This is a genomic window from Demequina sp. B12 (assembly GCF_028823635.1).
GTDB lineage: Bacteria > Actinomycetota > Actinomycetes > Actinomycetales > Demequinaceae > Demequina.
On sequence record NZ_JAPEHU010000001.1, the window covers coordinates 513,180 to 627,463 of the forward strand.

The window sequence follows — 114,284 nt, forward strand, 5'->3', positions numbered from 1 at the left end:
AGGAGTTGCGCGGATTCGTCGGCGAGGACGCCGGACACCACTTCCACTTTGGAGCCGATGCGGGCGTCACGCACCACGTCCCATTGACTTCCAGTGGCGCCGGCTTTGTCATCCCATGCGCCCAGGACGATGCGGGGGATACGTGCAGCAAGTGCAGCTCCTGCACACATGAGGCAGGGTTCGAGGGTGACCACCAGGGTGCAGTCGTCGAGGCGCCAGCGACCTAGGGCCGATGCTGCGGCTTGGAGGGCGCGAACCTCGGCGTGGGCGGTGGGGTCACCGTGGGCTTCGCGTTCGTTGCGCCCTTCGCCCACGATGGTGCCGTCGGGTGCGACAACAACGGCGCCCACGGGCACGTCCCCTGTCGCTATCGCGCCGGCCGCAAGCGTTAGTGCTGCGCGCATCGGCCCTTCCCACACACTCACGTGACCAGGTTACCGGCGTGAAATGCTGCACACCTGGGACCGGCGTCGCCGCCCCTGGGGCGCTGGCAAAGGTACCGTGGTGCCATGGAACTGCACGTTGCTGATCACCCGCTCATTCGCCACAAAGTCACGGTGTTGCGGGACAAGCGCACCCCGTCCCCCACGTTCCGCCTGCTCGTTGATGAGCTGGTGACGCTGCTTGCGTATGAGGCGACGCGTCATGTGCGGGTGGATGCGCATGAGGTGGAGACGCCGTTGACCACGGCGACGGGCACGAAGATCGCGGACCCGGCGCCGATCATTGTGCCGATTCTGCGTGCAGGTCTGGGCATGCTCGACGGTATGCAGCGCCTGATCCCCAGCGCCGAGGTGGGCTTCTTGGGGTTGAAGCGTGACGAGGAAACCCTGGAGGCCGTCACGTATGCGAACCGTCTGCCGGACGACCTGACGGGCCGTCAGGTGTTCCTCATTGACCCGATGCTCGCGACGGGTGGTTCGCTCATCATGGCCATCGACTATGTGCTGCAGCGCGGCGCAACCGATGTGACGTGCGTGTGCCTGCTTGCCGCACCTGAGGGCATCCAGAACGTGCAGGACGCTGTGGGCGACCGTGCGGATGTCACCGTGGTGGTGGCGCAGGTGGACGAGAAGCTCAACGAGCAGGGATACATCGTTCCTGGCTTGGGTGACGCGGGTGACCGCCTGTACGGCGTGATTGGCGATTAGCCCACCAGCTGAGCGGCCCCCGGGCCGTCCAGGAGTTCTGCGCTGACGGGCCGGCCGGAGACGGCGAGGAACAGGTCGATGGCCGCTCCGGTGACCTCGATTCCTTCGCCCCATGCGGCGCCGGTCGCAGAGTCGATGAGTCGGTAGCCCGCGGCCCGCTCACGTCCGCCACCGAACCAGGTGGGGGTGCGGAGTTGGTAGGTCAGTGCGTCGTGCACGCCTTCCGCGGGGTAGGACCCGGTGATGCCTAGCGGCCTGCGGATGTCTTCGCCGTGGAGGTAGACCTCGACGAGTCGGGTGGCGCGGTGTGCGGTGGGGATGCGCCGGTAGTGCGCGATTGCTTGGTAGTCGGCGAGGGTGTCGTGGGGGTCGTCGCGTTTGCACCGTTGGATGCCGTCGATGTTGGTCTGGTCGAAGTCGCCCTTGGCTCGCATCATGCTCCAGATGAATGCCCACTTTCCGGTGGCGGCAGTGTCGAGTTGGTGGGCGAGGACGTCGTGGACTGTCCAGTTGCGGCACGCGGTGGGGGTTTCCCAGGCGTCGCGCGGGAGGTCGGTGAGGTCGTCGATCAGGTGGTGGCGTTCGGCGTGGACGAGTTCCCAGACCTCTGACTTGCGCAAGTACATCCTGTTTACCCCGTAACTTAACTTTTAGTAGTAATCGCTACGGTAAGCGGAGTTGCTACTGGGCGTCAAGAGCTGATCGGAGTACGATCGCCGCATGGCCTCCCGGCGTACCTACGGTTCCTACAACGACGGTTGCGCGTCCGCACACGCGCTGGACCTCATCGGTGAACGGTGGACCTTGCTGGTGGTGCGCGAGCTTCTGCTTGGCCCCAAACGGTTTGCGGAACTCGAGCGCGACATTCTGGGTCTGAGCCCTACGGTGTTGTCGCAGCGCCTCCGGGAACTGGAAGAACGCGGCATTGTTGAACGCCGCACCCTGCCGGCCCCCGCCCGTGTCGACGTCTACGGCCTCACGCCGTGGGGTGCACGGCTCGAGGCGGTCAATGCGGCGTTGTCGGCCTGGGCGGTGGAGTCACCGAACCTGCCGTGGGACGCGGACATGAGCCCAGACACGCTGGTGCTGGCCATGCGTGCGCATGCGCGACCGGTCGCGTCCGTTGACGGGCCTGTGCGGGTGGCGCTGACCCTCGAGGATTCCCGCCTCGTGGACGCCCCTGCCGTGACCTATCTCGCCACCGTCTCAGCGGAGGGAACGACGGTGGAGCGGGAAGCGGAACCCGGTCCCGTCGATGCGGAGATTCACGCGACAACTGCCGAGTGGAAAGCCTGCGTCATCGGCGGCGCACCTGTGGAGAGCCGGCCTGGCACCCGGGTCGTGGGGCGGGCCGATGCTGCGGAGACTGTGCTTCTCGGGACGCGTCTTGAGGTGGGCTCCGAGTAGTTCGTTGTGGCCGACCACCATCGATTGGCCAACACTTCACCAAGGTATTTTTACCGACTGGTAGGGAATACACTGGATCTACCTGCGTTGGTGTGAGAGTCCCCGACACGCGCCGCGACTCCGCCCGCGCACGCCATTGATGTCACCCCTCAAGCTCGAAAGAGTGTGCCTTTTTTGTCTGCCCGCACCGACGTCTCTCACGCGACGAACGTCCCCACCGACCCCACCACCGTCGTTGTGCCCCCGCACCCCGGCGGTGCTGAAGCGCCTGCCATCTCAGGCAAGCGCCGGCTGGCATACGTACTGATCCTCGGTGCGCTCATCGCGCTCGGCCCCTTCACCGTTGACCTGTACCTCCCGGCATTCCCCACCGTCGCCGCGGACCTCCAGGCTAGCGACGCCGCGATCCAGATGACCCTCACCGCGACCATGATCGGTTTTGGTCTGGGGCAGCTCATCGTGGGCCCACTGTCGGATGCCGTCGGACGCAAGAAGCCGCTACTGATCGCCACCACGGTGCACATCGTCGCCTCCCTCGCGATCGTCGTGGCCCCCACCGTCGAAGCCGTCATGGTCGCTCGCGTGTTCCAAGGCATCGGCGCTGCTGGTGGAGCCGTGGTCGCCATGGCGATGGTGCGCGACATGTTCCACGGCCAAGCCCTGATCCGCATGCTCGCCAACATGGCACTCGTCACGGGCGTTGCGCCGGTGATCGCGCCCGTCATCGGATCCCAGCTGCTGCGCGTCGTGGACTGGAGAGAAATCTTCGTCGTCCTGGCTTGCTACGGCGTCCTCATGCTCGCCATCTCCAAGTTTGTGCTGCACGAAACGCGCCCCAAGCATGTCCGCGGAAGACTCAGCCTGAGCGAGGTGGGCCGCCGCTACCGCCACCTGCTCACGGACGGCGTGTTCGTGGGAATCGCAGTCGTGGGCGCCATGGGGTTCACCGCGCTGTTCGCCTACCTGTCGTCGTCCTCGTTCGTCTTGCAGGACCAGTACGGACTCACCGCACAGCAGTACGGCTTCGTGTTCGGTCTCAACGCAGCCGGACAGATCGTGTGCGTCCAGGTGGGAAGCCGCCTCATGCGTCGGTTCGCGCCCCGGACCGTCGCCACCATCGGCGTCATCCTCATGTCCTCCGGAGCTGTCGCGCTTGCCGTGTGCTCGCTCCTGGGTGCCGGGCTCGTGGGCGTGATTGTTCCGCTGCTGTTCCTGGTGCCGCCACTGGGACTTGTGATGCCTGCCGTGCAAGTCATGGCGCTCAACGGCCACGGAGCAGAGGCAGGTACGGCCGCGTCGCTGATTGGCGCAAGCAACAACATCGTCGCCGGCGCAGTGACGCCGCTCATCGGTGTGCTCGGCATGTCCGCGATGTCCATGGCGATCGTGATGATTCTGGCGCTCGCGGTTGCTCACGTGGCGCTGTGGGTGGTGGTGCGTCCGCGCACCACGAACGCAGTCATCGTCTAACCACCGCCACCGTCTGACGCACCCGCTAGCGTGGGCTCATGTCCCTACGCATCGGAATCCTGGTCTTTGACACGTTTGATCTGATCGACGCCGGCGGTCCCTACGAGGTTTTCCTCACGGCGTCACGCCTACGCGAACGGGCTGGGTTGCCTGCGCCGTTTGAGGTGGTGTTGGTGAGCCCCGGCGGTCGCGACGCCACCGCATACGGCGGCATGACACTGACCGGGCTGGCCGATGCCGCCACGACCTCTGTCGACGCCGTCGTGGTCCCGGGCACCATTGACATTGAAGGCGCCATGAAGGACGTCGAACTCCGTGACACCGTCGCGGCGCTCGTGGGGGCCAGCGATCTCGCGTCGTCAGTGTGTACCGGATCGTTCCTGCTGGCCCGCGCGGGAGTCCTCGAAGGCCTGGCTGCGACCACCCATTGGGAGGACGTGCTGGCACTGGGAGAGGAGAACGTCTCCGAGTCCGTCGCGGGGGTGCGCTGGGTGGACGCCGGTGACGTCGTCACCAGCGGTGGGTTGACGTCCGGCATGCACATGGCGCTACACCTGGTGGCGCGGCTGGCCGATGCTGACTTGGCTCACGCGACGGCACGCCAACTCGATATGGACTGGAGCGAGGACCCGCAGCGCTAACGACGGCGCCACGCCCCTGAGCGGCTAGCCCTCAGGGGTGATGGTCACCGCGAAGGTGCCCACAAAGAAGTTGTCGCCGTTGGTCGACACCGTGATCTGGTGAACGCCCGCATCAACCGCCACCGGCTTGAACGGCTTCGCATCCGTTCCGAGCGAGTTTGCGAACATCGATCCGGTGGCGAACGAATCGCCAGCGTCGTCCACGGCACCTTCCGTGGAGCCACGGAGGGGGATCACGGGAGAACCGTCGATCGTGACCTGGTCTCCACGCGTGCCGTAGTCCGTCTCGAATGCCGTCCAGGACAACGCCACATCGGCGTCAGTTGCGGTCTCGAACGTGCGGGTGGCGGGTGCACTGCTGGAGACCCAGTGGGGGCCTTCCAACAGCTTCACGGACGATCCAGCCGGGATGTCCTCGTGCTCGTACACCACCGTCAGTGTGAAGCCCGCGTAATACGTGGGGTCATCGTCGCCGCGGCCAGCCGCGGTCGCGATGTCCGCGAGCGAGTAGGCGCCCGCTCCGGCGTCCTTCACCAAGTCCGTGACATCTGCACGGCTGAGGTAGTACTCGCGTCCGTCCTTAGAAAGGATGTGCAGTTCCGAGTTCAACACCGGCATGAAGTCTCCGCCAGGAACGCGTAGCAGTGCCGAACTGAGATTGCCGCTCCACGCATCGGTCATGCCGCCGCCGCCGTTGTCCCGGGTATGACGGTTGGCAGACCACTCGAGTGTCGCGTGCGTGACCACGGCTCCCGCAGGGATCTCGACCTGTGTAGTGGCGCCGTTACGCTGCCAGTCCTCTTCCGTGAGCTCGACCATGCGGTCGCCAAAGAAGTTGTTGTCCTTGCGCAGTGCGGAATCGGGCAGGAGGCCATTGCCCATGGCTCGCGAGCAGTCCGCGGCAGGGGCCGCCGCGGGAGCGCAACCCAGGAGCGGCGCGCCGAACTGCTTGACGCCCAGTCCGCCCTGGCCTTCATAGCCATCGCCCAAGTCATCGTCGGTCGCGACGACGCCGGTGCGCACCGTGTAGGTGTCCGTGATCTCTCCTGCGGAGACTGTGAAGGTCGTGGTCGCGTCGTCCGCGAGCGTGTCCACGGCGAGCGCAATACCCAAGTCCAGGGTTGCTTCCTGTCCGGCACCCACTTCGGCGGTTTCGCAGGTGAGGACCTGGGAGTCCGCGGACAGCGAGCACTGCCACGACTCCACATCGAAGCTAGTGCCGGCATTGGCCGAGACGTGGCGCGTCAACGCCTCCACGTTGCCCGCTTCAAGCCCACCAACACCGCCCGGAAGAGCGAACGTCAGCCCGGCCGGCAACGCGATGGTCGCCGTGACATCGGGCACCGCGGTAGCCGAGTCATTGGCCACGGCCATACTGATCTGCGGCTCCGACCGCGAGATCTCCAAGACGCCCAAGGCTGACCGGCCGATGCGCAAGGTCCCCGTCGGTTCCGAGGGGTCGCCCGGGTCTGTGGTGGGGTCCGGGTCAGGGCGAGGCTCGGGGTCGGTGGGAGTCGTGGGATCTGTCGGCGTCGTGGGGTCAGTGGTGCCAGTGCCGCCACCTGTGGATCCACCAGTGCTGCCCCCGGTTGAACCGCCTGAAGATCCGCCCGTGCTGCCATCGGCAGAAGAGTCACCGGCATCGGGAGTGGTGGGATCGGTGCTGACCTCGGACACGTCGCTGTCGGCATCCACTGCAGCCGCGCCGTCGCCAGTGGCGCCGCTCGCAGCCACCAGGGCAACATCGGAGCCGCCCACAGAAGCGGTACCGCCCTCACCTGCCGCAAGGACTGCCTCGTCTTCGGCGCCTGCGTTGCCCTCGTCCTCCGGTGCCGTCGGGTCCACAGAGGTGCCAGCATCGGCCCCTTCTGTGTCCTGGGTGCCGTCGGCAAGGTTCTTGCCGAACGCATCGACAGGTTCGCCTGCACGTTCCGCGATCGGTCCGGTGGGGTCGTCCGCGGTGCTCGTGGAGTTCGTCAGTAGCGTCACCCCACCCAACACCAAACTCGCAGCCCCCACGACGGCGGCAGCGGGCATCGCCAACTGCGTCAGGGTGCCGGTAATGCCCGCAACACTGAGCCCGCCAATGATGCCCGCAGCCCCGGAGGCTCCGCCCGCACCGGCCGCGCCAGCGCCCGCCGCGCCCGCACCTCCAGCACCACCCGCGGCCGCGAGACCCTCAGGACCAAACGCACCACCGATCGGCAACCCGCCCTCAAGCGCACCCACGCCCACAGCGCCCAAAAAGAGCGGCGCGATCACGGCGCGCATGCCGCGGTTCACATCTTCCAGTTCCACCACCAAGGCAGTGCAACGGCCACAGCTCTTGACGTGGGCGTCGATGCGAGTGTGCTCACGCTTCGACAGGCCACCCCGCACATAGGAACCCAGTTGCGAGTTGGCCTCCATGCAGTCCACCTCATCGGAGGTGGCAAGGTGCTGCTGCAAGTACGCCTGACGCAGAGCTTCACGCGCACGGTAGGCCAACGCGGCTACACCATTGGCGCTCAACCCCAGCAGGGGAGCGATCTCCTTAGGGGCCTTCTTTTCGACCTCGGTGTACCACAGCACTGCCTGCCACCGTTCAGGGAGGGAACGGAAAGCATCGGCCACCATGGACTTCTCGAAACCCTCGAGTGCCGGCTCATCTGAGGAAGCCTCGAAACCCAGCGCAGACTCGTATGGCGACATGTCGTCACGCGGCTTAGTCCGGATGCCCTTGTTGATGACATCCAAACCCGTGCGGCGCACGATCGTAAAGAGGTATGCGCGGAACGCCAGGTCTGGACCGTCACCCTGTTGCAATGCACGCAGCACGCGAGAGAACGACTCGGACACGACGTCGTCAACGTCGGAAGGGGAGTTCGTGTACTGGGCGGCAACCTTCCGCGCCGCACCCACGTGCCGTTCGTAGAGCACGCCAAAGGCAGCCGGATCGCCGGCGCGTACGCCTGCGATCAGCTCAGGATCGCTGGACGTTTCCTTCCACAGCGCGATCGCCTCGGAACTCATGGTGCTCTGGTCCTCCCACCGTGCACATAGTTTGAGGTCTATGCTTCCGGCCTGCACGCGCGAAAGCAAGGCGCTTGGTGCGCAATTGGTCACACTTCGTTCTAGACATACCGAACAAAAAATTCTGACAAAAGCGCGTCATAGCCAGGATGGACGCCACTCTCATCAGTCATGAACCAGGTCGGAGCCGCCGCCCCCACCGCAGCACTGCTGCGTGAATGGGAGCGTTCGAGCGTGCAATCGGTCTGGTTGCGGCCCGGAGACTGGTACACGCCGGCAGCAGAAGCGCTCGTCGAAGCACTTGAAGCTCGCCTCGACACCGCACCCGCGGCCTACCGTCTAGGGCAGGCCCGGTCCGCAGCAGGGGTCGGCATTACTGAAGCGATCGACGACATGGGAGTGCTCTTCCGCGCCGCCGGTTACGAGTCCGCTCCCATTCGTTCCGTCCGGTCGCTATGCCAAGGATGGACCGAGGGCACCCCGGACGCTTCCGCCGTACCGACCATGACCGATGCCGAATCCGGCCTGGGTACGCCCGAATACTTGGTGCAACGCCTCGCAGAGGCGTACGGGGCCGCTGCTCGTAGCGGAAGCGCCGTGGGCCACAGCCACGCGCTCGTGATGATCGACGTATCCGTCGAAGACTCCGACCCTTGGCAGCGCATGGCACGCAACGCCGCCATCGGCGAAGCGCTCCGCAGTGCTTACGGGCAAGGCCACCCCATGGCCCGCCTGGGTGAAGGTCTTTACGCCGTGCTCGTCACCCGCGACGATTCGCTGGGCTCCGGCATCGCCGCGCTTCGAGACCACGTGTCCGAGCGTGCCGTCGCCATGCGAGTCGACAACCTGATGCGTCAACCCCCGCGTGTGTGGATCGAATCCCTTCCCGGCACACACGCGTACGCCACCGAACTGGTGGAGTCATTGCAACGTTGAGGGGACTCACAGGGGGACGAGGGGTTGGTACCGAGCTGAGGGCGGTACCAACCCCTCAACTCTTGACCCCGGCGCAAGACATGGTCGCCGCCTAGGCCTGCGCCTACTGCTGCAGCCCGCGCCACACCACCAACGAGCGGCCTTCGTCGCGGCTGGCGCGCCTTCCGCGCTCCACAATCACCACGTGTCCGGTAGGGCCGGTAGTGAACACGCGGGAGCCAACATCGGCCTTGGGGCGCATCTTCTCCACCTCAGCCTCCAGCCGCTCCACCTTCTTCTGAAGAGTGAGGATGCGGGCAATGCCGGCGAGGTTGATGCCTTCGTCCTGGCTCATGCGCTGGATCTCGCGCAGCACCGCAACGTCCCGCAGCGAGTAACGGCGGCCGCCGCCAGCACGCCGGCGGGGGACAACCAAACCTAGGCGGTCGTATTGGCGCAACGTCTGCGCATGCATGCCAGCCAACTCTGCGGCGGCAGAGATCAGGAAGACCGGCTCGTCAACGTCGGGCTGCTCCATCGTTGGCCTCCTTCCCTTAAGGCGAGATTACGGCTACTTAGCTGCGTCGTCGTACAGGCGCGAGCGGGGTTCGTGTTTGGCCGATGCCAGGGCGAACGCCTGCAGCGCTTCCTTCGCTTTGCGGGTGAGCTTCTTTGGCACATCCACCTGGACCGTCACCAGAAGATCACCGGGACCAGACTTGGGTTGCAGGCCGCGGCCCTTGACGCGCAGCGTGGTGCCGGACGTCGTGCCCTCGGGAACCTTGACCTTGACGCGGTCGCCTTCCAACGTGGGCACCTCAACGGTCGCGCCCAGCGCGGCCTCGTCAAACGTGACCGGCAGCGAGATGCGCAGGTTCTTGCCGTCCATGGTGAACACCGGATGCTTCGCGACATGCACGGTCAGAATCAGGTCGCCAGCGGGACCGCCGTTCATTCCCGCACGGCCCTTGCCGGCAATGCGGATCTTCTTACCGCTAGCCACTCCCACGGGAAGGCGTGTCTTCACGGTGCCCGTGGACGTACGCAACGAGATGGTGTCGCCCAGCGCAGCCTGACGGAACGTCACCTCAGTGGCGGCCGCAACATCGGCTCCCTTTTGAGGTCCGCGCTGGAAGCCGCCACCGCCGAACATGTTGGCCAAGACATCCTCAAAGCCCTGTGCGCGGTATTGCTGACCGCTGCCGGGACCACCGGAGAACATGCTGGAGAACACGTCTTCAAAGCCCGCGCCGCCAGCGCCGCCCGCCTGGAATCGAGGACCGCCACCACCCATCGCGCGGATGGCGTCGTACTGCTTGCGCTGCTCAGCATCGGACAAGACCCCGTACGCCTCGCCCACTTCCTTGAAGCGCTGCTCTGCGGCAGCGTCCCCCGGGTTGCGGTCCGGGTGCAGGTCGCGGGCAAGCCGACGGTAAGACTTCTTCACCTCATCGGCTGAGGCGTCCTTGGAGACGCCCAAAGTGGAGTAGAAGTCCTTGGTGAACCAATCCTGACTAGACATGAGCGCCTCCTTTCGGTGCTGCCTGGGTGTTATTCGGGTTGCGCAACGATGACGCGAGCAGGACGCACTACGCGGTCGCCGATGCGGTGGCCCGGCTGCGCTACCAGCTGCACGGTGGGAACGGAGACGTCTGCGGAGGCCTGCGAGGTCAGGGCCTCGTGGACGTTGGGGTCGAACTCGTCGCCTTCGGCGCCAAAGCTCGACCAGCCCAAACGGCCCAGCGCGTCTTCAAGCTTGACTGCGATGGACGCGAACGGACCGTCTTCGAGGTCACCGTGTTCGCGGGCCTTCAGAACGTCGTCCAAGACGGGGATCAGTGACTCGATGACCTTGGCGGTGGCTTGTTCGCCCATCGCCTCGCGGTCACGGTCCACGCGCTTGCGGTAGTTCACAAACTCGGCTTGCAGGCGCTGCAGGTCCGCGAAGTGCTCTGCGGCCTTGGCTTCTGCCGCGGCGAGGTCGCTGTCGAACGCATCGGCTTCGCTTTGGGTTTCCGCCTGCGCGCGGGCCGCTTCCTCGTTGAGGATCGCTTCGGCTTCAGACAAGGCGTCCTGGTTGTCGCCGTTGTCGTCGGGGGTGGGGGTGGTGTCAGTCATGTCACGCCTTCCGTGAGCGACCGCAGCGGGCGGCAGGAGCATCGTCCCGCCGCCCGCGTGAGCGGTATCGCTACTTCTTGTCGTTCTCGTCGTCGACGATCTCAGCGTCCACCACGTCGTCGTCCTGCGACGCGGTGTCGTCTGCGGGGGCGCCCTCGGCACCATCAGCGGCCTCGGCCTGCTGTGCTGCGTAGACGGCCTCGCCGATCTTCTGAGCCTTCTCGACCAGAGTGTCGTGAGCGGTCTTCACTGCTTCGGTGTCGTCACCTTCCAGTGCGGTCTTCACCTCAGCGATAGCGGCCTTGACGTCCTCAGCAACCTCGGCAGGAACCTTGTCCTCGTTTTCGGACAGGATCTTCTCCGTCGAGTATGCGAAGGTCTCCGCATTGTTGCGGGTCTCCTGCTCCTCACGGCGAGCCTTGTCCTCAGCCTCGTGCTCCTCGGCGTCCTTGACCATGCGCTCGATGTCGTCCTTGCTCAGCGCCGAACCACCGGTGACAGTGATGGACTGCTCCTTGCCGGTTCCACGGTCCTTCGCGTTGACGTGCACGATGCCGTTGGCGTCGATGTCGAACGTGACCTCAATCTGGGGCACACCGCGAGGCGCGGGGGCAATGCCACCGAGCTCGAAGGTGCCGAGCAGCTTGTTGTCACGAGCGAACTGGCGCTCACCCTGGTACACCTGCACCAGCACAGAAGGCTGGTTGTCTTCAGCGGTCGAGAAGACCTCCGAGGACTTGGTGGGGATCGCAGTGTTGCGCTCGATCAGCGACGTCATCACGCCACCCTTGGTCTCGATGCCGAGGCTCAAGGGGGTTACGTCGATGAGCAGGACGTCCTTGCGCTCACCGGAGATCACACCGGCCTGCAGGGCGGCGCCCACAGCCACGACCTCGTCAGGGTTGACGCCCTTGTTGGGCTCCTGGCCGCCGGTCAGTTCCTTCACCACTTCGGTGACGGCAGGCATGCGGGTCGAACCGCCCACGAGAACCACGTGGTCGATCTCCGACAGCTTGATGCCCGCGTCCTTGATGACCTGGTGGAAGGGAGCCTTGGTGCGCTCGATGAGGTCCTGCGTCATCTGCTGGAACTGTGCGCGGGTGAGGCGGGTGTCCAGGTGGACAGGGCCGTTCTCGCCGATGCTCAGGTACTGCAGCGAAATGTTGGTGCTGGTCGCGGAGGACAGTTCCTTCTTGGCCTGCTCCGAAGCTTCACGCAGACGCTGAACGGCAGCCTTGTCCTTGGACAGGTCCACGCCTTCAGTGTTCTTGACTTCCTTGATGAGGTGGTCAACGATGCGCTGGTCCCAGTCGTCGCCGCCCAGGCGGTTGTCACCGGCGGTGGCGCGCACCTGAATGGTGGAGAAGTCGTCTTCATCCTTGCCGACTTCCAGCAGCGAGACGTCGAACGTACCGCCACCGAGGTCGAACACCAGGATGAGTTCGTCTTCCTTGCCCTTGTCCAGACCGTAGGCGAGGGCCGCGGCGGTGGGCTCGTTGACGATGCGCTGGACCTTGAGGCCAGCGATCTCACCGGCGTCCTTGGTGGACTGGCGCTCAGCGTCGTTGAAGTAGGCGGGGACGGTGATGACGGCTTCCGTCACCTTCTCACCCAGGTACTCCTCGGCGTCACGCTTGAGCTTGCCCAGGATGCGCGCGGAGATTTCCTGCGCGGTGTACTTCTTGTCGTCGATTTCCTGCGACCAGTCGGTGCCCATGTGGCGCTTCACCGAGGTGATGGTGCGGTCCACGTTGGTGACTGCCTGGCGCTTGGCGATCTCGCCCACCAGAACTTCACCGGTCTTCGAGAATGCGACCACGGACGGGGTGGTGCGTGCACCCTCAGCGTTCGCGATGACGGTGGGCTCGCCACCCTCAAGAACGGTCACCACGGAGTTCGTGGTTCCCAAGTCAATTCCAACTGCACGCGTCATGCGTTCCTCCTTCAGAGATGGGGCGCTCCTGTGCGGGTTGCGCCTCGAGTTCTTGCCGGCTCTCACGGAGTTGAGCCGCCTACACTCAAGTATGCGCGCGCTTGGGTGGATGTCAAGCCGAGATTGCCAAAGTTGAGTGAACTCTGCTCAACTTTCTCTCGCCGCCCCTGCCTCCCCTCTTCGCGGAATGGCTCTATCTCGTTGTTTTGGGGCTGCTAGACAGCGGAATGGAGCCACTTCGCGGGGGAGTGGCTGTAGCGCGCGTCACACCCTGAGTTCTACGTTGATCTCATGACTACGGTTCCCACGCCCTCCATCGCCGATGCTGCGGCCCACTTCCGCGCCAAGCTCGCCTTCGAGACCGATCCCTCGGATGTTGCGGCGGCGCTCGCGGACGGCAGTGCGGACTTCGTGTTGGTCGATACTCGTGACGACCGTGCGTGGCGTCAGGGTCACGCCCGCGGCGCGGTGCATATCCCCAAGCCGGACATGCCTGCCCGCATTCCTGAGTACCCCGCAGGGACTCGATTCGTGGTCTATTGCTGGGGGCCGGGCTGCAACGGCGCTACCCGCGCGGGGCTGATCATCTCGGAACTGGGCTACGAGGTGAAGGAGATGATCGGGGGCTTCGAGTATTGGGCGCGGGAGGGCATGCCGGCCGATGCTGTGGCGGCGGACGCCCACGGGCACGACGTGACGGAGGACATGACGCGGGAGCCGGACCCGTTGACCGCGCCTGTCGCCGTGGCTGGAGTGCGCATCGCCTGCGACTGCTAGCACGCTGGCGTGCGGTGGGGTTTGCCGGCGGTCGCGACTGCGGGCGCTTGGCATGTCGGGAGCCTTATTCTCGCCAAAGCAAGAACAGCCCACACGCCGGTGCCCCCCCCGGCCGCTGACCCCTAGGGCACCAGTTCCCCGTCGCGCATGCGCAGCACGCGGGAGGCCATGACCTCGGCCTCGGCCGGGTCGTGGGTCACTACCAGCGCGGTGGTGCCTGATGCGGTGAGGATGTCGCGCACGTCAACGGCGAGGCGGCCGCGTAGTTCTGCGTCGAGCGCAGACAGGGGTTCGTCGAGAGCAAGCAGACGTGGGCGCGGAGCAAGGGAGCGGGCTAGTGCCACACGTTGGCGTTGACCGCCTGACAACTCCGTGACCGGCCGCTCACCCAGACCTTCAAGCCCCACCAACTCCAGCAGCTCCGCAACGCGCTCAGCACGTGCACCACGGTCCAGGCCCGCCATCTCCAACCCAAAGCCAACATTCCGGGCAACCGTCCGGTGTGGGAACAGTTGGCCGTCCTGGAACACCATGCCAAAGCCGCGCTTGTGTACGGGCGTGTGAGTGACATCGGCCCCCTCCCACAACACCCGACCGCCAGCCGGTGAAATGATGCCCACCACAGCGCTTAGCAGCGATGACTTGCCACAGCCGGAAGGCCCCAGCAGGGCAACGGTCTCCCCGGCTGCAACCTCCAACGACACTGAGCGCACCGCCTCCACGGGCCGGCGTCCGCCATAGGTGACGGAAAGATCCTCAACACTGAGGCCGGTCATAGGTCGCCTCCCACGGTGGTGCGCATACGTTCTGACGTCATCATGATTCCTGCGGTCAGGAATGCCAACAGCACGGCGGCCGCAAATGCCATGCCCATGTTCTCAAGGCCAGGCCGGCCCAAAAGGCGGAAGATCGCGGTGGGAAGCGTGGGCCTGTCGGGCCTAGCCAAGAATGAGGTGGCACCAAACTCGCCCAACGAGATCGCGAACGCGAAACCCAACGCCAAACCAAACGGCCGGCGCAGCAGCGGCCAATCCACGCTGGCCCACACCCGCCACGGACGCGCGCCCAGCGTGGATGCGGCAGACCGCATGCGCGGATCAATCGCCCGCGCCTGCGGAATCAGCGTCCTCACCACCAGCGGCAACGCCACCACCGCTTGAGCGAACGCCACCAGCCACCACGAACCGCGCAAATCAAAACCCACCACGGACCTGTTGAGGGTGAGCAACATGCCCAAACCCACCACCACAGAACTGACCCCCAACGGCATCATGACGAGCGCATCCAAGGTGGCGGCGCGCCGGCCGCGGGCAGCGTTCAACGCCGCCACGATCAGCCCCAACGCCGTCGCAATCCCCGCCGCGATCACCGCAGTGACCAGGGAGTTCATGGTGGCCTGCCACACGCTCACCGGCAGCACAGAGCGCGGCGGGTCAGTGAACAGCGCCACATAGTGGTCGATGCCGTGCCCGCCCGGAATGCGCAGTGAGCGCTCCACCAACGAAAACAGCGGTGCCGCCATCAGCAGTCCCAGCACCGTCAGCACCGGCACCATCACCCGCAAGTCCCGCACCGTCGCCGGACGCGTGCCGTCCACCGTGCGAGTCCCCAACACCCGTTCGCGCCGCCGCCGCGCCCACGCGGAAACCGCCAAGATCCCCACCACAAACGCCAGCTGGATGACCGACAGCACCGCCGCAGCGCGCATATCCAAGTACTGGTTGACTTGCAGCCAGATCTCCGTCTCGATGGTGTTGATCCGCGTGCCACCCATCACCAACACCACCCCAAAGGAGGTGGCGCAAAACAAGAACACGACGGAAGCGGCCGATGCCACGGCAGGCATCAGCGCAGGCACCGTCACGTGCCACCAGGCTTGGCGACGGTTGGCTCCCAGGGTGCGGGCAGCATCGGCCGTCCGGGGGTCAAGCGACGCCCACGTCCCACCCACGATGCGCATCACCACAGCCGTGTTGTAGAACACCATGGCGAGCGCAATAGCCCACACGGACTGATCCCAACCCAAGAATGCCAGCGGGCCCGACCGCCCCAACAGAGCCGTGAACGCCGTCGCCACCACAATGGTGGGCAGCACAAACGGGACCGCAGCGATACCCCGCACAGTGGCCTGACCGCGCCAACGCAAGCGATACAAGACGTAAGCGCCAGGGATGCCCAACGCCAAGGACCCGGCCGTACCCAACGACGCCAGAAGTGCGGTGGTGACCAGGGCATCGGCCGTCCGCGAGTCGACGACCACAGCCCACGTGCCAGCCCAGTCAAACCCGCCGTCCCACAGGCCACGAATCAGCACAGTCAGGAGCGGCCACACAAAGAAAACGCCGAGGAACACCAACGGCACCGCAGCCAAACCCCACCAAGTGAGGTGGCGTGTGAGGCGGCGACCGACTGGCATTCCCCGGCGTCCTAACGCGCTAACGAGCGAACGTTAGCCGAGCAAGATCGACGTCCAGGTGTCGATCCACTCGTCGCGGTTGTCTGAGATTTCCTGCGGGTCCAGCGTCAGCGGGGCGTCCGACAGGGGTGCGTACTCGGCCCACTCGGCGGGAATCTCCACCTGCTGGGACACGGGGTAGACGTACATGTTTTCGGGGATGGCGGCCTGGAACTCGTCCGACAGCATCCAGTCGATCACGGCCTGCGCGGCCTCGGGGTTCTCGGCGCCTTCCAACACGCCTGCGTACTCGACCTGACGGAAGCAGGTGTTCAGCATGGCGGCCGTGGTGGGCTCGCTGTCCACGACCTCAAACGGAGGGGACGATGCGTAGGACAGCACGATCGGGTAGTCGCCACCGTAGTTGGGGGCCGCGAAGTCCGTGTAGTACGTGTCCGACCAGGAAGCCGTTACGCGCAGACCGTTGTCCGCGAGGTCCTGCCAGTAGGTTTCCCACTCGTCGCCAAACTCGGCGATGGTGGCCAGCAGGAAGGCCAGGCCGGGGGAGGATGTCGCGGGGTTCGACACGGACAGCATGTCCGCGTAATCGGCACCGGTGAGGGCGCCCAGGTCTGACGGCAGTGCAGGGTCGTCGCCTGCGAACGTGGCGAGGTCGTAGTTGAGGCAGACGTCCGAGTAGTCGATTGCCGTCAGGCCTTCTGAGCCGGGCACCGCGTACTGGTCGGCATCCGCAGCTGCGGGCACGCTCGAGGTGTAGTCCGCGAACACGCCCTCTGCCACGGCGCGCGACGCGAACGTGTTGTCCACGCCAAACACCACGTCACCCAGCGGGGCGTCCTTGGTGAGGATGAGCTGGTTGACCAAGCTGCCCGCATCTCCCGGGGCAGCGAACTCGACCGTCAGGCCGGTCTCTTCTTCAAACGACGCCAGGACCTCTTCGGGAACGTTGAAGGAATCGTGGGTCACGAGCGTCACCGACTGGCCGGCAAAGCCCTGCGCGGAGGTGGTGGGGCTGGTCGTGGGTGTCGCCGAGTTCGTGGGCTCTGCGTCTGCGTCGCTCGTGCACGCAGCGAGGGTCACGGTGGCGATGGTGGCGGCTGCAAAAGCCGCGGTGCGCATGATGCGCATGGGTGCCTCCCAATGAAAGGAGGGGACGAGACTCGACTCCCTACGCCGGAATCACCCGGATCAGGTTCGAGGGTCTGCGGCGGTTCCGCACTCTCAGCGCTCTTACTTGCGGCCCGTGCTCACTGGCATCCGGCACGCAAAGCGCTCCCCTGTCGTGTCCGGTCAGCATAGCGCCCATGCGTGGCGTGGTCTGACAGGGCTTGGTGGTGCCGTGCGGGGTGGGGACTCACGGTGCGCTGAAGCGAGCGGGAATGGCGATCCGGGGTTGGTCGGGCCTGCCTCCACGCACCGTGAGCGGGGTGCGGCATGGCAGCGGTGCGCCCCTCAGCGTCGGCGCTGCCATGCCACGACTGTGGCCTAGAAGTTGATGATCTGGCGGCCTTCGTTGGCGAGTTCGCGGATGCTGACCTCACCTGCTGCTTCGGCGCGCAGGTCCCAGCCTGCCTGGGCGATCTCTTCCTTGACGTTGTGGCTGCCGGCGCAGAAGGAGCACGCGCCACGGACGTTGTCGCGCAGGGACTCGAGGAGGCCGTTGAGCATGTGGTCGTTCGCGCTGACGGCGGCGAGGGACTCGACGCCTGATCCGTCGAACACGACGGCTACGTCGTCTCCGGCTCCCTTGAACTCGGCGGCGACTTTGAGGCCGCGGTAGACGCGGGACAGGTCTCCGGAGACGGGTTCGTAGATGACGACGGCGATCTTGTTGGTGGCCATGATGGTCCTCTCGTTGGTAAACATACCGGTCGGTATAGTGGCAGGGTAACTAGACCGGTCGGTATAATCAAGTTCATGGTTGAGACAGCGCCCACCGCCAAGCGCGGAACTGCCCGCGAACGCCTCCTGCGCGCCGCCGAAGAGTTGTTCTACTGCGAGGGCATCAACACCACCGGAGTCGAAGCCATCGCAGCCCGCGCGGGCGTCACCAAAGCCACGCTCTACAACAACTTCCGTTCCAAAGACCAACTAGTCGCCGAGTACTTACGCGGCAAGCTCGAAAAGTCCCGCGCCGCGGCACACGAGTATGACGACCCGCACGCCCCGGCATCGGCCCGGGTAGCGGCGCTGTTTGAAGACGTGGAGCGCACGATCGAGCAGGGCGATTTTCATGGCTGCCCGTTCACGAAAGCAGCAGTGGAGGTGCCCGGTAACGCCGATGCCATGGCGGTGGTGCGCGAACACTATGCGGACATTGTGGGTCACCTCACGGCGGTCACCGGGGATGCGGCGAGCGCCGACACGATCGCGATGATCTACGACGGCGCCATGATTGCCGCAAAGGCGTCAGGGGATGCGGCGCCCATCGCTCGCGCAAAGACGGCGGCCGTGGGCTTGCTTGACCCGCGCTAGCGCGGCCGTGCGCCTTACACGTCCGTGCGGTGGAAGTTCAGGTAGCTCTTGGACGCCGTGGGGCCGCGCTGGCCGCGGTAGCGGGAGCCGTAGCGGTCAGAACCGTAGGGGTGCTCGGCGGATGAGGACAGCCGGAAGAAGCACAACTGGCCGATCTTCATTCCGGGCCACAGGTTGATGGGCAGTGTCGCCATGTTCGACAGCTCGAGTGTGACGTTGCCTTCGAATCCGGGGTCGATGAAGCCCGCGGTCGAGTGGGTCAGCAGTCCCAGGCGCCCGAGTGACGACTTGCCTTCGAGGCGGGCTGCGATGTCGTCGGGAAGGGTCACGGATTCGTAGGTGGAGCCCAGGACGAACTCGCCGGGGTGCAACACAAAGGGTCCGTCGCCTTCGACCTCAACGAGCCGGGTGAGTTCGGACTGCTCCGCTGACGGGTCGATGGCCGCGTACTTGTGGTTGTCGAAGACGCGGAAGAACTTGTCGAGCCGGACGTCGATGGAGGACGGCTGGATCATGGTGGCGTCGTAGGGCGACAGTGCCACGCGGCCATCGGTGATTTCGGCTCGGATATCGCGGTCGGAGAGCAACATAATCGCATCCTAGCCGGGTGGTTCGCGTGGGAGACCGCATGTGGTGGGGGAGGGGGCCGATGCGCGGGCTGAGTTGTGGCGGACAGCGTGCTCCGGATTGACGCTCTACAGTAGTTGCCCATGAAGGTCATCAGCGTGGTGGGCGCCCGCCCCCAGTTCGTCAAGCTTGCACCGGTCGCTCAGGCGCTTTCCGCCGCAGGGATTGACCACGTCATTGTCCACACAGGTCAGCACTATGACGCGGATATGTCGGACGTGTTCTTTGAGGGGCTGTCCATCCCTGCGCCCGATGTTCACCTGGGCGTGGGTTCGGGGTCTCACGGTGCACAGACGGGTGCAATGCTGGCAGCGCTGGAGCCCGTGTTCTTGGAGCACAACCCGGACTGGGTGTTGGTGTACGGCGACACGAACTCGACGCTTGCAGCAGCACTTGCCGCGGTGAAGATCCATATCCCGGTCGCTCACCTCGAGGCAGGGCTGCGCAGCTTCAACAAGCGCATGCCAGAGGAACACAACCGTGTGATGACCGATCACTGCGCGGACCTGTTGCTCGCTCCCACTGACGTGGCTCAGGGCCATCTTGCGAACGAGGGGCTTGCTGGGATCACCCGAGTCGTCGGAGACGTGATGGTGGACGTTTGCTTCACTGTCCGTGACGCAGTCCTTGCCGCCGGCGGTGGCACCAGTGAGTCGCCCTATCTTCTGTCAACGATCCACCGGGCAGAAAACACCGACGACCCGGACCGTTTGCGCGCGATCATCGATGCGCTGGCATCGGCACCGCTGCCCGTACGCCTGCTGGCGCACCCCCGCCTACGAGCAAAGGCTGAGCAGTTCGGAATCGAGCTAGCGCAGGGTTCCATCGAACTTCACAGCCCTGTGCCGTACGCGGAGATGGTTGCCTCGGTGCTGGGTTCCGCGGGCGTGGTGACGGACTCTGGTGGTCTCCAGAAGGAGGCCTACCTGCTTGACCGTCCGTGCACCACGTTGCGCACGGAGACGGAGTGGGTGGAGACGCTGCACGACGGCTGGAACGTCCTAGTAGCGGATCCTGCCGATCTTGCAGAGGCGCTCAAGCGCGACCGTCCGACCGCTGCACGCAAGGCTCCCTACGGTGACGGGCACGCTGCGGAAGCTGTGGCGTCCGCACTGATCTTGGGTTAGGCGCTGTCAGCGATCTGTCCGATCAAGTATGTGGCGCGCGCAGGAGATGTGACATACGGCGTCGTGGGTGTACGTCGCGACGCGAGCCATGCAGTGGGGACTGCAGCCACCTGATCGACGTAAACAAGGTCAGCTGTTGCGAGTAGTTGCCGCGCGGGCTTGTTCCTCGCCAAGCCCCACCACATTCTCAACCGTTTGGTGCGGTTTGCGAGCGGCATGATCACGCGGCGTGAGACTCTGTCGCGTCTCTGAACTCTGACGACGGCCCGCGTGTCGAGCACGTAGGGAACCGGATCTGTCGGGCGCCACTTCGAGAGTTGGCCAAGCGTGATGATCGACACCTGGGTCGCACCAACGCCACGAAACTGGTCAACATAGCTCTGCATGGCGGAAGACCGTCTAAGCTCTTGCGCGCTGAGGATAACGACGTGAGTCACGGTGTGACCTCCTGGGTGAGGGAGCCGATGCGTGGCGTGAGCTGTGCGTCGCGGCGCAGCTTCTCACCTGCGGCGTGGGCCCGGGCGTAGTCGGCGGTGGTGGCGGAGTGGAGCAGCTTCACGGTGTCGCCCAGGGTGGTGGCGATCGCTTCTGGCGTGACGTCGGGTACTGCTGTCCAGAGCGGGTAGTCGCGGAGCACGTTGGAGGAGTCGTTGGTGGGGGCGTGGACGGACACGATGGGTTTGCCTGTGGCCACGTATTCGAACACTTTGCCGGAGGTGACGTACCGGCCTTCGCCGAGCGCCAGGACCAGGGCGTCTTGGCGCGCGTAGAACTCGGCGACTTGGCCTTTGTGTACTTGGCCGATGAACGTGACACCGGCGTCGCGAGCGTCGTCGAGCAGGGTGGCGAGGTCGCCGCGTGGGGTGGCGAAGTAGCCTAGGTATCCGCCCACCTCCAGGGTCGATGCCGCGGGGATGTGGCCTTGTGCCTTGGCGAGTGTCCAGCCCTTCATGAGCGGTTCGAGGGGGACTTTGGGGGTGATGGTGCCCAGGTAGCCAAACCGCGGCGCGTCAGGATTGGCGACGGGAAGCGCAACGTTGCGTTCTCCGAAGAGCGCGGGGTCCCAGCCGTTCATGACGACCTGCATTTTGTCTGCGGCGAAGGGGTACTCCTTGCGGTGCCACTCACGGATGGCGTCGTTGACGAACCACACCTCGTGTGCGGCCTGCAGGTACTTCTTTTCTAGCCGTCCCACGCGTGACTTCTCGGGGAAGAGGTAGCCGCCGTCGAACACGTCGAGTCGCCAGCCGTCGCGGTAGTCCATCACGAAGGGCACGCCTGCCTTCTTGTGTAGGTGGTAGGCGCCTTGAAAGTCGACGTTGGGGTTGGCGGTGGCGACCACCAGATCTGCGGGGTCACGGTCGTGGATGCGCTCGAGTGCGTCTTCGAGGGCGCCGCGCCATTGTCCGTAGTTGCTTTCGGGGAAAGCGAGACCGTCTAGCCGCGATCGGATGCGATTGTAGGTTTTACCGAAGGTTAGTCCTTGCACTAGAGGCATCCGAGAAAGATCTGTCTCACGAGCAGCCCACGTGAAGGGCACGCGTTCGACGGTGACGCGGGGGTCGACGGCGTCGTTCATGGAGGTGTCGACGCCGACGTACCGTGCGTAGGCATCGCTTTCGGCCGCGACAACGGTCACTTTCCAACCCGCCCCTGCGAACGCGTTCGCAGTAGCGACGGCGCGGTAGACCCCGCCTGTACGGGCAGGGGCGAAGCCCCACGCGATGTAGATGAGGTGAGGTGTTGAAGCGGTCACGGTTGCTCATTGTTCCACGGTGGTGCAATCACGCCAATTTCGAAACGTTACGAGAAACAGTCGCAACGTTTCGATTTCCTCGCTAGCATGGGTCGCGATCACCCTCAATGGAAGGCTCTCCAATGAAGTACGGCCACTTCGACGACGCAGCGCGCGAGTACGTCATCACGACGCCCCACACTCCCTACCCCTGGATCAACTACCTGGGGACGCAGGAGTTCTTCTCGCTCGTGTCGCACACCGGTGGTGGCTACGCCTTCTACCGCGACGCGAAACTCCGTCGCCTCACCCGCTACCGCTACAACAACACCCCCGTTGACGACGGCGGCCGTATCTTCACCATCAACGATGGCGGCGATGTCTGGAGCCCCTCGTACCGCCCCTACAAGACGGAACTGGACCACTTCGAAACCCGCCACGGCCTGGGCTACACCCAGATCACCGGCACACGCAACGGACTCGAAGCATCGGTCCTCATGTTTGTGCCCGTGGACACCAATGCGGAGATTCACCACGTCACCCTGACCAACACCACGGACGCGGCCAAGCAGGTGTCGCTGTTCTCCTTCGTGGAGTTCTGCCTCTGGAACGCGGAAGACGACCAAACCAACTACCAGCGCAACCTGTCCATCGGCGAGGTCCAGGTGGACGGCAGTGCGATCTATCACCTCACCGAGTACCGCGAGCGCCGCAACCACTACGCCGCCTATGGCGTCAACGCCCCGGTGGCGGGCTTCGACACCGACCGCGACACCTTCTTGGGGCTGGGCAACGGCTTCCACGAAGCGGCCGTCCCTCACGCCGGCGTCAGCGGAAACTCGGTGGCGTCCGGGTGGTATCCCATTGGCTCCCACCATCTGAGCGTGGAGCTCGCTCCCGGAGAGTCCAAGCGCTACGTGTTCACATTGGGCTACTTGGAGAACGATCCGGAGGACAAGTGGGAGGCGCCCGGTGTCGCGAACACGGCAGGCGCCCGCGCACTGTTGGAACGCTTTGCGACGTCCGATGCTGCCGATGCGGAGTTCTCCCGGCTCCAGGAGTACTGGGACGACCTCCTGGGGTCCTACACGGTGTCCTCTCCAGACGACCGTCTGGACCGTTCCGTCAACATCTGGAACCAGTACCAGTGCATGGTGACGTACAACATGTCCCGCTCGGCGTCCTACTTTGAGACCGGGATGGGGCGTGGCATGGGCTTCCGGGACTCGTCTCAGGACCTGCTGGGATTTGTGCACTTGGTGCCGGAGCGGGCCCGCGAACGCATCCTCGACATTGCGGCCACGCAGTTCCCCGACGGCAGCGCGTACCACCAGTACCAGCCGCTTACCAAGCGCGGAAACCATGCCCTGGGCTCAGGTTTCAACGACGACCCGCTATGGCTGATCTTGGGTGTTGCGGCGTACATCAAGGAGACCGGCGACGAGGCAATCCTCGATGAGATGGTGCCGTTCGACAACGACGACACTCAAGCCGACACCCTCATGGAGCACCTGCGCCGTTCCTTCAACCACCCGCTCGACAAGGCCGGTCCGCATGGCTTGCCGCTGATTGGCCGCGCGGACTGGAATGACTGCCTCAACCTCAACTGCTTCTCCACGGAACCAGGGGAGTCGTTCCAGACCACCGGCAACCGTACGGGCGGTGTGGCCGAATCGATCATGATTGCCGCGATGTTCTGCGCGATCGGTCCCGAGTATGCGGAGCTGGCACGCCGTAGGGGAGACACGGCTGAAGCGGAACGCGCCGATGCCGCCGTCGCCCAGATGCGTGAGGTCACCGCGGAGCACGGCTGGGACGGGCAATGGTTCCTGCGTGCCTACGACTACTTTGGTGACAAGGTGGGCTCGGCGCAGAACGCCGAGGGCCAGATCTGGATCGAACCTCAAGGCTGGGCCGTCATGGGTGGCGTGGGGCTCGATGACGGCAAAGCCGTGGCCGCCCTGGACTCGGTCCACGAACGCCTCAACACTGATCACGGCATCGTCCTGCTGAACCCCGCCTACACGGAGTATCACGTCGAGCTGGGAGAGGTCACCAGCTACCCGCCCGGCTACAAGGAGAACGCGGGAATCTTCTGCCACAACAACCCATGGATCATCATTGGTGAAGCGCTCCTGGGCCGCTCCGAGCAGGCCTGGCAGTACTGGAAGCAGATCGCTCCGGCCTACCGCGAGGAGCAGTCTGAGGTTCACCGGCTGGAGCCGTATGTGTACGCGCAGATGATCGCCGGCAAGGATGCGGTGCGTCACGGTGAAGCGAAGAACTCGTGGCTCACCGGAACAGCCTCGTGGAACTTTGTGGCTGTCTCGCAGTACCTGCTTGGTGTGCGGCCGGGCTACGACGGCTTGATTGTGGAGCCGCGCATCGGCGCCGACATCGGTGTGTACACCGTCACCCGCGTGATCCGGGGTGCCACGTACGTGATCACCGTCACGAACTCGGGTGGGGCCGATGCCGTGGTCACCGTGGACGGAGAGACGATCGCGGGCACGGTGGTGCCGTACGCCCCGGCTGGGTCGACGGTGCAAGTGGAAGTCACGGTCTAACCCCGCCCCATCTTCTTTCCCGTCAAATGGCTCCATTTGGTGGTTTTAGTTAACTGAAACAGGAAGATGGCTCCAATTGACGGGAAAGAAGGGGCGTGACCCCGGGCCCCGGGGCGCTGGGGTTACGGGGCTTCGGTGGGCGTGGGCGTGGGCGTGGCCGTGGCGCGGGTGCGGCGACGCTTGCGCACGATCACGACCACGACCGTGCCCAGAATGGCCAGCACTCCAAGCCACGGCAGCAGCACGCCGGTCACGACCAGGCTTCCGGACACGAAGGCCACGAGCGACTCCCATCCTGACTGGAGGCCGCCCCAGAAGGAGTCGGGGTTGTCGTCGACGGGGACGGCGGGCTCGGTGGTCAGCGACAGTTCCAGAGTGGACATCGACACCTGGTCGTCGAGTCCACGCTGGCGTGCTTCCAGGCTTTCGAGTTCGGAGCGGCGGCTGTCTAGCTCGTTTTCGAGGGCGATGATGTCCTCGATCTTTTCGGCCTGGTCCAGGAGCCCCTGAATCCGTTCGGTGGAGGCGCGCAGCGTGGAGATTTGGGCTTCCAGGTCCGTCACTTCGACGGTGACGTCGCGGGCGCTGGTGTTGAGTTCGTCGACCGTTCCCAACTCGCGCAGGTCGTCGATCACTGTGTCGAGCGCATCGGCCGGGATGCGCAGTGTCAGCCAGGCGGCGCCGCCGTCGTAGTCGCTGGGAGCGGTTTCGCTGCGGCCGTCGATCCGCCCGCCGGCGCCGGTCACGATCGATGCGGCACGTGCGGTGGCTTCTGTGGGGTTGTCGACGGTCATGAACATGGACCCGGTCACGATGACGGAACGGTCGCCGCCAGTTTCTTGGGTGGTCCGGTCTGCGGAGTACGTCGTGGCCTCGTCCACCACGCCTTCGACGGCCATGTCTTCCATGGCGGCGGAGGGGTCGTACATGCGGGAGTCCGCAGACTCACCTGCGGAGTCACCGCTGGAGGAGCATGCGGCGAGCAGCCATGCCGCGACAAGGATGGCCGCCACGAGAGCAACCCAACGGAGGTACGGCGTTGACGTACCGGTGTGCGTGTCCATGGCGTGCGTACCAATGGAGTGCCTGCTCGTGGCCTGCTTGCGAGTGCTCATACAAGTGAGACGGCCTGTGCGCGCAAAACGTTGGGTGCCTGGGTGGACCGCCGCCGTGCCGTACTCATGCCCGGTGGCGCCTCTTTCGCCTGGAAGTGGCCCTTTTGTGTGGACGTGCGTAAGATGCTCCGAATTACCTCCTGCCAGGTGGGCTGGGGTACGAACAGAAGGACCGATGCCCCATGGCCACGGACGTGGTGTGGATGACTGCCGCCGCGCACGAGCGTTTGCTCGCCGAGCAGGCAACCCTGGAGATCGACGGACGAGAGCTGACGGCCACGGAACGTGCGCGGCTTGCGGAGCTGCGCGACTTGTTGGCCAAGGCGCAGGTGTCGACCATGCCGGATGACGGTTTGGTGGAGCCAGGGATGCGGGTCACGGTCCGTTTTGATGACAACGGTGACACCACCGAGTTCGTCTTGGGTGACCGCGCCATGCTGGCGTTGGATCCCACGATTGACCTGCCTGTGTACTCGCCCACGTCTCCGTTGGGCGCTGCTATCAATGGCCTGTTCCCGGGTGACCAGGCCACCATTGACGCTCCCCGCGGTCCCCGCACCCTGACCATCGTTCAGGCGCACCCCGTCACCTGATCCCCGCACATCTGCCGGGATCGCATCCCGGCACCACCGCCTGGGACACGGAACCGGCCTTCTTTGGAAGAGGTTCCTCCGTATGTCCGCATTGCATTCCAAGCTTGTTCCCGTCTTTGACGAGGTCGTGAAGCGCAACCCCGCTGAGGCGGAGTTTCATCAGGCTGTGCGTGAGGTGTTCGAGACCCTCAGCCCGGTGGTGGTGAAGCATCCGGAGTATGCCGATGCGCAGGTGCTGCAGCGTCTGTGTGAGCCGGAGCGGCAGATCATTTTCCGGGTGCCGTGGGTGGACGATGCTGGGCGCGTCCAGGTCAATCGTGGTTTCCGGGTCGAGTACTCCTCAGTTCTGGGTCCGTACAAGGGTGGGTTGCGTTTCCATCCGAGCGTGTACTTGGGGATTGTGAAGTTCTTGGGGTTTGAGCAGATTTTCAAGAACTCGTTGACGGGGATGCCGTTGGGTGGCGGCAAGGGCGGTTCTGACTTTGATCCCAAGGGCCGTAGTGATGGCGAGGTGATGCGGTTTTGTCAGTCGTTCATGACGGAGCTGCACCGGCATGTGGGTGAGTACACCGATGTGCCTGCGGGGGACACGGGCGTGGGTGCACGTGAGTTGGGCTACCTGTTTGGCCAGTACAAGCGTTTGACGAACCGTTACGAGTCGGGGGTGTTGACGGGTAAGGGTTTGACGTGGGGCGGGTCTCAGGTGCGCACGGAGGCGACGGGCTTTGGTGCCGTCTACTTTGTGCAGAGCATGTTGGCGACAGCCGGCCGTGATGTGGACGGTCAGCGGGTGGTGGTGTCGGGCTCGGGCAATGTGGCGATTCATGCCGCGCAGAAGGCGCAGGAGTTGGGGGCGGTGGTGGTGGCGTGTTCTGACTCCGGCGGCTATGTCGTGGATGAGGCGGGCTTGGACATTGACCTGTTGAAGGACGTGAAGTTGGCGCGGCGTGGCCGCGTTGCTGACTATGCCCGTGAGCGGGGTGCGCGCTTTGTTGAGGGCGGCTCGGTGTGGGAGGTGCCGTGTGACGTGGCGATTCCTTGTGCGACGCAGAACGAGGTGGGTTCCCGTGAAGCCGCTCACTTGATTGGTGGGGGAGTGAAGGTGGTCGCTGAGGGCGCGAACATGCCGTGTACGCCCGATGCTGTGCGGATGTTCCGTGAGGCGGGTGTGGCCTTTGCGCCGGGCAAGGCGGCGAATGCGGGCGGGGTGGTGACGAGCTCGTTGGAGATGCAGCAGAACGCGTCGCGGGATTCGTGGACGTTTGCGCATACCGATGAGCGTCTGCGGGCCACGATGACGGAGATTCATGACCGGTGTGTGACGACGGCGGATGACTATGACGCGCCCGGTGACTATGTGGCGGGGGCGAATATTGCTGGGTTTACCAGGGTTGCTGATGCGATGTTGGCGTTTGGGGTGATCTGAGCGAACTGTCTCCCCAACATCGGCCCCTGTTCACTGTGAGCATAATTTGAGGTGGTGTGCATCCAAACCGCATCTCCCGCCAGAAGTGGTCAGTAACGAGGTCGCACCCCGGCGGCCACGTGACCACCAGAGGTAAGGAGAGCATGATGCGCACTTCGATCTTCGCCGGCGCTGCAGCCGGCACCCTGCTCGCAGCAGGACTTGCTGGACCCGCCTTCGCCGTCGAGGACGGGATGGCAGAACTGTCCGTCCTCCACGGCATTCCGGACACTCCCGTCGACGTCTACGTCAACGGTGAGAACACCATCGACGACTTCCAGCCCGGTGACCTTGCCGGACCCTTGGACCTGGAGCCCGGCACCTACACCGTGGCGCTGACCGCCACGGACGCTGCCGACGACTCCGACCCCGTGCTGGGCCCCATCGACCTCACCCTTGAGGCCGACATGAGCTACACCGCAGTCGCCCACCTGGACGCCGACGGTGCTGCCACCGCCAACCTGTTCACCAACGACATCTCTGAGACCGCTGCTGGTGAGGGCCGCCTGACGGTGCGTCACACGGCTGCTGCTCCCGCGGTGGACGTGTGGGCCGACGGCAACGTCCTGTTCGAGAACCTTGCCAACCCGGACGAGGTCATGGGTGATGTCCCCGCCGCTACCTATGAAGCAGCCGTGTCACTGACGGGTGAGACGGACCCCGTGCTGGGGCCCACAGATGTTGAGGTTGCCGATGGTGTGAACACCATCGTCTACGCGTGGGGTTCGGCCGCTGACGACACTCTTGCTGTCGCTGTTCAGACCGTTGATGTTCACGCCGCTGCTCCGATGGGCGTGGAGGCCGGTCAGTACGGCTACGCAGATGAGGGCTCTATCCCGATGGCCGTCACCATCGGCGGTGTCCTCGCGATGCTGGGCCTTGCCGGCCTGGGCGTCCGTCTGTCGCGTCGCTAACCCACACCAGGGGAGGGTGCGTTCCCCGGCGCACCCTCCCCGCTCCTTTTCCGCTTGGCACTCACCATAAGGAGGGACGATGCTTCGGTCACCAGGAACACCAGCAGTGGTGGCGATGGTTGTTGCGGTCGCTCTGGCGGGGTGTGCTGCGGGAGGTCAGGAGGCCGATGCCCCGGCCGCGGCGACCTCCAGTGCCAGCCCCCTTCCCGCAGTGAGCGCAGGGACGCTCGCTGGAGAAGGGACAGCTGGAGAGGCGACGTCACAAGCGTTCGGCGACATCCCCATCCAGTCCTCGGACCCGCAGGACCAACCCCAGGCCGCACCGGTCGATGAGCCAGCATCCGTGACCGTGCCGTCTTTGGACATTGCGATGACGGTGGACGCTGTGGGGGTTGAACGCGACGGAACCATGGAGATCCCCCAGGATGCTGACGTGGCGGGCTGGTACAAGTTCGGGCCCGCTCCGCTCGAACCTGGCAACACGGTCATGGCAGCCCATGTGGACGACCCCGACGGGCTCGGTCCGTTTGGCAGGCTCCCGCAGATCGCGGTAGGTGCCGGCGTTACGGTGACCACGGCATCGGGCCTCACCATCACGTATGAAGTGACCGAGGTGGAGCAAACCGACAAGCGCGACGTTGACCTCGCTGCCGTGTTCGCAAACTCCGGCGATTCTCAGGTAGTGCTCGTCACCTGTGGAGGCCGCTGGGATGCGGGCCGTGGCCACTACGACGACAACGTCATCGTCACTGCCGTCCGCACCGGCACTGATGGTGCATCTGCGGGTGAGGATGCCGTACCGTGAGCGTGACAACGGTTCGGCGCCCCACGCCGGCCCCCACCCCGGAAGGCTCGTTGATGGAGTTGCCCTCGTCCACGGCAGGCGGAGCCGCGCTGGCACACGCCTTTGCTGCAGGGGATGACTCCGCACTTGAGGAGCTTTATCGGGATGTGTCATCCCTGGTGTACACGCTCGCAGTCCGGGCACTCGGCTCCGCTGCCGACGCAGAAGACGTCACCCAACAGACCTTCGTCTCCGCCTGGAAAGCACGCGAAACCTTCGACCCCGATCGCGGCGATCTCCGCGGCTGGACCGTGGGAATCGCCAAGCGTCGCATCGCCGATGCGCTCGCCGCTCGCGCCCGCGAGGCACGCCGCGCACAAGCCGCCCAAGAACACGTCCCCACCGTGGGTGCCGACCACGTCGACGCAGTGCTGCTGGCCTGCGAGGTTGAAGCGCTCGGCGACCCGCGGAACCGGATCGTGGCGCTCGCCTACTTTGAAGGCGCCACACATCAACAAATCGCCACCCGGCTCGACATGCCGCTCGGTACTGTCAAGAGTCACCTACGCCGCAGTCTGACCGAACTACGCCACCGATGGGAGGTGTCCGATGTCGCATCTTGATGATGATGCGCTTGCCGCGATCGTGCTCGGTGACGGCACCGACGCTGACGTGGCTCACGCCACCTCATGCCCGCAATGCGCGGAGGCGCTCGCGGACTTTGAACGAGTCACGGGCTCGCTGTCTGCGCTGGGGGCCGATGCTCCACGCGGCCCGCTTGAGGCACCGCCGGCTCACGTCTGGGACGCCATCGCGGCACAGACGGGTACAGCCCAGGCCGGGAACGCACAGACTGGTACAGTTCAGCCCGGCGCGGCGCCAGCAGGCGCGACAGATGAACTGGCAGCCCGGCGAGCTCAACGGAACACGTCGTGGTGGGCACTCACTGCCGCTGCCGCGGTGGGCGTGGTCGTGGGTGGGTTTGGAGTGTCCCTCGCTACAGGCCCCACGCAGGAAGCGTCGGAACTGGTCGCTAGTGCGCCGCTCGCGCAACTGCAAACCGAGTCCTCCGCCGGAACCGCTGATGTGGAAGTGCGGGAAGACGGCACCCGTGTCCTTGTGGTCGAAACCGACTATGAGGACCTCACGGACGCCTACCTGGAAGTGTGGCTGATCGACCAGAACATTGAAGGCATGGTCAGCCTGGGACACCTCACGGGGGAGCGCACGGAGTTTGTGCTGCCCGAGGGCTTCGACATCACGCTCTATCCGATCGTGGACATCTCGATCGAGCCCGTGGATGGAAACCCGGCGCACTCTGGCGACTCCGTCACGCGAGGGGTCTTGGACTTGTAGCCACTCGACTAGCATTCATCCATGCTTGGTCTTGCTGTCGTTACACCGTGGTTCGCGACTCCCGATGCCCCGTTCGCTGGCGCGTTCGTCGCGGAATGGACGCGTTCTTTGGGGCTCCCCCCCAATGAGGTTCTAATCGTTCACCTGCGGTCCGTGCCACTAGGCTCCCCGACTTCACCCGTGACTCGGGAGCATGAGCTGGCGAGAGTGCTGGAGATCCCTGTCGCTGTGTCCCCTGAATGGCATAGAGCGCGGATCGCGCGCCTTCATGCGGAGGCCCTTGCTAAGCACGCGCCTGACGAGTACTGGCATGCAAAGGTTGTCCATGCTCACGTCGGGTTACCAACCGGCTACGCCGTTGCGCAGAACAAGCCCCGCGGTGCCCGACTGATTTCGATCGAGCATGCCACGTTCATGCGCAAGAAGATTCGTGATGACGAAGGCCGTGCCGCGTATCGCACATTGTTGGAAGCGAGTGACCTCCTACTCTGCGCGGGAGACTCGGAGGCCCGTATCTTGCGTGCCGTTTTTCCCTCCGAGCGTACAAAGATCCGTGCGGTAGGGAATCCCATCGACACCACAGTGTTCGCGCCCAACGATGACCATAGCCGGAGGCCCTTGGATCGTTGGTTGTACGTTGGCTACTTCGTGCCGGTCAAGGGAGTAGACCGGCTGATCAACTTGTATTCGCAGTGGCGCGCCGCGAACGGGAGAAGCTTCGGGGAACTCGTGCTCGCCGGTATGGGTCCGCTGGAAGAGGAACTCCGCGGCATCGCTGCTTCAAGTCCCTACGCTGATGAGATCAAGTTCGTCGGGCCGCTTCAACGTGTTGCAGTGGCGCGTGCGATGCGGGAAGCTGACGTACTCGTGCACTTGTCACAACACGAGACCTTTGGCGTGACGGTGGTCGAGGCCGCGATAACGGGGTTACCTGTGATCTCGACGCGATGCGGTGGGCCGGAGGAGACCATGGCGGTCGCTGTCGAGTCCGGAGACGCGCTGCTACTTGCCCCTGAGGCGCAGCACGGTGACATCGATCGCATTCTAGATTTCGAGAGGAATCTTCCGGAGTCAATGGACTCTATGGTGCTGAATGGCCTTTGTGTCAAATATGGCGCCAGTAGTTTCGGCGAACAACTGTCACGCATGAGTTTCGGTCAGCCCGAAGGCGAGGGTGCCGGGAGCGTCGATCGCGTCGCAGTCGTAGGAACACGGCCAGGCGATGCAGAGAGGGGGTATGGTCTTGTTCGGCTCGCGCTTGACTCGGCCGGCTTCGGTACTTTGGCCGTGCGGTCCGCCCTGGCAGTCGGTGGTCCCGATGCCAGAATCGACATTGTCGATACGTCGCCAAAGTGGGCTCTTAGTCATCTGCGCAGTGTGCGCCAGTGGATGCGCTTGCTTGTGCATGGTCCGGTAGCGCGGATTCGGTTCTCGCATGCCCAGCGTCTTGCGGCGGATGATCGACGCGGAGGGCCAGAAGCTCGTCGGCGTAGGCGCGAGGCTGGGCGCAAGTTGGACTCCGTAAGGAACTCCTTTCAAGCACAAGTTTCTGTACATCGTGACTCCAGGGCACTAGGACCTCTCGCATGTTTGGCCCTTGCCATGAAGCTGGCTCGCAATGAGAGTCTGCGAAACGCAAGCCGGGTCACATGGGTCGTTCTCGACCGCCGGGCGAGGGCCGTTGTGGCAGTCGCGCTGGTGCTCTCGTTGAAGCGCCCGACGCTACTTCGACAGTCGGAGCGCACAGGGACTCCGGACCGGGGGCACGCCTTGGTAGAAGCGGTAGCGGGCCAGGTATCTCAGGCGGCCCTCGTGTTGACGAAGCGACCGGCGTCATGACTCGTCGATTTGCGGTCGTTACACCGTGGTTCGCGACTCCCGATGCCCCGTTCGCTGGCGCGTTCGTCAGTCAATGGACACGGTCGCTCCAGGCAGAGCCGTCCACCGTCACCGTCATCCACCTTCACGTGGTGGCACCCGGCACTGAGACCGCTCCCGAACGGCGCACTGAACCGTGGGGCACCGTGGTAAGGATTCCCATCGAGCTCGAACCGAACGCCCCCCGCATCGATGTTGCGCGTGCCCAAGCACAGGCGCTCACCGACCATGCACCACAGGAGTATTGGGATGCGGACGTGGTGCACGCCCACGTGGGTCTACCCACGGCGTGGGCTGTCACGCAGGTCCCCCCGCCGCATGCCCGCATCGTCACCATTGAGCACGCCTCCTACCTGACGACGTTGTTGAAACAGGACGACACTCGGCCCGCGTATGGGGAGCTGCTGGAGTCGAGCCTCATGCACCTCATGGCGGGTGAGCGTGAAGCGCGGATGGTCCGGGGATCGTTCCCGGAACAGCGCGACAAGATTGTCGCGGTTGGTAACCCCGTCGACGACGACTGTTTCTTCCCCCGCGAGAGCGCGCCCACGCACCTTCAGCACTGGTTGTACGCCGGCAACATCACGGAGGCCAAGGGTGTGGCGCGCGCCGTCACTCTGTACATCGCGTGGCGGGACCGGCATCCAGATCAGCCCGGCTCGTTCACCTTCGCAGGCCAGGGGTCGGCATCCGCTGAGGTGCGAGCCATCGCGGATGCCTCGCCGTGGGGACACGAGGTCCACTTGGTGGGATCCAAAACCGCCGCGGAGCTGGGCGACATGATGCGTCAGGCCGATGTCCTGGTCCACCTCAGCCACAAAGAGACCTTTGGGCTCACGGTGGTCGAGGCGGCGATGTGTGGCGCGGCCGTGGTGACGACGCGGTGCGGGGGGCCGCAAGACACCCTGGCGGAAGCCTTCGACGCGGGACAGGCGCTGCTGCTTCATGTGGACGCTAGGCCTGAGGACCTAGACCTGCTAGACGATTTCGCGGCACGGCTGCCTGACGCACGGTTTACCGCAGCGGACCACCTGCGAACCCGGTACGGCGCCCACGCGTTCGGTGACCATCTGCGTGAAGTGTCCGCAGGTGGCAACCCATTCACGGCACCCGTAGGCGCCCCCAAGGTGGGTGTGTTGGCAACATCCAGGCAGGGATTGAGACTCGCCCAACACCTCGCTGCCGTGGTGGTGGGGGCAGGGGCAGTGCCCGTGGTGGCGTCATCTCCTGCGCGGGAACTGAGCGTCCTGGACCCGCGCGCCATCGGTGTTGACCTGAGCGGTGTGGGTACCGCGCCAGGCGCGTTCCTCTATCTGCGGGTGCTGTACATCTGGCCGGTGCTGGTGGTGGGTATTCCTGCCCGATGGATTGCTGCGCGTCTAGGGCGCCTGGGCGGGTCCGTGGGAAAGTACGGGCGCTCGCTGCGCAAGGCCATTAGCCGCCGTATCGACGCCGCCCGTCAGAAGAAGCGGGCCGTGACGATGCAACCGCGAGGGATCGCCGGACCCTTTGGGAAGGTCGCGGCACCTGTGAGTGCAGCCATCCGTGCGGCTGATGACCGCTTGCTGCATGACGGCGCGCCATGGATTGTGTGTGACGGTCAAGCAAAGGCGCTCTTGTCAGCGCTGGAGAAAGAGTGCGAGTTCAGTTCGCAACGTGTCGATGCAAGCGCTGCGGGAATCGCGGAAGTAGTGGCGGACCACATTGCTCGCACCGCGCAGGTGCGCTGACTATTCCGTGAAGATTTGCTTATCCCTCGCCGAGGTGCGTCAAACGTTGCCGTGCGATTGAGTATTGTCGAACCAGCGTGAGGAAAGTGGGTGATTGAGCTGCGTCAGTCGACGGGCACAAGCCGGGCTGGTAGCAGTGCAGCCCAGCCGGATGTGAGCATCGTGACCTCCGGGCATGACATTGCGGACGCACGCTTGCACCGTCACGTAGCCGCGCTCACCGCGGCCGGCATGGCCGTCGAGGTCCTCGCTCTGGGAGACGCCGCAGACGCCCCCAGCGGATCCGTTCACACCGTGGTGAGTCCCCGCCCGCCGTTGTGGAAGCGACTTGCGCTTGCGCAACGGTATGCCCGTGACGCCCAAGGGCGGGTGTTGATCTCGCTGGACCCCGAAAGCGCGTACGCGTGTAGCCAGGTGGCCAAGCGAAGCGCACAGGTTTTTGTGGCCGATGTTCACGAGGACTATCAGGCCGTCCTACAAGACCGCTCCTGGTCACGCGGCTTGGTCAAGATTGGTGGCGCCGCCTTGGCCCGGATGGGGTCCACAGCCGCCCGGTCCGCAGACATCACGGTCGTGGCGGACTCGCACCTCATGCGTGACGTCACGGACCGCATCGTGGTGCGCAACGTGCCCGACGGAGTGGGAGCATCTCCGCGCGATGCCACTCCCCGCGCCGTCTATGTGGGCGACCTGCGCCGCACCCGTGGACTGTTCGACATGCTTGAGGTTCTTGAGCGGTGCCCCGACTGGACTCTCGATTTGGTGGGTCCCATCGCTCCGCACGACGTTGAGGAAGCCCATGCGAGGGCCGCCGCGCTGCGAGGCCGGGTCCGCATTCATGGCCGTATGCGGCCCGACGACTCGTGGGCTTTGGCGGATGGCGCGTGGGTAGGTTTCTGCATGCTCCACGACACCCCTGCCTTCCGGGAAGCGGCGCCGTCGAAGGTGTACGAGTACATGGCGCATGGCATCCCCGTGGTGGCGACCGATCTTCCGGTGCAGGCTCGCCTGGTCGAGGAATCCGGCGGGGGACAGGTGGTGTCCGGCGTAGATGAAGCTGTCCACATGCTGGAAGCGTGGCAAGCCGACCCCGACGGCCATGCGGATGTCGCTCACCGCGCCGCAGCGTGGGCCAGCGGTGCCGAACAGTACCTGCAGGGCAGTCGCAGGCTCGCAGTGGCGATCCAGGAACACTTGGGGAGGGACTGATGCGGGTCGCGGTGGTGACGCCGTGGTTCCCCAGCGCGGTCAGCCCCTACTCGGGAACGTTTGTCCGTGAATGGGTACGGGCGATGGTGCTCGACCCCGATCACGTGACTGTGGTTCATTGCCTTGACGTGCCCGCGAACGAGCACTTCCCCGTGGAACGCGAAACGTACGGCTGGGGAAACTTGATCCGTATCCCCGTGGCGCACGATCCGATGCTGTCACGGGCGGATACCGCGATCCGTCACCGTGAAGAGTTGCGAGCGCATGCCAGTGAAGCGCTCGACGCTGCCGATGTGATTCATGCGCACGTGGGGATGCCATCGGGAGTTGCGGTGGCGGCGCTCCTGCAGGACCGCCAGCGCCTGGTCACGATCGAACACGCGACCTACCTGCCCACATTGCTGGCACACCCTGTTGCGAACGCCGCATACCGGGACGTGGTGGACCGCACCACGGCACACCTCGTGGTCGGCGAAGACACTGCCCGCATGGTTCGCTTGGCGTTCCCGGAACTGCGCGACCGAGTGGTCACCGCCGGCAACCCCGTCGACGTCTCCGTGTTCGCCCCCGCCACTGGACCGAGTTCACTGGAAACGGAGCCGGAGGTCACCAAGAATCGGTGGCTGTTCGTGGGCAACTTCATTGAACGCAAGGGTGTGCTGACCTTGCTGGAGTCGTTCGCACTGGCCTGCCAGCGCCATCCCGACTCCGGCCTGACCTTGACCATGGTGGGTGGTGGCCCACTGGAGGAACGGCTGCGTGCGGCGGTCGCGGAGTATGGGCTTCAGCACCGGGTGGAGTTCGTGGGGCCGCGTAGTGGTGACGAAGTGGCGGCGCTGATGCGTAGCCACGGCACGCTGGTGCATCTGTCCCAGTTCGAGACCTTCGGCCTCACGGTGGTGGAAGCAATCGCGGCGGGATCACGAGTCATCGCGACCGCATGTGCGGGCCCGGAGGAAACGCTGCGTGGAGCTGTCGCCGCGAACCGTGCCGCCCTGGTGCCCTTGACTGCCACCGCCGCCGATGTTGTCGACGCCTGGACGTCCCTCGTGGCCCAACCAGGTGACGCTGCGGCTGCCCGCCAGAGCATCGTCGATGCTTACGGCGCCACCGGGTTCGGCGAACGACTCGTGCGAGTGTCGCGTGGTGAGGACTGGCATGTGGAGGGGCCGTCGCGCGCACGAATCCTGATCACCGCCGCCACCGGCGCGGGCGAACACGCAGTTCGGTACGCCGTTCCGGAACTCATCGGCCGTGACTGTGACGTCACCGTGGTCGTGGGCGGCAGGGCAGAGGAAGTCATGACAGACCCGCGCGCCACGGTCGTCAACGTGCAATCACAGGTGGGGGGCACGCTCACGGCACGGGCGGAGACGTGGTTCCTGGACGCGGCGCCCGCCTGGACGGTGGGCGTGACCGCCCGCACCTTCGCAGGGGTCGGCGCAGCCTTTCCCGCCGCACAACGGGTGTCGAGCGCAGCGCATCGGCTCGTCACCCGGTTCGGAAAAGGGTGGGAAAGGCGCCGCACTCCGCGGCGCGCACAGATGCGCGCACGGACACTCGCCAGTCCCGCACTACGCGACGGTGTGGTCGCCCATGTGTCACAAACCGTGCATGGACACGGCATCGACCTTGTGGTGTGGGCCGACCGCGACAACCGCGTCCTCGCGGAGCACCTGGGAGAGAAGATCAGCGCGCCCGTCATTGGCCTGAGCGACGTTGACCACTGGACGCCAGAGCACTAGTCGTCGAGCCCCCAGGCTTCTACGAGGCGTTCTGCAGTCTGGGTCCCGGTATGCCATCGTGCCGCAAACTCCCGGCCTCGCTCCGCAAGTTCACGCGCTTGTGAGCCATCCGCTTGCCACTGTGTGATCAACTCTGGGACCTGCGACGCTTCGCATGCCGCCACCGGAAGGTCCTCTCCCGTGAAGCGCTGTACCGCGTCCCGCAGGGGTGCGCCCGCCAAGCTCACCACGGCACGGCCCGCATGCATCGCCTCCACGGCCGCAACGCCATACAGGTGCAATCCGAACTGATCCGCGACCACATCGGCACCCTCCACTGCAGCAGGTACCTCGGCAGACGGCATCCGCGCGGCAAAGTTCCACGCCACATCCGGTGCCGCAGCAGCAGCGGCTCGCAACGGAGCAGAGTTCTTGATCCACGGATTGGACGGCAGGTGCAGCACCCGCAAAGGCGCCACCCATGGCGGGGCATCAAGTTCTCGCCATGGCGACTGCGGGACCACCACCGGGACCCACGTGCCGTGCGGGACATGCTCCGCTAGATCAGGCGTGGTGAAGAACTGCGGACCATCCCAAGCTGCGGCAATGTGCCCGTTGCGTTGAGCGCGCGCCTCCAGCGCACGAATATGGCCCTTCTTGTGCGCATCCCAGAACGGTGATGCTGGGTTGTGTTCGCGTTCCACTAAAGGGCGGCGGATGTCCGTGCCGTGCCACAGCATGGAGACGTTCACCCCGCGCTCACGCAACGCCTCCGCCTCGGCGAGCACCTCGAAGCCAAAGAGCCTGCCAAACAACGGCCTGCCGGACTCCAGCATCACGTGCGTGAAGTGGCGGCTCACATCGTCAAACACTTCACGCTGCCACGCCCGTGACAACCCTGCGCTTTCCCGTGGGGTCCGGTGCGTGGACGGAAAATCAAAACCTGCAGTCCCCGTATGAGTCCACGTCTGAGCAACAATGTCGGGGCGCGCGCTCGTCAGCGCACTAGCCCACGCATGCGCCTGCCCCGCGAAGTTCGCTGGCGCAATGAGTACCCGCACGGGAGCCTGCGCTGGGGCGGTGCCGCTCCATGGCGAGCGCGCATCGGCCGCCCGGCGGGCACTCGGGACCCACCGCATCGTCTCGATCCATGCGTGAGCCCGTGGCCCAGCGCTGTACTGTGCGGCGCGGATCGAGCCCTTGAGGTTCGCGAGGTTCACGGCCGCTGCGCGAACCGTTCCACTAGGTCACCGTCGCCACCAATGACCAGCAGGTCGTCGGCGTGAATAACCGTTTCCTTGGAGCCGTACTCGAAGTCCTCACCCGGGCTCATCACACCGATCACCTGGATGCCGTACTTCTCCCGCAAGTTCAGCTCACGCAACGTGAAGTTGTGCGTCTCCTTGGGTGGGCTCATCTTGACGATCGTGAAGCCCTCGTCGATCTCGATGTAGTCCAGCATGCGGCCACCCACCGAGTGCGCCACGCGGACACCGGCATCGGACTCGGGCAACACAATGTGGTGGGCACCAATACGGCGCAAGATGCGGGCGTGCTCATCGGAGATGGCCTTCGCCCAAATCTCCGGCATCCCAATGTCGACCAGGTTTCCGGTGATCAGCACGGACGCCTCAAGCGACGTTCCCACCCCCACGACGGCGGCGCTGAAGTCCTTGGCGCCCAACTGTTCAAGCGCACGGGGGTCCGCGGCATCGGCCTCCACCACGGGGATGCGCTTAGACCAGCGCTCCACGAGCGCAGGATCACGTTCGACGGCGAGAACCTCAACGTCCATAGCGTCCAAGTTGTCGGCAAGCGCGGAGCCAAACCGGCCCAGGCCTACGACCAGGACGCCCGATGCGGTGGAGTCGTTGCTAGCCAATGATCGGCCTTTCTGACGGGTAGCGGATAACGCGGCGCTGCTTGTTCAACGCTAGCGCGGCGGCGATGGTCATGGACCCCACACGGCCCACGTACATCAGGATGATGAGGGTGGTCTTCGCTTCGGTGGGCAGGTCTGCGGTGATACCGGTCGACAAACCACAGGTCGCGTATGCGGAAATCACTTCGTAGAGCGCGCGGTCCAACGGGATGTCCGTTTGTGCCATGAACACGCCTGTGCCGATGGTGACGATCGCGATACCGATCATGGTGATCGCGACCGCGCCACGCAGCACTTCAGTGCCGATGCGCTTGCCGAACGCTTCCATGTCGCGGCGGCCTCGAGCTTCTGCCCAAATGGCGAGCAGCAGTACGGCGACCGTGGTGACGCGGATTCCACCCGCGGTGGAGCCCGATCCTCCACCGATGAACATCAGGACGTCTTCCAACAGCCACGTCTGTTCGCGGGCCTGGCCAATGTCGAAGGACGCGAACCCTCCGGAGCGTTGGTTGATGGACTGGAAGAAGAGGTTACCGGCGGTGTCTGCTGCGCTGTGGTCGCCCAGGGTGTCGGGGTTGGACCATTCGAAGATGGCGAGCAGGCCGGCAGAGATCACGGCGAGCGCGCTCACCATCACGAGCGTCAGCTTGGTGTGGAGCGACCACCGCCGCGGGTGCCGCCAGTTGCGGATCAGGTTCAGGTAGACCGGATAGCCCAGGCCGCCAATGAACACACCCAGGCCGATGGGGATGAGGACCCAGAAGTCATGCGAGAACCCGTAGAGCCCGGCTGGGTCCGGGGTGAAGCCTGCGTTGTTGAACGCGGAGATGCCGTAGAACACGGAGTAGCCGATGGACTTCCAGAACCCGTAGTCCAACGTGATGAAGCGCGGGATGAGAATGGCGGCGATCACGAGCTCGACGCTGGTCGACACGATGAGCACGGTGCGCAGCAGCGAGCGCAGGTCGCCTAGCCCGGTGGCGCGTGCCTCGCCGGCGGCGAGCAGGCGCTGAGTGAGGCCCAATCGTCGGGACACTGCCAAGCCGATGAGCGAGGCGAGCGTCATTATCCCCAGGCCACCCACCTTGATGCCGGTGGCGATGATGGTGAGGCCAATGGGGGACCAGTAGGTGCCGGTATCGACGGTCACCAGGCCTGTCACGCAGACGGCCGATGTGGCGGTAAACAGCGCGTCGATGAACGGTGCTCGCTGCCCCGACGTGGTGGCAGCGGGCAGTGACAGCAGTGCGGTGAACAGCAGGATTACCAGTGCGAATGCCGCCAAAGCGAGTCGCGAAGGGGAGCGCAGGGCTACGTGGCCGAACCACTCACCCACGCGGGCGCGCACGTCGCGCAGCGTGTCCATGCGTCTCCTCACATGCACCGTTATGCGCGGTGCTCGGCGGACCTATCCGGGCGGTGAAAAAGCCGCCACTCCCATCATCGGCAACTTTCACACTCTTCACAACTGTCACTTCAGCCCCTACAGTAGAGGGAGGGTTCGGCCGATACACCTGCCGGATAGTGTTCACTGAGGGAGAATGACTTCATGGCAGACAATGGCGGGTCCCGGACAACGTTCCTCACGGTAGCTGAGGTTGCGCAACTTCTGCGCGTGTCCCGCATGACGGTGTATCGCTGGGTTCACGCAGGGGAGATCCCCGCAGTCCAGTTCGGACGGTCCTACCGCGTACCCCGCGCGGCAGTCGACCAGTTCATGGAACAAGCAGGCTTTCAGGGTGGCTTTGCCGCCGAAGATGACGAGCGCCGCTCCGGCACGGTAGGCTAGGCCCTTGTCTGTCGCGTCCAGCGCGTACTGGACGCCGAAAGCACCCTGATCGATTCGAGGTAGGTTCCGTGGGATCCGTCATCAAGAAGCGCCGCAAGCGTATGTCGAAGAAGAAGCACCGTAAGCTGCTTCGCAAGACTCGCCACCAGCGCCGCAACAAGAAGTAGCGTGACGCCGGGCATGTCCCGGCCTTCGCGCACGCAACGCCCGTTCCACCCTGCGGTGGGGCGGGCGTTTTTGCTTGGCCCGCGCACCGTCCCCCGCCTGGCTAGGCCTGATGCGTGCGCCGGTACGCCGACGGTGTCACGTTGAACCTGGCACGGAAGTGGCTGCGCAGCGAGGACGAGTCCGCGAACCCGTGCCGGTGTGCAATGTCCTCAAGCGTCGCATCGGACTGTTCAAGCGCCACCCGCGCGGAGTCGAGGCGCTGGTTCAGCAGCCATGCGGCGGGGGAGAGGCCCGATTCGGCGCGGAACCGCCGGGTGAAGGTGCGCCGCGACATGTTCACTGCTGCAGCCCACTCATCCAGCGTCAGTGCAGTGCCAAGCCGCTCAAGCGCGTACGTCATGGCGCGGGAAATGTCATGCGGCGCAGTGGGGGTCGCGGTGAGGGGGCGTGCGTGTTGAGCCTGGTTCCCGTCCCGGTGCGGGGGCAGAACCAGGCGGGACGCGGCGGTCGCGGCAACTGCCGCGCCATAGTGACGGCGCACCAGGTGCAGGCAACAGTCATAGCCGGCAGTCGCGCCAGCAGAGGTGATGACGTCGCCATGGTCAATCCACAGCGGGCTTGGGTCAACATTGACTCTCCAGCGCGTGGCGACGTCCGCGGCGAACGCCCAGTGGGTGGCCATGGGCCGGCCATCCAAGAGGCCCGATGCCGCGACTGCCACAGCTCCCAAGCACAAGCCCACGATGGTGGCGCCGCGCGAGTGGGCGGCGCGCAGGGCGTCCAGGAAAGCCTGGGGCGGGTCGATGCTGAGGTTCCATGTGGGGATCACGACCACGTCGGCGGTGTCGAGCGCTTCGAGGCCGTGCTGAACGGTGATGTCGAGACCATCTGCGGTGGGCAGAGTCCCTGGGTGTGTCGTGCACCAGCGGACGTCGTAACGGTCCACGTCGCGGGACGCGGCCCGGAACACCGCGTGTGCCGTGGGCAGAAGGTGAGACTCTGTGCCGGGGCAGGCATACACCGCAACCGAGATCATGGCCCTAATCTACCGGTACATGCCCATTGGGCCATCGCCATCGTGGGAGTCACGCAGCCACGATGAAGTCATGACACACATCATCACAGCAACACTCATCGGCGGTCCCACAGCAGTCCTGCAGTATGCAGGCCTCACCATCGTGACGGACCCCACCTTTGACCAGCCGGGCCCGCATGCGTACCTGGTGAAGACCCACGGGCCCGCGCTCACCGCGGACCAGGTGGGAGTCGCGGATGTCGTGCTGATCTCTCACGATCAGCATCCCGACAACCTTGACGACGCAGGCCGCGAGTACGCCCAGCGCAGCACCGTTGCGATCACCACAGTCGCGGGCGCAGAGCGCAACCCCGGCTTCGTGGGAGTCGCACCAGGAGACACCCACACAGTCCAGGGGGATGTCGAGGTCACCATCACCGCAGTTCCCGCCCAGCACGGACCCTTCGAACTGGTGGAGGTCGCCGGACCCGTGGTGGGTTTTGTGATGGAAGCGGAAGGCTGGCCCACCGTGTACTTCTCTGGCGACAACGCGTCCGTGGAGGTTGCGGGCACCATCGCGGACCGGTTCCCTTACGTTGACGTCGCTCTGTTGTGCGTAGGTGCCGCCCAGTTGGCGATGCGCGGGCCTGCCTTGCTGACGTTGAACGCGGACCGCGCCGCTCAGGTCATGCAGCGGTGGCCCTCAGCGACCGTGGTTCCTGTGCATGCGGACGGGTGGGAACACTTCTCCGAGCAGCGGGCTCAGGCAGTCGCGCGGCTCCGTGAACTGGGCCTGGCCGGCCGGCTGGTGGACCTGGAGCCCGGGGTGCCAACCGTGGTGTGACGCACCTTCGGTGCTGGGAGGCATCGGCGCTTGCCGCCCGCTTAGGTGGGCGGCAAGTGTGGTTTTACAGCCCGTGCGACCGTTCGTCGTCCTTCACGGCGATAGGCCGGCGCGTCACCCGGTTCACGGTCGCCTTCCCTGCGCTCTTCACGCCCCGCGCCACCGCAACGGTCGCCCACACGGCCCCCGCCGCGGACGCCCGAACGATCCCGCGGCGTCCGTTCTTGCGGCGCTTGCGGAACTCCTTGACTTCCCAACCACGCTCGGCGGCCCGGCGCCGCAACTTGTTGTCAGGGTTAATGGCACACGGGTTGCCCACTGACTCGAGCATCGGCCCGTCATTGATGGAGTCGCCGTATGCGTAGCTGTTGCTCAGGTCCAGTCCGCGTTCCTGTGCGAGCGCTGCGACCGCGATAGCTTTCGCTTCGCGGTGGAGGAGCTGGCCGTCGAGCCTGCCGGTGTAGTGGCCGTCGACGTGTTCGGCGCGGCTACCCAAAGCGCCGGTGGCGCCCAGCCGCTGCGCGATCACGGAGCCCACCTCTTGCGGAGTGGTGGTCACGAACCACACTTCGCGGCCTGCAGCCAAGTGTTCGTCGATGAGTGCGCGAGTGCCAGGGAAGATGCGCAGCGCGAGGATCTCGTCGTACACCTCTTCGCCCACCGCGATCATTTCCGCCACGGACCAGCCTTTGATGATCGACAGGCCCTCATCCCGCAGCCCTTCGATCTGCTCGCGGTTCTCACCCATCACGGTGTACTTCAACTGTTCCCAGAAGAATCGGAACACGTCGCGCTTGCGGAAGAACCCGTGCTGTTGAAGCCCGCGCGCAATGTGATACGCGGATGCGCCACGAATGACCGTGTTGTCGACATCAAAGAACGCAGCCACGGTGGCGTTGGTCTGGGGACGGTCGGACATCACCGTCTCACTCTAGCGAGGCCAGAGCTCAGGTCCGCCCTATCCTGTGAAACATGTCCGCTCGCGTCACCATGTATTCACGTCCCGGATGCCACTTGTGCGATGAAGCGCGGGAGGTCGTGGCCGCCGTGTGTGCCAAGCGCAAGGTGGCGTGGGAAGAGGTGGACATTTCGGCCGATGCCGCACTGACCTCCGAATATGGCGAACAGATTCCAGTGGTCCTCATTGATGGTGAGGTGCACGGCTTCTGGCGTGTGGACCCGGCCCGCCTGGACCGGGAGTTGAAGCGCAAGCGTTGAGCGCGCATCGGCCCGGCTGTGCTGTACCCAGCAGCGGTTCTCCGTCGGTTTGGCACAACCCTGTTGCTCCTGGGGCCGGTGTGAACCCAGTGACTGTCGCACGTGCCTCATCAGGCGCAGCAGTCACAGGTCTGTGTTAAACCGACTGAGCGGGGGCTGCCCGGGACAGCCGCAGACAGCCACCTGGCCGGCGTGACCTAGGTCCCGCGCGCGTGAGCGACAATAGTGGCCATGCCTGTCGTTCATTTGCTTCGCCACGGCCATGTTCACAACCCGGACAAGATTCTGTATGGCCGTTTGCCTCAGTTCCGGCTGTCTGACACCGGTCAGGCGATGGCGCGCGCTGTTGCCGAGGATTTGCAGGCACGCGAGGTGAACGTGGGCCGGGTGGTGGCGTCGCCGTTGTTGCGTGCGCAGCAGACTGCGGCGCCCACGGCGGAGGCGTTTGGTCTGGAGATCCACACGGATGAACGCCTGATTGAGGCGGGCAACGACTTTGCTGGCCGCGTCCTCACCAGGGGCGCTCGCGACTTCATGAACCCGCGCGACTGGTGGAAGTTGCGTAACCCGTGGACGCCGTCATGGGGCGAGCCGTACAAGGAGCAGCGCGCCCGCATGTGGGCTGCGGTGAGGGATGCGGCGGAGGCGAACCCGGATTCGGACACGGTGATGGTGAGTCACCAGTTGCCGATCTGGGTGACGCGCTGCGATTTTGAGAACCGGTCCATGCTGCATGACCCGCGTTCGCGCCAGTGTGCGTTGGCGAGCCTGACCTCGTTCACGATCGAGGATGGTGAGCCGGTGGCGATGTCGTATGCGGAGCCGGCGGCCCATATCGAGGTGCCCACGTGAGGCGACATGCGCGGCTGGTGATTCTTGCCGCGGTGGTGATCGCGGCGGTGTTGTGGTTGGCTGCGTGTGCTCCGGGTGAGGTGGCGAACTCGCCTGGTTACGTCAGTGGTGATGGCACGGTGACGGAGTGGGCTGAGGACAGTCGTAGCGAGCCGTTGGAGTTGACGGGCACAGACTTTGAGGGCAACACGGTGGATGTTGCGGAGTATCGCGGCCAGGTGGTGTTGGTGAACACCTGGTACGCGTCGTGCCCGCCGTGCCGTGCGGAGGCACCGGACTTGGTGGCGCTTGATGCGATGGAGGATGTCCAGCTCATTGGTGTGAACAGTCGGGACGATGCGGCGACGGCGCAGGCGTTTGAACGCACCTTTGAGGTGGAGTACCCGAGCATCGATGACGCTGACGGCCAGGCCATTGCACATATGCAGGGTTTGGTGTCGATCAATGCGGTGCCGACCACGCTGATCTTGGACCCGGAGGGCCGTGTTGCGGCACGCGCGGTGGGCCGGGTGGAGCCGTCCACGCTTGAGGCGTTGGTTGAGGGTGCCCGTTCGTGAACCTTGCTGCGGTGTCTTTCTCTGAGACGGTCCTGACGGGCTCGTTGTTGCTTGCTATCCCGATCGCGATGTTGGCGGGGTTGGTGAGCTTTGCGTCGCCGTGTGTGGTGCCGCTCGTTCCCGGATACCTGGGGTACGTGTCAGGCATGGCGGGGGCCGATGCTGGGGGTAAGAAGTCGCGGCCGCGCCTGGTGTTGGGCGTGCTGTTGTTTGTGTTGGGTTTTTCTGCGGTGTTTGTGTTGCTGGCGATTGTGGTGTCCGCTGCGGGTGCTGCGTTCCAAACTCGGCTGGACATCATTACGCGCGTGTTGGGTGTGCTGGTCATTTTGATGGGTTTGGCGTTCATGGGTGCCATGCCGTTCTTGCAAAATGAGCGCCGTCTCCACATCAATCCCAAGGCGGGCCTTGCTGGTGCGCCGTTGCTGGGTGTGGTGTTTGGGCTTGGCTGGGCGCCGTGCATCGGCCCTACGTTGTCCGCGGTGATTGCGCTGGGTTTGACTGAGGGGTCGGTGGGCCGCGGGGCGTTGTTGGGGGTGGCGTACTGCCTGGGGTTGGGTTTGCCGTTTTTGGGGATTGCGTTGTGGTTCGAGCGCTCGGGCAAGATGCTGAAGTGGTTGCGCAAGCATCGTCGTGGTTTGCAGATCTTCGGCGGCTCGATGCTGGTGATTTTGGGTGTGATGTTGGTGACTGGCCTGTGGGGGACGTTGACGGGTCAGATGCAGGGTTGGATTGATTCGTTCTGGGTGGCGATCTGATGAGTGCCCGGCTGAAGCTCGACAACTATGCGTACCGCGATGTGCCGCGTTTGGGGGTGCGCGGGTGGTTGCGGTGGATGTGGCGTCAGGTGACGTCGATGCGTGTGGCCGTGATTTTGCTGATTCTGTTGGCGTTGGCGTCGATTCCGGGGTCGGTGTTGCCGCAGTGGCCGCAGAATGCGGGGGATACGCAGGCGTTTATTGATGCGAACCCGTTCTGGGGTCCGTTGTTGGATGCGACTGGCTTCCTTGATGTGTTTGGGTCCGCCTGGTTTACGGCGATCTATCTGTTGCTGTTTGCGTCGCTGATTGGCTGCATTGTGCCCCGGGTGGGCGTGTATTGGCGTGAGTTGCGTGAGCCGGTTCCGGCGGCGCCTAGCCGGTTGGACCGTTACGAGCCGGTGGAGGTTGAGGCGGACTCCAGCGCTGAGTCCGTGGTGGACGCGGCGCGCCGGGAGCTTGAGGGCTCGGGGCCGTTCCGGTGGTTGACGCATTACCGTGTGCGCGTCGATGAGCGGGAGCGTAAGGCGCCCGATGCTGGCCGTGAGCTGGCGTTGTCCGCACACAAGGGGCATGTGCGTGAGTTGGGCAATCTGGTGTTCCATTTGTCGCTCATTGGGATTCTGTTGGCGGTTGCTGCGGGGTCGTTGCTGACGTATCGGGGGCAGGCGCTGATTGTGGAGGGGGACACGTTCACGAATGCTGTGGTGGCGTATGACTCGTATGAGTCGGGGGCGTTGTTCAGCGAGGACGATTTGGATCCGTGGACGTTGACGCTGGAGAGCTTTGAGGCGGAGTTTGGGCTGGATGGGAATCCGCTGGAGTTCACCGCGCATGCGGTGTTGACGGAGCCGGGGCAGGAGCCGCGGACTGTGGAGGCTCAGGTGAACCGGCCTATCCAGGTGGATGGCGCCAAGATCTACTTGCAGGGCAATGGGTATGCGCCGCGGTTCACGGTCGCTGATGGTGACGGCAATGTGGCGTTCCAGGGGGCGGTGCCGTTCTTGCCGCAGGACAGCGTGTATACGTCGACCGGCGTGATCAAGGTTCCGGATGTCACCAGTGGCGAGCAGTTGGGTTTCAAGGCGACTTTGTTGCCCACGGAGGGATCCTCGGAGGCGGGCCCAGTGTCGTTGCACCCGGCGCCGGGTAACCCGGTGATCTATCTGCAGGCCTACACCGGTGATTTGGGCCTTGATGCGGGGGTGCCGCAGAACGTGTACCAGCTCGATGAGTCGCAGCTGAGTCCGGTTCGTGGCGATGACGGCAATCCGTTGTTGGTGCGGATGGAACTGGGGGAGACCATCTCGTTGCCGGATGGCTTGGGCACGGTGACGTGGGAGGAGATGCCGCGGTTTGCGGCGTTCGATCTGCGCCGTGACCCTACGTTGCCGTGGCTGTTGGTGGCGTCTATTGGCGCGCTGGTGGGTTTGGCGATGAGCTTGTTTGGTTCGCGCCGGCGCTTGTGGCTGGTGGCGGCGGTGGCGCCGCCTGCGGGCCGGAAGACTACAGTGGTCACCGCTGCCGCGTGGGCTCCCGCGCATGACACTGCCGTGCATGAGGACCTTGAGGCTCTCGTGGCACAGGCAACCGGAACTCTCATCTTGGTCAAGACACCCCCGGAGGACTCATGACCGCCCAGGAACTGAGCTGGCTTGCGTTGTGGGGTGCCACAGCGTTGTATGCGATCGCGATGGTCGCGTCATCGATTCATCTGGCGCGCGTGGCAGATGCCAAGACCCAGGCGAAGGCGCTGGCCGCCACGGCCACGAGTAGCGCCGATGCTGATGTGAGTGGCGCACAGGGCCTCACCGGGGATAGCGCCGCCGGTAGTGCGTCGGGCACGGCTGGCGCGTCCAGTGCTGTGCGGGTGCGGAGTAAGGCCTCGGGCATTGCTGCGTCGACGACTCTTGTGGGTGCGGTGCTGAACGGTGTGGGTGTCATTGCGCGCGGGTTTGAGTCCGGGCATGTCCCGTGGTCCACGATGTACGAGTACACGATCACTGGCACGTGGGTTGCGGTGGTGGTGTTCCTGATCGTGCAACGCAAGCGTGACGTGTCGTACTTGGCGCCTGGTGTTACTGGTTTTGGCACGATCGCCCTGGGTTTGGGTATGACGGTGCTGTACGCGCAGTCGACGGGTTTGCAGCCTGCGTTGCAGAGTTTCTGGCTGGTCATTCACGTGTCGATCGCAATTATCGCGACGGGCATTTTTGTAGTGGGTGCGGTCGCGACGGTGCTGCAGTTGTGGCGCGATTACCGCGACTCGGGTAGCGCGTTCTTGCAGAAGTGGACGTGGCTGGAAGCGGTGCCCACGCCCGCCAAGTTGGAGGCGCTTGCGTTCCGCCTACATGCTGTGGGTTTTGTGTTGTGGACCTTCACTGTGATGGCGGGCGCCGTGTGGGCGGAGCACGCGTGGGGCCGCTATTGGGGTTGGGACCCCAAGGAAGTGTGGTCCTTTGTCATTTGGGTGATTTACGCTGCCTACTTGCACGCCCGCACCACGCAGGGGTGGGCTGGACGGCGTAGCGCCTACTTGGCTTTGATCGGTTTTGTGGCACTCATCATGAACTTCACTGTGGTCAACCTGGTGTTCCAGGGGCTGCACAGCTATGCGGGGGTCTGATTCACGTATGAAGATTGCGTTCGTTCTGGACGATTCCATTGACCGGCCGGACGGGGTTCAACAGTATGTGTTGACTCTGGGGGCGTTCATGGAGCGTGCGGGCCATGAGGTGCACTATGTGTGCTCGGAGGCCACCCGGACGGACGTGACGGTGCATTCGTTGGCGCGCAATGTGGGGGTGACGTTTAACGGCAATGGTTTGCGGATTCCGTTGCCGACGTCTCGCAAGGATTTGCGTGCGTTCCTTGATGAGCAGCGTTATGACGTGATCCACGTGCAGATCCCGCATTCGCCGCTGTTTGCGTCCCGAGTCGTGGATGAGGCGCGTGCGGTTCAGGGCCGCACGGTCCGGATCGTGGGCACGTTCCACATCCTTCCTGACGGCCGTGTTTCCGAGTATGGGACGCGACTGTTGGGCCGTATTCAGCGCCGCAACTTGGCGCGGTTTGATGCGTTCTGCGCGGTGTCGCCGCCGGCGGTGGAGTTTGCGCGCCGTGCCTTCGGCATTGAGGCGCAGGTGATTCCCTGCTCTATCGATACGTCCGCGTTTGCGGGCGCTGAGGCGGCGCCGCGGGACGGTGACCGTGTGCGCATCGTCTTCTTGGGCAGGCTCGTGGAACGTAAGGGTGCTGCGGAACTGATCGCGGCCCTGGCCACGTTGCCCCCTGAGGTGCGGGACCGGCTTGAGGTGCGCATCGGCGGTAAAGGGCCGATGCTGGACCTCCTCACCACAGCCGTCGCCCACGCGGGGCTAGAGAACGTGGTGCACCTTGACGGGTTTGTGTCGGAAGAGGACAAGCCTGGCTATTACGCCAGCGCAGACCTTGCCGTGTTCCCGGCTACCGGTGGCGAGAGCTTTGGCATTGTGCTTATTGAGGCGATGGCCTCCGGGGCGGGCGTAGTGTTTGGCGGGGCGAACCCGGGGTATCTGTCGGTGCTTGGCGACCGGCCGGAGGTGTCCGTTGACGCCACGGACACTGCAGCATTCGCGGCGGCGCTGACCCGGCTCATTGAGGACGATGCTCTGCGCGCGGAACTCCACGCGGAACAAGCCGAGCGGGTGCAACGCTTTGACGTGCAGACCGTGGGCGCACAAATCCTGGACCTTTACGGCGCTTAGCGCGCCGGCGTGTCCGTAGAGTGGACGTATGCCTGACACCTCCGCCGACGCCGTATCCGCTAGCCCGCTGAACCCGGAAGGCGCGGGTGCGCGCTATCTGGCTGCCGTGACCTCCATGCTGGAGGAGGCCGCCGTTGCAGAGTCTGCTGCCATGTCCGCGGCGGCGGAAGCCATCGCATCGGCCCTCCTTCAGGGCGGAACGTTGCACGCGTTTGGCTCCGGCCACTCCACCATCATCAGCGAAGAGGTCTTCTACCGCGCGGGTGGGCTCAAAGCGGTGCGGCCATTGTTTTTTGAAGGTCTCATGCTGCATGGTTCCAACCGGCTCGCCACCCAGTTAGAACGGATCTCCGGGCTTGCGGAGAAACTGCTCGATGACCACGGCGTGGAGGCGGGCGACGTGCTGATCGTCGCGTCGAACTCAGGCGGCAACGCGGTGTCCGTGGAAGCGGTTCAGGAGGCACGCAAGCGCGGTCTCACCACGATTGCGGTGACGTCTGTGGGCCACGCCACCTCGCCCGCAGCACGTCCCACGCCCCACCCCAAACTCCACGAAGTCGCTGACATTGTGCTCGACAACCACGGCGTCGTAGGCGATGCCGCGGTGCCGGTGGAAGTCGCTGGCACTCGTGTGGGGCCCACCTCGACCGTGGTGGGGGCGGCGTTGGTGAACGCGGTCGTGGCAGAAGCCATTGAGCGGGCGGCGTCCCGCGGCTGGACCCCGGACCTGTGGGTGTCGAGCGCGCTCGCGATTGGTGACGCCGCAAACGCGTCTTAGCCCGCGGAGTTGTTGCAGGCGGGAGGCCTAGTCGTCGTTTTTGCGACGTTCCTGTTGGCGTAGCCACCGCAGGTAGTCGGGGTCGTCGTCCGGGGCCTTCTGGCGGGGTTCGGAGGTGCCGCCGCGGCCGCGCATCTGCAACCCAATCCAGATCAGCGCACCCAAGTAGGGGGCCAAGATGATGATCGCGATCCAGGCCGTCCGGTGGAGGCCAAAGTACTCCTGCTTGCCGCGGTTGAGGACGTCCGTGACCGCATAGGCCGCGAGCACGATGTACAGACCAAACAGCAGGAGGTAACGCATCAACTCATTCTAGTCGTTGCCCAGCTTGCGGCGGCGCTCCTGCTCGTTGAGCCAAATGAGGTACTGGGGGTCGTCGTCCGGTGCCATGGGGCGGGGCTGGGGGCGGCTACGGCCAGTGCCGCGGGTGAACTTCAGAATGATCCACACTAGTGCGCCGATGTACGGGAATAGCAGGATGATCACAATCCACGCCCACTTGGGGACACCGTGGGGTGAGGGCTCGGGATGCTGCACTGCGTCCGCGACACAGTAGGCAGTAATCACTACGTACAGGATGAACGGAAGCGCGCGCACAGGCACACTGTAGCCCCACGTACCCTTATACGCATGAGGATTCTTGCCTATTGGGCTGCACGCACGGGTATTTTCTTTGCCGTGGTGGGTGTGCTGTACCTGGTCGGCTGGTTCGACATCATCTCTGTGATTGCCGCGTTTTTCATCGCCTGGATGATTTCTTACCTGGCCTTGGATGGTTTGCGCCGTCAGGCCGGGCAGCAGATGGAAGGCGTCATTGACCGCTCGCAGCGGGGGATCCGCACACTTGATGCGGAAGAGGACGCGGAGATCGGCGACGGGCAGGACAAGCGCTAAAGCGCGAGCGCCACTCCCAGCAGCAGCCCATAGGCGAGTCCCACGCCAGAGATCGCGCTGAAGATCACCTTCATCGACACTTTCTCTGCGCCAATCCGCATGCCGCCCGCGATCAGCAGGCTGGGTAGTGCCACCACGGTCGCAATGAGTGCCCACGGGTGTGCGAACGCGACCACCACGGCACACACCACAGGCAGCAGGACCGATGCCACAAAGAGCCGGCGTGCCCGGGGCACGCCCCACTTCACGGCCAGGGTGAGTTTGCCGGTGACGGCATCCGTGTCAGCGTCGCGGATGTTGTTCACCAGGAGCAGTGCCACGGCGTACAGGCCCACACCGGTCGAGGCGATCACGGCCCACCACGTGATGGAGGCGTCGCCTGAGAATGCAGTCTGGGTGAGCATGGTGCCCAGCACAGCCACGGGACCAAAGAAAATGAAGACGCTGACTTCACCCCAGCCGGCATACCCATAGGGCCGCGTAGTGCCGGTGTACGTCCAGGCCGCAACAATCGCGACCGCACCCACGAGCAGCAGCCACCACGTTCCGGTGATCGCGACCAGGGTCAGACCCAACACGCCAGCCACCCCAAACGACACGAACGCAGCACGCTTCACCGCCGTGGGAGTGGCGCGGCCCGTGGCGACCAGACGGTCCGGGCCAATGCGGTCCATGTCAGTGCCACGGATACCGTCCGAGTAGTCGTTGCCGTAGTTCGAGGCCACTTGGAGTGCCACGGCAACGCCCAGAGCAAGCAACGCTGGGATGAACGCAAAACCGTCGACCGCAGCGGCAGCACCGCTACCGACCGCCACGGCAGAGATCGACGTCCACAGGGTGCGGGGACGGGCTCCGTCGATCCAGTCTTGGGTGGTCGTCATGCGGGCTCCTTGGGGTCTGCTGCTGCGGCGATCTGGCGCGCGGCACTGCGATCGATTTTGCCAGCCTCAGTACGAGGCACGGAATCCATGGGGACAATGAGGCGCGGCAGCGCATGCCTGGGCAGGTCCACCGACTCCCGAATGTGCGTCACCGTAGGAGCAGGGGGAACGCACGCCACCACCGCAGCGACCCGCTCTCCCCATTCCGGATCAGGAACTCCCACCACGATGGCGTCCTTCACCCCTGGTAAGGCCAGCAGGGCACGCTCCACAGTCGCGGGATGCACGTTGTGGCCACCGGTAATGATCACGTCGTCGGCCCGCCCGTGAACGTCCAACCGTCCATCCCAGTCGCCCAGGTCGCCAGTCACGAACCAGCGCCGGCCATGCCTCACCTCAAAAGCTGAGTTGTCCCCATCCTCATAGCCGTCCGCCAGGACCGGGCCTGCCAAGGCGATCCGGGCATCGTCCCTCACCCGCACGTTCACCCCCGGCAGCGGCACCCCGTCATACACACAACCGCCGCACGTTTCCGTCATGCCGTACGTCTCCACAGCGTTGGCGGGCAACTCCATTCCGGGCGCGGCACCTCCCACGAGAACCGCGTCGAAACTTGCGAGCGCGCTAGCCCCCGCCGCATCGGCCAAGAGCCTGCGGACCTGCGTAGGCACCAAGGACACATACCGCCGGCCAGCAGGCATCGATGCCACGGCCTGCGCGAAGCCCTGCGCCGTGAACGGGCCGGCCGGCATGCGCGTCACGTGGGCATCCGCCATCTCCGCACGCGCCAACACCATCGCACCCGCGATCCTGTCCTGAGGCACAGCAAGCAACCAATGCGCAGGCCCACCCAGCCGGTTCAACGTGGCACGGGCCGATGCCCGGACGGCCTCCGCACTCAACAACACTTCACGCGGCTCACCAGTAGAACCGGAGGTACGGGCAGCAATGCCAGCAGCCTGTCCATGGACCACAGCGTGAATGGCGGCGGGCGCATCTCGGGCAATCCGGGCGTACGTCATGTGGACAAGCGTAAGCGGCCCCTAGAATGGCGGCCATGAAGACCCGTCGCGTCGTCCCGCTGACAGCCTTCGCTGCCGCAGCGTTGCTCCTGACCGCCTGCTCGTCCAATGTTGCGGAAGGCACGGCCACCACGGCATCGCCCTCAGCGTCCGCAGTGGAACGCACCGTTGTCCCTTCGCCGCCCGCAGACCCCCAACCAGAAGTGATCTGGCCGCTGACGGGTGTGGACGCCACCGAGGCCAACGAGGACCTGCTGGCCCGTCCCGCGCTGTCCATCAAGATCGAGAACTCTGCGGCCGCCCGCCCACAGCAGAACCTCGTCAACGCGGACGTCGTGTTCGAGGAGTACGTGGAGTCCGGCATCTCCCGCCTGGTGGCCGTGTACCACTCGGACGTTCCCGAAACCCTGGGGCCCATCCGCTCCATGCGTCCCATGGACAAGAACATCATGGGTTCGTTTGAAGGACCGCTGATCTTCTCCGGTGCCCAGGGACGGTTCATCAACCAGACGGCATCCACCGGCCAGGAGATGATCGCTCAAGACACCGGCGGCTACGGCTTCTACCGCACCTCCAACCGTGCGGCACCGCACAACCTCTATGGCACGCCAGAGGACTTCTTCGCTCAGACTGACGCCACCACCCCACCGCAGCAGTTCGAGTACGCCTACCCCGCCGAAGAGTCCAACGTCGTCACCGGCGGCACCACGGCCTCCGCGATCGACATCCACATGTCGCAGTACTCCAACCCGTCATGGGACTTCGACGGTGAGGTGTGGCAGCGTTCCGAGGGCGGCTCGCCCCACGTCCAGGACGACGGCACCCAGCTGTACGCCGACAACGTGATCGTGCTGCGCGTCGACGTCGAGTACACGGGCCGCAGCGGAGGATCATCTGTTCCGGAAACCATGCTTGCAGGACGTGACGGCACCGGATTCGCTGTGGTCGGCGACGCGTACCAGGAGATCACTTGGTCCAAGGCCGGACAGTTTGATCCCTACGTGTTGAAGAACACCGACGGCGAAGTGGTGCAGCTCATCCCCGGTAAGACCTGGGTGGAGCTGGTGCCGCAGTCCGGAGTGTCCGACAACCCCACGGTCAACATTTCCTAACCCGCAGCCCCCTTCCCCTGGCCGTATAAACTCGGCGGGGGTCAGGGGGCTTTGTGGTCCTGGCCGTAGTTCTTGGTTGGTCGGATCGTTAGAACGCGTACGGGAACTGCGTCCAATCCGGGTCCCGTCGCTGGAGGAACGCATCGCGACCCTCTTGCGCCTCATCCGTCATATACGCCATTCGGGTCGCCTCACCGGCGAACACCTGCTGGCCAGCAAGCCCGTCGTCTGCAAGGTTGAACGCGAACTTCAGCATCCGGATCGCTTGCGGCGACTTGGTGGCGATGGTCTTCGCGTACTCCAGAGCCGTGCTCTCCAGCTCCGCGTGCGGCACTGCCTCGTTGACGACGCCCCAGGCTGCGGCATCGGCCCCTGAGTATTCGCGGGCCAGGAAGAAAATCTCGCGGGCCTTCTTGTCGCCCACCTGCCGGGCCAGCAACGCAGATCCGTAGCCGGCGTCGAACGACCCCACATTCGCATCCGTCTGCTTGAACCGTGCGTGTTCGAGCGACGCGATCGAAAGGTCAGCGACCACGTTGAGGCTGTGCCCGCCACCGGCCGCCCACCCGTTGACGGCCGCGATGGTGACCTTGGGCATGGTGCGCATGAGGCGCTGGACTTCCAGAATGTGAAGGCGGCCGCCGTGCGCGGGGGCGTCTTCGGCGGAGCCTTCGTACAGGTAGCCGTCACGCCCGCGAATGCGCTGGTCGCCCCCGGAGCAGAACGCCCACACGCCGTCCTTGGGTGCGGGGCCGTTGCCGGTCAGGATCACGGCAGCAACGTCCGAGGTCATGCGGGCGTGGTCCAGGGCGCGGTACAGCTCGTCGACCGTTTGGGGGCGGAACGCGTTGCGCACCTCCGGCCGGTTGAACGCGATGCGCACGGCGGGCAGGTCGCGCGTGGTGTCTCCGTCGCGCTGCACCCAGCGGTGGTACGTGATGTCGCCGTCGGGGAACCCGTCGATGGAACGCCACTGCTGCGGGTCGAACGTGTCCGAAACCTGGGAGGGAATGCTCATGTGGCCAGGGTAGTCGGCCACTGCTGCCTTCGGTTTGGCACACCACTGTGGCGCATGGGGCCGATGCGCCGCTTTAGACAGTCACAACTGCCGCACTCGACACTTCAGCCCCAGGCTTGTGTCAAACCGATGTGGGGGAGCGCGGGCCGAACCGATGTGGGGGAGCGCGGGCCGATGTGGCGGGCCGCCGTAGTCTTGAGCCATGGAGTTTCGTCCGTTCACTGTTGAGCTCCTGACGCGTTTTCGTGCGACCACGCGGCGCAGCGGGGTGCTGATCAGCAGCGCGGATGCACACGGCAACCGGCATTGGGGCGAGTACAGCCCGTTCCCTGACTATGACGCGGAGCGTGCGGGCCGCTGGTGGCGTGCCGCCATGGAGGCCGCCCGGGGGGAGTGGCCGGATCCGGTGCGCGCGAGTGTGGCTGTCAACAGCATCGTCCCTCTTGTGGGGCCGGACCAGGCGCGCGACTATGCGACGCGCAATGGCTGCACCACGGCCAAGGTGAAGGTGGGGGGAGGCTCGGACCTCGCGCAGGACATTGCGCGTGTGGAGGCGGTGGCGGATGCGCTCGGCCCAGCAGGTGCGATCCGGGTCGATGTCAATGGTGGCTGGGATGTTGATGAGGCCGTCCGTTCCTTGCGCGCTTTGGATGCGGCTGCACGCAGCGCTGGTGGCCCGGGCTTGCAGTATGCGGAGCAGCCCGTGGAGTCCGTGGGTGACCTGGCGCTCCTGCGGCGCCGCGTCGACGTGCCGATCGCTGCCGACGAGTCCATCAGGATTCCCGGCACCGCGGACCACGTGGTGAGAGCCGATGCCGCGGACGTCTTTATCCTCAAGGCACAGCCGTTGGGTGGGGTGCGGCGGGCGCTGGAGATTGTTGACAGCATCGGCGACCGTCCTGTGGTGGTGTCGAGTGCGATGGAGTCGTCGGTGGGGTTGGCGGCTGGCGTGGCGTTAGCGAGAGCGTTGCCGCGTGAACCGTTAGCGTGTGGGTTGGGGACCGGGGCGTTGTTGGCAACGGATACGGTGGCGCGGACGTGGCTGCCGGTGGGTGGCGTGATGGCCGCTGGTGAGCTTGAGGTGATCGTGTGAGTAACCCGTCGGCCCCGTTTGCGCGGGAGTTGGTGGCCACGCTGGCTGAGCGTGGGGTGCGGGACTTTGTGTTGTGTCCGGGGTCGCGTTCGGGTCCGTTGGCGCATGCGTTGGCGGAGGCGGGTGCGGACAATCCGCCGTTGGGTGCGCCGCGAGTGAATCTGCATGTGCGGATTGATGAACGGTCGGCGGCGTTTGTGGCGTTGGGTTTGGCGCGTGGCGCGCAGGCTTTGGGGCAGCCGCGTGCGGTGGCGGTGGTGACGACGTCTGGCACTGCGGTGGGGAACTTGCTTCCGGCGGTGATGGAGGCGCACCACACGGGTGTGCCGTTGATTTTGTTGACGGCTGACCGTCCTGGTGAGTTGCGTGGTGTGGGGGCGAACCAGACTACGGATCAGTCGGGGATTTTTGGCACGTTTGTGCGGTGGGATGCGACGGCTGCTGCACCGGCAGAGGGGGATGAGCCGGGGCGTGCTGCCCGGTTGGCGACTCGTGCGGTGGCGGTGGCGTTGGGTGATCCTGCCCGCGATGACATGACGGGCACGCCGGGTGCAGTGCATCTGGATCTCGCGTTCCGGGATCCCTTGGGGCCTGACAATGGTGTGTGGGATGACCCGCCGTTGGTGGATCCGGTGCCGTCGCAGGGCACGTATGGCGTGCCGGTGGTGGCGGAGCCGGAGCCGTTGCCCGTGGTGGAGCGTGGCGTGGTGATCGCGGGCGATGGTGCGGGTGAGGTGGCCCGTCAGGTCGCTGAGGCGCATGGGTGGCCGCTGTTGGCGGAGCCCACGTCGGGTGCGCGTGGGGGTGAGGCGTGCATCGGCCCGTATCTGGAGTTGTTGGGGACGCGTGCGGGGCAGGATCTTGCGGACCGGGTCCATCAGGTAGTCGTGATCGGGCGGCCTACGTTGTCGCGTGCAGTGCAGGCGTTGATCGCGCGTGCACCGGCGTTGATGGTGGCGGCTCATGGGGCGCGCTGGCGGGAGGCTCCGCGGCATGCGCAGCGGGTGTTGCATAGGGTTCCTGCGGCGTGGCTGACGAGCGATGGTGGTCAGCTGAACTTGGGGGATTCGGCATGGTTGCGGCAGTGGCGTGATGCTGCGGCGGCGTTGCAGGTGGAGGTTCCGGTGTGGGGCCGGCGTGCGGTGGCGCGAGCGTTCATGGAGTCGTTGGCGCCGGGTGACGTGGCGTTGATTGGCTCGTCAGGGTCGATCCGTGCGCTTGACCGGTTGGGTCCGCTTCAGGACGCCGATGCTGGGGTGACGTTGATCGCGAACCGTGGCCTGGCGGGCATTGATGGCACGGTGTCGACGGCTGTGGGAGTGGCGCTGGCAGTGGGGAAGCCCACGCAGGCACTCATGGGTGATGTGACGTTTGTGCACGATGTGGGGGGACTGCTCATTGGTCCGCGCGAGCAGCGGCCCCGGCTACGGATCGTGGTGGTCAACGATGGTGGCGGCACCATTTTTGGTGGTTTGGAGCATGCTGCTGCGCCCGCCGCGAATGTGGAGCGGGTGTTCACCACGCCGCATGGTGCGGACTTGGCGAGCCTGTGTGCGGGCTATGGCGTGGGGTACCGGCTGGTGAAGAACGCCGATGCCTTGGCGAAGGCCCTCGCTGCTCCACCGGTGGCGATGGAAGTGGTGGAGGCGCGCCTCAAGTCACACTGACAGGACGATCTTGCGCTGACCCGGCTTGGGGTGGCAGGCGGCGTGGAAAGCGTCGCCCACGTTCTCGATGGGCACCACGTCGGTGACGATGCGTTCCGCGAACCACGGGTTGTCGATCAGGTAGTCCTGCGCGCGTTCCAGGGTGTCGCGGTGGTGGGTGGTGACGCCTGTGATGAGGGTGCCGTTGCGGCGGAAGAAGCTGCGCATGGGCAGGGCGTACCAGTCGTCGTCCGGCACACCGAATGCGAGGACGGTGCCTCCCTTAGCGACGGCGTTCATACCGTCGGCGACGGTGGAGGGCTGGTGGCCCACCATTTCGATCACAATGTCGGGACGGTCCGCGTCAGTGATGTCTTCTGCCCACACGCGGGAGTTGAGACGCAGCAGTCCGTCGAAGGGGAGGCCTTCGGCGTCGGCACGGCGGTCGAGCGGGTCCACGCCCGTGATGCGGCCTGCCCCAAAGTGCTTGGCGAGGATGGACGTCATCAGACCGAACGGGCCCACGCCAATGATGCCAACCGAGCGGCCGTCCAACGGACCCAAGCGGTCGAACACCGTCATCAGGCACGCCACCGACTGAGCGACGGTGGCGAGTGGCGCAGTAGTGCTGGTGCGCACCTTCGCCACCTGCGACCCGTGAGTCACAAAAAAGCCACGCAGTGCATCCCAGTTGGAAGCCCATCCGACCACCTCATCGCCAGGCGCAAAGTCGCTGTGCTCACTGGCACGCACAATGCCCACGACCTCGTGCATCGGCCGTCCTGGCTGTCCGGCACCGCCGGCAGGTACCAGCGCTCCGCGAGCGAACGGAAGGTCGGAGCCGCACACTGCACCAGCGGTGAGTTCCACCAGCAGCTCGCCGGGCCCGGCCGTGGACGGCACGGGGACCTCAACACGCTCGAACTGGAAGGGAGCGGTGAGGCGGTACGCCCAGGTGGTGTCGGTCATGGTCGGGACGGTAGCAACGCCTCGCACGGCGCACCTGGGACCTTTGGCGCTGGTCAGGGGTGGAACATTTCGCACACCGTGACCGGCGGTTAGCCGTGGCGGCGGGCCACCAACACCGAGTCACGCCACAGGCGCTCGCGGCCGTCCGCTTCATAGGAGGTGCGTTCGCGTAGCGTCGCGGACACTTCCCAGGCGTCCCGCGACAGGACGTCGGCGACGTCTTCTGCACTGAAAGCGGCCCGTTGCAGGTCGGGGTGTTCGGCGGCGTGGGGGTCGGTGGGGTGGTGGCCCACGATCAGCAGCATTCCACCGGGAGCGACGGCTTCCGCAAGGGTGGACACAAGCCACCGGCTGCCTTGTTCCGGATGGGTGTACTGGCTGGACACCAGATTCCACGGGCCGCGGTTCGCGATCACCTGGTCGAGGTCCGCGTCAGTGAACTCAATATGGGCGTCCACTCCCGCGGCGGTGGCGTGTGCGGTGGCGCGTTCGATCGCGGTGGCAGACAGGTCCACCGCCGTGACCTGCCACCCGTTCTGGGCCAGCCACACGGCATCGGCCCCCTCACCGCATCCCACGTCCAGCGCATGTGCAGGCTCCACGGTTTCCAGTTCCGTCACGAGTTGGGCGTTGGGACGTCCGCTCCACATCGCGTCACGGGACCGGTAGCGCTCCTCCCACGACTCACGCGAGAAGTCCTTCATGGGAGGTGTGGCCTGGTGTTCGGGGTGGTGGTGCGACATGAAACGTCCCCTTGTCCTGGTTGCAGTCCGGTTGCGGCGGTGTTGTTTCTGATTGTGCCTGGGAACGGGCCGATGCGCTGGCTGAGTGGCGTACTACGCGCTGAGCGCCCGGCGCATGGGTTCGAGTTTTGCTTCTGACTCGGCCCATTCGGAGTCGGGTTCGGATGCGGCGACGATTCCGCAACCGGCGAAGAGGCGTAGCCGGGTGGGGTCGTTGGTGTTGATTTCTGCGGAGCGTAGACCAATGCACCATTCGCCGTCGCCTGCGGCGTTGATCCATCCCACGGGGCCGGCGTAGCGTCCGCGGTCCAGGCCTTCGAGCTCGTCGATCACGCTTGCTGCGGTGAGGGTGGGGGTGCCGCAGACGGCCGCAGAGGGGTGGAGTTCCCGGATCAGTTCGAGCGCGGACGCGTTGTGGCTGAGGACTCCGGTGACGTCGGTGGCGAGGTGCATGACGTTGGGGAGGTGGAGGACGGAGGGCGCGTCGGGTACGTTCACGGATCCGCAATGGGTGGTGAGGACTTGGGTGACGGATTGGACGGCGTACTCGTGTTCTTCGAGGTCTTTTGAGGACCGGGCGAGTGCGGCAGCGTGGGCGAGGTCTGCGGTTTCGTCGCCGGTGGGGCGGATGGTGCCGGCGAGTACGCGGGATGTGACGAGGCCGTGGTCTACGCGGGCCAACAGTTCCGGGGTCGCGCCTACGAGTCCGTCGACGTGGAACGTCCAACAGGTTTCGTAGTCCTGCGCCAGGCGTGTCAGTACGGGCCGCACGTCAATGGGGGAGTTGGCGGTGGCGTGGACGGCGCGCGCCAACACCACTTTGTCCAACTCGCCAGCGCCGATGCGTGTCACCGCATGCGTGACAGCTTCACCCCAAGCGGCACGGTCGCCGGGCTCGATGCTGACGTGCGGCATCGGCCCGGCAGGGGTGACGCCTGCTGTTGCTTCCGCGAGGGTGGGGACGGCGCTGTGTCCGTCTTCGGAGATCACGGTGAGCCACGCATCGTCTCCACGGACGCCCAGGACGTACCGGGGGATGACGAGGGCGCCACCTGCGGCTGACGAGTCCGCGAAGGCGAACGACCCGAACGCGATGAGTCCGGTTCCTGGGGCTTGGACGTCGTCACGCACTACCGCGTGACGGGAGATGCGGCGCCACCAGGCGTCGGCCTCGTCGATGCGGGACGCTCCCGTGGTGTCCAGCCGTGCGACCTCTCCCCACGCGACCATGCCTTCGCCCCTGCGCACCCATGACATGCCCCCGTGGGGCAGAACCGCCAGGAGGTCACTGGGCGGGTCGACTTCGATGGTGCGCACAGTCAGGGGACCGGGCGTGGCGGCTTGGACACTCACCTGTACAAGCCTACGTGGGGTTGATGGGTGTGCTGGTGCGTAGGCAGTTACTGGGTGTTGGTGGTGGGGGATTCGGGCTGAGGTACGCGGACCCCGTAGTAGTTGCCGTCTAGATAGAGGGCGCCTTCTCCGGCACTGCCACGTCCCACCATGGACTTGGGGATGGATTGGCTCAAGATTTGGGTACCGAGCAGACTCGACGATGGTTGCAGGATCAGGCCGCGGGCTGCTTTCTTGCCTTCGGCGACGGGTCCAGCGAACGCTGTTGCCACGTAGCCCGGGCGGGCTGAGGTGATGTACGTGCGGTTTCCCTTGTCGAGCATGAGTGCTTGTTCGAGCGGGGTGTCCCGGATGTGGTCGGCGTCGTCAATGATGACAACGGAGTGGCCGGCGGGAGGTGTGCCAAGCCGGTCTGCGTCCGTTTGGGGGTCGGTGACGACGGGCACTCCAGCTGCGGCGGCAACCTCAGCCAGCATGGACTCGCGCGTTGCGACGGCCAGGACTGGAACGTCGCCGTGGGCGAACTGGGCGCAGAGGGCTGCGAGCGCGGTGCTCTTTCCGGTTCCTTGGTCTCCGACCACCATGAAGTGTTGGGAGTTCCCGACGGGGATGGTGAACTGGGAGAGCTCGTCTCCTCCGACCGCCAGTACCGGTCCTGCCGGGTCGCAGTGTGATCGCACTGGTAGCGCGAGTGCTTCAGACAGGCCGATGCGTGGGGGAAGGACGTCGACGCGCATGGGTGAGTGGCGGGGGTCCAGGGTGGCCCAGTGCTCGGCGACGGTAGCGACTACGGCGTTGACGTGCCTGTGCTGGGCTTCTCCTGAGGTGTCAGGAGTGGGGCACGTGAACTGCATCTCTGCGCCTTGCGGTCCGTGCATTGCCCGCCCTGGGGGGAGGTTTTCTGGCAGTTCCCGGATCATGATGCCGGCGGCGCGGTAGTCGGACACGTCCCGCAGTGGCAGCACGTACATGCTGCTCACGGCGGCTGCGATGCGATCAGCGGGGAGACCTCGGTCTCCTGTCATGACGAGTGCGACTCCTGCAGAGGGGCCTTCGCGGACGATCCGCATGATGGAGTCGCGTAGCGCGGTCATTTCGTCGGCGCCCATGGTGGCGGAGGCGCGTTCCCAACCGTCGATGGCGAGCACGATTTGGGGGAGTCGTTCCTCTGGTGTGGCTGCGTTTGCCCGCTGCTCGCTGATGGAGCTGACCCCGGCAGTCGACAACACGTTCTGGCGTCGCGTCAGTTCTTTGAGGATGCGGTCCAGGAGACGGGTGATGCGTGCGTTGTCGAGACCGGGGACAACGGCGCCAGTGTGGGGCGCCGTCGAGAACGGTAGGAGGGCGCCGTTGCCGTAGTCGATCGCGTAGAGGTGGAGGTCTTGTGGGGTGAAGCGTTGGATCAACTGCAGAAGGATTGATCGCATCGCCGTGGTGCGTCCCGACCGGGCTCCACCCGCGATGAGGAGATGCGAGTCGTCTGCGACGTGCCACAGCCGGGGTGCTTGGCGCTGGTCGTCGGGGAGGTCCTCGAGGCCCAGGATGACCGAGCCTGAGGGCAGGCGCTGCCCCACAAAGTGGTCCAAGGTGAGGGTGGCCGGGAGTGGCGTGAGCCATGGCGACGGGTTCTTGGGGATTCCGGCCAACTCTGCTGCGCTGAGGACAACGTTGACGAGTGCCCGCAGGTCCGTATCGTCGTGGTCGAGGTTGTCGTCAGCAACCGCGGCGGAAGGAAAACGTGGGGCGTAGCCGATGCGATCCCACGCCAGCGGTGCGGCAGGAGTGACGGCCCGTCTTTCTACGACAGTTCCGGGCCGTACGCCTGCGACGCGGGCGGACTGGAAGGCGACGGGTGCTTGGTTGGCGCCTGCCTTGATGTAGCCGCGTCCGGGGGTTGAGGTGCTGATGAGCGCTGCCTCGCCGGAGCCCAGAACGTCGGAGGAGTCGCCTTGGTCGGTGACTCGGAGGGCAACACGGAGGTTGATGTTGGACTGCATCTCAGGGGTGACTGCGCCTGATGGACGTTGTGTAGCGAGCACCAGGTGCACGCCCAGGGAACGTCCCACTCGGGCGATACGGACTAGCCCATTGATGAAGTCTGGTAGTTCGGTCTTGAGTTCCGCGAACTCGTCAATCACCAGGACGAGTCGCGCTAGCCCTGCACTTGCCGCGGCTTCTGGGTTCTTTGCCCACGCTGTGTCGACGTCCTTGGCGTTGAGGTCGTCCTTGAGGACACGTTCGCGTCGCTTGAGTTCCGCTTCCAGCGAGGCGAGTGCTCGTTCGGTTTCGCGGGCGTCGAGGTTGGTCACCATTCCTACGGTGTGTGGCAGGCGCTCGCAGTCGGCGAAGGCGGATCCGCCCTTGTAGTCGACGAGTACAAAGTTCAGGGCATCGGGCCGGTTGGCCATGGCGAGCGCGATGATGAGTGTTTGGAGGAACTCGGATTTACCTGATCCGGTGGTGCCTGCCACGAGGGCGTGTGGTCCGGCGGTGGCGAGGTCGACTGCTACCTCGCCGTCAGCATCGGCGCCCATGACGACATAGGTTTGTCGGGGAGTACGGGCCCAGCGATCCAGCACGGGTGCGGCCGAGTCCAGGTCGACTCCCATGAGCTCCACGAACCGGACGGATGTGGGCATCACTCCGTCGTCGCCGATTCCGCTGATGTGGTGATAGCCACACAGCGAGCGTGCGATTTCTTCGGAGACTGCCAGCGAGGCGCCGTCGAGCAGGACGCGAGCGATGAACTCTCCTTGCGTTTGGACACGGGCGATGGCGGCATCGGTGTGGTCGATGTCGATGACGGTGGCGACTTCTTCGGGGAGGCGGGATACGTCGTCGTCGAGCGCGATCACGTAGATGCCGTGCTTGTGCCCGTGCTTGAGCAGTTCGACCATGCCGGGCAGCATGCGGTAGCGGCGCGCACCGTCGAGCACCACAAAGATGTGTGAACCTGCGGCTACGCCTTGTGCGGACGCGAGCCGCCGCATGTGCAAAGTTGACGCGAGTTCGCGGAGGCGTTCGCGGCGAGAGTCGTCGGTGTTGCCCAGGGTGGCCCCCACGTGGGTGCTTTCGTGGAGGTGGGGGAGCCAGGTGGTCCATTGCCACTGGTCCGGATCGTCATCGCAGATCATGACCATTTGGCAGTCTCGCGGAGAGCGCAGCGTTGCTAGCGAGAGTAGGGCGGCGCGAGCCGCGAGCCGGGTTGCGTGTGCGGTTCCGGCGATGCCGATGGGACCGTCGGCAGCGTTGACGGAGAACGGTTGCGGTGAGACTCCAGCACTGTGGGGGCGGTCGCGGAACGAGGCGCCGCCTCCCTCGTATCTGACGTGAAGGTCACGTTGCGCGACACCCACACGGATCATGAGGGCGTCGGGGTCGTCATAGCGGCGCTCCCACAGGCGGGCCGTGGGTAGGCATGCGGTGTCACGGATGACAACGGGGTCGGGTTGGTCGTACCAGGTTTGGATTCGCTGTTCGCGTACGAGCTGGTCGACGCGATCGGAGGCCGCTTGAACCTCGTCGCGCCATGACGATTCGGTGCGTTCGCCGCGTTTGCGTGCCAGTTTCCGGTTGGTGAGGAAGGAACCCACGACCATGATTGGGGAGGCTGCCGCCATCAGCAGCATGACGGCGCGTCCAAAGATGATGGCCATGGAGACGCCCAGCACGACTGGAACGATGGCGGACAGCCATGGCAGGGGTGTCTGTTCTTGTTCTTCCGGTGGGTCGCCGGGGAGGGTCACGACGGGAACATCGCCACGGGGGACGATGCGTGAGGGCCGGTTGAATCCACGGACGCCAACGTCGTCCTGGGTGAGGTCTGCGTCTGATGGTGGAGCGATTCCGAGCCGGAAGATGTGTGTGCCCCATTGGAAGACATCGGCAGGTACGACGGTCGCGGGTGCGCCGGGAGCGTGGGCTTCACCGTTGACGACGCACGCGTCGTCGCCTGTGGGGGCCAGTTCGAGTTGAAGTGCGCCGGTGTCGCCGTGTCGCCGGAGGGTGAGGCGTGCGTGTTCGGGCTCGAGGTACGCGTCGTCCAGCACAATCGTGCAGTTGATGCCTCGCCCCAGGGTGACGGGTGCATCGACGGTGAGGTTCACGGTGTGTCCGGCGAGTGGGCCTCCCACGACTTCGAGGCGTGGCTGTCCAGGAGACGTCGTGGTGCGCCTGTGTGTGAGGTTGGTTCCTGACAGCACACCTGTTGTGCTGAGGGGCTCCTCGGGATCGGTGAAGAGTGTGGTGGCGTCGAGCCCCATGGCCGAGGCGAGGTCGCTCGCTGTGGTGCCCTCGTCGACGGTCACCAGCCAGTCGGTGGTTTCTGCGTCGTCGTTCGCGGATGGGGCCGTGAGGCGCATACGGGTCATGGGGTCTCCTTGGGGGTGGAGGGGGAGAGTGCGGCCCACAGTGGGGTCAGGATGCCTGAGTCGGCTCCCGCGGCTCCGGTGCGTGTGGTGGGAGGTTGTGGCGTGGCGATGGGGCTGAGCTCGTTGGTCGCGGGTGCAGCGCTCGCAAGTGCGGGTGCGTCGAGGTCCGGGACGAAGGTGACAGATGAGACCACGACTCGACCGCTAGCTGACGTGAGCGTGACGGTGACCTGGTCTGCCAGGGGTTCTGCGGCATCGGCCGCTGCGTAGGTCAGTTCTGTCGGAGAGCACGTCGCCGTGCCTGTGACGCCACTGGTGCAGGACGTGATTGCCCATATGGCGCCCTCCGGGTCGGCGACGAGGTCCTGTGCGTTCATGGGGCCCGATGCCGTGGCCGGGGAGAGCCAGTGGAGAGCCGTGGCGGTGGCATCCGTGCGAGTGACGAGTGGGACGGTGAGTTCCGAGGGCTCGCCGGGGTTGCCACTGCCGTCGGTGATCGCAAGTGAGATGGTGGTAGTGGCCTCTTGTGTTGGCGCGTCGATCACCAGGTGGTGAGCCGCGACGTAGACCGTGGGGGCAGGGGCGCCAGTGTCTCCCTCAATGCCTTCGACGTCGACGGTGAATCCGTTCACACAGTACGTGCACGACACCACAAGATCCGCGAGCGGGATGAGTGTTCGCCCGCCTGCGAGAGCCGGGTACGGCAACTGGGCATCTATGGGTTCTGCGGGTTCCGGGGCTGCAAGACCAAGCAGGTACGGCAAGGTGCGGGGGCTGCCGTCGCTGGTCGTGACCTGCACAGGGAACGGCACGGAGCCAAAGGCGGGGTCGTAGTAGTCCGTGCTCACGGAGATTTGACCGGAGTCGTCGCATTCGATGGATAGCGGACGGTCCAGATCCACAGTGGGGCATTCCGTGAGCGTCCAGGCAGGATTGACCGTGACTTGGGTGCCGTCAAGGTAGGGAACCTCAATCAGCATGGGGTCTTGGGGTGGATCCGTGGCGGATGTTGCGTGTGCTGGGATCACATGGGGTTCAGCATGGCCGGGACCCGCGACCGCGAATGCCAGAGCAAAAGCTCCGACCACCGCAACGCCCGTTCTGCCTGCAATCATGCTGATGCCGTTTCCCCCTAGTATGACGTGCAGAGCAAATCTGCCACAAAACTACGCGCGAGTGTAGCGGACACGTGATGAGGGGGGCGGGAAACGTTGGATTCGAACAATCGCAGGCCAGGTGATGCCGGTGCTCGCGTCAGCATTGGCTACGACGACTATGAAGGCAGGCAACTTCCAGGCGGCGAAAGTGCAGTAGCACGCGTTCGCTTGGAAACACCACGCCGGATCTTTCCCGAACTCGATGACGCTCAGCGAGTATCGAGGCCGTGGTTCCGGCATCCTGCCTTTCTTGTTTCGGTTGTTTCAACGGCGCTCGCGCTGATCGCTATGGGCGTTTTGCTTGTATTCGACCCTTTTGGCGGGGATGAAGTTGATGCTGTTGTTGATCTGAATGTGGTGGCTGACGACGGGAGCGTGACGTTGTCCTGGAGCGGCGCCGTTGATGGGGCTTTGCTGTACGCGATTGATCCCGGTGATGAGGCACCTTTGGACGTCAGCCAACTCGTTCAGGGGCGTTCTGCGTGGATTCCTGTGAGCGCGGGTGTCTACACGCCTCGCACGTGCTTTGTAGTGCTGCCATTGGTGGAGGACGCGCCTGAGTCGGTACCCATGACGGCAGTTGATGCGCAAGCGGTGGGCGGCGCCATGATTTGCGTCTCCGATGCCTAGATCCGCAGCGCCTGAGTTCCGGGGACTTGCGCATGGATGGCGTATGTCCAGCGGGCGCCTGCTGGCAGCGGGCTTAGTGAGTGTGATCCTGACGAGTTGCTCCGCTGGGACTTCAGCGCCTGGCGTCAGCCCTACTGTGCCGCCAGGTTTGGAGTCAGTGCCTGTGACTCCATTGCCTTCGGGACGCAACGCAATCGAGTCTGTACCTGCTGTGAGCGCCCCGGAACTCATTGTGGAAGCGGTGACGCAGTCAACGGGCGTGCAGGTCCGCGGAGATCTGGTGCGCGTCGAGACACAGGAAGACGGAAGCGTGGCGGAGACGCCCATGACGTTTTCGCTCACCGGTTCCGGTCAGGCCTACGTGGGTAACGCAGGCTGGGACGGCTACGAGGTTGAGATGTCCCGGGATGGAGACTCCGTGTGGTTCACCGCGAACGACGCGTACGTCGAGGCTTTGGGCCGCTCGGAGTTGGCTGGCGTGTGTCTCAGCTCCCACGACCCATTGGTGGCCCAATGGCAGTGGCTCGACGGTCCCGAGGGGGTGCTTGCAGGCCTCCTGGGGGAAGCGCAGTTGGGTGCCCCCACGGTGGACGAGTCAGGGGCTGAAGTGTTGTTCTCTGTGGTCTCCGGTGGAGCAGTGGTGGGCAGTCTCCAAGTGAGCGCACTTGGCGACCCGGTTCCAACCCTGCTAGAAATAGACGACCCGTCCGGGTGGGGGACTGTGGAGTTCACTGAGTGGGGGGAAGTCGGTACACCAGAAAAGACTGGTTGCCAGCGGGAAGATTCACCATGATCGCCCGTACGGGGGTTAACACTCATCGTGTGTTGAGCAGGGAGGGAGCTCATGGCCGCTAGTTGCATGTACTGCGGTTCGGACCTGCGTCCGAACAGCATGTTCTGTCTTGAATGCGGCCAGATCGTGGCGCGCAAAGCAACTCACGAGCACGCCGTGGGATCACGTTCGCAGTCTGAGACTCGTGACCGCTACGAGGTGCCTAGCCAGACCCGCGCTCCCGAGCCGCGTGAACCGGTTGCTGAGCCTGTGATCGCGCCCTTACCTCCGATGCAGCCGCCGGCACAAGTAGCGCCGAATGCTCCGGAAGACCGGGAGTGGGTCCTGACGTGTAGCACGGGTTCCCAGCCAGTGGTGAAGGACCTGTTTGTTGGGAGGCGACCCTCCGCCGACGCTAGTGCTGCCGTGCTTGTGCTCGAAGACCCCACTCGCACCCTGTCGCGGACCCATGCCGTGGTGAGAGTTGTGGGTGATGGACTCGTCGTGGAGGACTTGGGAAGCGCCAATGGCACACGCCTGGAGCGCGCCGGCCAGTGGTCGTGGTGCCAGTCGGGGAGCCCCGTCGCAGTTGCGCCAGGCGACATTGTGCACTTTGGTGGCGCTCCGGTGGCCGTATCCCTGCGTTCCCGCGGCGTTGATGCGGTGCCGACCTCGTGAGGAGACAATGTGAGCGAACTTAAGGACTTCTGTGCTGCGGTGAAGGCGCCCACAGTGGGACTGATGGCGTCACTCTTTGACCTTCAACGTGACCCAACCAAAGCGGCCGATGTCGTCGCACAAGTTGACGCGATTCTGGATGCGCAACGATTGTGGCCATCTGGGTTGGTTGGGCACGTCTGGGCGACGCAAGGGAGTGAGACCCTCCGCGGGATCAAGGCTGCAGCCAACGCGGGCGATGGCGCACGCGCTTGGGAACTGTTTGCATCGCAAGAATCGGGTCTACACCTCTTGGGCGAACTGTGTCGCGGCCAGGAGGGGTGGTGACCGAGTGACGGTGCCCGGCGAGAGTCTTTCTTGGAAGCGAGTGCTGGTTGCGCGGCTAGCGGTACTGATGCTCGCTTGTTTGAGTTTGTTCGTTGCCGCAGTCTTCGCCTCGAAAGCGAGCCCTGGCGAACTGAGTTTGGTGACATTTAGTTGGATTGTCCTCTCGCTTGTCACCCTTGTGATCTCCGCAGTGCGGGTCATCGTGGACCCTGTTCGAGCGGCTGCTCGACGCCGTGTCTCGCCGGGCGCTTTGCAGTTCGGCGTTGAGGTGAAACCGTCCCTGCGCTCTTCAAATCCCAACGACCAAGGGGAAACAAACCATGGTGGATAACTCCAGACCGGAAGTCTTGTACTTCAAGAGCGCGTCGGCGAGCGTTCGTGAGATTGTCCTCGGCCTCATCGCCCTTGGAGGCGCGGCCCTCATCGGCTTTTATCCTTCATCGGACTCTGGCTGGGTCACCTTCTTCACCGGACTACTCGCGGTCCTTGTGGCACTTTTCGGTGTGGGGAAGATCTGGAGTGCTATCTACAAGCTCACGGAGCGAGGGAAGTTGGCGCTAGGGGTTTCCCCGGACGGGCTGAAGGTGTCCCGTTCCGTGGAGTTGCCATGGTCAGATATTGATCACATCAGAGTTTTCTGTGAGTTCCAGTCGGTGTCAATCACGCAGCAACTGGCGAACTTCTTTATCAGATCGGTTGATCTTCGCCTCATCATCGTGACCAAGCAAAAGCCTGGAGAAAACACCTCAGAGTTTGAACGTACCCATATCGCTGCATGGGAACGTGACCTTCGGGGCCGCACCTCAGCGTTCTACGAGCTGGCGCGGGTGACATACGCCGAAGCCACGCGTCATGGTGTGCCGATGTCCGCAGCAACACAGCAACGTGCGGGAGTGGCCGAAGCCATTGGGATTCCGTTGCACGAGCCTAGTGCCGGGCCACGGTAGCCGTTCTTTGTTGCTGGCCACAGGCGTCTCTTGCCTGCGGCTGACCAAACATATAGAGTTCCTTTCGCGACCACGTCGCATCAATTAATAGGAGGGGTAATGGCCGAGATCAAGGTCACATCAGAGTCGCTTTCCGGCGTCGCGAACCAACTGAGTTCCGGGGCGACCCAGATCGAGTCGCAGTTGGCAAATCTCAAGTCGCTTGTCAACGGACTCGTCGCCGGTGACTGGGGTGGCGCAGCCTCCCAGAGCTTCTTGGATCTGTTTGAGCAGTGGGACGCGGCTGGCATCCAGTTGAAGGAATCGCTGGTCGGGATCTCTGACCAACTGTCCAAGACTGCGCTTGCCTACGAAGAATCCGAAAGTAACATCGCAAACTCTTTCCGCGGGTAGTCCACCCCAGTCTCCCCTCGGCATCGAGGGGAGACTGGCGTATGGATTGAGGAGCAAATATGTCTCGATTCTTTGTTTCAACTGGCGCCGTCGCTACCACCGCAGACGCATTGCAGGCGCTCGTCTCTGAGTTCGATAGTCAGCTTGAGACGGCGAACGCGTCCGTAACTGGTGTTGTGGGCGCGACCTGGACAGGAGAGTCCGCGGACGAGTTCGCTTCGGAGTGGCAGTCACTCCTCGGTGACGCCGCGGCGACTCGTGCGGCGTTGGCATCTCTTGTCGCGCGTATGCGTGCGGCAGATGCGGGCTACGAGGGAGTCGACGCAAGTCGGAGTGGAGCCGCGCGCGCCGCGGCAACTGAGGTGCGGGCGTTGGGCAAGGCCCCGTCTGCGCGTACAAGTATGGGTAGTTCACAGGTATCTGGGGGGAAAGACAATGGCCCGGCACGCAGTCACAACTGACGATCTCGCGTCACTTCATCGGTCGCTGGCAGATTTTGCAGATTTTCTTAGCCGCTTCGAACGCTCAGCCTCAAGCCACGGCTCTGCCCTGTTGTCAGCCTGGTCTGGTCAAGCCTCACGTGAGTTCATGGGAGAGGTCGGCGTGTGGGCGGTTGGCGCCCGGCTGATCCATGACCGTACCGAGAACCTTGCGCAGCGGACTGACGGTGCACGGCAGGGGTACGAGTCGGCGATCGAACAGGCCAAGCAGGTTGTGGCCTAGCGGCCGGAGTTGTGATGCCTAGCCTTGATCTAGATCCGTCAGACTATTCAACCGCTGGCCGCGAGGCGATTGCTCGGGAGGCCTCGTTGAAGCGCGTGGTCGGCGACGCGTCGTCGGAACTTTCGCGCGGGTACAACATGGCGGGATCCGACGACGGTGGCGAGCAGTACTCGTCGTCGTATGACCCTGCCGTCGCTGAGGTGTTCTCGGCCCTTGAGGACTCCGTGGCGGGTCTACGCTGGCTCGCGCGCGCATTGATTGCTGCGGGCGCAATCCACTCAACCGCGGAGCGCGGTGCGAGAGGGCTGTCGGGTGCCGGGCCTGGCCTTGTCGACCCAGGTCCTGGTACCGCGCTCGCCGCGAGTTTGCCTCCGACCTCTTCCGGCGGAAACGCGTCGCCCATCCCCGGATGGGAACTGATCGTCGACTTTGTTGGCGGCATGTTCTGGCCAGACGCGGACGTTGATCGTTTGCGGGAGGCCGGACGGGCGTGGGCCCAGTTGGCCCGCGATCTGCGGTCTGAAGCTCGAGAGTTGCGTGGACTGACGGCCGAGCTCTCCGGGATCACCACGGACGAAGTGAGTTTGTTTGAGACGAACATCGAAGAACTTGCTTCCCAGTTGGACCAGATCGCCGATGCTGTCGATGCTGGGGCCGAAGGGCTTGGCGGGCTTTGCGACTCGTATGCGACCCAGGTTGAAGATACTCGCAACGAGACCACCGACATGTTGAAAGACTTGGCGATTGAGCTGGCCGCCACGGTAGGTGTTGGGGTTGTACTCAGTTTCGTGACTTTTGGCGGTGCGGGCGCTGCCGCTGCCGCTGTCGCCGTCGCGCGCACCGCTGCAGTCGGGGCTCGTGTTGTCTCGGTTCTGAACAGGCTGCGTATGGCTGCCTCGGCAGCGGCGAATCAGTTCAGGGCGGTGCAAGCCGCCTTGCGTGCTCTTCAGCGTTGGAGGGCTTGGCAGGTGGCAGGGTCTAATGGGGCGAAGTTCACGAGAGCCGCAGTCACTGATGGAACCGGCTCCTTTGTTGCCGCCTTCTGGACGAAAGATGACACCAGTCCGTTCTTGGCGGCGGCATCGTCTGCCGGCGGGGGTTTCCTCGGCAACGTCGCTTCGTCGGCCAAGTATCTCGACAACGTGGCGGGGCGCATGTTCGGAGGTGTGGTCGACGGTGTCTCGTCTTATGGAATCGAGACTGTGGGGAAGCAGGAGGAGTTCCAGCTTTCTGACGCCGTCCTGTCGGCGGTTTTGGGTGGAGCCACCGGGGCGTTGCCAGGTGGTTCGACGCGGGCGCGCCGTGACGTAATCTCTGGCCGCAACCAAGCTGACCTGGGTGGCACTGACTTCAATGTGCGTCAGGCAGCTGACACGGCTCCCACGAGCGGCCGGCCCACTGCAGAAGCAGCGACAGCTACGTCAGGGTCTGCTACCCGCACGGATGTGGATGCTCCGGTGCGTGGTGGCGGTGATGTCGCGGCCGCACAGGGCGCTGGTACGGCGTCGAAGGTCCCTGAGGGGGAGGCGCCGGTATCGGGTGGCGGTGAGGTTGCTGGAGCTAGTGCTGAAGGCGGCGGGGTTAAGGTCCCGGACGGTGAGGCGCCCGTTGCTGCTGACGTGGATGTTCCTTCTGGGAGTGCGGTAGCTGACGCGCCGTCGGTTGATGCTGGTGCTGCGCCTGACGCGTCTGTGAGCGCGGCGGATGCCCCGTCGGCGGGTGCTGCCAACTCTGCTGTGGAAGCGTCGCCGTCCCATTTCGATAGAGGTGTTGAGGTCGATGCTCGGGCTGATGCGCCGGTCAGGTCTGTAGCGGACGCCGCTGACGGTGATGGTCCTGTTCGACGCTTGCCTGGTGGTCGAGGTAGGGACGATGTTGACAGTGCCGATGCCGGTACGGATGTGCACAGTAGTGCAGTTGAGACTGCCGGAAGCAACGTTGAGGCTCCGACTAGCCCGGACGTGGAGACTTCTTCATCGCGTGCCGATGGAGAGGGTGACGCGGAGGGCAGTGCCGATGCTCAGGCTCGGAGCGCAACGGATGGCACCGATGCCGATGGGTCGCAGTCGAAGGCTGACGGAGATTCCGGCACGGTGGCGGATTCTGATGTGTCGCCTCAGTCTTCAGACGTTGACGGTGTGACTGGGGATGCGGATGCTGCTGGTGCGGATGGCGCTGGCACGTCGCAGGACGCTTCTGTACAGGCGGGCGCTGCTCCTGGACGTGAGTCGTGGGAGGGAATAGATCGGTTCCCCGACAACTACTCCACTGAGATGCGGGTGCTGGATCCGTCAGATCCGAACAGCCGGCAGGTGGTGACGCTCCGTGATGAGAACGGCACGGTGGTGCGTCAGCGAGAGATTCCTGCCACGCCTGCGATTTCCCCGGAGTTGCGGGCTAACGGCCTGACTGATGAAGTGTGGGCGCGTACGTATATGGAGTCCACGCACAACATGGACACCGCCGGCCGTGCCACTTTGGGGTCTTATGTGGGCGATCCAGAAATGCGTCACTCGTCGTATGAACAGCGCGCGATGGCTGATGGTGATGCCTACTTCAACTACGGTGAGTGGGTGCAGTTCCAGAATCGCTACGGTAGCGACAGTAGCCCGGTTCCCGACCGGGATATGTTTGAGTTCTTCAACAAGCCGTTCCTGGAGGATGCCCAGGCTCGCGGCATGGACGTGCGGTTCACCCATGACCCAACGGAGGCGGCTCCAAAGCCTCCTGCTCCGGGAACGCCGCCGGAGGAACCACGTGCGTTGTGGAAAGAGTATCTGTGGGCGCAGGAATCGCCCCATTATCCTGACGAAGTCCCAAAGAAACCGAGTCCGGAGGGTTGGGAAATGCCTTATCGCGAGAGGACTGAGTGAGGTGGCGTACGAGAGAAGTCCGCGTCACCAGACCTTCAAAGCGGCGTTTGCTAGAGACGATGGCGTGCTGCTAGCTCATCCTGGCTTCATCCTCGAACCCGAGGGCACCGGTATGGCGGTCGCCCCCAACTGGTTTGGGATCGTCGATGTGGTGCTGGTCTTACGTGCTGATGGGCGCACCGTTGAGTCTTCCTTGGACCCTTTCCTGAGTGCGGAAGGCAATCCTGTTCCGGTGGTGTTTCGTCGGTATGTGTTGCCTGAGGGGTGGGGTGCGGAGGATTTGCGGCCCATTGTTGAGGCTGAGCGGGAGCGGGCGGCGGCGGTGTTGCCGGAGGAGTACGTGCGATGGTCTACGGAGGTCATTGACTCGTACACATTGACGCCGTTGCCGGTGTTTCCTCATTCCAGTGAGGATCCGTCGTCGGCGTGGGAGAGCGCGGGCCCTGCGGTGGTGACGTCGTTGCAGCAGGTGTTTGGCAAAGCGATCCAGTTTGAACGGGCACGGGTTGGTTCGGGTGCGGTGCAGGCCCGTCTGTTTGAGGCGTTCGAGTTAGAGATTGCACCGTTGGATCGCGCTGCGACGTGTGACATTCGGATCTTTGTTGATAACCGTCAGTTGACGGAGCAGACCTGGTCGGCCATGGGGCACCGGTATCGGTATCCGCGGTCGTGGCAAGCGGTGGAGTTGGTGGAGCGCTTGACAGATGTGCGCACGTGGTGTGTGAAGGTGTTGCCGGAGGACTTTTTGGCCCGTCTTGAGCAGGCGTATGGTCCGCTACCTGGGGTCTCTGGACCAGACAGGGTCAGTTCAGAGTTTGGGGGTGCATGATGGGTGAGGGTCCACAGTTTGTGATGCCTGATGAGAAGTGGCAGGCGTTGAAAGCCCAGTTGGGGATGACTGATCGGGACATGGTGGACATGTTCGTCAAGCCCTATTTGCAGGACATTGCTTCGCGTGGTGAGATCGCGTTCACAACGGATCCTCGGGTGGCTCCGGAGTCGTCGATGCTTGGCGAACAGTGGCGGATCTTGCGTGACGAGATGGGCTTCGTATTCGATGGTCTCCATATGGTGGCGACGCCTTTGTCCAAGGTGGTGGAGTCATGAGTGAAGTGGTGACTACCACGGACCAGATGGTGGAGCTGTTTGGTGGCGTGTTCGGGTCTCATGGCCTGGTGGTGAAGGTTGATGAGGAACGTCGTCATGTCACTGCGGTGGTGCGTGAACGGTTCGAGGTGCGGTTCGCGCTCGAGCCCGAGCATGGAATGTTCTCGATTGCGGTCGTGATTGGTCCTACAGCGTCCACGACCACGTTCTTTGGAAAGCCACCCCTGCTAGACCCGCGCGAGCAGTACGTGCGCGAAATGATGCAACGGGTTCACGAGTGGACCACGCTACGTATCGCCCCCGCAGGCCGGTAGAGGCCCACTCACTCTCACAACGTTGTTCCGGCTTCAGTTTCCTGGTCGAGGCCCAGTAGCAACTCCGGGGACTGACTGTTGCGAGCCTGTGGACCGGACAGGGTTTTGCTTGAGGGGTGATGAAGTGAAACGCATAGTTCTGACGAACGAACTGATGGCTGCTATCGAGGACGCCGCATTTGATTGGGAGCTGTCGGAGGACGGCCGGCGGTTGGATGTGGGGCCAGACCTGTGGCAGTTGCATGACCGCTGGATTCTCAACGATGACGGTTCGCTCGACCAGTACAAGAAACGTGAACGCTCTGCTGGCTATGACTACTGGTCGTGGTTCGCGTCATGGGAGTACGGGTACCGGTGGTTGCTGTGGGACGTGCTCAGTTCCGGTAAGTCCTACCGGGTTCCTGCGATTTTCACGAGGTTCGACGGCCCGGATAAGCGCTTCAGCTTTGCGGACGTCACGGTGCATGGACGTGAACGCGTGCAGATGTCAGTCGGAGGGGTCGCCGTCGCAAGGATGAAGTACTACGAAGTCGATTTCGCTTCCCATGTGCTCCTGGCGTCGATCCCTGACTTGGTTGAGTCCCTCACCGCCACCACGGGCGAGCCGCTGTTCGGTCTCCGTGATGATCGAGGCTGACGTGGGGGAGTGCCCAGCACACGTGATTTTCGCAACGTCGAACTTGCGTTTTTTGTGTGGGGGTGGCATATTTGAGCGTTCGTGACCATGGTCCCGGACCGCGTAGGCTATGGGCGTGAAAACGCAAGCCGACGTGATTGTGGTGGGTGCCGGGCCTGGTGGCTCCGCTGCCGCGTATTACCTGGCACGCGAGGGATTTGACGTCATCGCGCTAGAGAAGTCGTACTTCCCGCGTGAGAAGGTCTGTGGCGACGGACTCACCCCCAAAGCCGTCAAAGAGCTGGAACTTCTCAACCTCCCCACCCCCCGCGATGAAGGATGGATCCCCAACTGGGGTCTCCGCATGGTGGGCGGCGGCCACCGCCTCGAGTTCCCCTGGCACGAACAAGACTCATTCCCCAACTACGGACTCAGCCTGCCGCGCGCCAGCTTTGACCACATCCTCGCGCAGCACGCACGCTCCGCAGGGGCCGATGTCCGCGAAGGTTGGTTCGTGACCGGTTCCGTTCGCGATGAACTCACCGGCAGGGTCACGGGAGTGACCGCGAAAGCGACAGACGAGAAGGGGCGCAAGGTAGGCGAAGAAGTCACCTACACCGCGCCCATCGTGATCGCCGCGGACGGCGTCAGCGCCCGCATCGCGCTCGGCCTTGGTCTAGAACGCATGGACAACCGCCCCATGGGCGTGGCTGTCCGCACCTACTTCGACACCCCACGCCACGACGAAGAATGGATGGAAGGCCACCTCACCATCTGGGACGGAGAGGCAGGTAAGTCGAACCTCCTTCCCGGCTACGGCTGGATCTTCCCGCTCGGCGACGGCACCGCGAACATCGGCCTGGGCACCCTCAGCCCCAACGGAGCCCCCTCCGGCCTGGACCACCGCGCCTTGTTCGACGGCTGGGTGAAGAACAGCCTGGGCGACTGGGGCATCGACCCTGAAGCACCCCTAGGCAAAGTCCAAGGCGCCGCCATCCCCATGGCCTTCAACCGCCAGCCTCACTACGTCCCCGGCCTCATGCTCATCGGAGACTCCGGCGGCATGGTGAGCCCCTTCAACGGCGAAGGCATCGCCTACGCCATGCAGTCCGCGCGCCGTGCCAGCGAAGCGATCGTCGCCTGGCGGGAAGCCCGCACCGACGGCGCCCGCGAAGCCGCACTCGAAGGCTACGCACAGCAAATGAAGGACGATCTAGGCGGCTACTTCTCCCTAGGCCGAGTGTTCGCACACCTCATCGCCCACCCCTCCGTCATGAAGATCTGCACCACCTACGGCCTTCCCCGGCCCCTGGTGATGCGCTTCACCCATAAACTGCTGGCAGACGTCTACGAACCGACCGGCGGGGACTGGGCAGACCGGCTGATGTCAACCTTGACCAAGGTGGCTCCGCAGGCATGACCTTCATCCCCGGCGTCCCCGACGCGACAAACAAAGGAGTTGACCAGTGAATCCCTACGTGCCAATCGTGGTGATGATCTGCGTCGCCGCGGCCATGGCAGTCGCGGGACTGATCATCAGCTCGCTGACTGGCCCCAAGCGGTACAACTCCGCAAAAGTGGACCAGTACGAGTCCGGCCTGCAGCCCACCCCGGGCGCAACCGGCGGTGGCCGAGTACCGATCAAGTACTACCTGGTCGCCATGACATTCATCGTCTTCGACATCGAGGTCGTCTTCCTCTACCCCTGGGCCGTCGCACACGACGCCCTGGGCTGGTTCGGCCTCATCGCAACCATGACCTTCCTCGCCCTCATCACCATCCCCTTTGTGTATGAGTGGCGTCGCGGCGGATTTGAGTGGGACTGACTTATGGGTATTGAAGAGAGTGCACCTCCGTTCATGCTCGGCACTGTCGAGAGCTTTGTTGGCTGGGCCCGCGCGGGCTCACTATGGCCAGCAACGTTCGGACTGGCATGCTGCGCAATCGAAATGATGGGAACCGGAACCTCCCGGTTCGACATCTCCCGGTTTGGATCTGAAGTCTTCCGCGGTTCACCCCGCCAAGCGGACCTCATGATCGTCGCCGGCCGCGTATCCAACAAGATGGCACCCATCGTCCGCCAGGTCTACGACCAGATGGCCAACCCCAAGTGGGTGCTGTCCATGGGCGTCTGCGCCTCCTCCGGTGGCATGTTCAACAACTACGCCATCGTCCAAGGCGTCGACCACATCGTCCCCGTGGACATCTACCTCCCCGGCTGTCCGCCCCGCCCCGAAATGCTGATCAACGCCCTGCTGGAACTCCAGAACCAGGTCAAGACCACGCCGTTCGGAGCCAACCGCCGCGAAATCGCCGCAGCGGCAGAAGCCGCCGCACTCAAGGCGACCCCCACCATCGACCAGAAGGGCCTGCTGCGTTGAGCGACAACAACGACATCCAGCCCGTCGCAGCCGAAGGGCGCTCCCCGCTGACCCTCATCAACGTCCGTGAAGGACTGTTCGGTGCCAAGGGCGACACCTCTGGATTCGACGGACTGGTCAAGCCCGTACAGATGCCCGGCGCCTCCGAACGCCCCTACGGCGAATGGTTCGACGGCGTCGTCGACATCCTCGAAGAACTCCTGGGCGACGCCGCACAGGAAGCCATCGAGTACGTGGTCGTGGACCGCGGAGAACTGACCCTCTACATTGCCCGCGAGCACCTCCTTGCCGTCGCCCAACACCTGCGCGACGACCAAGACCTGCGCTTCGAAATGTGCTTGGGAGTCTCCGGCGTTCACTACCCCGCAGACAAGGGCCGCGAACTCCACGCCGTCTACCCCATGCAGTCCATCACCCACAACCGTCGCCTCCGCATCGAGGTCGCCGTGGATGAAAACGACGCCCACATCCCCTCGCTGTGCGGCATCTACCCCATGAACAACTGGCACGAACGCGAAACGTGGGACTTCTTTGGCATCATCTTTGACGGCCACCCCGCACTCGCCCGCATCGAGATGCCAGACGACTGGGTAGGCCACCCCCAGCGCAAGGACTACCCGCTAGGCGGCATCCCCATCGAATACAAGGGCGCAGAAGTACCCTCGCCCGGTGAGCGGAGGCAGTACCGATGACTCACGCACCCCACGCCACCGGCGCCTTCACTGACGACCCGACCGTCCCCGAGTACACCGTCTACGGTGCCGACTGGTCAGAAACTGTCGAAGAAGCCATGCGCCTGGGCCAACAGCGCATCGTCATGAACATGGGCCCCCAGCACCCCTCCACGCACGGCGTGCTACGCGTCATGCTGGAAATCGAAGGTGAGACCGTCACGGAAGCCCGTGCCGGCATCGGCTACCTCCACACCGGCATCGAAAAGAACATGGAGTACCGGACCTGGACGCAAGGCGTCACGTTCTGTACCCGCATGGACTACGTGGCGTCCATGGCGCAAGAACTCGTCTACTGCCTGGGCATCGAAAAGCTGCTGGGCATCACCGACGACATCCCCGAACGCGCCTCAATCCTGCGCGTCCTGATGTCGGAGCTCACCCGCATCGGCTCCCACCTGGTAGCTGTGGGAACCGGTGGTAACGAGCTTGGTGCCACCACCATCATGACCACCGCGTTCATTGGTCGCGAAGAAACCTTCAAGATCATCGAAATGATCTCCGGTCTGCGCACCAACAACGCCTACATTCGCCCCGGCGGCGTCGCGCAAGGCCTGCCCGAAGGTGGCATCGCAGCGCTCCGCAAGATGATCCCCGCAGTGAAGCAGCGCCTCGACGAGATGGCTGCACTGCAGATGGAAAACCCCATCCTCAAGGGACGTCTCAAGAACGTTGCCACCATGAACCTGTCGGCCGCAACGGCGCTCGGTATCACCGGGCCCATCCTGCGCTCCACCGGTCTGCCCTACGACGTCCGCAAGGCCGAGCCGTACTGCGGCTACGAAACCTACGACTTCCAGGTCCCCACCAGCACCGACTGCGACGCCTGGTCGCGCATGGTGCTGCGCATGGAAGAGTGCTACGAGTCCCTGAAGATCGTCGAACAGTGCGTGGACCGTCTCGAAAAGCTTGGCGACGGCCCCGTCATGGTCGCGGACAAGAAGATCGCCTGGCCCGCCCAGCTGTCGATCGGTACCGACGGCCAGGGAAACTCGCCCGAGCACATCCGGCACATCATGGGCGAATCCATGGAAGCCCTCATCCACCACTTCAAGCTGGTGACCGAAGGCTTCGACGTCCCCGCCGGCCAGGTGTACCAAGCCATCGAAGGCCCCAAGGGCTTGCTGGGCGTCCACCTGGTGTCCGACGGCGGCACCAAGCCCTGGCGTGCCCACTTCCGTGACCCCGGCTTCAACAACCTGCAGGCGCTGTCGATCATGGCGGAGGGCGGCCAGATCGCCGACGTCGTGGTCGCGATCGCCTCGATCGACATGGTTCTGGGAGGCGTAGACCGATGACCTACGACGCAGACACCCTGGCGCAACTGCGCAAGGACGCCAACGACATCGTTGGCCGCTACCCAGTTAAGCGTTCGGCACTGCTGCCGCTACTGCACTTGGTGCAGTCCGTGGACGGCTACGTCAGCCCCGACGGCATCGCCTTCTGCGCCGATGTCGTGGACCTGACCTCCGCGGAAGTGTCCGCCGTCGCAACGTTCTACACCCAGTACAAGCGCCGCCCCAACGGCGAGTACCAGGTGGGCGTCTGCACCACGGCACTGTGCGCCACTATGGGCGGCGACGAAATTTGGCGCCAACTGTCGGACAAGTGCGGCGTGGGTCACGACGAAACCACCGCCGACGGCAAGATCTCGCTGGAACGCATCGAATGCAACGCGGCCTGCGACTACGCGCCCGTGATGATGGTCAACTGGGAGTTCTTCGACAACATGACGCCCGACCGTGCACTGCGGATCGTGGACGACATCCTTGAAGGACGCGACGTCAAGCCCACCCGCGGCCCCAACAAGGTCTCCACCTTCAAGGAGACTGAGCGTGTCCTGGCAGGCTTCGAAGACGGCAAAGCCGATGAAGACCAGGGCGTGGGCGACCCCACGCTCGTGGGACTCAAGATTGCCCGCGAACAGGGTTGGGAGGAGCAGCGATGACGGAACTCACCCCGGTACTGTCCGCCACCTGGGACGCAGAACAGTCCTGGAAGCTGTCGACCTACGAGGACCACGGTGGCTACCGTGCGCTCAAGAAGGCGCTCGGCATGGAGCAGAACGACATCGTTCAGGCCATTAAGGACTCCGGCCTGCGTGGCCGTGGCGGTGCGGGCTTCCCCACCGGAATGAAGTGGGGCTTCCTGCCCCCGGACGACGGCGGCCCGCGCTACCTGGTGGTCAACGCCGACGAATCCGAGCCCGGCACGTGCAAAGACATCCCCACGATGCTGTCCGCACCCCACGTCCTCATTGAGGGTGTCGCGATCACGTCGTACGCGATCGGCTGTAACCACGCCTTCATCTACCTGCGCGGTGAAGTCACTCACGTCTACCGCCGCCTGATGCAGGCCGTCCGTGAGGCCTACGCCGCCGGACACCTGGGCAAGAACATTCACGGCTCCGGGTTCGACCTGGACGTCACCGTGCACGCTGGTGCTGGTGCCTACATCTGTGGTGAAGAGACAGCGCTGCTGGACTCGTTGGAGGGCCGTCGCGGTCAGCCACGTCTCAAGCCGCCGTTCCCCGCCGTGGCCGGCCTGTACGCCCGCCCCACCGTGGTGAACAACGTCGAATCCGTGTCCTCCGTCCCCGCGATCATTGACCGTGGCGTCGAATGGTTCACCTCTATGGGCACCGAACGCTCCAAGGGCATGGGACTCTTCTCGCTGTCCGGTCACGTGGAACGTCCCGGCCAGTACGAGGCTCCGCTGGGCATCACCCTGCGCGAACTGATCGACATGGCTGGCGGCATGCGCGGTGGCAAGAAGTTGAAGTTCTGGACCCCCGGCGGTTCCTCGACCCCGATCTTCACAGAAGAGCACCTCGACACACCGCTCGACTATGAATCCGTAGGCGCCGCCGGCTCCATGCTGGGCACCCGCGCTCTACAGATCTTCGACGAAACCACCTGTGTGGTGCGCGTCGTCACCCGCTGGACCGAGTTCTACAAGCACGAGTCCTGCGGAAAGTGCACCCCCTGCCGTGAAGGCACCTTCTGGCTGACCCAAATCCTCAAGCGTGTGGAAAACGGTCAGGGCACCGAAGCCGACATCCAGCAGTTGCTCGACACGTGCGAGTCGATCCTGGGCCGCGCGTTCTGCGCCCTGGGAGACGGCGCCACCAGTTGTATCTCCAGTTCCATCCAGTACTTCCGCGAGGAGTTCGAACAGCACATCGCTGAGGGCGCATGCCCGTTCGACCACTCCAAGTCGGCTCTGTTTGAGTACGACGCCGCGAAGGTCACCGAGGAGGCTCACGCATGACCTCGACCGCGGACAAGGCCACCACTGAGGCTGTCGAAACCGTCACTTTGACGATTGACAGCCGTGAGGTGACCGTGCCCAAGGGCACCCTCATCATTCGCGCTGCCGAGCAGGTCGGCATCGACATTCCACGCTTCTGCGACCACCCGCTGCTGAAGCCAGCGGGCGCGTGCCGTCAGTGCCTCGTGGACGTCGCTGCTCCGGACCGTGAAGGCAACGTCCGTCCGTTCCCCAAGCCGCAGGCGTCATGCACGATGACGGCGATGGACGGCATGGTCGTCAACACGCAGCACTCGTCTGAGTCTGCGAAGAAGGCGCAAGAAGGTGTGATGGAGCTGCTGCTCATCAACCACCCTCTTGACTGCCCGGTCTGTGACAAGGGCGGCGAATGCCCCCTGCAGAACCAGGCGATGAGCAGCGGCCGTACCGAGACCCGCTTCATTGATGTGAAGCGTGTTTTTGAGAAGCCGCTTGCGCTCAGCTCTGAGATTCTCTTGGACCGCGAACGGTGTGTGCTGTGCCAGCGTTGCACCCGTTTCTCCAAGGAGATCGCGGGAGACGCCTTCATTGACTTGCAGAACCGTGGCGCTATGCAGCAGATCGGTACGTTCAACGAGGACGTGCTGAACTTTGACGGGTACGAGCCCATTGGTGTGGCTGCTGAGGACGAGTCGGGACGCGCATTCTCGTCGTACTTCTCCGGCAACACCGTCCAGATTTGCCCGGTGGGTGCGCTCACCAGCGCGTCCTACCGCTTCCGTTCACGTCCGTTCGACTTGGTGTCGAGCGCAGGTATCTCGGAGCACGACTCGTCCGGTGCGGCCATCCGTACGGACCACCGTCGCGGCAAGATTCTGCGTCGCCTTGCGGACAACGATCCCGTGGTGAACGAAGAGTGGGTGACCGACAAGGACCGCTTCGCGTTCACGTGGCAGAACCTGTCCGACCGCATCACCCGCCCGCTGGTGCGTGGTGAAGATGGCGAACTGCATGAGGCTTCCTGGCCGGAGGCGCTTGCCGCCGCGGCCAAGGGCCTGCGCACCGCGCTTGACGGTGACGGCGAGGACGCCACGCCTCAGGGTGCCGCGGTGTTGCCTGGCGGTCGAGTCACGATGGAAGACGCCTACGCGTACCAAAAGTTCGCTCGCCTGGTGCTGCGCACCAACGACGTCGACATCCGTACACGTGTGGCTTCCGATGAGGAGCAGGACTTCCTGGGTTCCTCTGTTGCCGGTACGGGCATGGGTGTCACCTTCACTGACTTGGAGAAGGCTCCGGCCGTTCTCCTCGCAGGCTTCGAGCCTGAGGATGAGGGCGGCGTGGTGTTCCTGCGTCTGCGCAAGTCCCTGGGCCGCCAGCGGGTCTTCACGATCGCGCCTTACTTGTCGCGTGGCGCTGAGAAGCTGGATGCCACCTTGCTCGCTACCGCCCCCGGCGGCGAGGGTAAGGCCTTCGCGGCAGTCAAGGGCTCCACTGATGCCGCTGAGGCACTCAAGCAGGACGGCGCCGTCATCATCGTGGGCGAGCGTCTTGCCGGCGCACCCGGCGCCTTCACCCAGGCGCTGGCCTTGGCCAAGCGCACGGGAGCCAAGCTGGCGTGGATTCCTCGCCGTGCAGGTGAACGTGGCGCCGTTGAAGCTGGCGCGCTTCCCGCACTGTTGCCGGGCGGACGTTCGGTGACTGAGGCATCGGCCCGTGACGCTGTTGCTCAGGCTTGGGGAGCCGATGCGCTTCCTGAGCAGGCAGGTCGTTCGGCTTCCGCGATTATCGCCGATGCCGCGGCAGGCAAGATTGACGCGCTCGTCGTGGGTGGTGTGACACCGTCCGACCTCAGCGATGACCTGACGGCGGCGCTGGAAGCTACCGGCTTTGTGTTGTCGCTTGAGGTGCGCCGCTCCGAAGTTGCCGACTACGCCGATGTGGTGTTGCCTGTGGCGCCCCCGTCGGAGAAGTCCGGAACCTTCGTCAACTGGGAAGGCCGCCTGCGTGGATTCGCGACCGCCATCAAGACGGATGCGATGAGCGACCACCGGGTGCTCGACATTCTGGCGCGTGAACTGGGCGTCCACCTGGGTACCGGTGCTGTCGCTGAGATTTCGCAGCAGCTCGGTTCGTTGGGCGCCGCTACCAAGGCTGAACGCCCCGCCGCCCCCAAGGTGGACGCCGCCAAGGTGGACGCTAAGGCTGGCTCGGAACTGGTCCTGGCCTCGTGGCACCTGCTGGTCGACGAAGGTGCGCTGCAGGACGGCGAACCGTACCTCGCCGGCACGGGACGCACCGCTGTGGCGCGTCTGTCGCGCAAGACCGCGGACGCCGTGGGACTCAAGGACGGCCTGGTCACCATCTCCAGTGGCACCGGTTCCCTTGAACTCCCTGTTGTCATCACTGACATGATCGATGGCGTGGTGTGGGTGCCCGCCAAGTCGCCTGGCTCCTGGGTGGCTCAAGAACTGGGCGTCGAGCCCGGCGCACGCGTCACCGTGAAGGGAGGGGTGTGATGCTGTCCTCGCTGATGACCGCAGTCGACCCGGGCGGAGTTCCGGTCGACGTAGCGGAGGCCCTCGCTGACGACCCGTTATGGGTACCAATCGTCAAGGCCGTCCTCATCCTGGTGTTCCTGCTGCTGAGCGTGCTGTTCGCAGTGTGGTTCGAGCGCCGTGTGATCGGACGCTTGCAGTCCCGTCCGGGCCCCAACCGTTTGGGTCCGTTCGGTCTGCTGCAGTCCGTCTCCGACGCCATGAAGCTGATGTTCAAGGAAGACATCACAGTCCGCGCCGCAGACAAGGTGCTGTACATCGCAGCGCCCATGATCTCCGTGTTCTGTGCCTTCCTGATCTTCTCCGTGATCCCGTTCGGCCCTGTCGTGACCATCCCGGGCACAGACATCACGACCCCCATGATGTTGACCGACTTCCCGGTCGCCGTGCTGTTCATCCTGGCCTGCGCCGCCCTGGGTGTGTACGGCATCGTCCTGGGTGGTTGGGCCTCCGGCTCCACCTACCCGCTGATGGGTGCGATCCGCTCCACCGCACAGGTCATCTCCTACGAACTGGCCATGGGCTTGTCGCTGGTGACGGTGTTCCTGCTGTCGGGCACGATGTCAACGTCCGGAATCGTGGAAGCTCAGGACGCCCGCTGGTGGATTTGGCCACTGTTCCCGGCGTTCGTGCTGTACGTCATCTCGATGATCGGTGAAACGAACCGTCTGCCGTTTGACCTTCCGGAAGCGGAAGGTGAACTGGTCGCCGGCTTCATGACGGAGTACTCCTCCATGAAGTTCGCATGGTTCTTCCTCGCTGAATACATGAACATGATCAACGTGTCCGCCGTCGCCGCCACGCTGTTCCTGGGTGGCTGGCATGCGCCGTGGCCCATGGACTGGCCAGGTGGCGAGTTCCTCAACTCCGGCTGGCTTGCGCCCATCTGGCTGATCATCAAGATCTGGCTGCTCATGTTCTTCTTTGTCTGGGTGCGCGGTTCGCTCCTGCGATTCCGCTACGACCAGTTCATGAAGTTCGGCTGGAAGATCCTGATCCCCGTGGGTCTGGGGTGGCTGGTCTTCTTCTCCGTGGGTCGCCAGATCTTCGACTCGTGGGGCCGTGACCTCAACGTGTACGACGCCGTTGCCGGACTGGTGGGAATCCTGCTCACTATTTCCGTCATCAGCTTCATCAAGGATGCGAAGGACGCGAAGAAACCCGAGGAAACCGAGCCGGAGCCTGAGGTGCTTGACGCCTTTGCCGGTGGCTTCCCCGTGCCGCCGCTGCCGCACCAGACCTTGCCCCCCTCGCCACGCTCGGGTCGCACCGTCGAGGCGAGCACCAGCCGAGCCGCCACCGAAGGAGGCGACGATGACTGAGTCAGATGACGTCTGGAAGGTGAACCGCGAGCGTGAAGGCCAAGCCGAACGCTTTGTGTCGAACCTCCCCGAGCCGGGCCCCGTGGGCAAGGTTTTTGCCCCGGTCGCTGGGTTCGGTGTGACGATTCGTAACTTCTTCAAGCCCACTGTCACCGAGCAGTACCCCGAAAAGCGCGACACTGCGATGCCGCGCTACCACGGGCGTCACCAGCTCAACCGCTATGAAGACGGACTTGAGAAGTGCATCGGCTGTGAACTGTGTGCGTGGGCCTGCCCCGCAGACGCGATCTATGTCGAGGCCGACTCCAACACGCCTGACGCCCAGTACTCACCGGGTGAGCGTTACGGTCGCGTCTATCAGATCAACTACCTGCGCTGCATCTTCTGTGGTTTGTGCATCGAGGCGTGCCCCACGCGTGCGCTGACGATGACCAACGACTTTGAGCTTGCAGGCCCCACCCGTGAGGGTCTGATCTACGAAAAGCAGGACCTGTTGGCTCCGCTCGAGGACGGCATGCTGGCCGCGCCTCACCCCATGGTGCCGGGCACCAAGGATGACGACTACTACAAGGGTGACGTGACCCAGGTGGTCGACGAGCAGGTCGAGTGGGTGCGTGAGCACCGCCCCGAGGAGCCGACTCTTCCGGAGAACCGAAAGGCGGAGGCCGCCCGTGGTTAACGAAGTGTTGTTCTGGATCGTCGCATTCTTGACGGTGATCCCTTCGCTCGCGTTGCTGTTTGCCAAGCGTCCGGTGCACATCGCTATGTCGATCGTTACCGTGATGGTCGGTTTGGCCGCCGCTTACGTGGGCCTGGGCGCACCGTTCCTTGGTGTGGTGCAGATCGTGGTCTACACCGGCGCCGTCATGATGATGTTCCTGTTCGTGCTGATGCTGGTGGGTGTTGACCAGCGTGAGGACCTCAAGGAAACCATCAAGGGTCAGAAGTGGATTGGTTTTGCCGGCTCTATCGGTTTGGCCATTCTCCTGATCGCCGTGATTGGCAAGGTCACCATGGAGCCCCGCATCACTGGTGTGGAAGGCAACCCTGAAGAGATCGCTTTGCAGCTGTTCTCCGAGTACGTCCTGGTGATGGAAGTGCTGGGCTTCCTGCTCATCACCGCCGCCGTGGGCGCGCTGGTCTTGACGCATGTGCCTCGCTTGACGCCGCGCCGCACGCAGGTCGAGCTGGCTGAGGCGCGTGTTCTTGCGGGTGCGAACCCGGTGAACAAGCCCATGCCTGGTGTGTACGCCCGCCACAATGCGCTCGACGTGCCGGCTCTTGATCCTGAGGGCAACGTCATCGAGGACTCGGTGTCCCGTGTGCTGGAGATTCGTCACCAGACGCAGGATGGTGCGGAGTTCCGCGCCCACCTTGAGAACCCGGAGCAGAAGGGCGGTGATGACAAGTGAACCCCATGAACTACGTCATCCTCGCCGCGATTTTGTTCTCGATCGGTTCCGCGGCCGTACTGTTGCGCCGCAATGCGATCGTGGCGTTCATGGGTGTGGAACTCATGCTGAACGCCGCCAACCTCGCGCTTGTCGCGTTCTCCCGCATGTTCGGTGAACTCGACGGCCAGATCATGGCGTTCTTCGTCATGGTCGTGGCAGCCGCTGAGGTGGTGGTGGGTCTCGCGATCATCATCGCGCTGTTCCGCGCACGTCAGACCATCTCGCTCGACGAGCCCGCCGAGCTGAAGGGGTAAGGAATGCAGTCACTGATCTGGCTCGCCATCGCCATCCCGCTGGCAAGCGCAGCATTCCTGCTGCTTGCTGGCAAGAGGGCCGATGCGTGGGGTCACTGGGTAGGCGTGGCCGCCTCCTCTGTCGCTTTCCTTGTGGGCGCTGGCGCGCTCCTGGAAATGTTGGGCGAGAGTGGGGACCACCCCGGCATGACGTTGACGCTGTGGGAGTTCATCCCCGGCGGTGACCTCAACGTCGATGTAGGCCTCCTGGTGGACCCGCTGTCCATCACCTTCGTGATGCTCATCACGTTCGTGGGAACCCTGATCCACTTTTACTCGGTGGCGTACATGGAGCACGACGTTGCACGTCGCCGCTTCTTCGCTTACCTGAACCTGTTCATTGCCGCGATGCTCCTGCTGGTGCTCGCCGACTCGTTCCTGCTGCTGTTCTTCGGCTGGGAAGGTGTGGGTCTGGCGTCGTACCTGCTGATCGGTTTCTGGAACCAGAAGAACGAGTACGCCACCGCCGCGAACAAGGCGTTTGTGGTGAACCGCATCGGTGACATCGGTCTGATTGTCGCGATGGGAATGATGTTCGCTGCGTTTGGCGCGGTGGACTTCGAGACGGTGTTTGCTCAGGCGCCGGAAGCGTCCACCGCGACGCTGACCGCGATTGGTTTGGCTCTGCTGCTGGCCGCGTGCGGTAAGTCTGCTCAGTTCCCCTTGCAGTCCTGGCTGGGTGACGCGATGGCTGGTCCTACGCCGGTGTCCGCACTGATCCACGCCGCGACCATGGTGACCGCGGGTGTCTACCTGATTGTGCGTTCCGCACCCATCTTTAACGGTGCGCCCGATGCTCAGCTGGTGGTGGCCGTGGTGGGTGCGATCACGCTGCTCTTGGGTGCGTTCATCGGTATGGCTAAGGACGACATCAAGAAGGCGCTCGCCGCGTCCACGATGTCGCAGATTGGCTACATGATGCTGGCTGCGGGTCTTGGGCCCATCGGCTACGCGTTCGCGATCTTCCACCTGGTGACGCACGGCTTCTTCAAGGCCGGCATGTTCCTCGGTGCGGGTTCCGTGATGCACGCCATGAACGACGGCGTCGACATGCGTCGCTACGGCGCCTTGCGTGGCGTCATGACCATCACCTGGGTGACGTTCGGTCTGGGATGGCTCGCCATCTTGGGTGTGCCGCCGTTCTCTGGCTACTGGTCCAAGGACAAGATCATTGAAGCGGCGTTTGTGGGCGACGGCTGGCAGCCGTGGGTCCTCGGTGGCGCTGCACTGGTGGGTGCGGGTCTGACGGCGTTCTACATGTCGCGCCTGTTCTTCATGACGTTCCACGGCAAGGCCCGCTGGAATGACGAGGTCCACCCGCACGAGTCGCCGTTGCTGATGACGGTCCCGATGATGATTCTTGCGGTCGGATCGGCCTTCCTTGGTCTGTTCCTCGCCTCGGGTGACCGCTTCGCTCACTTCCTTGAGCCCGTCACCGGTCATGCTGAACACCACGACCCGGTCATTCCTATCCCGCTCATCATTGGCTTGACGCTTGCGTTGGTGATCCTGGGCGCCGTGATCGCTTGGTTGAAGTACGGCCGCGCAGACGTCCCCGAAGAAGCTCCCGCGGGGTCGCTCGCGACCATCACGGCACGCAACGACTTCTTCCAGGACTCCGTCAACCGTGCAGTGTTCCAGCGTCCCGGTCAGCACCTCACGCGCACGCTCGTCTACGGAGATGCCGCCATCATCGACGGCGCCGTCAACAAGCAGGCACGTGGCTGGGCCCGGTTGGGTGAAGGATCGCGCAAGTTCCAAAACGGCCAGGTCCGCAGTTACGCATTGACGATGCTCGTAGGAGTCGTTGTGATCGCACTTGTCATCGTGATGGGGGCTTAAGAAAACTATGTTTCCTTTCCTGACTGTCCTCATCGCCCTCCCCGTCGTGGGTGCCGCGCTGCTGTGGGCCCTGCCCGCATCGGCCCGTACCAAGGCGCGCGAGATTGCGCTGGGCGTCACCGTGGCCGAGGCCGCACTGTTCGTCGTCATGGCGTTGCAGTTCGACAAGGCCGACGCTGGCGCCATCCAGTTCGCGGAGACGCACGCGTGGATTCCGCAGATCGGTGCCTCCTGGGCGCTGGGTGTGAATGGCCTGGGCTTGCTGATGATTGCGTTGTCGGTCATCTTGGTGCCGCTTGCCATCCTGGCGGGCTGGCGTGAAGAGACCGACGCCACCCGCCGCCGCAACTACATGGCGCTGGTGCTGCTGGGCCAGGCGTTCATGGTCGGCATCTTCGCGGCCCGCGACGTGTTCCTGTTCTACGTGCTCTTTGAAGCGATGCTGGTACCGCTGTACTTCTTGATTGGTGGCTTTGGTGGCGCACAACGCCGCTACGCAGCCGTGAAGTTCCTGCTGTACTCGCTCGTGGGTGGCCTCATCATGCTGGTCGCCGTCGTGGCGCTGTACTTCGTGGGTGAAGGGGGCGAGCAGGCGTTCCTGATCGACAACCTCACCGGCATGGAGATGTCCTCCACCACGGAGCGCCTGCTGTTCCTGGGCTTCTTCCTCGCGTTCGCGATCAAGGCCCCCATGGTTCCCCTGCACACGTGGCTTCCCACCGTCGCAGAAGAGGCCCGCCCCGGCACCACCGCCCTGTTGGTCGCGGTACTGGACAAGATCGGCACCTTCGGCATGATCACGCTATGCCTGACGATGTTCCCGAACGCCTCCCAGTGGGCGGCGCCGGTCATCATCGTCCTGGCCGTGATCTCTGTGATCTACGGTGCACTGCTCGCGATCGGGCAGAAGAACATGATGCGCCTGGTCGCGTTCACCTCGGTGAGCCACTTTGGCGTGATGATCCTGGGAATCTTCGCGTTCCAGCAGACCTCCATGGAGGGCGCCGCGCTCTACATGTTCAACCACGGTCTGTCGACAGCAGCGTTGTTCTTCCTCGTGGGCTTCCTGATCGAACGCACCGGCTCGGCGGATCTGGCCGACTACGGCGGTTTGCAGCGAGTCATTCCGGTGTTCGCGGGATCGTTCCTGATCGTCGGTATGTCGGCTGCCGCCCTGCCGGGTCTGTCGCCGTTCGTGTCGGAAATCATGGTCTTCATTGGCGCGTACCCCGTTGCCAAGGCCGCAGTGATCGTGTCCGCGATCTCCGTGGTGCTGGCCGCGCTGTACATCCTGCTGACTTACAAGAAGGTCTTCACCGGACCAGTGCTGGAAGGCAGCGAAGGCACCCGCGAGATGACCCTGCGGGAAAAGCTCGTGGCGTGGCCGCTGATTGTCGCCATGCTGGTCCTGGGCTTCCTGCCCGGCTTGGCCATTGACTACGTACGTGAGCCGGCGGCCGATGCCGTGGCCTACGTCGCTATCGAGGAGGCGAACGCGTGAACTTCGTGACCCCCGAGATCGCTTGGGCGCCGCTGACGCCCATCCTGATCGTCCTGGGCGCCGCGGCAGCCGGCGTGCTCGTTGAGTCGTTCATCAAGACTCCCGCCACCCGCCGGGTGGTGCAGCTGTGGCTGTCCGGTGCGGCGCTGCTTGCTGCGCTCGTGGCCGTGGTGGTGCAGTGGGGAGGACTCGAGGGTGCTGCAGGCACCGTCGTGATGTCCGGCAAGATCACCGTGGACCTCCAGTCCCTGGCGTGGCAGCTGATGCTGCTGATCTTTGCCGTCCTCAGCGTGCTGCTGTTCGCGTCAAAGACCTCCGACAACGAGGAGTCCTTCACCGCGCTGGGCTCGGTCGCTCCGGGCTCCGTCGAAGAGAAGCTGGCACGCCGTGCCGGTCTGCAGGTGACGGAAGTCTTCCCGCTGGCGCTGTTCGCGGTGGGCGGCATGATGCTGTTCACCTGTGTCACGGACCTGATCTTCCTGTTCGTCGCGCTCGAACTGTTCTCCTTGCCGCTGTACATCCTCGTGGCGCTTGCGCGCCGTCGCCGCCTGCTGTCGCAGGAAGCCGCCCTGAAGTACTTCCTCCTGGGGGCGTTCTCCTCGGCGATCTTCCTGTTTGGTGCTGCGCTGGTCTACGGTGCCACCACGCAGATCGACGTAGCCTTCATTGGCATCGCGATCGAGATCGTCGACGGACGCGATGGCATGCTGCTCCTTGGAGCAGTGATGGTGATCGTGGGCCTGATGTTCAAGATCGGTGCCGCACCGTTCCACTCCTGGGTGCCGGATGTTTACCAGGGTGCCCCCACCCCCGTGACGGCGTTCATGGGTGCCGCGACCAAGGCAGCCGCCACGGCCGCACTGATCCGCGTCATGTACCTGGCGTTCTACCCGCTGGAGTGGGAACTGTCGTGGATGTTCTGGGCTGTCGCAATCCTGTCGATGGCACTGGGAACCGTCCTGGCGCTGGTGCAGACCGACATCAAGCGCATGCTTGCCTACTCCGCAGTCGCACACGCAGGATTCATCCTCGTGGCCTTCGCGGGTCTTGAAGCCGAGGCCCTGGCGGCGTTGCCGTTCTACCTGTTGACTTACGGTCTGGCCACCATCGGTGCGTTCGCGATCATCACCCAGGTACGGGAACGTGCCGAAGACGGTGGCGTGGGTGCAGAAGCCGTGCGTTTGGGTCAGTGGGCTGGACTGGGGAAGCGTTCGCCGCTCCTTGCTGGCGCGATGGCGCTGTTCCTGCTGTCCTTTGCTGGCATCCCGTTGACCGCAGGCTTCATCGGAAAGTTTGAGGTCTTCTCCGCGGCCGTCGCCGGCGGCGCCTGGATCCTGGTGCTGATCGCCGTGATTGCCTCGGCCGTGGCGGCGTTCTTCTACGTACGCCTCATTGTGCTGATGTTCTTCACTGATGTGCCGGAAGGCGCAGAGGACTCCATCGCAGTGGGCAACGAGCCTTTGTCTCGCGTGGTCATCTACCTGACTGCGATCGCTATCCTGGTGCTGGGCATTCTGCCTTCCGGAGTCTTGGAACTGTTCCAAGAATCCGCAGTCTTTCTGGTGATCGGCGGCTAATTACATGTCACTTCCGCTGGGCAGCGACGAGCTGGACGGCATCCTGACCCCGCGTCTGGAACTCGTTGAAGAACGACTCCGTGACGCGGTGGGCCAGGCGGATTCTCTTGCGGACGCCACGTCCAAGCACCTGGTGAACGCCGGAGGGAAACGTCTGCGCCCCATGCTGACGCTGCTCGCGGCGCAGTTGGGCGATGGCACCCGTCAGGAAGTGATTGAAGCGGCCGTCGTGGTCGAGCTCACGCATCTTGCGACGCTCTATCACGACGACGTCATGGACTCCGCTCCCACCCGTCGTGGCGCCCCTGCGGCGCACGAGGTCTGGGGCAACTCGGTGGCGATCCTCACCGGCGACCTCCTGTTCGCACGCGCGTCCCGTGTAGTCGCTGGGCTAGGCCCGGAAGCCGTACGGATTCAGGCACAGACCTTCGAACGGCTATGCCTGGGACAGCTCCACGAAACCGTGGGCCCGCGCGAAGGTGACAGTGCTGTGGACCACTACATCCAGGTGCTCGCGGACAAGACCGGCTCACTGATCGCCACCTCGGCTCGTTTTGGCGCGCTGTTTGCCGGCTGTGAACCCAGCATCGTGGAGAAGGTCACGCGCTACGGCGAGCTTGCTGGTGTGGCGTTCCAACTCGCGGACGACGTCATCGATGTGCGGTCCACCGCCGCGGACACCGGCAAGACCCCCGGCACCGACCTACGCGAAGGCGTGCCCACCATGCCCGTGCTGCTCTTGCGGGAGCGCGTCGCCGCTGGCTCTGCGACCGATGCGGACATCGCATTGCTCGCCGACATTGACGGTGACCTGTCCTCCGATGAGGTCCTCGCGGACGTGGTGTCACGCCTGGCCGTTCACCCGGTGGTCGACGAGACCAGCGCGAAGGCTCGCGAGTGGGCCGAGCATGCGGCAGATGCCGTGTCGACTCTGCCCGATGGTGCAGTGAAGGACGCGCTCAACACCTTCGCCGATGCTTTGGTGGCCCGAGCAGCCTAAAACCTCCCCTGGCCGTAGATACACGGTGGTAATTGGGACGGTTCTTCCTCCTGGCCGTAGAGTCTCGGTGGCTATCGTGGCCAGGCTCGTGCCCCCATCACACTGGTTCTGCAGGCTGAACGACCGCCTGAGGCTTGCGCGCGCGCGATCGCCAGCCGTCCACGGTGAGCACCACCAGTGCCACCCACACCAGGGAGAACCCCGCCCAACGGGTCCACGGCATCGGCTCGCCAAAGTACGTCACTGCGAGCGCAAACATCATGGTGGGTGCGATGTACTGCAGCAGTCCCGTCACGAACAGTGGCAGACGGCGCGCACCTGCGGCGAACAGCAGCAGCGAGCCCGCCGTCACAATCCCGGTCGACACCAGCAGGAGGTCGTGGGTCAGGCCCAGGCCAGGCTCGCCCCGCTGGCCAAAGGTGATCCCTCCGGCGTTGGACATGAGCGCGAGCCCCGCCAGCGCCACCGGAGCCAGCAGCAGCGTCTCCACCGTCAAACCAGTGAGCGCATCAACGTCCCGGCCCACCTGCTTCTTCAACAAGCCATAGCAACCAAACGACCCGGCCAGCACCAGCGAGATCCACGGGAACTCACCCAGGCCTGCGCCAATCACCACGATCGCCACTAGCGCAATGCCCAACGCCACGACTTGTGCGCGGCGCAGACGTTCGCCCAGGAACACCACTCCCAGCGCCACGAGGACCAGCGGATTGATGTAGTACCCCAGCGAGGCCGAACTCACATGGCCCGTCTCCACTGCGAACACGTAGACCAGCCAGTTAATGACGATCACGGACGCGGAAGCGCCCAACATCAGCAGCGTGCGGCGGTTGCGGACCACGGCCGCCATTCGCTGCCATCCGTTCATGACCGTGAGCAGCAGGGCGCACACCACGAGCGACCACACGGAGCGCTGGGCGGTCACTTCAAGGGCATTCGCGGGGGCGAGCTCCGTCAACAACAGTGGGAACAGACCCCAGATGACGTAGGCACTTGCGCCAAAGGCCAGTCCGGAGCTCGACAGGGGAGTGTTCACGTTCTGAGTGTGGCACCGGACCCTGCCGACCGGAACCGTGTGCCGCGCGGCACCGGCATCGAGGTGCCAGTTGGGGGCCGGGTGGTTGGTGGCCGGCTGCGGGTAGCCCAGCGGTTGCGCGACTGTGCCGTCCCTGACACGTCGGGCAGACCGGGCCCGGCGTGTCTCGCACGACACGCCGTCCGCGGCCCCGCTGCTGTGTCAGGGACGGCTCGGGGCGGGCGCGGAAACCCGGGGGCGGGCGCGGAAACCCGGGGGCGGGCGCGGAGACCGGGGGGCGGGCGCGGAGACCCGGAGCGGGAGGGGCAGCCCGGGACCTAGTGCGGCAGCCCGGAGTCCACGAGGCCTCGCGACACGCGTAGGCGGTGCTGCACCTTGGCGAACACCAGGCGGTCCACGAGCAGGGTGAACGCGAGCACGATCATGATGGTGGCCATCATCTCGGTGAGGTCGCCGGTTTCACGCGAACGGGAGATGACGTTGCCGATGCCTGTGCCGGACAGGGCACCGGAGAAGATCTCGCCGGCTACCAGGCAGCGGAAGGCAATGGACCAGCCGAGTTCCAGGCCGGTCATGATGCCGGGCAGGGCGGCGGGCAGGACCACGTGACGCAACAGTGTGCCGCCCTCGGCACCAAAGGTGCGTCCGGCGCGGATCAGCAGCGGTGGCACGTTCGCGACCGCGGACCGGGTGCCCAGCATGATGGCAGGCATCGCACCGATGGACACGACTGCAGCCAGCGACCACGGCGAGGTTCCCAGCACCACGGCGGCGACAGGGATCCACATCGAGGTAGGCATGCCTTGGAGGGCAGCGAGATACGGCGACAAACCGCGGTCGAGCCAGCGGCGTGAGCCCAACAGCAGCCCCAACGTCACCCCACCGATGGCCGCGATCGCGAAGCACACCGTCATGAACAGGGTGATGCGGCCAAAGATGGACCACAGTTGCCCGTCCACGGCCATGCGCCACAGTTCGTCACCTGTCGCGGCAGGTCCAGGCAGGGTGTCGACAAACACTGACACCCCGGCCCACACCAGCAGCAGCACGGCGCCGGTGATGAGGATGGGGGCCGATGCTTTCCACCAGGGGGCACGCGATCCCACCTGGACGCGCTGCTCGGTGGTGAGGGTGTCAGATCGCGACATAGGAGTCTCCACCTTCACGGGGTGTGGTGATACCGAGCTGGTCGGCTTCGTCGAGCAGTCCGCGGACCTTGTGCGCCAACGTGACCACGCGCTCCGACTCGACCACGCGGGGGCGGGCGAGCGACACGGGTACGTCGCCGATGATTCGGCCGGGCCCTGAGGATAGGACGATGACACGGTCGCCTAGCGCCACCGCTTCACGCACGTTGTGCGTGACAAAGATGATGGTGGTTTCCGTGTCCGCCCACAGCTCCTGCAACTCCACGTGCAGGCGGTCACGCGAGGGTGCATCGAGCGCGGAAAACGGCTCGTCCATGAGCAGGACTTGGGGTCGCATCGCGAATGCCCGTGCCAGTGCCGCACGCTGCCGCATGCCACCGGAGAGCTGATGCGGATGCAACGCCCCCGCGTCCGTCAGTCCCACCTTTGCCAGCCACGTCGCTACGGTTGCTTCCCGCTCGGCGGCAGAGATGCCCGCGTTCTTGAGCCCAAAGCCCACGTTGTCCGCCACGCTCATCCAGGGGAACAGCGCGTGGTCTTGGAACACCATGACGCGGTCGAGCCCGGGGCCCTTGACTGCAGCATCGGCCACTGCGACGGAGCCTCGCGCGGGGCGGGTGTGCCCCGCGACAAGGTCCAGCAGCGTAGATTTTCCGCAGCCCGACGGTCCCACCACGCACACGAACTGGCCAGCCTCAATGGTGAGGGTGATGCCATCGAGTGCAAGGCGGGCACGCTCACGACCGGGGAACGCCTGTGCGACGTCGGTGAGGGTGACGGATGCGCTCATCAGATGGAAACGTACGTGTCCTCGCCGGTACCGGGCACGTGTGCACGTGCGGTGCCGGCGGCTAGCGTGTTGCCATCCTGAGGGTCTACCAGGCAGAACGCGCCGGTGCGACGGTGTTTGCCGTAGTCCTCGACAGCGAGGGGCTGTGCCAACTGCAGCGTCACCACACCGATGTCATTGAGCAGGAGTTCGTGGCCTGGCTTGATCGACGAGTCCAGGGTCCCGCCCGGAAGCGAGATGTCGAGGATGCCGTCGATGGACGCGACCATGGCCTGAACGGTGGCGGAACCGTGCTGCACCAGGACGCGGTCGCGTACCCGCAGCGGCCGGTCGGTGAGCCACGCCACGTGTGCGTGGAACTTCTTCGAGGCGCTGGTGGCGTCTTCCGCGGAGGACAACAGGTCGCCGCGGGCAATGTCGATCTCGTCAGCCAGGCGGATCGCCACTGACTGGCCTGTGTGGGCGGCCTCGAGCGGACCGGTCGCGGTGTCGATTCCGGCAACGGTGGTGCGCTTGCCCGAGGGCTGCACGACGACCTCGTCTCCCACGCGGACCGTGCCTTCGGCTACCTGGCCGGCGTATCCGCGGTACTCACGGAACTCCTCGGCAACAGCTGCATCCTGCGGACGCAACACCAGCTGCACGGGGAAGCGCCATCCGCTGGCCGCCGCTTCGGCATCGGCCGCCGTGGGGTGGGCCACTCCGTGGCGGTGTGCTGCCGCGAACTCGTCGGCGCCTTGGTCGATGGACGGGACCGTCTCGAGGATCTCAAGGACGGTGGGGCCCTCATACCAAGGGGTCGACTCCGACCGGGTTGCCACATTGTCGCCGTTCAACGCGGACACGGGCACCGTGATGACGTTCGGCAGTCCCAGGGACTCCGCATGCGACTGCACGTGCTGCGCGATGGAACGGTACGGGCCCTGTGCATAGTCGAGCAGGTCGATCTTGTTGACCGCGACAATCACGTGGGGGACGCGCAGCAACGCTGCCACCGCAAGGTGACGCTTGGTCTGCTCCACCACGCCGTAGCGGGCATCGATCAAGACCACCAAAGCATCGGCCGTGGACGCACCGGTGACGGTGTTGCGGGTGTACTGCACGTGGCCGGGGCAGTCCGCCAAAATAAACGTGCGGCGCGGGGTGGAGAAGTAGCGGTAGGCCACATCGATGGTGATGCCCTGTTCACGTTCGGCTCGCAGGCCGTCGGTGAGTAGCGCCAAGTCCACTTCTTCGGAGCCGCGCTCGCGGGACACCCGTTCGACGGCTTCGTATGCGTCGGCAAGGATGGATTTGGTGTCGTGCAGCAGGCGGCCCACCAGGGTGGACTTGCCGTCGTCAACGGAGCCAGCGGTCGCAAAACGCAACAAAGACGTGCGGGTGGTGTCGGGGACGGCCGATGCGTCAGAAGCGTCGTCGGTGGTGGTCACGGATTCGGGTGCGGCAGTCATTAGAAGTACCCCTCCTTCTTGCGGTCTTCCATGGCGGCCTCTGACAGCCGGTCGTCGGCGCGGGTGGCTCCCCGCTCGGTGATACGGGTGGAGGCGACTTCCGCGATGACGTCGGAGACGGTGATCGCGGGGGATTCAACAGCGCCGGTGCAGGACGCATCGCCAACGGTGCGGTAGCGGACGGTGCGCTTGACGATCTGGTCGGTGTCGCGCACGCGCACACTGTGGTGCGGGGTCAACCACATGCCGTCACGCTGGAACACGTCACGTTCGTGCGCGTAGTACAGGGACGGAAGTTCGATGTTTTCGCGTTCGATGTAGCGCCACACGTCCAACTCGGTCCAGTTCGACAGCGGGAACACGCGCACGTGCTGGCCTGGTAGGTGGCGAGGGTTGTACAGGTTCCACAGCTCGGGGCGCTGGTTTCGGGGGTCCCAGGCGCCAAACTCGTCGCGCAGTGACACCACGCGTTCCTTGGCGCGGGCCTTTTCTTCGTCACGGCGTGCCCCACCAAAGACCACGTCGTACTTGTGTTCGGCGATGCCGTCGAGCAAAGGAACGGTTTGCAACGGGTTGCGGGTGCCGTCGGGACGTTCGCGCAGGCGGCCGTCGTCGATGTAGTCCTGAACCTTCGCTACCTGGAGGCGCAGCCCCAAGCGTTCAACGGTGCGGTCGCGGAACTCCAACACTTCGTCAAAGTTGTGGCCGGTGTCGACGTGGAGCAGTTCGAACGGCACCTTGCCGGGCCAGAAGGCCTTGGTGGCGAGGTGCAGCACGACCACGGAGTCTTTGCCGCCGGAAAAGAGGAGGACTGGCTTGCGGGCGGTGCCCACTGCCTCCCGAATGATGTGGATGCCCTCGGCTTCAAGCGAGTCGAGCGTGCTCAGCCGAGCGGGCGCGGTTGTCTGATCAGTCATAGGTGATGTCCTGCCGTGGTCGCTTACGTGTGCAGCCCGCACTCGGTCTTGTTCTGGCCTGCCCAGCGACCCGCCCTGGGGTCTTCGCCGGGCGCAACCTTGCGCGTGCATGGCGCGCAGCCGATGCTGGGGTAGCCGTCGGCCACCAAAGGGTTGCGGGGGAGGTCGTGGGTGACTTGGTACTGCTCAACGGTGTCGTCGTCCCACAAGGCCAGGGGGTTGATCTTCACGAGGCCGTGCTTGGCGTCCCAGGACACCACCGGCATCTCGGACCGGGTGGCGGCGTCGACGCGGCGGACCCCTGTGACCCAGGCGTCGTAGTTCGACAAGGCGCGGCGCAGCGGCTCCACCTTGCGCAACTGGCAGCACAGGTTGGGGTCGGTGCGGAACAGGTCTTTGCCGTACTTCTGTGCTTGTTCGTCGATGCTGAGTTCGGATTCGGCGTTGACCACGGTGATGGGGAAGCGGCGTGCGGCCTCGTCGCGCGTGGCAATGGTTTCGGGGAAGTGATAGCCGGTTTCGAGGAACAGGATGTCCACGCCTTCAAGACGTGTACCGAACATGTGCGGCAGGATCGTGTCCTGCATCGATGAGGCGACGATGAGGTTCTTGCCGAACGTGGCGACAGCCCAGTCGGCAATGTGTGCGGCAGAGGCGTTCTCTAACCGACCATTGACGACTGCGCAGGTCTCAGCGTTCCACTCCTGCGGGTTGAGCAGGGTGAGTGAGGCGGCTCCGGGGACAAGAGGGTTCACTTGATGAGTTCCTCCTCAGCCCGGATAGCCCAGGTCGCGAAGCTTTCGTCGGGGCCGTTGCGGTCGGCAAGGTAGTTGGCTGTGACCCGCTCTACATATTCGGGCATACCGGTCTGGGTGACCTTGTGGCCGCGGATCTTGCGGCCAAAGTCGTTGTCCTCGCCGTGGCCCAGGCGTCCACCCAGGTGAACCTGGAATCCCGGAACCTGTTCGCCTGACTCCTCATCGAGGACCAGCTGGCCCTTGAAGCCGATGTCCGCGACCTGCACACGTGCGCAGGAGTTGGGGCAGCCGTTGACGTGCACGGTGATGGGGTTGTCGAGTGTGGGGAACTTGTTGTCCAAGATCTCCACGACTTCCTTCGCGGTGGCCTTTGTCTCGACGATCGCGAGCTTGCAGTACTCGATTCCGGTGCACGCCATGACGTTGCGGTGGAACTCGCCGGGCTGTGCTTCTAGTTCGAGTGAACGCAGGCCGTTGACGACGTCGTTGACCTTGTCTTCCGGCACGTCCAGGATGAGGATTTTCTGCAACGGCGTGAGGCGGATCCGGTCCGAACCTGCGGCTTCCGCGATGTCTGCGATTGCGGCGAGCTTCTCACCGGAGATTCGTCCAGCGATGGGTGCAGCGCCGATGTAGTAGCGGCCGTCGCGCTGTTCGTGGATTCCTACGTGGTCGCCACGGTCGCCGGGGCTGGCAACTTCGGGGCCAGGGCCGTCAGGAAGTGCCCATCCCAGGTAGTCCTCTTCGAGAACCTTGCGGAACTTCTCTGCACCCCACGCCTTGACCAGGAACTTCAGGCGCGCTCTGGTGCGGAGGCGGCGGTAGCCGTGGTCACGGAAGATGCCGATGACACCGGCCCATACTTCGGCAACCTTGGCGGGTTCAACGAACGCACCAAGACGCACACCCAGGTGGGGGTTGATGCTGAGACCACCGCCAACCCACAGGTCGTATCCGACTCCCAGTTCGGGGTGTTCCACGGCCACGAACGCAATGTCCTGGACTTCGTGAACGATGTCGGGGATCCGGGTGCCGGAGATGGCGGACTTGAACTTACGGGGCAGGTTGGAGAACTCGGGGTTGCCGATGCCGCGTTCAATGATCGCTTGGATCGCGGGGGTGGGGTCGAGCAGTTCGTCCTTGGCGACTCCTGCGACGGGGGAGCCCAGGATGACGCGGGGCGAGTCGCCGCACGCCTCCGTGGTGAACAGTCCGACTTCTTCCACGCGGCGGAAGATCTCGGGAACGTCCTCAATGCGGATCCAGTGCAACTGAATGTTCTGGCGGTCGGACACGTCTGCGGTGTTCCGGCCAAAGTCCACGGAGATCTTCGCGATCGCACGTGCCTGTTCCACGTTCAGCTGGCCGCCGTCGGAGCGGACTCGCAGCATGAAGTATTCGTCGTCCAGCTGGTGCGGTTCGAGCACGGCGGTGCGGCCGCCGTCGATCCCGGGACGGCGCTGCGTGTACAGCCCCCACCAGCGGAAACGACCACGGAGGTCGCTGGGCGGAATGGACCAGAAGCCCCACTTGGAGTACATCGACTCGATGCGACCACGGACCTCGAGCGGGTCTCCCGTGGACTTGAACTCCTCGTTGGGGTTCAGGGGAGTGCGGTCACCGGCTGCCCACTGGCCGTCCTTGGACGCGGTGTTCTTGCGTGCGGCTGCCTCACGCGTGCGGATCTTGCGCGCTTCCTCGCGGTGACGGCGGCGCTCTTCGGCGTCGGTCAGGGCGGCAGGGGTGCCAGGTGTAGTGGCATCGGCGTCAGTCACCGAAACTCCTCGACTCGTATGTTCACTGATCAGTGGGAGCGAGGCCTTAGAGCACAATCTGGACTGCGCTCGATGGCCGAGCGCCCAGGGCTACATGCGTATCCGCGGGCGACTAGGCCGACAGACACATGGCACAGCAGCAACGGCACATCAGGGATGCGCGCATGGTGAGCTGCTGTGACATGGCTGTGATTGTGCCACAGCATCGTCGCCATGCCTAGCCCCCAATTTTCCGTAGACTGGTGCAACGGCGCAGTCCCCGTCGCCGCAGTTGCTCGACGGACATGGAGGAATCTGGTTGAGGTCTCACCCGCACGACGGCCAGTTTCCCGTCGCTGACTTCCTGCAGCACCTCGATCGTTTGTTCGCCACTCAGGCGGGACCCGAGGCGGCGCACGCTCACCTGGACCAGGGCATTGCGGATGCCACTGAGTTGGGGGACAAGCCTGCGTTGCTGACGCTCCACAACGAGGCCGCAGGGTTTTTCCGGTCCATCAGCGCGCACCAAGAGTCGTTGCAGCACGCCGATGCTGCGCTCGCGTTGATCTCAGAACTTGACTTGGGTGGCACGGAAGCGGACGCCACCACGCTGATCAACGCGGCCACCGCCCAACGGGCTGCCGGCCAGACGGCCGATGCGCGGGCCACTTACGAGCGCGCGCTCGCCGTTGCGACTGGGGTGTTCGGCGGTGATGACAGGCGGCTCGCTGCGTTGCACAACAACCTGTCCCTTGCGTTGACCGATGTGGGGGAACTGGACTCTGCGGTCGCCGAGCAGGAGCGGGCGCTCGCAATCCTCACCCAGGCGTCTGTTGACCCGGACCACGACCTGGACATCGCGATGACGCACGCGAACATGGCGCATGCGTGCGACGCTGCCGGGGACGCCGATGCCGCGCTCACCCACTCGTCACGCGCCGTCGCGATCTTCCGTGCAGCCGGGGCTAGCGACGATCCGCACTATGCCGCGGCGCTCGCGGCACATGCCTCGATGCAGCTCCGTGCTGGCGAAGCTGTGGACGCCGTCGCACATCTGCAGCAAGCGCGCGACATCGTGGAGCGTGCTTACGGACGTGACAGCGAGGCGTACCGCGTCACCGCAGCAAACCTGATCGAAGCAACCGCCATCCGTGACGCGCTGGGCACCGACGGTCACGGCGCGGCTTCCCGCGCCACTGCGGCAGAAGCGGCCACGTCGACCACGCCGCCCAGCCCTGCATCCGTGGCCGAGCCCGGAAACGCATCGGCCCCCCGCGCCCGGCGGCCCCATATCCCCGGCCTTGACCTTGCTCGCGGCTATTGGCAAGACCATGGCCGGCCGATGATCGAGGAACGCTATCCCGCCTACGCCGGGCGGATCGCGGCGGGACTCGTGGGCCACGGATCCGAGTGCTACGGCTTCGATGACGAGATCAGCACTGACCACGACTTTGGGGTGGGGTTCTGCCTGTGGCTCACCACCGAGGACTACATGCTGATCGGCGCAGACCTCCAAGCCGACTACGAGTCCCTGCCCCTCGAATACCGGGGCTATCCGGTGCGCCCAGCGCTGGCAGCCCGTGACCAACGCCGGTCCGGAGTGTTCGAGATCGGCGACTTCTTCGAGTCCATCACCGGGCAACGCCACGCCCCCACCCCGGACGAACCGCACCTGTGGATCAACCTCGACGAGGCCACTCTTGCCGCAGCGACCAACGGCGAAGTGTTCGCCGACCCGCACGGGGCCTTCGGCGCCGCTCGCGGCTCATTCCAACGCATGCCGCGCGACGTGTGGCTTACCCACCTGTCGCGGCGCGCCGGACTCGCCGCCCAAACCGGCCAATACAACGTTCCCCGCATGCTTGACCGGGGTGACGGAGAAGCCGCCTGGGTGAGCGTCGGAGAGTTCGTCGGTGCAGCATCGTCCCTCGTATTCCTCCTAAACCGGCCAGCTCAGGTGGGGTACTTGCCGTACTACAAGTGGCGCTTCGCTGCCCTGCGTGAGCTCCAGTCCAGGCCATTGGCACGCCTTGGCTCCGTGGTGGACGAGCTCACCGCAGTGATGCGTCTGGCATCCGCCGCCTGCCTGGGTGGTGCCGCCTTTGGCGAAGGTGGCAAGGGGTCCTCGGGAGCCCGGGAAGCGCTCACGGACCGGATCGAGTCCATCTGCGCCGCGATCGCAGACGAGTTCAGAATCCAAGGGCTGTCAGGTTCCGCCTCCACCTTCCTGGAACACCACCGTGCCGAACTGACCGTCCGGATCGCCGATGCTTGGTTGAGGCAGCAATGACAGGTGTCAGTGACGATCGCGAAGCGCTCGCGGCACGGCTGGATGTCGCCGAAGCGATCGTTCGCCACGAGTACGCCCAGTTCGACAAAGTGAACTCCGAAGGTGGACGAGCGTTCTGCCAAGACGACTGGCCTACCTTCCATGCGCAACGCCTCAGCCAGTTCCTCACCTGGCCAGTGCCGCTGCTGGAGTCCTACGCCGCAGACCTTGACCGCGCAGACGAGCGTGGACGCAACCTGCTGACCGAAAAATACGCCTGGATGATGGCCACCACCGAACCCGAGCGCTTCACCACCGAGATCGCACCACGGCTACCGGTCCTCACGCCATCCCGGGTGCACACGCAGGAACGCATCATTGAAACCCAGGTGGCCTGGGCGCAGGCCTTCCATGCGGAGTATCCGCGGCTCGGCGCACACATGCGCGTCCTGCGCACGCATCAGGACACGCTCGCTGCGACCTCCTTCGAGACGTACCTGCGCGGCGAGTTGAGTTCCTATTCGGACACTACGATCGACCTGTACGCAGGGTTCGTGGCGGACCTCGAAAAGCGGGGCGTGAACCTCACAGAACAGACCGTGGCGCTGACCGTCGGGCTCGCCGGGTACGGCTCACTGAGCGAAGCCGAAGCGGACCAGCCCCAGTAGCGAGAATTGGCGGCCACGGCGATTTACGCTTGACGGACGTGTCTATACTCTTGGCCATTGCGACCGGGAGCGTCCCCGGCTCGCCGCCCCCCATCCCCCAAGGATTGTGATTCGCGTGACCACGGAACGCCCCCTGCGCGTCGCTGTTATCGGTGCCGGCCCTGCCGGAACCTACGCCAGCGACATTCTGTCCAAGTCCGGCCTCAATGTGTCAATCGACCTGATTGAACGCCTCCCGGCACCCTTTGGCCTGGTGCGTTACGGAGTGGCTCCGGACCACCCCCGCATTAAGCAGATCATTGTGGCATTGGCCAATGTTCTAGGCCGCGGAGATATCCGTTTGCTCGCCAACGTTAATGTCGGCACGGACCTCACGCTCGACGATTTGCGTGAGCACTACGACGCCGTCATTTTCGCTACCGGAGCATTTGAAGACGCCGACCTTGACATCCCTGGTATTGACCTGGATGGCTCGTATGGCGCAGCCGACTTTGTGTCCTGGTTCGACGGTCACCCCGACGTTCCCCGTACCTGGCCGTTGAATGCAAAAGAAATCGCGATCTTCGGCGTCGGAAATGTGGCGCTCGACGTCGCTCGAGTCCTCGCCAAGCACCCCAAGGATCTGGCTTCCACTGAAGTCCCCGACAACGTTCTGGACGGACTCAAAGAATCGCCCGTCACCGACGTTCACGTCTTTGGGCGCCGCGGCCCCGCACAGGTGAAGTTCTCGCCGCTCGAACTGCGTGAACTCGGTCACGTCCCCGACGTCGACATCGTGGTCTACCCGGAGACCGACTACGAGTTCGACGAAGCTTCCATGGAGATCGCTGAGAACAACAAGCAGCAGAAGCTTGTCGTCAAGACGCTCACCGACTACGCCCTCAAGGAGCCCGGCAACGCCTCGCGCCGCATCCACCTGCACTTCCTGCAGAGCCCGCACGAGATCCTCGGCGAAGACGGCAAGGTCGTAGGAGTCCGCATGGAACGCACCGCCCTCCAGGGCGACGGTTCCGTCAAGGGCACCGGCGAGTTCATCGACTACCCCGTCCAGGCCGTGTACCGCGCAGTTGGCTACTACGGCACCGAGATTGACGGCGTTCCCTTCAACTCCAAGAAGGGCACCATCAACAACGAAGCCGGCCGCGTCCTCGACGAATACGGCAACCAGGTCCCCGGCTTCTACACCACCGGCTGGATCAAGCGTGGACCCGTGGGCCTCATCGGCCACACCAAGTCCGATGCCCAGGAGACCATCGCGAACATCGTGGCGGACGCACCCGCACTGTACGAAAACACGCGTGCCGGAGCGGAACAGCTCAGCCCCGACAACCTCCTGACGCTGCTCAAGAACCGCGGAGTCGACGTCATTGAATGGAAGGACTGGGAAGTCCTCGACGCCCACGAGCGCGCACTCGGCGAGGCCGACGGACGCGAACGAATCAAGGTCGTCCCCCGTGAAGAAATGACCGACATCTCGCTGGGCCGTCACCACAAGTAACGCCACGGCACGCCAGTTCACACTGGCTCATGCTGTCGCCGGCGGGTCCTATCACTAGGGCCCGCCGGTTTCTTTTCCCCCACGACGCACCGGGAACCGAGTGCCCCACACGACCGTTCTCATGACGCAGAATGTTTGCCGGGGGATATGGACCGGAGGAAGAGTGTCAGGGAAGTACTTCAACGGCGTCAAGACCATGGGTCTGTTCGTGTTGCTGTGGGTTGTCCTACTAGGAGTCGGCTCCTTCGTGGGCGGCGGCCAGTTCATCTGGATCTTCGCCATGCTGGGCCTGGGCGGCACCATCTACGGCTACTGGAACTCAGACAAGCTCGCGATCCGCGCCATGCACGCCCGCCCCGTCACTGAAGTCGAACAACCCACGATGTACCGCATCGTCCGGGAACTGTCCGCAGAAGCCAACCAGCCCATGCCCCGGCTGTACGTCTCACCCACGGCAGCCCCCAACGCCTTCGCCACGGGCCGCAACCCGCAAAACGCCGCCGTGTGCTGCACCGAAGGAATCCTGCAACTCCTCGACGAACGCGAACTGCGCGGCGTGCTCGGACACGAACTGATGCACGTCTACAACCGCGACATCCTCATCGGTTCCGTCGCAGCCGCATTCGCAGGCATGATCACCGCGCTCGCCCAAATGCTGTTCTTCTTTGGCGGCGGCGGAAACAACCGCGACAACCCGTTCGGCCCCTTCGCGATGCTCGCCATGCTGATCCTCGCCCCGATCGCCGCGTCACTGATCCGCATGGCCATCTCCCGCACCCGCGAGTACGACGCCGACGAAGACGGAGCCTCCCTCACCGGCGACCCCCTCGCCCTCGCATCGGCCCTCCGCAAACTCGAACGCGGCACCCAAACCCGCCCCCTGCCACCCGAGCCCAGCCTCGAAAACGTCTCCCACATGATGATCGCCAACCCCTTCAAGGGCGAAGGCCTCGCCAACCTGTTCGCCACCCACCCGCCCATGGACCAGCGCATCGGCCGGCTTGAAGAGATGGCACGCAAGAACGGGCAGTACTTCTAGCCCAACCCAGCGACTGCCCGGGTGTTGAGTCGGTTCGTGTGGGTGAGCGGCAGCCGTGACCTGCGGATGCGGGTCTCATGCGGCTGTGCTTATCATCACTGACATGAGCGAACCGTCGGTCACCCCGTCGCAGCCAGCCGCAGAGCCAGGCACCAATGTCTTCGCGATCCTTGCGATCATCTTCGTGTGGTTTACAGGAATCCTCGGATTGGTCTTCGGGTACATCGCGCTGTCCCAGATCAAGCGCACAGGTGAGCGGGGCCATGGCATGGCCGTCGCTGCTGTGGTGCTCGGATGGATTGCCGTCGCCATCGCCGTGATCATTCTGTTGCTCGTCGCGCTCGGATTCATTGGCGCTGTGGCGAACGCTTAGCCGCTACAGCCCGATGAGCGCCGCGTAGACCAGGACGTAGATCGGCGCATACAGCAACGCGATCAGGCCAGCGTGGAGCGATGTGAAGCCGACTGCAGTCGCGAGTTTCCCATGCTCGCGGAAGTGCGACACGAGTTTGCGGACGAAATCGCTCGGGTGCCGCACGTCCCAACTGTTGAACCTCAAGACCCGTCCCAGGTAGACACCCCACGCCCCCAGCACGATCACGATGGCCGCGAAGACCCAACTGGACCACGGCGCCAAGAGCGACGCCCCGGGGTCGACGATCAACAGCACAAACAATGTCTGCATGACTGCGAGGCTCACGATGGCGTTCGCGATGCCCGACAAGGTCAATGACAGCGTTTGAACGATGTCGAACCACAGCGGCACGGGCGAGTCTGAGCGCCGGTGGCTGAAGTTCAGCTCAGTGATCAAGTACGTGGCGTTCGGGAAGAACAGCACCCACGTTACGGTTCCCACACCGAGCAACACCCAAAAGGTTGCGCTCGCGGCCTCGGCGCGGAGCTGCTCAATGGCCGGCGTGAGTGCGATGATGCCGACCGCCGTCAGGACGGCCACGGCCACGGGCACGATTGAAAGCCCGAGATTCAGGACCATGGGGCGGTAGAGCGTGACGCCGAAAGCTCGCGGACGCACCACAATCAGGATGAGCGCGTAGAGGTTCAGGAGTCCGACGGGGACAAGCGCGAGCGCGGCAGTGGTCACGAGGTGGGTGTCCTCTCGAGAGTTCGGGAGTCGATGAGATCGGCCTGAGCAGCGAGACCCGGGAGCCCGCGGCCTTCACGGGTGAAGAAGACAGCGATGACTGAGGCGATCACGAAAGCGGGCACAACAACGCCGGCCCACGGGCCAGGCAGCAGCGTGAGCACCTGGTAGCCACCAATCCCGCAGGCGAAGATCACCACGCGATGCGCCAGCGACCCGTCACGGCTGGCGCGGTACCGCAATTGGGCAGCATGCTGACCGACCGTGGCCCCGGTGCTGAGGGTGACAGTTCCGGTGACGATGAGCGTCGTCGCGCTCACGACACCGGTGACCCAGCTGGCATCGGGGTCGAAGTCGTCGATGCCAACGATGTACTCCACGATGACGAGGACGGCCGTGAACGCGACAAACGTGAGGAAGGTGACCACGAGGAAGTCGGCGAGCATGGAGACGAGTCGCCGTGCTCGTGTGACAGGAGTGGGCGCGCTGACGAAAGCGACACGACTCGGCGGCACGCGCAGCCTTGCTGGAACCGCGAACGCTAGAGCCGAGCCAAGGACCGCGCCAGCGGTATTGGTGAGGAGGTCGTCGACGTCGAAGAGTCGATACCCACACGGATACAGCCCCCACACGCCGGTGAACTGAGTGAACTCGACCGTCAGTGACAACGCGAGCCCTGCAAGCCCCGCGACCACGACACCTCGGTGCAGGACGAGCCGCACCAGGACCCCCAAGGGCACAAAGAGCAGGACGTTCAACGCGAGTTGGAGAAATGCGGGGTGTGTCAGCGCGCTGCCGCTCGCGGCAGCGTCCCTCAGATCGTCGGTAAACGCCCACACGTCCAGTTGGGGTTCGGCGACGCAGGTGATCTGCTCCGGTTCGGGAAGGGGCAGGAGGGTGTAGACCCACAGCGCCATGAAGTACACGACCGTCGCGATGCCCAGGACTGTGGTGCGAAGAGTGAGTCGCCCCTCGCGCCGCTGGGTGATGGCGAGAAACGGCACAAACAACAGGGCGCAAGCGAGGAGGCCAAACGCGACGGCGAGCACACCCAGGAACACTTGCGACACGTGCCACCTCCCGAGGTTCGCCGTGGTTTGAGTCTTACACGGGCGTCGGCGCCGCGCAGCGGATCAGAGGTGAAGCGGCAGTGAGTGGAGTAGGCGCGTTGTGGCCGTCACCTTCCAGGCGCAACGCCTTGAGCGACAGCCTTGCGTGACATGACTGCGGCATCTGCTGGGCGATCCGAACTGGGGTCTTGTCTCCCTTCTCAACGCCTGCCACACTCGCGTGCCATGAAGAGCCTGTGGTCGTTGATGGAGTCCTTCGATACGGACGGCGCATCCGACGCCATCGGCGGCGCGATTCAAGCCCTTCCGCGGGTGCTCCGGCAGGAATACCTCGGGCACTACCGGGGCGACATCTCAGAGGCAGTCGACGACCTAGCCCACGCGTCCTTCGCCGTTGCGCATGGGCTCTTTGGGGGTGCACTCTCGCCCACCCTCGACAGCGCTCCGCCCGCGGTGGCGCGAGCCGCGCTTCTGTGGGTAGTCGGGAAGTGCACGCCGGGACAGTCAAGAGGAGCGCTGTCCGCGCTTGCTCGTGTACCAGGGGGCGTGGATGAGCTCCGCGACCTCGGCACGCGCGAGCCCGCGCTCGCGCCCTACGTCGATGAGGCCCTCATGGTGGAAAAGGCGCTGGGAGGTGAATTCCCAGGACAGCCGCCCGTCGAGGCGGTGACCCTGCCTCCGTATACGCCGTTGCCCGATGAGGTCTCGCCCGCGCTGTTCATGGAAGCACTTCACCAGGACCTGATGTGGCGTACTGCAGAGCCTCCCCGTAGCGAAGGTCAGAAGAGGCTCGTCGCGGAGATTGCCCGCATGACAGCTCGAGATTGGGAGATGTTGGCCGACATCGCGTGCGGGCGGGGCACCGTTGTTCCGGACCTTCCCGAGGTTGTGGGATACGCGACCCACGCTGGACGCGAAGTGTTGTCGCTCGCAGGGCATATGCGGTTGGAGGTAGCCGACGTCAGCCGCGACAAGCATCCGCACCCGCGGACCTTTGGCGTCGACCGGTGGATCGACCCGGACACGGACCTGCGCGTCTTGCGGGATGCCGTGCTCGCCGCGAACGCGCCGCTGTGGGTCGTGACCCGGCACGCTGTGAACGGCTACCCGGGGGTGGAGCCGAGCGCCGCTTGGCCGTTCTTCTGGGAGCACCCGGCACAGTTGAGGGATCTGCTCCAAGGGGATGCACAGGACCAGGAGTACGCGATTCGCGTGCTGGCGCAGATGCCTGCGATTCCCGCGTGGACGGTGCCTCACCTGGGTGCGGCAGCGCTGGGGACCCGCAAGCGCGCGCGTGCGCTTGCGCAACACATGCTGGACCCTCACCCGGGGGCGTCCGCGCTAGCGCTCGCGGCGCTGAGGTCCCGCAAGCCCACGGTCCGCGTGATTGGTGCGCAGTGGTTGCAAGAGCGGCAGGAGGTGGGGAGCGTCGCAGACCTGACCGACGCCCTCGCCGGTGAGCGCAATGCCCGCGCTCGGAAGGCGATGATGTCGGCGATCGACGCGGTGACAGCCAGCGCGTAGCCCCGATGCTGGCGCCGGCTTAAAGAGGCACGGCCAGTTCCGCGATCAGCACCGCGACCGCAAGCACGGTTTCGACGGCGCCAATGACAGGTGCCTTCATGCGCCCCCGCCGCGGTAGCACCGTCGCGCGAAGCAGGAGCAGCGAGAACGGAATCGCGAGCCAGGGGTTCCACCACGCACATCCCACGAGGATGGCCGCGTGATACGTCACCGACACCCAGTAGTGAGGGCGCGAACCGTGCTCGCGAATCATTGACTTGACGTACAGCACCGTGCCCACGAGGTAGACCCACGTGATGATCGCGAGGGGGATGGCCGGCCGCCAGTCCACGCCGGCCGTGAGGGGGACTATGAGCGCCATCTGCGATGCCATCGTCACTGAGGCGATGCCGTTCGCGGTTGATCGCTCTTGGCCGATGCGCGTGAGCCACACGTTGACGCCCACCAACGCGGCGAAAAGGGGAGCGAACCACATCACAGCCGGCCGCGCGATCGCCAGCGGCACCAGCATCGCCGCGCTCGCCGCACCAAAGGTGAGGACCTGCACGCGCACACGCCGCCATCGGCCCGTCTTCACCCACAACAGGAAGTGGTGACTCGCAAGCCACCCCGTGATCCACCCCACCAGCAGCGGCACCTGCCACCAGTCCACGCCCAAGCGCAATCCCGCCAAGAACGGAAGAAGCAGCATCGCCCACACCCCATGCTGCGGCGGAATCCACGAACGAATGGAACGCCGCTTCCCACGGGGCGTGGGCGAAGAAACTCTGCGCGAACTCGCGCGGGCGGTCCGGGGGCGGTCCGCGAAAGCTCCGCCAGTGGCGGAGCCGGCCATTAGCGGAAGTTCACGAACTGCAAATCAACATCCACATCAGCGCCCTTCAGGAGCTGAATGGTCTTCTGCAAGTCATCACGCGACTTCGACGACACGCGCAACTCGTCACCCTGAATCTGCGACTTCACCGTCTTAGGGCCCTCCTCGCGGATGATCTTGCCCAGCTTCTTCGCAGTCTCCTGCGTGATGCCTTCCTTCAAATCAGCCACCAGGCGGAACTCCTTGCCCGAGGCCACCGGCTCGCCATAGTCCAGCGACTTCATCGAAATGCCACGCTTCGCGAGCTTCGCGATCAACACATCCAAGACCGCCTTCACACGCTCCGTGGAGTTGGCCTTCATCAGGATCTTGTCTGCGGTGGGCTCAATCGACGCCCCCACGCCACGGAAGTCATACCGCTGATTGATCTCCTTGATCGCCTGGTTGACGGCGTTGTCGACCTCCTGGCGGTCGATCTTGGACACCACATCAAAGCTGCTGTCGCCGGCCATGAAAACCTCCTAGAACCTGAGAGTTGAAGGCCCCTGCACGCCTGGGAGTCCGCTCACGCAAACCCCAGTTCGCTTTCAGGGCCATTTGCTTGCTATCCTTCCATGCGCGCCAGGTTGCAGTTGGACCCGGAGCACGGCAGGTTGCCCGAGCGGCCAAAGGGAGCTGACTGTAAATCAGCCGTCACTGACTTCGGGGGTTCGAATCCCTCACCTGCCACATCGAGAAGGCCCGGCCCAGTGCCGGGCCTTCTGCTTTGTGCTGGTGTCCGGCGTCGCTCGGTTAGCCTCCGCCCACGCTTGCGCCCGGTTGTTCCTACGCGCTGGACTGTGCCGTCCCTGACACGCTCGAGGGAGCTTCGTCGGCGAGTCGCGGGCGACACGCCGATGGGCGCGGCGCCACGTGTCAGGCACGGCCCGGCAAGCGCCCGCATGCGCCCACGCCCGCACGCCCGCGCCCGCACCAGGCCGCTAACACTCTCACTTTTGATAACTTCCTCACACGGAAGTGATTCTGCGCCGTGAGCGCCGCTAGAGTCGCCCCCAGTCACACGCTGAGGGAGCAACATGACGAACAAGGGCGGAGCCGTGCCTGGATGGTACGCACCAGAGCCTGCCAAGCCGCATGAACTGCGCTATTGGGACGGCCAGCAGTGGAGCGAGCGCACCCGCGATGGAGCGCCGGACTCGCCCGCCCCCGCAGCGCCGCCGGAGACTGCAGCCGTGCGGGCCGCACGCCCCTCGCGCCCTTGGTGGCAGTCCTGGCCCGTGATCGTTGCTGGGTACCTGTGCATGGCGATTCCCGGCGTGGTCCTGTTGTGGCTGCGCCAGTGGACGCGGGTGCGCACCAAGGTGGTGGGCACCGCGATTGGCGCGTTGGTGTTGGTGGTGTGGATGGCGGCGCTTTCGGGCGGCACCGAGCCTGAGGGCGAACTAGCGGCGGGCGACGCCCCGGTGACGTCCGCGAGCCCGTCCGCGAGCCCCTCAGCGACCGCCCAGGAGCCCGTCGCAACGCCCAGCCCTACGCCCAGCGCCACGGCAAGTCCCACGCCAAGCCCCACTGCGTCGTCGGCCTCCACAGACGAGCCTTCAGCGCAGGACGCCGCCACCGGTACCGCGCTCGCCGCTTTGCATGCGCTCGACGTCAAGGCCGAGTATCCCGGCACTGACTATGAGCGTGAGGCATTCGGTGACGGCTGGGTTGATGTGGACCGCAATGGCTGCGATACGCGCAACGACATGCTCGCGGAACGCCTGGAGTCCATCTCCTGGAATGGCTCGTGCACCATCGTGTCGGGGGACCTCGCGGACCCGTTCACGGGCTCGTGGATCACGTTTGAGCGTGGCGGCGCTAGCGAGGTGGACATCGACCATCTGGTGGCGTTGTCGGCTGCATGGTCGACGGGTGCCGCGGACTGGGAGTACGCCAAGCGTGTGGCGTTCGCCAACGACCCGCTGAATCTCGAGCCCGTGGATGCGGGTCAGAACCGTTCCAAGGGCGACGACGACGCATCCGAATGGCTGCCGCCCAGCGAGGACTTCCACTGCCAGTACGTGGCGCGTCAGGTGGCGGTCAAGACTAAGTACGCCTTGTGGGTGACCCCCGCGGAGTTCGCGGCGATGGACCGGGTGCTGACGGCGTGCCCTG

Annotated in this window: 111 protein-coding genes, 1 tRNA gene and 1 riboswitch (2 of these 113 cut by a window edge); of the genes, 71 read left to right on the top strand and 41 right to left on the bottom strand. The window is 64.6% G+C overall.

The features are described 5' to 3' along the window. A protein-coding gene (locus tag ON058_RS02525; RefSeq protein ID WP_274667453.1) for a nucleoside deaminase crosses the window boundary here: on the bottom strand, window positions 1-404 show its 5' portion. 28 nt of this gene lie to the left of the window's left edge; 404 of the gene's 432 nt are visible here — the first part of the coding sequence; the start codon lies at window positions 402-404; its stop codon lies off the left edge, out of view. 105 nt (window positions 405-509) lie between these two features. Between ON058_RS02525 and upp the strand changes: the two genes are divergently transcribed. Continuing rightward, window positions 510-1,151: a uracil phosphoribosyltransferase gene (gene upp, locus ON058_RS02530; protein ID WP_274667454.1), complete on the top strand. Its 642-nt coding sequence runs from the start codon at window positions 510-512 to the stop codon at window positions 1,149-1,151. On the opposite strand, the gene ON058_RS02535 is transcribed toward upp, so the two are convergent. Beyond that, window positions 1,148-1,777, bottom strand: coding sequence for a maleylpyruvate isomerase family mycothiol-dependent enzyme (locus tag ON058_RS02535; RefSeq protein ID WP_274667455.1), 630 nt, complete (start codon window positions 1,775-1,777; stop codon window positions 1,148-1,150). The genes upp and ON058_RS02535 overlap by 4 nt on opposite strands. 94 nt (window positions 1,778-1,871) lie before the next feature. Between ON058_RS02535 and ON058_RS02540 the strand changes: the two genes are divergently transcribed. From ON058_RS02540 to ON058_RS02550, 3 genes are all read left to right on the top strand, one after another. Continuing rightward, window positions 1,872-2,558, top strand: coding sequence for a helix-turn-helix domain-containing protein (locus tag ON058_RS02540; protein ID WP_274667456.1), 687 nt, complete (start codon window positions 1,872-1,874; stop codon window positions 2,556-2,558). Window positions 2,559-2,732: 174 nt separating this feature from the next. Beyond that, window positions 2,733-4,028: a multidrug effflux MFS transporter gene (locus ON058_RS02545; protein WP_274667457.1), complete on the top strand. Its 1,296-nt coding sequence runs from the start codon at window positions 2,733-2,735 to the stop codon at window positions 4,026-4,028. 38 nt (window positions 4,029-4,066) lie between these two features. Then, the gene (locus tag ON058_RS02550) at window positions 4,067-4,669 is read left to right on the top strand and encodes a DJ-1/PfpI family protein (protein ID WP_274667458.1); all 603 of its coding nucleotides are present in this window, start codon (window positions 4,067-4,069) and stop codon (window positions 4,667-4,669) included. 24 nt (window positions 4,670-4,693) lie between these two features. On the opposite strand, the gene ON058_RS02555 is transcribed toward ON058_RS02550, so the two are convergent. Beyond that, on the bottom strand, window positions 4,694-7,681 hold the full coding sequence (locus tag ON058_RS02555; protein ID WP_274667459.1) for a sigma-70 family RNA polymerase sigma factor: 2,988 nt from the start codon (window positions 7,679-7,681) through the stop codon (window positions 4,694-4,696). Between the two features lie 171 nt (window positions 7,682-7,852). Here ON058_RS02555 and ON058_RS02560 point away from each other — a divergent pair, with 171 nt between their 5' ends. Beyond that, on the top strand, window positions 7,853-8,617 hold the full coding sequence (locus ON058_RS02560; protein WP_274667460.1) for a hypothetical protein: 765 nt from the start codon (window positions 7,853-7,855) through the stop codon (window positions 8,615-8,617). Window positions 8,618-8,720: 103 nt separating this feature from the next. Here ON058_RS02560 and ON058_RS02565 read toward each other — a convergent pair whose 3' ends face one another. From ON058_RS02565 to dnaK, 4 genes are all read right to left on the bottom strand, one after another. Then, window positions 8,721-9,134, bottom strand: coding sequence for a heat shock protein transcriptional repressor HspR (locus ON058_RS02565; protein ID WP_274667461.1), 414 nt, complete (start codon window positions 9,132-9,134; stop codon window positions 8,721-8,723). Between the two features lie 33 nt (window positions 9,135-9,167). After that, window positions 9,168-10,118, bottom strand: a complete 951-nt coding sequence (locus ON058_RS02570; protein WP_274667462.1) for a DnaJ C-terminal domain-containing protein — start codon at window positions 10,116-10,118, stop codon at window positions 9,168-9,170. A gap of 29 nt (window positions 10,119-10,147) precedes the next feature. After that, window positions 10,148-10,714 carry a nucleotide exchange factor GrpE gene (gene grpE / locus ON058_RS02575; RefSeq protein WP_274667463.1) on the bottom strand — a complete coding sequence of 189 codons (567 nt, stop codon included), beginning with the start codon at window positions 10,712-10,714 and terminating at the stop codon, window positions 10,148-10,150. Window positions 10,715-10,784: 70 nt separating this feature from the next. Further along, window positions 10,785-12,647 (bottom strand): molecular chaperone DnaK, encoded by a 1,863-nt coding sequence (dnaK, locus tag ON058_RS02580; protein ID WP_274667464.1) that lies wholly within the window; start codon window positions 12,645-12,647, stop codon window positions 10,785-10,787. Between the two features lie 291 nt (window positions 12,648-12,938). On the opposite strand from dnaK, the gene ON058_RS02585 reads away from it, so the two are divergent. Beyond that, on the top strand, window positions 12,939-13,424 hold the full coding sequence (locus tag ON058_RS02585) for a rhodanese-like domain-containing protein (RefSeq protein WP_274667465.1): 486 nt from the start codon (window positions 12,939-12,941) through the stop codon (window positions 13,422-13,424). 122 nt (window positions 13,425-13,546) lie between these two features. On the opposite strand, the gene ON058_RS02590 is transcribed toward ON058_RS02585, so the two are convergent. The 4 genes from ON058_RS02590 to ON058_RS02605 all read right to left on the bottom strand — a co-directional run bounded on the left by ON058_RS02590 (window position 13,547) and on the right by ON058_RS02605 (window position 17,682). After that, window positions 13,547-14,200: an ABC transporter ATP-binding protein gene (locus ON058_RS02590; RefSeq protein ID WP_274667466.1), complete on the bottom strand. Its 654-nt coding sequence runs from the start codon at window positions 14,198-14,200 to the stop codon at window positions 13,547-13,549. Further along, entirely contained in the window at window positions 14,197-15,840 is a 1,644-nt protein-coding gene (locus tag ON058_RS02595) for an iron ABC transporter permease (protein ID WP_274667467.1), read from the bottom strand. Before ON058_RS02595 ends, ON058_RS02590 begins: the two co-directional genes overlap by 4 nt. Before the next feature lie 33 nt (window positions 15,841-15,873). Next, the gene (locus ON058_RS02600; RefSeq protein WP_274667468.1) at window positions 15,874-16,968 is read right to left on the bottom strand and encodes a thiamine ABC transporter substrate binding subunit; all 1,095 of its coding nucleotides are present in this window, start codon (window positions 16,966-16,968) and stop codon (window positions 15,874-15,876) included. Between the two features lie 20 nt (window positions 16,969-16,988). Then, window positions 16,989-17,129: riboswitch (TPP riboswitch) on the bottom strand. A gap of 196 nt (window positions 17,130-17,325) precedes the next feature. Further along, window positions 17,326-17,682, bottom strand: a complete 357-nt coding sequence (locus ON058_RS02605; RefSeq protein ID WP_274667469.1) for a DsrE family protein — start codon at window positions 17,680-17,682, stop codon at window positions 17,326-17,328. A 75-nt stretch (window positions 17,683-17,757) separates the two neighbouring features. Between ON058_RS02605 and ON058_RS02610 the strand changes: the two genes are divergently transcribed. Further along, window positions 17,758-18,315 (top strand): TetR/AcrR family transcriptional regulator, encoded by a 558-nt coding sequence (locus ON058_RS02610; protein WP_274667470.1) that lies wholly within the window; start codon window positions 17,758-17,760, stop codon window positions 18,313-18,315. A gap of 14 nt (window positions 18,316-18,329) precedes the next feature. Here ON058_RS02610 and dcd read toward each other — a convergent pair whose 3' ends face one another. Next, window positions 18,330-18,905, bottom strand: a complete 576-nt coding sequence (gene dcd / locus ON058_RS02615) for a dCTP deaminase (RefSeq protein WP_274667471.1) — start codon at window positions 18,903-18,905, stop codon at window positions 18,330-18,332. Window positions 18,906-19,025: 120 nt separating this feature from the next. Here dcd and wecB point away from each other — a divergent pair, with 120 nt between their 5' ends. Further along, window positions 19,026-20,069: a non-hydrolyzing UDP-N-acetylglucosamine 2-epimerase gene (gene wecB / locus ON058_RS02620; RefSeq protein WP_274667472.1), complete on the top strand. Its 1,044-nt coding sequence runs from the start codon at window positions 19,026-19,028 to the stop codon at window positions 20,067-20,069. Here wecB and ON058_RS02625 read toward each other — a convergent pair. Both ON058_RS02625 and ON058_RS02630 read right to left on the bottom strand, forming a co-directional pair. After that, entirely contained in the window at window positions 20,066-20,455 is a 390-nt protein-coding gene (locus ON058_RS02625) for a hypothetical protein (RefSeq protein ID WP_274667473.1), read from the bottom strand. The two genes, wecB and ON058_RS02625, sit on opposite strands and share 4 nt — an antisense overlap. A gap of 47 nt (window positions 20,456-20,502) precedes the next feature. Next, window positions 20,503-21,825: a glycosyltransferase gene (locus ON058_RS02630; RefSeq protein ID WP_274667474.1), complete on the bottom strand. Its 1,323-nt coding sequence runs from the start codon at window positions 21,823-21,825 to the stop codon at window positions 20,503-20,505. A 122-nt stretch (window positions 21,826-21,947) separates the two neighbouring features. Between ON058_RS02630 and ON058_RS02635 the strand changes: the two genes are divergently transcribed. Further along, complete coding sequence (locus tag ON058_RS02635; protein ID WP_274667475.1) at window positions 21,948-24,371, top strand: glycosyl transferase; 2,424 nt, start codon at window positions 21,948-21,950, stop codon at window positions 24,369-24,371. Between the two features lie 122 nt (window positions 24,372-24,493). On the opposite strand, the gene ON058_RS02640 is transcribed toward ON058_RS02635, so the two are convergent. Further along, complete coding sequence (locus tag ON058_RS02640; protein WP_274667476.1) at window positions 24,494-25,486, bottom strand: DUF4349 domain-containing protein; 993 nt, start codon at window positions 25,484-25,486, stop codon at window positions 24,494-24,496. Between the two features lie 182 nt (window positions 25,487-25,668). On the opposite strand from ON058_RS02640, the gene ON058_RS02645 reads away from it, so the two are divergent. The 10 genes from ON058_RS02645 (at window position 25,669) to ON058_RS02685 (ending at window position 37,160) form a co-directional block, all read left to right on the top strand. Then, complete coding sequence (locus tag ON058_RS02645) at window positions 25,669-26,079, top strand: GreA/GreB family elongation factor (protein ID WP_274667477.1); 411 nt, start codon at window positions 25,669-25,671, stop codon at window positions 26,077-26,079. An 82-nt stretch (window positions 26,080-26,161) separates the two neighbouring features. After that, entirely contained in the window at window positions 26,162-27,505 is a 1,344-nt protein-coding gene (gene gdhA / locus ON058_RS02650) for an NADP-specific glutamate dehydrogenase (RefSeq protein WP_274667478.1), read from the top strand. A 146-nt stretch (window positions 27,506-27,651) separates the two neighbouring features. After that, window positions 27,652-28,458, top strand: coding sequence for a DUF4397 domain-containing protein (locus tag ON058_RS02655; protein WP_274667831.1), 807 nt, complete (start codon window positions 27,652-27,654; stop codon window positions 28,456-28,458). A 79-nt stretch (window positions 28,459-28,537) separates the two neighbouring features. Beyond that, the gene (locus ON058_RS02660) at window positions 28,538-29,263 is read left to right on the top strand and encodes a class F sortase (protein ID WP_274667479.1); all 726 of its coding nucleotides are present in this window, start codon (window positions 28,538-28,540) and stop codon (window positions 29,261-29,263) included. Between the two features lie 2 nt (window positions 29,264-29,265). Continuing rightward, the gene (locus tag ON058_RS02665; protein ID WP_274667480.1) at window positions 29,266-29,865 is read left to right on the top strand and encodes an RNA polymerase sigma factor; all 600 of its coding nucleotides are present in this window, start codon (window positions 29,266-29,268) and stop codon (window positions 29,863-29,865) included. Next, window positions 29,852-30,598 carry an anti-sigma factor gene (locus tag ON058_RS02670; RefSeq protein ID WP_274667481.1) on the top strand — a complete coding sequence of 249 codons (747 nt, stop codon included), beginning with the start codon at window positions 29,852-29,854 and terminating at the stop codon, window positions 30,596-30,598. The genes ON058_RS02665 and ON058_RS02670 overlap by 14 nt, the downstream gene beginning before the upstream one ends. Window positions 30,599-30,619: 21 nt before the next feature. Beyond that, a complete protein-coding gene (locus tag ON058_RS11135) occupies window positions 30,620-32,437 on the top strand; it encodes a glycosyltransferase (protein WP_369334896.1) in 1,818 nt (605 codons plus the stop codon). Continuing rightward, on the top strand, window positions 32,434-34,206 hold the full coding sequence (locus tag ON058_RS02675) for a glycosyltransferase family 4 protein (protein ID WP_274667482.1): 1,773 nt from the start codon (window positions 32,434-32,436) through the stop codon (window positions 34,204-34,206). Before ON058_RS11135 ends, ON058_RS02675 begins: the two co-directional genes overlap by 4 nt. A gap of 90 nt (window positions 34,207-34,296) precedes the next feature. Continuing rightward, window positions 34,297-35,415, top strand: a complete 1,119-nt coding sequence (locus ON058_RS02680; RefSeq protein ID WP_274667483.1) for a glycosyltransferase — start codon at window positions 34,297-34,299, stop codon at window positions 35,413-35,415. Further along, complete coding sequence (locus tag ON058_RS02685; protein WP_274667484.1) at window positions 35,415-37,160, top strand: glycosyltransferase; 1,746 nt, start codon at window positions 35,415-35,417, stop codon at window positions 37,158-37,160. Before ON058_RS02680 ends, ON058_RS02685 begins: the two co-directional genes overlap by 1 nt. On the opposite strand, the gene ON058_RS02690 is transcribed toward ON058_RS02685, so the two are convergent. The 3 genes from ON058_RS02690 to ON058_RS02700 are packed head-to-tail and all read right to left on the bottom strand — an operon-like array spanning window position 37,157 to window position 40,387. Continuing rightward, on the bottom strand, window positions 37,157-38,359 hold the full coding sequence (locus tag ON058_RS02690; protein WP_274667485.1) for a glycosyltransferase: 1,203 nt from the start codon (window positions 38,357-38,359) through the stop codon (window positions 37,157-37,159). The two genes, ON058_RS02685 and ON058_RS02690, sit on opposite strands and share 4 nt — an antisense overlap. After that, window positions 38,356-39,021: a TrkA family potassium uptake protein gene (locus ON058_RS02695; RefSeq protein WP_274667486.1), complete on the bottom strand. Its 666-nt coding sequence runs from the start codon at window positions 39,019-39,021 to the stop codon at window positions 38,356-38,358. The genes ON058_RS02690 and ON058_RS02695 overlap by 4 nt, the downstream gene beginning before the upstream one ends. Next, complete coding sequence (locus ON058_RS02700; protein ID WP_274667487.1) at window positions 39,014-40,387, bottom strand: TrkH family potassium uptake protein; 1,374 nt, start codon at window positions 40,385-40,387, stop codon at window positions 39,014-39,016. Before ON058_RS02700 ends, ON058_RS02695 begins: the two co-directional genes overlap by 8 nt. Before the next feature lie 183 nt (window positions 40,388-40,570). On the opposite strand from ON058_RS02700, the gene ON058_RS02705 reads away from it, so the two are divergent. Beyond that, window positions 40,571-40,810, top strand: a complete 240-nt coding sequence (locus ON058_RS02705; RefSeq protein WP_274667488.1) for a helix-turn-helix domain-containing protein — start codon at window positions 40,571-40,573, stop codon at window positions 40,808-40,810. 68 nt (window positions 40,811-40,878) lie between these two features. After that, window positions 40,879-40,977: an AURKAIP1/COX24 domain-containing protein gene (locus ON058_RS02710; RefSeq protein ID WP_005504750.1), complete on the top strand. Its 99-nt coding sequence runs from the start codon at window positions 40,879-40,881 to the stop codon at window positions 40,975-40,977. 101 nt (window positions 40,978-41,078) lie between these two features. On the opposite strand, the gene ON058_RS02715 is transcribed toward ON058_RS02710, so the two are convergent. Further along, window positions 41,079-42,014, bottom strand: coding sequence for a GlxA family transcriptional regulator (locus ON058_RS02715; protein ID WP_274667489.1), 936 nt, complete (start codon window positions 42,012-42,014; stop codon window positions 41,079-41,081). Window positions 42,015-42,084: 70 nt separating this feature from the next. On the opposite strand from ON058_RS02715, the gene ON058_RS02720 reads away from it, so the two are divergent. Further along, complete coding sequence (locus tag ON058_RS02720) at window positions 42,085-42,837, top strand: MBL fold metallo-hydrolase (protein WP_274667490.1); 753 nt, start codon at window positions 42,085-42,087, stop codon at window positions 42,835-42,837. Window positions 42,838-42,901: 64 nt separating this feature from the next. Here the strand turns inward: ON058_RS02720 and ON058_RS02725 are convergent, their stop codons facing one another. Beyond that, on the bottom strand, window positions 42,902-43,756 hold the full coding sequence (locus tag ON058_RS02725; RefSeq protein ID WP_274667491.1) for an HAD family phosphatase: 855 nt from the start codon (window positions 43,754-43,756) through the stop codon (window positions 42,902-42,904). Between the two features lie 53 nt (window positions 43,757-43,809). On the opposite strand from ON058_RS02725, the gene ON058_RS02730 reads away from it, so the two are divergent. The 8 genes from ON058_RS02730 to ON058_RS02765 all read left to right on the top strand — a co-directional run bounded on the left by ON058_RS02730 (window position 43,810) and on the right by ON058_RS02765 (window position 50,743). Continuing rightward, window positions 43,810-44,055 (top strand): glutaredoxin family protein, encoded by a 246-nt coding sequence (locus tag ON058_RS02730; protein ID WP_274667492.1) that lies wholly within the window; start codon window positions 43,810-43,812, stop codon window positions 44,053-44,055. A gap of 231 nt (window positions 44,056-44,286) precedes the next feature. Next, window positions 44,287-44,907, top strand: coding sequence for a histidine phosphatase family protein (locus ON058_RS02735; protein WP_274667493.1), 621 nt, complete (start codon window positions 44,287-44,289; stop codon window positions 44,905-44,907). Further along, the gene (locus tag ON058_RS02740; protein WP_274667494.1) at window positions 44,904-45,464 is read left to right on the top strand and encodes a TlpA disulfide reductase family protein; all 561 of its coding nucleotides are present in this window, start codon (window positions 44,904-44,906) and stop codon (window positions 45,462-45,464) included. The genes ON058_RS02735 and ON058_RS02740 overlap by 4 nt, the downstream gene beginning before the upstream one ends. Then, a complete protein-coding gene (locus tag ON058_RS02745; RefSeq protein ID WP_274667495.1) occupies window positions 45,461-46,219 on the top strand; it encodes a cytochrome c biogenesis CcdA family protein in 759 nt (252 codons plus the stop codon). Before ON058_RS02740 ends, ON058_RS02745 begins: the two co-directional genes overlap by 4 nt. After that, complete coding sequence (locus ON058_RS02750) at window positions 46,219-47,853, top strand: cytochrome c biogenesis protein ResB (RefSeq protein WP_274667496.1); 1,635 nt, start codon at window positions 46,219-46,221, stop codon at window positions 47,851-47,853. The genes ON058_RS02745 and ON058_RS02750 overlap by 1 nt, the downstream gene beginning before the upstream one ends. After that, window positions 47,850-48,845, top strand: a complete 996-nt coding sequence (gene ccsB / locus ON058_RS02755; protein ID WP_274667497.1) for a c-type cytochrome biogenesis protein CcsB — start codon at window positions 47,850-47,852, stop codon at window positions 48,843-48,845. Before ON058_RS02750 ends, ccsB begins: the two co-directional genes overlap by 4 nt. 7 nt (window positions 48,846-48,852) lie before the next feature. Further along, complete coding sequence (locus ON058_RS02760) at window positions 48,853-49,965, top strand: glycosyltransferase family 4 protein (RefSeq protein WP_274667498.1); 1,113 nt, start codon at window positions 48,853-48,855, stop codon at window positions 49,963-49,965. 28 nt (window positions 49,966-49,993) lie between these two features. Next, window positions 49,994-50,743: a sugar isomerase domain-containing protein gene (locus ON058_RS02765; protein WP_274667499.1), complete on the top strand. Its 750-nt coding sequence runs from the start codon at window positions 49,994-49,996 to the stop codon at window positions 50,741-50,743. A 27-nt stretch (window positions 50,744-50,770) separates the two neighbouring features. Here ON058_RS02765 and ON058_RS02770 read toward each other — a convergent pair whose 3' ends face one another. Both ON058_RS02770 and ON058_RS02775 read right to left on the bottom strand, forming a co-directional pair. Further along, on the bottom strand, window positions 50,771-51,046 hold the full coding sequence (locus ON058_RS02770; RefSeq protein WP_274667500.1) for a PLD nuclease N-terminal domain-containing protein: 276 nt from the start codon (window positions 51,044-51,046) through the stop codon (window positions 50,771-50,773). Window positions 51,047-51,055: 9 nt separating this feature from the next. After that, on the bottom strand, window positions 51,056-51,340 hold the full coding sequence (locus ON058_RS02775) for a PLD nuclease N-terminal domain-containing protein (RefSeq protein ID WP_274667501.1): 285 nt from the start codon (window positions 51,338-51,340) through the stop codon (window positions 51,056-51,058). Between the two features lie 33 nt (window positions 51,341-51,373). On the opposite strand from ON058_RS02775, the gene ON058_RS02780 reads away from it, so the two are divergent. After that, window positions 51,374-51,637 (top strand): DUF4229 domain-containing protein, encoded by a 264-nt coding sequence (locus tag ON058_RS02780; RefSeq protein WP_274667502.1) that lies wholly within the window; start codon window positions 51,374-51,376, stop codon window positions 51,635-51,637. On the opposite strand, the gene ON058_RS02785 is transcribed toward ON058_RS02780, so the two are convergent. Both ON058_RS02785 and ON058_RS02790 read right to left on the bottom strand, forming a co-directional pair. Then, window positions 51,634-52,518: a 1,4-dihydroxy-2-naphthoate polyprenyltransferase gene (locus ON058_RS02785; protein ID WP_274667503.1), complete on the bottom strand. Its 885-nt coding sequence runs from the start codon at window positions 52,516-52,518 to the stop codon at window positions 51,634-51,636. The two genes, ON058_RS02780 and ON058_RS02785, sit on opposite strands and share 4 nt — an antisense overlap. Further along, the gene (locus tag ON058_RS02790) at window positions 52,515-53,540 is read right to left on the bottom strand and encodes an AMP-binding protein (protein WP_274667504.1); all 1,026 of its coding nucleotides are present in this window, start codon (window positions 53,538-53,540) and stop codon (window positions 52,515-52,517) included. The genes ON058_RS02785 and ON058_RS02790 overlap by 4 nt, the downstream gene beginning before the upstream one ends. A gap of 35 nt (window positions 53,541-53,575) precedes the next feature. Between ON058_RS02790 and ON058_RS02795 the strand changes: the two genes are divergently transcribed. Beyond that, entirely contained in the window at window positions 53,576-54,652 is a 1,077-nt protein-coding gene (locus ON058_RS02795) for a DUF3048 domain-containing protein (RefSeq protein WP_274667505.1), read from the top strand. An 88-nt stretch (window positions 54,653-54,740) separates the two neighbouring features. On the opposite strand, the gene ON058_RS02800 is transcribed toward ON058_RS02795, so the two are convergent. Next, complete coding sequence (locus tag ON058_RS02800) at window positions 54,741-55,670, bottom strand: 1,4-dihydroxy-2-naphthoyl-CoA synthase (protein WP_274667506.1); 930 nt, start codon at window positions 55,668-55,670, stop codon at window positions 54,741-54,743. 202 nt (window positions 55,671-55,872) lie between these two features. On the opposite strand from ON058_RS02800, the gene ON058_RS02805 reads away from it, so the two are divergent. Both ON058_RS02805 and menD read left to right on the top strand, forming a co-directional pair. Beyond that, window positions 55,873-56,763 carry an o-succinylbenzoate synthase gene (locus ON058_RS02805; RefSeq protein WP_274667507.1) on the top strand — a complete coding sequence of 297 codons (891 nt, stop codon included), beginning with the start codon at window positions 55,873-55,875 and terminating at the stop codon, window positions 56,761-56,763. After that, entirely contained in the window at window positions 56,760-58,430 is a 1,671-nt protein-coding gene (gene menD, locus ON058_RS02810; protein ID WP_274667508.1) for a 2-succinyl-5-enolpyruvyl-6-hydroxy-3-cyclohexene-1-carboxylic-acid synthase, read from the top strand. Before ON058_RS02805 ends, menD begins: the two co-directional genes overlap by 4 nt. On the opposite strand, the gene ON058_RS02815 is transcribed toward menD, so the two are convergent. The 5 genes from ON058_RS02815 to ON058_RS02835 all read right to left on the bottom strand — a co-directional run bounded on the left by ON058_RS02815 (window position 58,422) and on the right by ON058_RS02835 (window position 66,959). Beyond that, window positions 58,422-59,378 carry a zinc-binding dehydrogenase gene (locus ON058_RS02815; RefSeq protein ID WP_274667509.1) on the bottom strand — a complete coding sequence of 319 codons (957 nt, stop codon included), beginning with the start codon at window positions 59,376-59,378 and terminating at the stop codon, window positions 58,422-58,424. The genes menD and ON058_RS02815 overlap by 9 nt on opposite strands. Before the next feature lie 89 nt (window positions 59,379-59,467). Then, window positions 59,468-60,121 (bottom strand): bifunctional 2-polyprenyl-6-hydroxyphenol methylase/3-demethylubiquinol 3-O-methyltransferase UbiG, encoded by a 654-nt coding sequence (locus ON058_RS02820; RefSeq protein WP_274667510.1) that lies wholly within the window; start codon window positions 60,119-60,121, stop codon window positions 59,468-59,470. Between the two features lie 93 nt (window positions 60,122-60,214). Further along, window positions 60,215-61,474: an isochorismate synthase MenF gene (locus tag ON058_RS02825; RefSeq protein WP_274667511.1), complete on the bottom strand. Its 1,260-nt coding sequence runs from the start codon at window positions 61,472-61,474 to the stop codon at window positions 60,215-60,217. 47 nt (window positions 61,475-61,521) lie between these two features. Further along, the gene (locus tag ON058_RS02830; RefSeq protein WP_274667512.1) at window positions 61,522-65,844 is read right to left on the bottom strand and encodes an FtsK/SpoIIIE domain-containing protein; all 4,323 of its coding nucleotides are present in this window, start codon (window positions 65,842-65,844) and stop codon (window positions 61,522-61,524) included. Beyond that, window positions 65,841-66,959 (bottom strand): hypothetical protein, encoded by a 1,119-nt coding sequence (locus ON058_RS02835; protein ID WP_274667513.1) that lies wholly within the window; start codon window positions 66,957-66,959, stop codon window positions 65,841-65,843. Before ON058_RS02835 ends, ON058_RS02830 begins: the two co-directional genes overlap by 4 nt. A 96-nt stretch (window positions 66,960-67,055) precedes the next feature. On the opposite strand from ON058_RS02835, the gene ON058_RS02840 reads away from it, so the two are divergent. The 29 genes from ON058_RS02840 (at window position 67,056) to ON058_RS02980 (ending at window position 94,289) form a co-directional block, all read left to right on the top strand. Then, window positions 67,056-67,631, top strand: coding sequence for a hypothetical protein (locus ON058_RS02840; RefSeq protein ID WP_274667514.1), 576 nt, complete (start codon window positions 67,056-67,058; stop codon window positions 67,629-67,631). 163 nt (window positions 67,632-67,794) lie between these two features. Next, window positions 67,795-68,424, top strand: coding sequence for a hypothetical protein (locus tag ON058_RS02845; protein WP_274667515.1), 630 nt, complete (start codon window positions 67,795-67,797; stop codon window positions 68,422-68,424). Between the two features lie 51 nt (window positions 68,425-68,475). Next, window positions 68,476-69,081: an FHA domain-containing protein gene (locus ON058_RS02850; RefSeq protein WP_274667516.1), complete on the top strand. Its 606-nt coding sequence runs from the start codon at window positions 68,476-68,478 to the stop codon at window positions 69,079-69,081. Window positions 69,082-69,090: 9 nt separating this feature from the next. Beyond that, window positions 69,091-69,408: a hypothetical protein gene (locus ON058_RS02855; RefSeq protein WP_274667517.1), complete on the top strand. Its 318-nt coding sequence runs from the start codon at window positions 69,091-69,093 to the stop codon at window positions 69,406-69,408. A 320-nt stretch (window positions 69,409-69,728) separates the two neighbouring features. Next, a complete protein-coding gene (locus ON058_RS02860) occupies window positions 69,729-70,355 on the top strand; it encodes a hypothetical protein (RefSeq protein WP_274667518.1) in 627 nt (208 codons plus the stop codon). 99 nt (window positions 70,356-70,454) lie between these two features. Beyond that, window positions 70,455-70,748 carry a WXG100 family type VII secretion target gene (locus ON058_RS02865; protein WP_274667519.1) on the top strand — a complete coding sequence of 98 codons (294 nt, stop codon included), beginning with the start codon at window positions 70,455-70,457 and terminating at the stop codon, window positions 70,746-70,748. 59 nt (window positions 70,749-70,807) lie between these two features. Further along, a complete protein-coding gene (locus tag ON058_RS02870; RefSeq protein WP_274667520.1) occupies window positions 70,808-71,209 on the top strand; it encodes a WXG100 family type VII secretion target in 402 nt (133 codons plus the stop codon). 127 nt (window positions 71,210-71,336) lie between these two features. Continuing rightward, entirely contained in the window at window positions 71,337-71,471 is a 135-nt protein-coding gene (locus ON058_RS02875) for a hypothetical protein (RefSeq protein ID WP_274667521.1), read from the top strand. Window positions 71,472-71,485: 14 nt separating this feature from the next. Continuing rightward, the gene (locus ON058_RS02880; protein WP_274667522.1) at window positions 71,486-74,344 is read left to right on the top strand and encodes a hypothetical protein; all 2,859 of its coding nucleotides are present in this window, start codon (window positions 71,486-71,488) and stop codon (window positions 74,342-74,344) included. A gap of 64 nt (window positions 74,345-74,408) precedes the next feature. Next, window positions 74,409-75,173, top strand: coding sequence for a hypothetical protein (locus tag ON058_RS02885; RefSeq protein WP_274667523.1), 765 nt, complete (start codon window positions 74,409-74,411; stop codon window positions 75,171-75,173). A gap of 23 nt (window positions 75,174-75,196) precedes the next feature. Continuing rightward, on the top strand, window positions 75,197-75,451 hold the full coding sequence (locus ON058_RS02890) for a hypothetical protein (protein WP_274667524.1): 255 nt from the start codon (window positions 75,197-75,199) through the stop codon (window positions 75,449-75,451). Then, window positions 75,448-75,765 (top strand): hypothetical protein, encoded by a 318-nt coding sequence (locus ON058_RS02895; RefSeq protein ID WP_274667525.1) that lies wholly within the window; start codon window positions 75,448-75,450, stop codon window positions 75,763-75,765. The genes ON058_RS02890 and ON058_RS02895 overlap by 4 nt, the downstream gene beginning before the upstream one ends. Before the next feature lie 124 nt (window positions 75,766-75,889). Continuing rightward, window positions 75,890-76,402 carry a hypothetical protein gene (locus ON058_RS02900; protein WP_274667526.1) on the top strand — a complete coding sequence of 171 codons (513 nt, stop codon included), beginning with the start codon at window positions 75,890-75,892 and terminating at the stop codon, window positions 76,400-76,402. A gap of 109 nt (window positions 76,403-76,511) precedes the next feature. Continuing rightward, window positions 76,512-77,801, top strand: coding sequence for a geranylgeranyl reductase family protein (locus ON058_RS02905; RefSeq protein WP_274667527.1), 1,290 nt, complete (start codon window positions 76,512-76,514; stop codon window positions 77,799-77,801). A gap of 46 nt (window positions 77,802-77,847) precedes the next feature. Continuing rightward, entirely contained in the window at window positions 77,848-78,207 is a 360-nt protein-coding gene (locus tag ON058_RS02910) for an NADH-quinone oxidoreductase subunit A (RefSeq protein ID WP_274667528.1), read from the top strand. A gap of 3 nt (window positions 78,208-78,210) precedes the next feature. After that, window positions 78,211-78,762, top strand: a complete 552-nt coding sequence (locus ON058_RS02915) for an NADH-quinone oxidoreductase subunit B (protein ID WP_274667529.1) — start codon at window positions 78,211-78,213, stop codon at window positions 78,760-78,762. After that, window positions 78,759-79,454 carry an NADH-quinone oxidoreductase subunit C gene (locus ON058_RS02920; protein WP_342452959.1) on the top strand — a complete coding sequence of 232 codons (696 nt, stop codon included), beginning with the start codon at window positions 78,759-78,761 and terminating at the stop codon, window positions 79,452-79,454. Before ON058_RS02915 ends, ON058_RS02920 begins: the two co-directional genes overlap by 4 nt. Beyond that, the gene (locus ON058_RS02925; protein WP_274667530.1) at window positions 79,451-80,791 is read left to right on the top strand and encodes an NADH-quinone oxidoreductase subunit D; all 1,341 of its coding nucleotides are present in this window, start codon (window positions 79,451-79,453) and stop codon (window positions 80,789-80,791) included. Before ON058_RS02920 ends, ON058_RS02925 begins: the two co-directional genes overlap by 4 nt. After that, window positions 80,788-81,441 carry an NADH-quinone oxidoreductase subunit NuoE gene (gene nuoE / locus ON058_RS02930; protein WP_342452960.1) on the top strand — a complete coding sequence of 218 codons (654 nt, stop codon included), beginning with the start codon at window positions 80,788-80,790 and terminating at the stop codon, window positions 81,439-81,441. Before ON058_RS02925 ends, nuoE begins: the two co-directional genes overlap by 4 nt. After that, window positions 81,438-82,763: an NADH-quinone oxidoreductase subunit NuoF gene (gene nuoF / locus ON058_RS02935; RefSeq protein WP_274667531.1), complete on the top strand. Its 1,326-nt coding sequence runs from the start codon at window positions 81,438-81,440 to the stop codon at window positions 82,761-82,763. The genes nuoE and nuoF overlap by 4 nt, the downstream gene beginning before the upstream one ends. Continuing rightward, window positions 82,760-85,261, top strand: a complete 2,502-nt coding sequence (locus tag ON058_RS02940) for an NADH-quinone oxidoreductase subunit G (protein ID WP_274667532.1) — start codon at window positions 82,760-82,762, stop codon at window positions 85,259-85,261. The genes nuoF and ON058_RS02940 overlap by 4 nt, the downstream gene beginning before the upstream one ends. Further along, complete coding sequence (gene nuoH / locus ON058_RS02945; RefSeq protein WP_274667533.1) at window positions 85,261-86,622, top strand: NADH-quinone oxidoreductase subunit NuoH; 1,362 nt, start codon at window positions 85,261-85,263, stop codon at window positions 86,620-86,622. Before ON058_RS02940 ends, nuoH begins: the two co-directional genes overlap by 1 nt. Next, window positions 86,615-87,301, top strand: coding sequence for an NADH-quinone oxidoreductase subunit NuoI (gene nuoI / locus ON058_RS02950; protein ID WP_274667534.1), 687 nt, complete (start codon window positions 86,615-86,617; stop codon window positions 87,299-87,301). Before nuoH ends, nuoI begins: the two co-directional genes overlap by 8 nt. After that, a complete protein-coding gene (locus ON058_RS02955; RefSeq protein ID WP_274667535.1) occupies window positions 87,294-88,034 on the top strand; it encodes an NADH-quinone oxidoreductase subunit J in 741 nt (246 codons plus the stop codon). Before nuoI ends, ON058_RS02955 begins: the two co-directional genes overlap by 8 nt. After that, window positions 88,031-88,330, top strand: coding sequence for an NADH-quinone oxidoreductase subunit NuoK (gene nuoK / locus ON058_RS02960; protein WP_274667536.1), 300 nt, complete (start codon window positions 88,031-88,033; stop codon window positions 88,328-88,330). Before ON058_RS02955 ends, nuoK begins: the two co-directional genes overlap by 4 nt. 3 nt (window positions 88,331-88,333) lie before the next feature. Next, window positions 88,334-90,211, top strand: coding sequence for an NADH-quinone oxidoreductase subunit L (gene nuoL, locus ON058_RS02965; RefSeq protein WP_274667537.1), 1,878 nt, complete (start codon window positions 88,334-88,336; stop codon window positions 90,209-90,211). Between the two features lie 7 nt (window positions 90,212-90,218). Beyond that, the gene (locus tag ON058_RS02970) at window positions 90,219-91,712 is read left to right on the top strand and encodes an NADH-quinone oxidoreductase subunit M (protein ID WP_274667538.1); all 1,494 of its coding nucleotides are present in this window, start codon (window positions 90,219-90,221) and stop codon (window positions 91,710-91,712) included. Beyond that, window positions 91,709-93,289 carry an NADH-quinone oxidoreductase subunit NuoN gene (nuoN, locus tag ON058_RS02975; RefSeq protein ID WP_274667539.1) on the top strand — a complete coding sequence of 527 codons (1,581 nt, stop codon included), beginning with the start codon at window positions 91,709-91,711 and terminating at the stop codon, window positions 93,287-93,289. Before ON058_RS02970 ends, nuoN begins: the two co-directional genes overlap by 4 nt. A gap of 4 nt (window positions 93,290-93,293) precedes the next feature. Next, window positions 93,294-94,289 (top strand): polyprenyl synthetase family protein, encoded by a 996-nt coding sequence (locus ON058_RS02980; protein ID WP_274667540.1) that lies wholly within the window; start codon window positions 93,294-93,296, stop codon window positions 94,287-94,289. Window positions 94,290-94,386: 97 nt separating this feature from the next. Here the strand turns inward: ON058_RS02980 and rarD are convergent, their stop codons facing one another. The 7 genes from rarD to ON058_RS03015 all read right to left on the bottom strand — a co-directional run bounded on the left by rarD (window position 94,387) and on the right by ON058_RS03015 (window position 102,164). Further along, on the bottom strand, window positions 94,387-95,325 hold the full coding sequence (gene rarD, locus ON058_RS02985) for an EamA family transporter RarD (RefSeq protein WP_274667541.1): 939 nt from the start codon (window positions 95,323-95,325) through the stop codon (window positions 94,387-94,389). A gap of 317 nt (window positions 95,326-95,642) precedes the next feature. After that, complete coding sequence (locus ON058_RS02990; protein ID WP_274667542.1) at window positions 95,643-96,473, bottom strand: ABC transporter permease; 831 nt, start codon at window positions 96,471-96,473, stop codon at window positions 95,643-95,645. Then, window positions 96,460-97,263: an ABC transporter ATP-binding protein gene (locus tag ON058_RS02995; RefSeq protein ID WP_274667543.1), complete on the bottom strand. Its 804-nt coding sequence runs from the start codon at window positions 97,261-97,263 to the stop codon at window positions 96,460-96,462. The genes ON058_RS02990 and ON058_RS02995 overlap by 14 nt, the downstream gene beginning before the upstream one ends. Further along, entirely contained in the window at window positions 97,263-98,714 is a 1,452-nt protein-coding gene (locus ON058_RS03000) for a sulfate adenylyltransferase subunit 1 (protein WP_274667544.1), read from the bottom strand. Before ON058_RS03000 ends, ON058_RS02995 begins: the two co-directional genes overlap by 1 nt. Next, the gene (gene cysD / locus ON058_RS03005) at window positions 98,714-99,631 is read right to left on the bottom strand and encodes a sulfate adenylyltransferase subunit CysD (protein WP_274667545.1); all 918 of its coding nucleotides are present in this window, start codon (window positions 99,629-99,631) and stop codon (window positions 98,714-98,716) included. Before cysD ends, ON058_RS03000 begins: the two co-directional genes overlap by 1 nt. A 23-nt stretch (window positions 99,632-99,654) precedes the next feature. Beyond that, on the bottom strand, window positions 99,655-100,386 hold the full coding sequence (locus ON058_RS03010; protein WP_274667546.1) for a phosphoadenylyl-sulfate reductase: 732 nt from the start codon (window positions 100,384-100,386) through the stop codon (window positions 99,655-99,657). Beyond that, complete coding sequence (locus ON058_RS03015; RefSeq protein ID WP_274667547.1) at window positions 100,383-102,164, bottom strand: nitrite/sulfite reductase; 1,782 nt, start codon at window positions 102,162-102,164, stop codon at window positions 100,383-100,385. Before ON058_RS03015 ends, ON058_RS03010 begins: the two co-directional genes overlap by 4 nt. A 298-nt stretch (window positions 102,165-102,462) precedes the next feature. Between ON058_RS03015 and ON058_RS03020 the strand changes: the two genes are divergently transcribed. The 5 genes from ON058_RS03020 (at window position 102,463) to ON058_RS03040 (ending at window position 107,990) form a co-directional block, all read left to right on the top strand. After that, window positions 102,463-104,433, top strand: a complete 1,971-nt coding sequence (locus tag ON058_RS03020; RefSeq protein ID WP_274667548.1) for a DUF4037 domain-containing protein — start codon at window positions 102,463-102,465, stop codon at window positions 104,431-104,433. Continuing rightward, window positions 104,430-105,080: a DUF4125 family protein gene (locus tag ON058_RS03025; protein ID WP_274667549.1), complete on the top strand. Its 651-nt coding sequence runs from the start codon at window positions 104,430-104,432 to the stop codon at window positions 105,078-105,080. The genes ON058_RS03020 and ON058_RS03025 overlap by 4 nt, the downstream gene beginning before the upstream one ends. 115 nt (window positions 105,081-105,195) lie before the next feature. Continuing rightward, complete coding sequence (locus ON058_RS03030) at window positions 105,196-106,578, top strand: FAD-dependent oxidoreductase (RefSeq protein WP_274667550.1); 1,383 nt, start codon at window positions 105,196-105,198, stop codon at window positions 106,576-106,578. Window positions 106,579-106,741: 163 nt separating this feature from the next. Continuing rightward, window positions 106,742-107,617, top strand: a complete 876-nt coding sequence (gene htpX, locus ON058_RS03035) for a zinc metalloprotease HtpX (RefSeq protein ID WP_274667551.1) — start codon at window positions 106,742-106,744, stop codon at window positions 107,615-107,617. Between the two features lie 103 nt (window positions 107,618-107,720). Beyond that, window positions 107,721-107,990, top strand: a complete 270-nt coding sequence (locus ON058_RS03040) for a DUF4190 domain-containing protein (protein WP_274667552.1) — start codon at window positions 107,721-107,723, stop codon at window positions 107,988-107,990. Between the two features lie 3 nt (window positions 107,991-107,993). On the opposite strand, the gene ON058_RS03045 is transcribed toward ON058_RS03040, so the two are convergent. Continuing rightward, complete coding sequence (locus tag ON058_RS03045; RefSeq protein WP_274667553.1) at window positions 107,994-108,719, bottom strand: DUF1361 domain-containing protein; 726 nt, start codon at window positions 108,717-108,719, stop codon at window positions 107,994-107,996. Beyond that, window positions 108,716-109,789 carry a VanZ family protein gene (locus tag ON058_RS03050; RefSeq protein WP_274667554.1) on the bottom strand — a complete coding sequence of 358 codons (1,074 nt, stop codon included), beginning with the start codon at window positions 109,787-109,789 and terminating at the stop codon, window positions 108,716-108,718. The genes ON058_RS03045 and ON058_RS03050 overlap by 4 nt, the downstream gene beginning before the upstream one ends. Window positions 109,790-110,014: 225 nt before the next feature. Here ON058_RS03050 and ON058_RS03055 point away from each other — a divergent pair, with 225 nt between their 5' ends. Next, complete coding sequence (locus ON058_RS03055) at window positions 110,015-111,313, top strand: hypothetical protein (protein WP_274667555.1); 1,299 nt, start codon at window positions 110,015-110,017, stop codon at window positions 111,311-111,313. A gap of 19 nt (window positions 111,314-111,332) precedes the next feature. Here ON058_RS03055 and ON058_RS03060 read toward each other — a convergent pair whose 3' ends face one another. Both ON058_RS03060 and ON058_RS03065 read right to left on the bottom strand, forming a co-directional pair. Next, entirely contained in the window at window positions 111,333-112,148 is an 816-nt protein-coding gene (locus ON058_RS03060; protein WP_274667556.1) for a YwiC-like family protein, read from the bottom strand. Further along, window positions 112,148-112,639 carry a YajQ family cyclic di-GMP-binding protein gene (locus tag ON058_RS03065; protein ID WP_274667557.1) on the bottom strand — a complete coding sequence of 164 codons (492 nt, stop codon included), beginning with the start codon at window positions 112,637-112,639 and terminating at the stop codon, window positions 112,148-112,150. The genes ON058_RS03060 and ON058_RS03065 overlap by 1 nt, the downstream gene beginning before the upstream one ends. A 135-nt stretch (window positions 112,640-112,774) precedes the next feature. Between ON058_RS03065 and ON058_RS03070 the strand changes: the two genes are divergently transcribed. Next, window positions 112,775-112,856 (top strand) — tRNA-Tyr (locus ON058_RS03070). 347 nt (window positions 112,857-113,203) lie between these two features. After that, on the top strand, window positions 113,204-114,284 hold the 5' portion of the coding sequence (locus ON058_RS03075; protein WP_274667558.1) for a DUF1524 domain-containing protein. It continues 254 nt past the right edge of the window; 1,081 of the gene's 1,335 nt are visible here — the first part of the coding sequence; the start codon lies at window positions 113,204-113,206; the stop codon falls past the right edge of the window.

Coding starts and splice junctions, on each gene's coding strand:
- upp (WP_274667454.1), top strand. CDS start 510: ATGGAACTGCACGTTGCTGATCACCCGCTCATTCGCCACAAAGTCACG.
- ON058_RS02535 (WP_274667455.1), bottom strand. CDS start 1,777: ATGTACTTGCGCAAGTCAGAGGTCTGGGAACTCGTCCACGCCGAACGC.
- ON058_RS02540 (WP_274667456.1), top strand. CDS start 1,872: ATGGCCTCCCGGCGTACCTACGGTTCCTACAACGACGGTTGCGCGTCC.
- ON058_RS02550 (WP_274667458.1), top strand. CDS start 4,067: ATGTCCCTACGCATCGGAATCCTGGTCTTTGACACGTTTGATCTGATC.
- ON058_RS02555 (WP_274667459.1), bottom strand. CDS start 7,681: ATGAGTTCCGAGGCGATCGCGCTGTGGAAGGAAACGTCCAGCGATCCT.
- ON058_RS02560 (WP_274667460.1), top strand. CDS start 7,853: ATGAACCAGGTCGGAGCCGCCGCCCCCACCGCAGCACTGCTGCGTGAA.
- ON058_RS02565 (WP_274667461.1), bottom strand. CDS start 9,134: ATGGAGCAGCCCGACGTTGACGAGCCGGTCTTCCTGATCTCTGCCGCC.
- ON058_RS02570 (WP_274667462.1), bottom strand. CDS start 10,118: ATGTCTAGTCAGGATTGGTTCACCAAGGACTTCTACTCCACTTTGGGC.
- grpE (WP_274667463.1), bottom strand. CDS start 10,714: ATGACTGACACCACCCCCACCCCCGACGACAACGGCGACAACCAGGAC.
- dnaK (WP_274667464.1), bottom strand. CDS start 12,647: ATGACGCGTGCAGTTGGAATTGACTTGGGAACCACGAACTCCGTGGTG.
- ON058_RS02585 (WP_274667465.1), top strand. CDS start 12,939: ATGACTACGGTTCCCACGCCCTCCATCGCCGATGCTGCGGCCCACTTC.
- ON058_RS02590 (WP_274667466.1), bottom strand. CDS start 14,200: ATGACCGGCCTCAGTGTTGAGGATCTTTCCGTCACCTATGGCGGACGC.
- ON058_RS02595 (WP_274667467.1), bottom strand. CDS start 15,840: ATGCCAGTCGGTCGCCGCCTCACACGCCACCTCACTTGGTGGGGTTTG.
- ON058_RS02600 (WP_274667468.1), bottom strand. CDS start 16,968: ATGCGCATCATGCGCACCGCGGCTTTTGCAGCCGCCACCATCGCCACC.
- ON058_RS02605 (WP_274667469.1), bottom strand. CDS start 17,682: ATGGCCACCAACAAGATCGCCGTCGTCATCTACGAACCCGTCTCCGGA.
- ON058_RS02610 (WP_274667470.1), top strand. CDS start 17,758: ATGGTTGAGACAGCGCCCACCGCCAAGCGCGGAACTGCCCGCGAACGC.
- dcd (WP_274667471.1), bottom strand. CDS start 18,905: ATGTTGCTCTCCGACCGCGATATCCGAGCCGAAATCACCGATGGCCGC.
- wecB (WP_274667472.1), top strand. CDS start 19,026: ATGAAGGTCATCAGCGTGGTGGGCGCCCGCCCCCAGTTCGTCAAGCTT.
- ON058_RS02625 (WP_274667473.1), bottom strand. CDS start 20,455: ATGCAGAGCTATGTTGACCAGTTTCGTGGCGTTGGTGCGACCCAGGTG.
- ON058_RS02635 (WP_274667475.1), top strand. CDS start 21,948: ATGAAGTACGGCCACTTCGACGACGCAGCGCGCGAGTACGTCATCACG.
- ON058_RS02640 (WP_274667476.1), bottom strand. CDS start 25,486: ATGAGCACTCGCAAGCAGGCCACGAGCAGGCACTCCATTGGTACGCAC.
- ON058_RS02645 (WP_274667477.1), top strand. CDS start 25,669: ATGGCCACGGACGTGGTGTGGATGACTGCCGCCGCGCACGAGCGTTTG.
- gdhA (WP_274667478.1), top strand. CDS start 26,162: ATGTCCGCATTGCATTCCAAGCTTGTTCCCGTCTTTGACGAGGTCGTG.
- ON058_RS02655 (WP_274667831.1), top strand. CDS start 27,652: ATGCGCACTTCGATCTTCGCCGGCGCTGCAGCCGGCACCCTGCTCGCA.
- ON058_RS02660 (WP_274667479.1), top strand. CDS start 28,538: ATGCTTCGGTCACCAGGAACACCAGCAGTGGTGGCGATGGTTGTTGCG.
- ON058_RS02670 (WP_274667481.1), top strand. CDS start 29,852: ATGTCGCATCTTGATGATGATGCGCTTGCCGCGATCGTGCTCGGTGAC.
- ON058_RS11135 (WP_369334896.1), top strand. CDS start 30,620: ATGCTTGGTCTTGCTGTCGTTACACCGTGGTTCGCGACTCCCGATGCC.
- ON058_RS02675 (WP_274667482.1), top strand. CDS start 32,434: ATGACTCGTCGATTTGCGGTCGTTACACCGTGGTTCGCGACTCCCGAT.
- ON058_RS02685 (WP_274667484.1), top strand. CDS start 35,415: ATGCGGGTCGCGGTGGTGACGCCGTGGTTCCCCAGCGCGGTCAGCCCC.
- ON058_RS02700 (WP_274667487.1), bottom strand. CDS start 40,387: ATGGACACGCTGCGCGACGTGCGCGCCCGCGTGGGTGAGTGGTTCGGC.
- ON058_RS02705 (WP_274667488.1), top strand. CDS start 40,571: ATGGCAGACAATGGCGGGTCCCGGACAACGTTCCTCACGGTAGCTGAG.
- ON058_RS02715 (WP_274667489.1), bottom strand. CDS start 42,014: ATGATCTCGGTTGCGGTGTATGCCTGCCCCGGCACAGAGTCTCACCTT.
- ON058_RS02720 (WP_274667490.1), top strand. CDS start 42,085: ATGACACACATCATCACAGCAACACTCATCGGCGGTCCCACAGCAGTC.
- ON058_RS02725 (WP_274667491.1), bottom strand. CDS start 43,756: ATGTCCGACCGTCCCCAGACCAACGCCACCGTGGCTGCGTTCTTTGAT.
- ON058_RS02730 (WP_274667492.1), top strand. CDS start 43,810: ATGTCCGCTCGCGTCACCATGTATTCACGTCCCGGATGCCACTTGTGC.
- ON058_RS02735 (WP_274667493.1), top strand. CDS start 44,287: ATGCCTGTCGTTCATTTGCTTCGCCACGGCCATGTTCACAACCCGGAC.
- ON058_RS02750 (WP_274667496.1), top strand. CDS start 46,219: ATGAGTGCCCGGCTGAAGCTCGACAACTATGCGTACCGCGATGTGCCG.
- ccsB (WP_274667497.1), top strand. CDS start 47,850: ATGACCGCCCAGGAACTGAGCTGGCTTGCGTTGTGGGGTGCCACAGCG.
- ON058_RS02760 (WP_274667498.1), top strand. CDS start 48,853: ATGAAGATTGCGTTCGTTCTGGACGATTCCATTGACCGGCCGGACGGG.
- ON058_RS02765 (WP_274667499.1), top strand. CDS start 49,994: ATGCCTGACACCTCCGCCGACGCCGTATCCGCTAGCCCGCTGAACCCG.
- ON058_RS02770 (WP_274667500.1), bottom strand. CDS start 51,046: ATGCGTTACCTCCTGCTGTTTGGTCTGTACATCGTGCTCGCGGCCTAT.
- ON058_RS02780 (WP_274667502.1), top strand. CDS start 51,374: ATGAGGATTCTTGCCTATTGGGCTGCACGCACGGGTATTTTCTTTGCC.
- ON058_RS02785 (WP_274667503.1), bottom strand. CDS start 52,518: ATGACGACCACCCAAGACTGGATCGACGGAGCCCGTCCCCGCACCCTG.
- ON058_RS02790 (WP_274667504.1), bottom strand. CDS start 53,540: ATGACGTACGCCCGGATTGCCCGAGATGCGCCCGCCGCCATTCACGCT.
- ON058_RS02795 (WP_274667505.1), top strand. CDS start 53,576: ATGAAGACCCGTCGCGTCGTCCCGCTGACAGCCTTCGCTGCCGCAGCG.
- ON058_RS02800 (WP_274667506.1), bottom strand. CDS start 55,670: ATGAGCATTCCCTCCCAGGTTTCGGACACGTTCGACCCGCAGCAGTGG.
- ON058_RS02805 (WP_274667507.1), top strand. CDS start 55,873: ATGGAGTTTCGTCCGTTCACTGTTGAGCTCCTGACGCGTTTTCGTGCG.
- ON058_RS02815 (WP_274667509.1), bottom strand. CDS start 59,378: ATGACCGACACCACCTGGGCGTACCGCCTCACCGCTCCCTTCCAGTTC.
- ON058_RS02820 (WP_274667510.1), bottom strand. CDS start 60,121: ATGTCGCACCACCACCCCGAACACCAGGCCACACCTCCCATGAAGGAC.
- ON058_RS02830 (WP_274667512.1), bottom strand. CDS start 65,844: ATGACCCGTATGCGCCTCACGGCCCCATCCGCGAACGACGACGCAGAA.
- ON058_RS02835 (WP_274667513.1), bottom strand. CDS start 66,959: ATGATTGCAGGCAGAACGGGCGTTGCGGTGGTCGGAGCTTTTGCTCTG.
- ON058_RS02850 (WP_274667516.1), top strand. CDS start 68,476: ATGGCCGCTAGTTGCATGTACTGCGGTTCGGACCTGCGTCCGAACAGC.
- ON058_RS02860 (WP_274667518.1), top strand. CDS start 69,729: ATGGTGGATAACTCCAGACCGGAAGTCTTGTACTTCAAGAGCGCGTCG.
- ON058_RS02865 (WP_274667519.1), top strand. CDS start 70,455: ATGGCCGAGATCAAGGTCACATCAGAGTCGCTTTCCGGCGTCGCGAAC.
- ON058_RS02870 (WP_274667520.1), top strand. CDS start 70,808: ATGTCTCGATTCTTTGTTTCAACTGGCGCCGTCGCTACCACCGCAGAC.
- ON058_RS02875 (WP_274667521.1), top strand. CDS start 71,337: ATGGGAGAGGTCGGCGTGTGGGCGGTTGGCGCCCGGCTGATCCATGAC.
- ON058_RS02880 (WP_274667522.1), top strand. CDS start 71,486: ATGCCTAGCCTTGATCTAGATCCGTCAGACTATTCAACCGCTGGCCGC.
- ON058_RS02890 (WP_274667524.1), top strand. CDS start 75,197: ATGCCTGATGAGAAGTGGCAGGCGTTGAAAGCCCAGTTGGGGATGACT.
- ON058_RS02895 (WP_274667525.1), top strand. CDS start 75,448: ATGAGTGAAGTGGTGACTACCACGGACCAGATGGTGGAGCTGTTTGGT.
- ON058_RS02905 (WP_274667527.1), top strand. CDS start 76,512: ATGGGCGTGAAAACGCAAGCCGACGTGATTGTGGTGGGTGCCGGGCCT.
- ON058_RS02915 (WP_274667529.1), top strand. CDS start 78,211: ATGGGTATTGAAGAGAGTGCACCTCCGTTCATGCTCGGCACTGTCGAG.
- ON058_RS02925 (WP_274667530.1), top strand. CDS start 79,451: ATGACTCACGCACCCCACGCCACCGGCGCCTTCACTGACGACCCGACC.
- nuoE (WP_342452960.1), top strand. CDS start 80,788: ATGACCTACGACGCAGACACCCTGGCGCAACTGCGCAAGGACGCCAAC.
- nuoF (WP_274667531.1), top strand. CDS start 81,438: ATGACGGAACTCACCCCGGTACTGTCCGCCACCTGGGACGCAGAACAG.
- ON058_RS02940 (WP_274667532.1), top strand. CDS start 82,760: ATGACCTCGACCGCGGACAAGGCCACCACTGAGGCTGTCGAAACCGTC.
- nuoH (WP_274667533.1), top strand. CDS start 85,261: ATGCTGTCCTCGCTGATGACCGCAGTCGACCCGGGCGGAGTTCCGGTC.
- nuoI (WP_274667534.1), top strand. CDS start 86,615: ATGACTGAGTCAGATGACGTCTGGAAGGTGAACCGCGAGCGTGAAGGC.
- nuoL (WP_274667537.1), top strand. CDS start 88,334: ATGCAGTCACTGATCTGGCTCGCCATCGCCATCCCGCTGGCAAGCGCA.
- ON058_RS02970 (WP_274667538.1), top strand. CDS start 90,219: ATGTTTCCTTTCCTGACTGTCCTCATCGCCCTCCCCGTCGTGGGTGCC.
- ON058_RS02980 (WP_274667540.1), top strand. CDS start 93,294: ATGTCACTTCCGCTGGGCAGCGACGAGCTGGACGGCATCCTGACCCCG.
- ON058_RS02990 (WP_274667542.1), bottom strand. CDS start 96,473: ATGTCGCGATCTGACACCCTCACCACCGAGCAGCGCGTCCAGGTGGGA.
- ON058_RS02995 (WP_274667543.1), bottom strand. CDS start 97,263: ATGAGCGCATCCGTCACCCTCACCGACGTCGCACAGGCGTTCCCCGGT.
- ON058_RS03000 (WP_274667544.1), bottom strand. CDS start 98,714: ATGACTGCCGCACCCGAATCCGTGACCACCACCGACGACGCTTCTGAC.
- cysD (WP_274667545.1), bottom strand. CDS start 99,631: ATGACTGATCAGACAACCGCGCCCGCTCGGCTGAGCACGCTCGACTCG.
- ON058_RS03025 (WP_274667549.1), top strand. CDS start 104,430: ATGACAGGTGTCAGTGACGATCGCGAAGCGCTCGCGGCACGGCTGGAT.
- ON058_RS03040 (WP_274667552.1), top strand. CDS start 107,721: ATGAGCGAACCGTCGGTCACCCCGTCGCAGCCAGCCGCAGAGCCAGGC.
- ON058_RS03055 (WP_274667555.1), top strand. CDS start 110,015: ATGAAGAGCCTGTGGTCGTTGATGGAGTCCTTCGATACGGACGGCGCA.
- ON058_RS03060 (WP_274667556.1), bottom strand. CDS start 112,148: ATGGCCGGCTCCGCCACTGGCGGAGCTTTCGCGGACCGCCCCCGGACC.
- ON058_RS03065 (WP_274667557.1), bottom strand. CDS start 112,639: ATGGCCGGCGACAGCAGCTTTGATGTGGTGTCCAAGATCGACCGCCAG.